The 86,585-nt window shown below is 65.9% G+C and carries 72 protein-coding genes and 1 tRNA gene (1 of these 73 running past the window's edge); 38 read left to right on the forward strand and 35 right to left on the reverse strand.

The genetic code is table 11. The annotated features are described in order from the left end of the window. The 8 genes from nuoH to ACNA0R_RS23640 form a co-directional block, all read left to right on the forward strand. Window positions 1-825 carry the 3' portion of an NADH-quinone oxidoreductase subunit NuoH gene (nuoH, locus tag ACNA0R_RS23605; RefSeq protein ID WP_415828508.1) on the forward strand. It extends 249 nt beyond the left edge of the window, so 825 of the gene's 1,074 nt are visible here — the last part of the coding sequence; its start codon lies off the left edge, out of view; the stop codon is at window positions 823-825. 20 nt (window positions 826-845) lie between these two features. Continuing rightward, window positions 846-1,334 (forward strand): NADH-quinone oxidoreductase subunit NuoI, encoded by a 489-nt coding sequence (nuoI, locus tag ACNA0R_RS23610; protein WP_415828509.1) that lies wholly within the window; start codon window positions 846-848, stop codon window positions 1,332-1,334. Between the two features lie 16 nt (window positions 1,335-1,350). Then, window positions 1,351-1,995, forward strand: a complete 645-nt coding sequence (locus tag ACNA0R_RS23615; RefSeq protein ID WP_415828510.1) for an NADH-quinone oxidoreductase subunit J — start codon at window positions 1,351-1,353, stop codon at window positions 1,993-1,995. Beyond that, window positions 1,992-2,300: an NADH-quinone oxidoreductase subunit NuoK gene (nuoK, locus tag ACNA0R_RS23620; RefSeq protein WP_066353466.1), complete on the forward strand. Its 309-nt coding sequence runs from the start codon at window positions 1,992-1,994 to the stop codon at window positions 2,298-2,300. Before ACNA0R_RS23615 ends, nuoK begins: the two co-directional genes overlap by 4 nt. Window positions 2,301-2,318: 18 nt before the next feature. Next, the gene (gene nuoL / locus ACNA0R_RS23625) at window positions 2,319-4,373 is read left to right on the forward strand and encodes an NADH-quinone oxidoreductase subunit L (RefSeq protein ID WP_415828511.1); all 2,055 of its coding nucleotides are present in this window, start codon (window positions 2,319-2,321) and stop codon (window positions 4,371-4,373) included. A 12-nt stretch (window positions 4,374-4,385) separates the two neighbouring features. Next, the gene (locus ACNA0R_RS23630; RefSeq protein ID WP_415828512.1) at window positions 4,386-5,873 is read left to right on the forward strand and encodes an NADH-quinone oxidoreductase subunit M; all 1,488 of its coding nucleotides are present in this window, start codon (window positions 4,386-4,388) and stop codon (window positions 5,871-5,873) included. Between the two features lie 9 nt (window positions 5,874-5,882). After that, window positions 5,883-7,352: an NADH-quinone oxidoreductase subunit NuoN gene (nuoN, locus tag ACNA0R_RS23635; RefSeq protein ID WP_415828513.1), complete on the forward strand. Its 1,470-nt coding sequence runs from the start codon at window positions 5,883-5,885 to the stop codon at window positions 7,350-7,352. A 90-nt stretch (window positions 7,353-7,442) separates the two neighbouring features. Next, window positions 7,443-7,775, forward strand: coding sequence for a DUF2818 family protein (locus ACNA0R_RS23640; protein WP_415828514.1), 333 nt, complete (start codon window positions 7,443-7,445; stop codon window positions 7,773-7,775). Here the strand turns inward: ACNA0R_RS23640 and ACNA0R_RS23645 are convergent. Beyond that, window positions 7,744-8,178, reverse strand: a complete 435-nt coding sequence (locus ACNA0R_RS23645; RefSeq protein ID WP_415828515.1) for a YkvA family protein — start codon at window positions 8,176-8,178, stop codon at window positions 7,744-7,746. The two genes, ACNA0R_RS23640 and ACNA0R_RS23645, sit on opposite strands and share 32 nt — an antisense overlap. Before the next feature lie 298 nt (window positions 8,179-8,476). Here ACNA0R_RS23645 and ACNA0R_RS23650 point away from each other — a divergent pair, with 298 nt between their 5' ends. Beyond that, on the forward strand, window positions 8,477-10,711 hold the full coding sequence (locus tag ACNA0R_RS23650; protein ID WP_415828516.1) for a TonB-dependent receptor: 2,235 nt from the start codon (window positions 8,477-8,479) through the stop codon (window positions 10,709-10,711). A gap of 93 nt (window positions 10,712-10,804) precedes the next feature. Here the strand turns inward: ACNA0R_RS23650 and ACNA0R_RS23655 are convergent, their stop codons facing one another. Together ACNA0R_RS23655 and gstA are read right to left on the reverse strand one after the other, a co-directional pair. Continuing rightward, window positions 10,805-11,773: a Bug family tripartite tricarboxylate transporter substrate binding protein gene (locus ACNA0R_RS23655; protein WP_415828517.1), complete on the reverse strand. Its 969-nt coding sequence runs from the start codon at window positions 11,771-11,773 to the stop codon at window positions 10,805-10,807. 42 nt (window positions 11,774-11,815) lie between these two features. Beyond that, window positions 11,816-12,451, reverse strand: a complete 636-nt coding sequence (gene gstA / locus ACNA0R_RS23660; RefSeq protein WP_415828518.1) for a glutathione transferase GstA — start codon at window positions 12,449-12,451, stop codon at window positions 11,816-11,818. 306 nt (window positions 12,452-12,757) lie between these two features. On the opposite strand from gstA, the gene ACNA0R_RS23665 reads away from it, so the two are divergent. The 3 genes from ACNA0R_RS23665 to ACNA0R_RS23675 all read left to right on the forward strand — a co-directional run bounded on the left by ACNA0R_RS23665 (window position 12,758) and on the right by ACNA0R_RS23675 (window position 15,387). Continuing rightward, a complete protein-coding gene (locus ACNA0R_RS23665) occupies window positions 12,758-13,804 on the forward strand; it encodes a WD40/YVTN/BNR-like repeat-containing protein (RefSeq protein WP_415828519.1) in 1,047 nt (348 codons plus the stop codon). A gap of 101 nt (window positions 13,805-13,905) precedes the next feature. Beyond that, window positions 13,906-14,508 (forward strand): amino acid synthesis family protein, encoded by a 603-nt coding sequence (locus ACNA0R_RS23670; protein WP_415828520.1) that lies wholly within the window; start codon window positions 13,906-13,908, stop codon window positions 14,506-14,508. A 21-nt stretch (window positions 14,509-14,529) separates the two neighbouring features. Continuing rightward, window positions 14,530-15,387 (forward strand): alpha/beta fold hydrolase, encoded by an 858-nt coding sequence (locus ACNA0R_RS23675; RefSeq protein WP_415828521.1) that lies wholly within the window; start codon window positions 14,530-14,532, stop codon window positions 15,385-15,387. 99 nt (window positions 15,388-15,486) lie between these two features. On the opposite strand, the gene ACNA0R_RS23680 is transcribed toward ACNA0R_RS23675, so the two are convergent. From ACNA0R_RS23680 to mfd, 5 genes are all read right to left on the reverse strand, one after another. Beyond that, window positions 15,487-16,473, reverse strand: a complete 987-nt coding sequence (locus tag ACNA0R_RS23680) for a Bug family tripartite tricarboxylate transporter substrate binding protein (RefSeq protein WP_415828522.1) — start codon at window positions 16,471-16,473, stop codon at window positions 15,487-15,489. A 134-nt stretch (window positions 16,474-16,607) separates the two neighbouring features. Next, on the reverse strand, window positions 16,608-17,303 hold the full coding sequence (locus ACNA0R_RS23685) for a GntR family transcriptional regulator (RefSeq protein ID WP_415828523.1): 696 nt from the start codon (window positions 17,301-17,303) through the stop codon (window positions 16,608-16,610). 197 nt (window positions 17,304-17,500) lie between these two features. Continuing rightward, entirely contained in the window at window positions 17,501-18,643 is a 1,143-nt protein-coding gene (locus ACNA0R_RS23690) for a hypothetical protein (protein ID WP_415828524.1), read from the reverse strand. 194 nt (window positions 18,644-18,837) lie between these two features. Continuing rightward, window positions 18,838-19,695, reverse strand: coding sequence for a phosphoserine phosphatase SerB (gene serB, locus ACNA0R_RS23695; RefSeq protein WP_415828525.1), 858 nt, complete (start codon window positions 19,693-19,695; stop codon window positions 18,838-18,840). A 23-nt stretch (window positions 19,696-19,718) separates the two neighbouring features. Further along, complete coding sequence (mfd, locus tag ACNA0R_RS23700) at window positions 19,719-23,183, reverse strand: transcription-repair coupling factor (protein WP_415828526.1); 3,465 nt, start codon at window positions 23,181-23,183, stop codon at window positions 19,719-19,721. 29 nt (window positions 23,184-23,212) lie between these two features. Between mfd and ispD the strand changes: the two genes are divergently transcribed. Together ispD and ispF are read left to right on the forward strand one after the other, a co-directional pair. Further along, window positions 23,213-23,896 (forward strand): 2-C-methyl-D-erythritol 4-phosphate cytidylyltransferase, encoded by a 684-nt coding sequence (gene ispD, locus ACNA0R_RS23705; RefSeq protein ID WP_415828527.1) that lies wholly within the window; start codon window positions 23,213-23,215, stop codon window positions 23,894-23,896. After that, complete coding sequence (ispF, locus tag ACNA0R_RS23710) at window positions 23,893-24,405, forward strand: 2-C-methyl-D-erythritol 2,4-cyclodiphosphate synthase (protein ID WP_415828528.1); 513 nt, start codon at window positions 23,893-23,895, stop codon at window positions 24,403-24,405. The genes ispD and ispF overlap by 4 nt, the downstream gene beginning before the upstream one ends. A gap of 102 nt (window positions 24,406-24,507) precedes the next feature. Here the strand turns inward: ispF and ACNA0R_RS23715 are convergent, their stop codons facing one another. The 4 genes from ACNA0R_RS23715 to risA are packed head-to-tail and all read right to left on the reverse strand — an operon-like array spanning window position 24,508 to window position 27,849. Continuing rightward, complete coding sequence (locus ACNA0R_RS23715; protein ID WP_415828529.1) at window positions 24,508-25,026, reverse strand: carboxymuconolactone decarboxylase family protein; 519 nt, start codon at window positions 25,024-25,026, stop codon at window positions 24,508-24,510. 54 nt (window positions 25,027-25,080) lie between these two features. Beyond that, window positions 25,081-25,629, reverse strand: coding sequence for a peroxiredoxin (locus ACNA0R_RS23720; protein ID WP_415828530.1), 549 nt, complete (start codon window positions 25,627-25,629; stop codon window positions 25,081-25,083). Window positions 25,630-25,688: 59 nt separating this feature from the next. Then, the gene (gene risS / locus ACNA0R_RS23725) at window positions 25,689-27,080 is read right to left on the reverse strand and encodes a sensor histidine kinase RisS (RefSeq protein WP_415828531.1); all 1,392 of its coding nucleotides are present in this window, start codon (window positions 27,078-27,080) and stop codon (window positions 25,689-25,691) included. Between the two features lie 34 nt (window positions 27,081-27,114). Beyond that, the gene (risA, locus tag ACNA0R_RS23730; protein WP_066639002.1) at window positions 27,115-27,849 is read right to left on the reverse strand and encodes a response regulator transcription factor RisA; all 735 of its coding nucleotides are present in this window, start codon (window positions 27,847-27,849) and stop codon (window positions 27,115-27,117) included. A gap of 130 nt (window positions 27,850-27,979) precedes the next feature. Between risA and tsaB the strand changes: the two genes are divergently transcribed. After that, window positions 27,980-29,338: a tRNA (adenosine(37)-N6)-threonylcarbamoyltransferase complex dimerization subunit type 1 TsaB gene (gene tsaB, locus ACNA0R_RS23735; RefSeq protein ID WP_415828532.1), complete on the forward strand. Its 1,359-nt coding sequence runs from the start codon at window positions 27,980-27,982 to the stop codon at window positions 29,336-29,338. Next, window positions 29,331-30,377: a uracil-DNA glycosylase gene (locus tag ACNA0R_RS23740; RefSeq protein ID WP_415828533.1), complete on the forward strand. Its 1,047-nt coding sequence runs from the start codon at window positions 29,331-29,333 to the stop codon at window positions 30,375-30,377. The genes tsaB and ACNA0R_RS23740 overlap by 8 nt, the downstream gene beginning before the upstream one ends. 20 nt (window positions 30,378-30,397) lie before the next feature. On the opposite strand, the gene lplT is transcribed toward ACNA0R_RS23740, so the two are convergent. Next, window positions 30,398-31,714 (reverse strand): lysophospholipid transporter LplT, encoded by a 1,317-nt coding sequence (gene lplT, locus ACNA0R_RS23745; protein WP_415828534.1) that lies wholly within the window; start codon window positions 31,712-31,714, stop codon window positions 30,398-30,400. 411 nt (window positions 31,715-32,125) lie between these two features. On the opposite strand from lplT, the gene smc reads away from it, so the two are divergent. Genes smc through ligA form a run of 3 tightly spaced genes read left to right on the forward strand, consistent with a single transcriptional unit; the run spans window position 32,126 to window position 38,950 of the window. Continuing rightward, the gene (smc, locus tag ACNA0R_RS23750) at window positions 32,126-35,656 is read left to right on the forward strand and encodes a chromosome segregation protein SMC (protein ID WP_415828535.1); all 3,531 of its coding nucleotides are present in this window, start codon (window positions 32,126-32,128) and stop codon (window positions 35,654-35,656) included. Window positions 35,657-35,699: 43 nt separating this feature from the next. Continuing rightward, on the forward strand, window positions 35,700-36,848 hold the full coding sequence (locus ACNA0R_RS23755) for a cell division protein ZipA C-terminal FtsZ-binding domain-containing protein (protein ID WP_415828536.1): 1,149 nt from the start codon (window positions 35,700-35,702) through the stop codon (window positions 36,846-36,848). Further along, window positions 36,845-38,950 (forward strand): NAD-dependent DNA ligase LigA, encoded by a 2,106-nt coding sequence (ligA, locus tag ACNA0R_RS23760; protein ID WP_415828537.1) that lies wholly within the window; start codon window positions 36,845-36,847, stop codon window positions 38,948-38,950. The genes ACNA0R_RS23755 and ligA overlap by 4 nt, the downstream gene beginning before the upstream one ends. Before the next feature lie 32 nt (window positions 38,951-38,982). Here ligA and ACNA0R_RS23765 read toward each other — a convergent pair whose 3' ends face one another. The 4 genes from ACNA0R_RS23765 to ACNA0R_RS23780 all read right to left on the reverse strand — a co-directional run bounded on the left by ACNA0R_RS23765 (window position 38,983) and on the right by ACNA0R_RS23780 (window position 41,998). Beyond that, window positions 38,983-40,131, reverse strand: a complete 1,149-nt coding sequence (locus tag ACNA0R_RS23765; RefSeq protein WP_415828538.1) for a hypothetical protein — start codon at window positions 40,129-40,131, stop codon at window positions 38,983-38,985. Window positions 40,132-40,317: 186 nt separating this feature from the next. Next, complete coding sequence (locus ACNA0R_RS23770; protein WP_415828539.1) at window positions 40,318-41,094, reverse strand: peptidylprolyl isomerase; 777 nt, start codon at window positions 41,092-41,094, stop codon at window positions 40,318-40,320. A gap of 10 nt (window positions 41,095-41,104) precedes the next feature. Beyond that, entirely contained in the window at window positions 41,105-41,371 is a 267-nt protein-coding gene (locus ACNA0R_RS23775; protein ID WP_415828540.1) for a BolA family protein, read from the reverse strand. 42 nt (window positions 41,372-41,413) lie between these two features. Beyond that, the gene (locus ACNA0R_RS23780) at window positions 41,414-41,998 is read right to left on the reverse strand and encodes a septation protein A (protein WP_415828541.1); all 585 of its coding nucleotides are present in this window, start codon (window positions 41,996-41,998) and stop codon (window positions 41,414-41,416) included. 89 nt (window positions 41,999-42,087) lie between these two features. Between ACNA0R_RS23780 and ACNA0R_RS23785 the strand changes: the two genes are divergently transcribed. From ACNA0R_RS23785 to ACNA0R_RS23815, 7 genes are all read left to right on the forward strand, one after another. Continuing rightward, window positions 42,088-42,765 (forward strand): energy-coupling factor ABC transporter ATP-binding protein, encoded by a 678-nt coding sequence (locus ACNA0R_RS23785; protein WP_415828542.1) that lies wholly within the window; start codon window positions 42,088-42,090, stop codon window positions 42,763-42,765. Continuing rightward, window positions 42,762-43,358, forward strand: coding sequence for an energy-coupling factor transporter transmembrane component T family protein (locus ACNA0R_RS23790; protein ID WP_415828543.1), 597 nt, complete (start codon window positions 42,762-42,764; stop codon window positions 43,356-43,358). The genes ACNA0R_RS23785 and ACNA0R_RS23790 overlap by 4 nt, the downstream gene beginning before the upstream one ends. A 103-nt stretch (window positions 43,359-43,461) precedes the next feature. Next, entirely contained in the window at window positions 43,462-44,013 is a 552-nt protein-coding gene (locus ACNA0R_RS23795) for a biotin transporter BioY (RefSeq protein ID WP_415828544.1), read from the forward strand. Between the two features lie 147 nt (window positions 44,014-44,160). Further along, the gene (locus ACNA0R_RS23800; RefSeq protein WP_415828576.1) at window positions 44,161-45,321 is read left to right on the forward strand and encodes an ABC transporter substrate-binding protein; all 1,161 of its coding nucleotides are present in this window, start codon (window positions 44,161-44,163) and stop codon (window positions 45,319-45,321) included. A gap of 90 nt (window positions 45,322-45,411) precedes the next feature. Then, window positions 45,412-46,452 carry a branched-chain amino acid ABC transporter permease gene (locus tag ACNA0R_RS23805; RefSeq protein ID WP_415828545.1) on the forward strand — a complete coding sequence of 347 codons (1,041 nt, stop codon included), beginning with the start codon at window positions 45,412-45,414 and terminating at the stop codon, window positions 46,450-46,452. Window positions 46,453-46,455: 3 nt separating this feature from the next. Next, complete coding sequence (locus tag ACNA0R_RS23810) at window positions 46,456-48,306, forward strand: branched-chain amino acid ABC transporter ATP-binding protein/permease (RefSeq protein WP_415828546.1); 1,851 nt, start codon at window positions 46,456-46,458, stop codon at window positions 48,304-48,306. Next, window positions 48,303-49,046 carry an ABC transporter ATP-binding protein gene (locus ACNA0R_RS23815; RefSeq protein ID WP_415828547.1) on the forward strand — a complete coding sequence of 248 codons (744 nt, stop codon included), beginning with the start codon at window positions 48,303-48,305 and terminating at the stop codon, window positions 49,044-49,046. The genes ACNA0R_RS23810 and ACNA0R_RS23815 overlap by 4 nt, the downstream gene beginning before the upstream one ends. Before the next feature lie 55 nt (window positions 49,047-49,101). Here ACNA0R_RS23815 and pepE read toward each other — a convergent pair whose 3' ends face one another. The 5 genes from pepE to ACNA0R_RS23840 all read right to left on the reverse strand — a co-directional run bounded on the left by pepE (window position 49,102) and on the right by ACNA0R_RS23840 (window position 54,083). After that, entirely contained in the window at window positions 49,102-49,794 is a 693-nt protein-coding gene (gene pepE / locus ACNA0R_RS23820) for a dipeptidase PepE (RefSeq protein WP_415828548.1), read from the reverse strand. Between the two features lies 1 nt (window position 49,795). Beyond that, window positions 49,796-50,485, reverse strand: coding sequence for an AroM family protein (locus ACNA0R_RS23825; RefSeq protein WP_415828549.1), 690 nt, complete (start codon window positions 50,483-50,485; stop codon window positions 49,796-49,798). 63 nt (window positions 50,486-50,548) lie between these two features. Continuing rightward, window positions 50,549-51,481 carry a DUF1177 domain-containing protein gene (locus ACNA0R_RS23830; protein ID WP_415828550.1) on the reverse strand — a complete coding sequence of 311 codons (933 nt, stop codon included), beginning with the start codon at window positions 51,479-51,481 and terminating at the stop codon, window positions 50,549-50,551. A 44-nt stretch (window positions 51,482-51,525) separates the two neighbouring features. Further along, complete coding sequence (locus tag ACNA0R_RS23835; RefSeq protein ID WP_415828551.1) at window positions 51,526-53,169, reverse strand: OPT/YSL family transporter; 1,644 nt, start codon at window positions 53,167-53,169, stop codon at window positions 51,526-51,528. A 116-nt stretch (window positions 53,170-53,285) separates the two neighbouring features. Beyond that, on the reverse strand, window positions 53,286-54,083 hold the full coding sequence (locus ACNA0R_RS23840) for an IclR family transcriptional regulator (RefSeq protein WP_415828552.1): 798 nt from the start codon (window positions 54,081-54,083) through the stop codon (window positions 53,286-53,288). Between the two features lie 314 nt (window positions 54,084-54,397). On the opposite strand from ACNA0R_RS23840, the gene ACNA0R_RS23845 reads away from it, so the two are divergent. From ACNA0R_RS23845 to ACNA0R_RS23855, 3 genes are read left to right on the forward strand one after another with little or no spacing between them, the layout of a single operon-like run. Then, entirely contained in the window at window positions 54,398-55,186 is a 789-nt protein-coding gene (locus ACNA0R_RS23845; RefSeq protein ID WP_415828553.1) for a class II aldolase/adducin family protein, read from the forward strand. Between the two features lie 30 nt (window positions 55,187-55,216). Next, the gene (locus ACNA0R_RS23850) at window positions 55,217-56,215 is read left to right on the forward strand and encodes a Bug family tripartite tricarboxylate transporter substrate binding protein (protein WP_415828554.1); all 999 of its coding nucleotides are present in this window, start codon (window positions 55,217-55,219) and stop codon (window positions 56,213-56,215) included. Between the two features lie 13 nt (window positions 56,216-56,228). Next, the gene (locus tag ACNA0R_RS23855; RefSeq protein ID WP_415828555.1) at window positions 56,229-57,125 is read left to right on the forward strand and encodes an amidohydrolase family protein; all 897 of its coding nucleotides are present in this window, start codon (window positions 56,229-56,231) and stop codon (window positions 57,123-57,125) included. An 85-nt stretch (window positions 57,126-57,210) separates the two neighbouring features. Here ACNA0R_RS23855 and ACNA0R_RS23860 read toward each other — a convergent pair. The 10 genes from ACNA0R_RS23860 to acnB all read right to left on the reverse strand — a co-directional run bounded on the left by ACNA0R_RS23860 (window position 57,211) and on the right by acnB (window position 72,788). After that, window positions 57,211-57,303: transfer RNA gene (locus ACNA0R_RS23860), tRNA-Sec, on the reverse strand. A gap of 27 nt (window positions 57,304-57,330) precedes the next feature. Continuing rightward, entirely contained in the window at window positions 57,331-59,292 is a 1,962-nt protein-coding gene (gene selB / locus ACNA0R_RS23865; RefSeq protein ID WP_415828556.1) for a selenocysteine-specific translation elongation factor, read from the reverse strand. Further along, window positions 59,289-60,698 carry an L-seryl-tRNA(Sec) selenium transferase gene (gene selA / locus ACNA0R_RS23870; protein WP_415828577.1) on the reverse strand — a complete coding sequence of 470 codons (1,410 nt, stop codon included), beginning with the start codon at window positions 60,696-60,698 and terminating at the stop codon, window positions 59,289-59,291. The genes selB and selA overlap by 4 nt, the downstream gene beginning before the upstream one ends. 95 nt (window positions 60,699-60,793) lie before the next feature. Then, complete coding sequence (gene fdhE, locus ACNA0R_RS23875) at window positions 60,794-61,738, reverse strand: formate dehydrogenase accessory protein FdhE (protein WP_415828557.1); 945 nt, start codon at window positions 61,736-61,738, stop codon at window positions 60,794-60,796. Window positions 61,739-61,807: 69 nt separating this feature from the next. Next, window positions 61,808-62,476 (reverse strand): formate dehydrogenase subunit gamma, encoded by a 669-nt coding sequence (locus tag ACNA0R_RS23880; RefSeq protein WP_415828558.1) that lies wholly within the window; start codon window positions 62,474-62,476, stop codon window positions 61,808-61,810. Further along, a complete protein-coding gene (gene fdxH / locus ACNA0R_RS23885; protein WP_415828559.1) occupies window positions 62,463-63,398 on the reverse strand; it encodes a formate dehydrogenase subunit beta in 936 nt (311 codons plus the stop codon). The genes ACNA0R_RS23880 and fdxH overlap by 14 nt, the downstream gene beginning before the upstream one ends. Before the next feature lie 10 nt (window positions 63,399-63,408). Continuing rightward, complete coding sequence (fdnG, locus tag ACNA0R_RS23890; protein ID WP_415828560.1) at window positions 63,409-66,477, reverse strand: formate dehydrogenase-N subunit alpha; 3,069 nt, start codon at window positions 66,475-66,477, stop codon at window positions 63,409-63,411. 172 nt (window positions 66,478-66,649) lie between these two features. Continuing rightward, window positions 66,650-67,537, reverse strand: coding sequence for a LysR family transcriptional regulator (locus ACNA0R_RS23895; RefSeq protein ID WP_415828561.1), 888 nt, complete (start codon window positions 67,535-67,537; stop codon window positions 66,650-66,652). 82 nt (window positions 67,538-67,619) lie between these two features. Beyond that, window positions 67,620-69,827 (reverse strand): TonB-dependent receptor, encoded by a 2,208-nt coding sequence (locus tag ACNA0R_RS23900; RefSeq protein ID WP_415828562.1) that lies wholly within the window; start codon window positions 69,825-69,827, stop codon window positions 67,620-67,622. 375 nt (window positions 69,828-70,202) lie between these two features. Then, window positions 70,203-72,788: a bifunctional aconitate hydratase 2/2-methylisocitrate dehydratase gene (acnB, locus tag ACNA0R_RS23905; protein ID WP_415828563.1), complete on the reverse strand. Its 2,586-nt coding sequence runs from the start codon at window positions 72,786-72,788 to the stop codon at window positions 70,203-70,205. Between the two features lie 372 nt (window positions 72,789-73,160). Here acnB and ACNA0R_RS23910 point away from each other — a divergent pair, with 372 nt between their 5' ends. Both ACNA0R_RS23910 and ACNA0R_RS23915 read left to right on the forward strand, forming a co-directional pair. Continuing rightward, window positions 73,161-74,177 (forward strand): NADP-dependent oxidoreductase, encoded by a 1,017-nt coding sequence (locus ACNA0R_RS23910; RefSeq protein ID WP_415828564.1) that lies wholly within the window; start codon window positions 73,161-73,163, stop codon window positions 74,175-74,177. 58 nt (window positions 74,178-74,235) lie between these two features. Then, window positions 74,236-74,826: a transglycosylase SLT domain-containing protein gene (locus ACNA0R_RS23915; protein WP_415828578.1), complete on the forward strand. Its 591-nt coding sequence runs from the start codon at window positions 74,236-74,238 to the stop codon at window positions 74,824-74,826. Window positions 74,827-74,877: 51 nt separating this feature from the next. Here the strand turns inward: ACNA0R_RS23915 and ACNA0R_RS23920 are convergent, their stop codons facing one another. Next, window positions 74,878-77,421: a DUF3772 domain-containing protein gene (locus ACNA0R_RS23920; RefSeq protein ID WP_415828579.1), complete on the reverse strand. Its 2,544-nt coding sequence runs from the start codon at window positions 77,419-77,421 to the stop codon at window positions 74,878-74,880. A gap of 225 nt (window positions 77,422-77,646) precedes the next feature. Between ACNA0R_RS23920 and ACNA0R_RS23925 the strand changes: the two genes are divergently transcribed. The 6 genes from ACNA0R_RS23925 to ACNA0R_RS23950 all read left to right on the forward strand — a co-directional run bounded on the left by ACNA0R_RS23925 (window position 77,647) and on the right by ACNA0R_RS23950 (window position 83,951). Beyond that, window positions 77,647-78,708, forward strand: a complete 1,062-nt coding sequence (locus ACNA0R_RS23925) for an ABC transporter substrate-binding protein (RefSeq protein ID WP_415828565.1) — start codon at window positions 77,647-77,649, stop codon at window positions 78,706-78,708. Between the two features lie 64 nt (window positions 78,709-78,772). Then, a complete protein-coding gene (locus ACNA0R_RS23930) occupies window positions 78,773-80,167 on the forward strand; it encodes a hypothetical protein (RefSeq protein WP_415828566.1) in 1,395 nt (464 codons plus the stop codon). Window positions 80,168-80,187: 20 nt separating this feature from the next. Continuing rightward, entirely contained in the window at window positions 80,188-81,339 is a 1,152-nt protein-coding gene (locus tag ACNA0R_RS23935) for an ABC transporter ATP-binding protein (protein WP_415828567.1), read from the forward strand. Continuing rightward, entirely contained in the window at window positions 81,336-82,253 is a 918-nt protein-coding gene (locus ACNA0R_RS23940) for an ABC transporter permease (RefSeq protein ID WP_415828568.1), read from the forward strand. The genes ACNA0R_RS23935 and ACNA0R_RS23940 overlap by 4 nt, the downstream gene beginning before the upstream one ends. Next, on the forward strand, window positions 82,250-83,188 hold the full coding sequence (locus tag ACNA0R_RS23945; protein ID WP_415828569.1) for an ABC transporter permease: 939 nt from the start codon (window positions 82,250-82,252) through the stop codon (window positions 83,186-83,188). Before ACNA0R_RS23940 ends, ACNA0R_RS23945 begins: the two co-directional genes overlap by 4 nt. Window positions 83,189-83,240: 52 nt before the next feature. After that, window positions 83,241-83,951 carry a glutathione S-transferase gene (locus ACNA0R_RS23950; RefSeq protein ID WP_415828570.1) on the forward strand — a complete coding sequence of 237 codons (711 nt, stop codon included), beginning with the start codon at window positions 83,241-83,243 and terminating at the stop codon, window positions 83,949-83,951. Here the strand turns inward: ACNA0R_RS23950 and ACNA0R_RS23955 are convergent. Next, entirely contained in the window at window positions 83,927-84,877 is a 951-nt protein-coding gene (locus ACNA0R_RS23955; RefSeq protein ID WP_415828571.1) for a LysR substrate-binding domain-containing protein, read from the reverse strand. The genes ACNA0R_RS23950 and ACNA0R_RS23955 overlap by 25 nt on opposite strands. A gap of 443 nt (window positions 84,878-85,320) precedes the next feature. Here ACNA0R_RS23955 and ACNA0R_RS23960 point away from each other — a divergent pair, with 443 nt between their 5' ends. Beyond that, a complete protein-coding gene (locus ACNA0R_RS23960; protein WP_415828572.1) occupies window positions 85,321-85,590 on the forward strand; it encodes a hypothetical protein in 270 nt (89 codons plus the stop codon). 86 nt (window positions 85,591-85,676) lie between these two features. Here ACNA0R_RS23960 and ACNA0R_RS23965 read toward each other — a convergent pair whose 3' ends face one another. Next, on the reverse strand, window positions 85,677-86,243 hold the full coding sequence (locus ACNA0R_RS23965; protein ID WP_415828573.1) for a carboxymuconolactone decarboxylase family protein: 567 nt from the start codon (window positions 86,241-86,243) through the stop codon (window positions 85,677-85,679). Window positions 86,244-86,585: the final 342 nt, after the last annotated feature.

Consider the following 86,585-nt stretch of genomic DNA (forward strand, 5'->3'; position numbering starts at 1 on the left):
GTGGTGCCCACCGAGGCCAACCGCATCCTGTTCATCCTGGCGCCGGTGGTCACGCTGATGCCCGCGCTGGCCGCCTGGGCGGTGGTGCCCTTCGGACCGCAGGTGGTGCTGGCCAACGTCAACGCCGGCTTGCTGTACATCATGGCCATCACGTCCGTCGGTGTGTACGGCGTGATCGTGGCGGGCTGGGCGTCCAATTCCAAGTACGCCTTCCTGGGTGCGCTGCGCGCGTCCGCGCAGATGGTGTCCTATGAATTGGCCATCGGCTTCGTGCTGGTCACGGTGCTGCTGGTGTCCGGCAGCCTGAACATGAGCGAGATCGTGCTGGGCCAGACGCGCGGCTGGTTCGCGGACCACGGCCTGACCTTCCTTTCCTGGAACTGGCTGCCGCTGCTGCCGCTGTTCGTCATCTACGTGGTGTCGGCGGTTGCCGAAACCAACCGCGCGCCGTTCGACGTGGTGGAAGGTGAGTCGGAAATCGTCGCGGGCCACATGGTCGAGTACTCGGGGATGGCCTTCGCGCTGTTCTTCCTGGGCGAATACGCCAACATGATCCTGTTGTCGGCCTTGGCGTCGATCATGTTCCTGGGCGGCTGGACCTCGCCCATCGACGTGGCGCCGCTGACCTGGATCCCCGGCTGGATCTGGCTGGGTCTCAAAACGTTCTGCGTAGTCTCCCTGTTCGTCTGGTTCCGCGCGTCGTTCCCGCGCTACCGCTACGACCAGATCATGCGCCTGGGCTGGAAGATTTTTATTCCGCTGACCGGCGTGTGGCTGCTCGTCGTGGCGATCTGGATGCAGACGCCCTGGAACATTTGGCGCTAGCGATAGGCAAAAGGCAGGATATGGAAGCGATCAAGGATTTCTTCGGCAGCCTCTTGCTGTCCGAACTGCTCAAGGGCATGCGCCTGACGGGCAAGTATTTCTTCAAGCGCAAGGTAACGCTGCGCTACCCCCATGAGAAAACCCCGGCGTCGCCGCGGTTCCGCGGCCTGCACGCGCTGCGCCGCTACCCCAACGGGGAAGAGCGCTGCATCGCCTGCAAGCTGTGCGAAGCGGTGTGCCCGGCGCTCGCGATCACCATCGAATCGGACGTGCGCGAGGACGGCAGCCGCCGCACCACGCGCTACGACATCGACCTGACCAAGTGCATCTTCTGCGGCTTCTGCGAAGAAAGCTGTCCGGTGGACTCCATCGTCGAAACGCACGTCCTGGAATACCACGGCGAAAAGCGCGGCGACCTGTACTTCACGAAGGACATGCTGCTGGCGGTGGGCGACCGCTACGAGGCGGAAATCGCCCAACGACGCGCCGAAGACGCGCCTTACCGTTGATGCCGGGTACGACTCCATGACTTTCACCACCATTCTTTTCTACCTGCTGTCCATCGTGCTCGTGGTGGCGGCGTTCCGCGTCATTACGGCGCGCAGCCCCGTGACCGCGGTGCTGCACCTGATCCTGGCTTTCTTCAACGCTTCGATGTTGTGGATCCTGCTGGGCGCGGAATTCCTGGGCCTGCTATTGGTCCTGGTGTACGTCGGCGCCGTCATGGTGCTGTTCCTGTTCGTCGTGATGATGCTGGACATCCGCATGGCGGCGTTGCGCCAGGGCTTGCGCACCTACCTGCCGCTGGGCCTGGTGATCGGCTTGATCCTGGTGCTGGAAATCTCCTTCGTGCTGGGTTCGACGTGGTTCAACGCGGGGCCCCCGGCCGCCGTGGCGGGCGACTACAACAACGCCCGCGCCCTGGGTACGGCCATGTACACGCAGTACGTCTACGCGGTGGAAGTGGGCGCGGTGCTGCTGCTGGTGGGCATGGTGTCGGCGATCGCGCTGACGCTGCGCCGCCGCCGCGACGTCAAGTACAACAATCCGTCGGAAGCCGTGCGCGTGCGCGCCAAGGACCGCTTCCGCCTGGTGAGCATGCCGGCGCAGAGCGAGCGCGCCCAGGCCCGCACCGCCGCCGCCGTTCCGGCCCAAGGAGAACAGAAGTGACGCTGACGCTGGCCCATTACCTGATACTGGGGGCGATCCTGTTCGCCATCGGCATCTTCGGCATCTTCCTGAACCGCCGCAACCTGATCATTCTGTTGATGTCCATCGAGCTGGTACTGCTGGCCGTCAACATGAATTTCGTGGCCTTTTCGAGCTGGTCCGGCGACGCCGCCGGGCAGGTCTTCGTGTTCTTCATCCTGACCGTCGCCGCCGCCGAGGCGGCGATCGGGCTGGCCATTCTGGTGCTGCTGTTCCGCAACCTGAACACGATCAACGTCGACGAACTCGATCGCCTGAAGGGCTGACGGAGTCCAGGAATAACAATGTCTAGCTCTCCCAATCTCTACCTGCTTATCGCACTGGCGCCCCTGGCCGGCGCCATCCTGGCCGGCCTGTTCGGCACCGGGTTCCTCGGCAGCCCCATCGGGCGGCGTGGCGCGCACCTGATCACCATCCTGGGCGTGCTGATCTCCACGATCGGCGCCTTCGTGGTGCTGGGCGACGTGCTGAACGGCCATACGTACGACGGGAACGTCTACACCTGGAGCCTGATCGGCAGCACGCAGCTGAACATCGGTTTCCTGATCGATCCGCTGTCGGCCATGATGATGGTCGTGGTCACCAGCGTGTCGCTGATGGTGCACATCTACACCATCGGCTACATGGCGGACGATCCCGGCTATCAGCGCTTCTTCGCGTACATCTCGCTGTTCACCTTCTCCATGCTGATGCTGGTCATGTCCAACAACATGGTGCAGCTGTTCTTCGGCTGGGAAGCGGTGGGCCTGGTGTCGTACCTGCTGATCGGCTTCTGGTACACGCGGCCGACGGCGATCTTCGCCAATATGAAGGCCTTCCTGATCAACCGCGTCGGCGACTTCGGTTTCGTGCTGGGCATCGGCCTGCTGTTCGCCTACGTCGGTTCGATGCAGTACTCGGATGTGTTCAGCCAGGCCGACAAGCTGGCCGGCATGACCTTCCCGGGCGGCGACTGGAAGCTGCTGACCGTGGCCTGCATCTGCCTGTTCATCGGCGCCATGGGTAAATCGGCGCAGGTGCCGCTGCATGCCTGGCTGCCCGATTCGATGGAAGGCCCCACGCCGATTTCCGCGCTGATCCACGCGGCGACCATGGTGACGGCCGGCATCTTCATGGTGGCACGCTTTTCGCCGCTGTTCGAACATTCCGATACGGCGCTGTCCTTCATCATCGTGATCGGCGCCATCGGCGCGCTGTTCCTGGGTATCCTGGGGATCATCCAGAACGACATCAAGCGCGTGGTGGCGTATTCGACGCTGTCGCAGCTGGGCTACATGACCGTGGCGCTGGGCGCGTCGGCCTACCAGGTGGCGATCTTCCACCTGATGACGCACGCGTTCTTCAAGGCGCTGCTGTTCCTGGGCGCGGGTTCGGTCATCATCGGCATGCACCACGACCAGGACATCCGCAACATGGGCGGCCTGCGCAAGTACATGCCGATCACCTGGATCACCTTCCTGATCGGCACGCTGGCCCTGGTGGGCACGCCGTTCTTCTCGGGCTTCTACTCGAAGGAACACATCATCGAAGCCGCGGGTGCGTCCGAAGTCTGGGGCGCCGGCTTCGCGCACTTCGCCACGCTGATCGGCGTGTTCGTGACCTCGCTGTATTCGTTCCGTGTCTACTTCCTGGTTTTCCACGGCAAGGAGCGCTTCGATGCGCATGGCCACGGCCACGCGCATCATGACGACAGCCACGGCGCGGAAGCGCAGGTGCATGGCACGTCCGACGACCACGGCCATGACGACCACGGCCACAGCGGCCCGCCGCACGAATCGCCGTGGGTGGTCACGCTGCCCCTGATCGTGCTGGCGATTCCGTCGGTGATCATCGGCGCGCTGGTTGTCGATCCCATGCTGTTCGGCAAGTATTTCCAGGGCGCCATCACCGTGCTGCCCGAGCATCCGGCCATGCATGAACTGGCCGAGGAATGGCACGGCTGGGTGGCCTTCGGCCTGCACGCCTTCACCTCCACGGCCTTCTGGCTGGTGGTCGCGGGCGCCGTGGTGGCCTGGTACTGCTACCTGATCAATCCCAAGGTGCCGGCCGCCATCAAGCGCAGTCTCTCGGGCGTCAACGTCGTCCTCGAGAACAAGTACTACGTGGACTGGTTCAACGAGCAGGTGATCGCGCGCGCCGCCCGCGGCCTGGGCCGCGGCCTGTGGCAAGCCGGCGATCGCGCGCTGATCGATGGCCTGATCAACGGCAGCGCCCGGCTGGTGGGCTGGGTGGCTGGCGTGAGCCGCTACCTGCAGTCCGGCTTCATCTATCACTATGCCTTCGCCATGATCATCGGGATCCTGGCCCTGGTGACTTTCTTCGTGCTGATTCCCCAATAAATGGCTAGCGAGATGGCATCCCATACTTTTCCCTGGCTTACCCTCGCGGTCTTTGTTCCCATCGTTTTCGGCTTGCTGGTGCTCGCCCTGGGCGGGGACAACAAGCGTGGACTGACGCTGTGGCTGTCCCTGATCGGCGCCGCGGCGGGGCTGCTGGTGACGATCCCCCTGTACACCGGCTTCGATGCGTCGACGGCGAACATGCAGTTCGTCGAAAACGTGCCCTGGATCAGCACCTTCAACGTCAACTACCACCTGGGCGTGGACGGCATATCGCTGTGGTTCGTGCTGCTGACCGCCTTCATCACGATCATCGTGGTGCTGGCCGGCTGGGAGGTGATCACCAGCCGCGTGGCGCAGTACATGGCGGCCTTCCTGATCCTGTCGGGCTTGATGATCGGCGTATTCGTCGCGCTGGACGGCCTGCTGTTCTACGTGTTCTTCGAAGCCACGCTGATCCCGATGTACATCATCGTGGGCGTGTGGGGCGGACCGAACCGGGTCTACGCGGCGTTCAAGTTCTTCCTGTATACGCTGCTGGGCTCGCTGCTGACGCTGGTGGCCTTCATCTACCTGTGGAATGCCTCGGGCGGCTCCTTCGACATCCTGCAGTGGCAGCAGCTGAAGCTGGGCATGACCCCGCAGGTGCTGGTGTTCGTCGCCATGCTGGCGGCCTTCGCGGTGAAGGTGCCGATGTGGCCGGTGCATACCTGGCTGCCGGATGCCCACGTCGAAGCGCCCACGGGCGGCTCCATCGTGCTGGCGGCCATCATGCTGAAGCTGGGCGCCTATGGTTTCCTGCGCTTCTCGCTGCCGATCGCGCCGGATGCTTCGCACAGCCTGGCCGGCCTGATGATTGCGCTGTCGCTGATCGCCGTGATTTACATCGGCCTGGTCGCGATCGTGCAGGACGATATGAAGAAGCTGGTGGCGTATTCGTCCGTGGCGCACATGGGTTTCGTGACGCTGGGCTTTTTCATCTTCAATACGGCCGGCGTGGAAGGCGCGATCGTGCAGATGATCTCGCACGGCTTCGTGTCGGGCGCCATGTTCATGTGCATCGGCGTACTGTATGACCGCGTGCACAGCCGCCGCATCGCCGACTACGGCGGCGTGGTGAATACGATGCCGCGCTTCGTGACCTTCTTCGTGCTGTTCTCCATGGCCAACAGCGGCCTGCCGGCCACCAGCGGCTTCGTGGGCGAATTCATGGTCATCATGGGCGCCGTGCAGCACAACTTCTGGATCGGCCTGGCCGCGGCCACCGCCCTGATCCTGGGCGCGTCGTATTCGCTCTGGATGGTCAAGCGCGTGGCCTTCGGCGAGATCGCCAACGATCACGTGCGCGAACTGACCGACATCAATCGCCGCGAATTCCTGATCCTGGGCCTGATGGCCATTACCGTGCTGTACATGGGTATCTATCCCAAGCCCTTTACCGACGTGATGCATGCGTCGGTGCAGGCCCTGATGCAACACGTTGCCATCTCGAAACTGTAAGCCAAGACAATGATGCACTCCTCACTCGATTTCGCGCTGGCGACGCCGGAGATCCTGCTGCTCATTTTGGGCTCGGTGATCCTGCTGGTCGATGCGGTCAGCAATCACCCCACGCGCAAGCTCAGCTATCTGCTGACGCTGGGCACGCTGGTGGTACTGACCATTATTTCCCTGGTGCAGTGGCACGATGGCGTAAAGGGCAGGGCGTTCGGCGGCCTGTTCGTTACGGACGACCTGGCGCACCTGCTGAAGATCACGTCCTACGTGGCGGTGTTCGTCACCCTGGTCTACGGCCGCATCTATTCGCAGTCGCGCGACATGCTGCGCGGCGGCGAGCTGTACGTGCTGTCGCTGTTCGGCCTGCTCGGCCAGATGGTGATGATCTCGGCCGGCAACCTGATCACGGTCTACCTGGGCCTGGAGCTGATGTCGCTGTCGCTGTACGCGCTGATCGCGCTGCGCCGCGACGACACCACGGCCACCGAAGCCGCCATGAAATACTTCGTGCTGGGTGCGCTGGCTTCCGGTTTCCTGCTGTATGGCATGTCCATGATCTACGGCGCGACGGGCCAGCTCGACCTGGCGCAGATCGCCGCGGTCATCGGCGGCGGCAAGGCGCAGTACCTGCCGCTGGTGCTGGGCGTGGTCTTCATCGTGGCCGGCCTGGCATTCAAGCTGGGCGCCGCGCCGTTCCATATGTGGGTGCCCGACGTCTACCATGGCGCGCCGACGGCCGTCACGCTGTTGCTGGGTGCCGCGCCCAAGCTGGCTGCCTTCGCCATCACGCTGCGCGTGCTGATCGAAGCCATGCACTCCCTGGCCGCGGACTGGCAGCCCATGCTGCTGATCCTGGCGGTGCTGTCCCTGGCGATCGGCAACCTGACCGCCATCGCGCAGAGCAATTTCAAGCGCATGCTGGCGTATTCGACGATCTCGCACATGGGCTTCGTGCTGCTGGGCCTGGCGGCCGGCGGCGGATCCCCCGCGGTGGGCTATGGCGCGGCGCTGTTCTACATCGTCACCTATGTGCTGACCACGCTGGGCAGCTTCGGCATGGTCCTGCTGCTGTCGCGCGACGGCTTCGAATGCGACAACATCGACGACCTGAAGGGCCTGAATCGCCGCAGCCCCTGGCACGCTTTCATCGTGCTGGTGCTGATGGTGTCGCTGACGGGCCTGCCGCCGACGGTGGGTTTCTACGCCAAACTGGCCGTGCTGCAGCCCTTGATCCAGATGGGCCATGTCGGTATCGCCGTGATCGCGGTGATGTTCTCGCTGATTGGCGCCTTCTACTACCTGCGTGTCGTCAAGGTCGTGTACTTCGACGAACCGGTGGGCGATGTACATCCGGTGTCGGCATCCTGCGTGCAGCGCGGCCTGATGTCCTTGAACGGCGTGCTGGTGCTGCTGCTGGGCATCGTACCGGGCGGCCTGATGGCGGCCTGCGTGCGCGCGGTGCAGACTTCCCTGGGCCTGTGACCGGGCCCGCGGCCGGCCAGGCGCCGGCTGCCTGAATATCAACCGAGGATGGCGGCGCGCAATGCGCCGTCGTCTGTTTCAACCGGGCCGATGAATCAAACCCTTGCCGTCTGGCTGTTGATCGCGCTGGCCCTGGTCTGCGCCAATCTACCTTTCCTGAACGAGCGGGTGTTTGCCCTGTTCGTATGGCGCAAGGGCGGGGCGCCCGTACCCAAGCCGCTCTGGCTGCGCCTGGTGGAACTGCTGGTGTTCTATCTGGTCGTCGGCGCCCTGGGTTTCGCCTTCGAAGCCGCCCTGGGTAACCGCTTCGCCCAAGGCTGGGAGTTCTACGCCATCGGCCTGTGCCTGTTCCTGGTGCTGGCGTATCCGGGCTTCGTCATCCGCTATCTGCTTAAACGGCGGCGCTCGGCGCGACCGGACTGAACCAGATCGCGTAGAGCCACCATGCGATCGCGGCCGCGATCGCGATCCAGACCAGCATCACGAATGCCGCGCCGGCCTTGCTGCGCGGGCGCGCCAGCCGGCGCGTGGCCCAGGCCTGCGCGCGATCGCGGCTATCCGCGCGTACCGGCGCGGGTAGGGCGCGCAGCGTCGCCCAGATCAATATCGGCACGAGAATGATGTCATCCAGGAAGCCGAGCACCGGTATGAAGTCGGGTATCAGGTCAATGGGGCTCAGGATATAGGCGGCCACCAGGACCGCCAGCGCCTTCGCGTACCAAGGGGTCGCCGGGTGGCGCAACGCGAACCACAGTGTCATCGCGTCCTGTCGCGTCCGTAGCGCCCAGAGGCGCGTGATTTTCAGCCAGCCCATCGTCTGCTCCATTTAGCGTCGTGCCCGCCGCGCGCGGCAAGGGGTCCGGTCGCCTGTTCGCCACGCGGCGCGTTATGCGCCCGCGCCGGACCTCTCAGCATAAGACGCTTTCACCGACGATGCGGGTCGATTTCTGACTATTTACTGAATGTCCGGTGTGCAAAGTTTAGGCGCCGACACGGTGCTGGCGCGCCACATTGTGAACGACGCGTTAATAAACATTGTTAGGGCTGACGAGTTTGTCTATCATTCGTGACAAATATCAAAACAAGAATCGTTGTCATTATCGTTAGCAGATCGGAGAAGCCCTTTGAAGCAGCAAGACTCGTATTCCTTGAATACGTTGACCCAGTCTTTGGCCGTTGCGCTGGCGAGCCCAGCCCTGTTCCTGGGGCAGCAGGCCGTCGCGCAAAACGCCCCGGTCACGGAGATGGCACCCGTGCAGGTGGAAGGCGATTCCCTGTACGACGTACCGGTATCGTCTTCCACGAAATTCACGGCGCCCCTGCTGGACACACCCAAGTCGGTACAGATTATTCCGCAGACGGTGATCCAGGATAGCGCGGCGACTTCGCTTCAGGACGTCTTGCGGAATTCTCCGGGCATCACCTTTGGCGCGGGAGAAGGCGGGCAGCCGCTGGCCGACCGGCCCTTTATCCGTGGCAGCTCTTCGGGCAACAACATTTTCGTCGATGGCATACGCGATCCGGGCGGCCAGACCCGCGAGATTTTCAACGTCGAAAGCGTGGAGGTGATCCGCGGCGCGGATTCGGCTTTCGGTGGACGCGGTTCGGGCGGCGGCAGCATCAACCTGGTCAGCAAGAAGCCCAAGCTGGGTTCCTTCGTTCAGGCCGACGCCGGCCTCGGCACCGATGCCTATTGGCGCGGTACCGTGGATGCCAATTGGCAGTTCAACGACAACTCCGCTTTCCGCTTGAACCTGCTGGATGGCAAAGGCAACGTCCCCGGGCGCAATGCCGTCGACTATGACAAATGGGGCGTGGCGCCGTCGCTGTCCTTCGGACTGGGCACGCCCACCCGCGCGACTTTCAGCTATTACCACTTCCAGTCCGACGGTATGCCGGACTACGGCGTGCCGCTGGCGACGAAGATCCCAGGCAAGCACACCAGCGACGGTATCCTGAACGTGGGCCGCAGCAAGTTCTACGGCGTCTATGACCGCGACTACGTGAAGAACAAGGCGGACATCGGCACCATCGAACTGGAACACGATTTCAATCAGCATGTGACCCTGCGCAACGCGACGCGCTATGGCCAGACGCTGAACGACTACGTGTTGACCAACCCTGGCGATGGCGGCGCGGCGCGTTTCGATCCCGCCAGCGGCGAGTGGTGGATGCAGCGCGGCTTGAAGTCGCGTTGGAACCAGACCACCATGCTGTCGAACGTCACCGAGCTGTACGGCAAGTTCGAGACCGGATCGCTCAAGCACAGCTACGACTTCGGCGTGGAGTTCACCAATGAGAAGAACAAGAACGCCAGCTACAACGTGACGACGACGGCGGGCAGCTTCTGCCCGGCGGTGTTCCCCGCCGGCGCCATGGACTGCACGCCGGTGTATCACCCCGATCCGCACGACAACTGGTCCGGCGATATTTCGCGCGGCCCGCTGACCAGCGACACCACGTCCAACACGCGTGCCATCTATGCCTTCGATACCATCGAGTTCAACGATCGCTGGTCGTTGAACCTGGGCGGGCGCTTCGACAACTATCGCATCGACGGCAATTTCCTGCCGCGCGGCGCGACCAGCTCGCAGAGCACCAGCGGCAGTTGGAATATCTTCAGCTACCAGACGGGTATCGTCTATAAACCGGCGCCCAACGGCAGCATCTATCTGTCCTACGCAACGGCGTCGACGCCACCCACCGTCAGCGGCGGTGACCAGGAGACCTTGTCCGCCGATACCGATAGCCTGGATCCGGAAAAGAGCCGCACGATCGAACTAGGCACCAAGTGGGATGTGCTGAACGAGAAGCTGACGCTGACGGCGGCCATCTACCAGACCGACCGCAAGGACGCGCAGATCCAGGTGGACCCGGGCATATTCGAGCAGGCGGGCAAGACCCGCGTGCGCGGCCTGGAACTGGGCTTCGCCGGCGCGGTGACACCCAAGTGGAATGTGTTCGGCGGCTACAGCTACATGGATAGCGAACTGCTCAAGGGCGCCTATAACGGCGTGAACGAGGGCGATCCGCTGGCCAATACCCCGCGCAACAGCTTCAGCCTGTGGAACACCTACAAGCTGCTGCCGAAGTTCACGGTGGGCGGCGGTATCTATTACGTGGGCAAGACCTACGGCGGCAATCAGGGCGGCGCGGGCGGCGGCGCCAATAGCGTGTACATGCCCGCGTACTGGCGCTTCGACGCAATGGCGGCGTACCAGGTGTCCCCCAACCTGAGCTTCCAGCTCAATGTGCTGAACCTGACGGACAAGGAGTACTTCGCCCGGACCAACGGCGTGCATCACGCCGATTACGGCCCCGGTCGCCAGGTGATCCTGACTACATCGCTGCGGTACTGACGCAGCGGGGGACGGCTGCCGCCACGGCCGTCCCGACCCCGGCGGCCATGACCGCGTCCGTCCCGATGTCCGCCAGGCACGAACAGGGGTTGTTCAGTCGAGCGAGATGCCCGACTCTTGCGCCACGCGCCGCCACTTTCGCTGTTCGCCCGCGAGCATATCGCGGAACTGTTGGGCCGAATCCGGAGACACCTCGACGCCCCTGGCCGTCAGCTTTTCCCGTACATCGGGCATTTGCAACACGCTGGTCAAAGCGGCATTGAGCCGTTCCACTGCGTCCGGCGGCAAATTGGCCGGTGCGAACAGTCCCATCCAGCCCTCCGCGGCCAAGTCCTGAAAGCCCAGTTCCCGCAGGGTGGGAATGTCCGGCAGGTCGCGCAGGCGTGCCGGGGAAGGCGTGGCCAACGCACGTAGTTTTCCCGATTTAATGAGAGGCAAGGCGACTGCCGCGGTTTCGAACGTGAAGTCGACCTCGTTCGCCAGCAATGCGCTCATGGCAGGCGCGCTGCCTTGGTAAGGGATGTGCGTGGCCCTGACGCCGGTGCGCGACAGGAACAGCTCACCGATCATATGGTTGGTGGACCCTATGCCGAACGACGAAAAGTTCAGGCGATCGGGCTGTGCTTTGGCCCGCGCGATCAGCGACTGCACACTCGTGATGGGCGAGGCGGCGGGCACGACCAGTACGAAGCTGACGCTGCCGACTTCGCCTATGGGCGTGAATTGCTTGAGCACGTCATAGGGCGCCGTCTTGCGGGTCACGGGATTGATGATCAGTTCGGCGCTGGTGCCAAGGAACAGCGTATTGCCGTCTGGCGCGGCACGCGCCGCGTTCAATGCGCCCAGGGTCCCTCCGGCGCCTCCGCGGTTTTCGACGATGATGGGTTGCTCCAGCAGGGCGGGCAGCTTTTCCGCAATGATGCGGGCGGCTCCGTCTGTGCCTCCGCCCGGAGGAAAGGCCACGATGAGACGTATCGGACCCGTGGCGGGGCTCGCGGCATCGGCATGCACGGCGCACAGCGCGCCCAGGCACAAGAAGGCCATACGGACCAGCATGTTCATGGAGGGTTCTCCTGTCGGAACGGGGGGCTGGGAAGGGGGCGCTTACGGGCTGACGGCGCGCTGGCGCATACCTTCTTCATGGGCGGCCTGCTCGGCCGCGCGCACGCTGGCGCGCGCGCCGACCCTGGCCAGATAGGCTTGCAGATGGGGCCAGCCGGTGGTGTCTATGTCATGCGCCCGCGTCCACATGGCGATCGTGTAGCAGTGAGCGTCCGCGATCGTGAACGCGGATCCCATCAGAAAGTCGCGTCCCTGCAACTGGTCGTTGAGCCATTGCAGCTTGCCTTGCAGATACTGTCGCGCGATCAGTTTGTATTCCGGCGGCGTGATCGCCTTGAACAACGGCATGAAACCGCCCTTGTGCAGATCCGCCGCGATGAAGCTCATCCATTCCATGATGCGGTAGCGCGCCAGCGATCCGGGCGGCGCAAACAATGGCACGTCGGGCCGCTGGTCGGCCAGGTACTGCATGATGACGGCCCCTTCGCTGAGGTACTGGCCGTCGGGTAGCCGCAGGGTGGGCACCGTGCCCTTCGAGTTGACGAGCAGATAATCCGTCCCGTCGCTCAAGCGCTTGGTGCGCATGTCGACCCATTGCAGATCCAGCGGGATGCCGAGCTCCCGCGCGACGATATCGACCGCCAGCGAGCAGCCCCGAACCTCGTGATAGAACTTCATTGGCCCATCCTTTCCAGTCGATGTTGCGAGGCCCTTGGCATGCACCGCCGCGCCGGAACATCATGTTGAATCGCGTGTTCTTGGAAAAATCGTACTACCAAAATAGAAAAATATTTAATCTGGTACTACAATTCTCGCGTGGCACCGGTCTGTTTCCAACTAGGGGAAACACTCGTGGCCACGAACGGCCGCCGGCGCGCGGGTCGGCGTGCCCGCGGTGGCAGGCCCGGCCCCCGACTGAACGGGAGCGCCAGGAAGGCGGCCCGCCATCCCGGCATCGATATCCCAGAGGGGAAGGACGACATCATGCAAGGCACAATCTTGGTGGGTACGGCAGGACAGGGCATATTGCGCAGCGTCGATGACGGGGCGAGCTGGCATCGGCTAGGTTTGAAAGAAGCGATCGAATTCGACGGGGTGGTGCGTTGCCTGGCTGTCGATCCGGCCGATCCCGCGCGCGTATTCGCCGGCGCGGATGCCGGCATCTGCCTGAGCACCGATGGCGGGGCACATTTCCGCCGGCTGGATTCACCGGCCGACGGGCAGACCGTCTGGGCTTTGGCGCTGGACCCGCGCGACCCCCGACTGGTGTACGCCGGTACCGGCGCGCCGTCGCGCGCGCGCATGTTCCGTTCGGCCGATGGCGGCCAGACGTGGCAGGCCTTGCCAGTCGAGTTGCCCGAGTTCTGCGCGGGCGTGAACCGGCCGCGCATCCTGGCAATTGCCGTGGACCCGGCCAATAGCGAAGTCTGGTTCGGCGTCGAGGAGGGCGGCGCCTGGCGCAGCCGTGATCGCGGCGACTCCTGGCAGCGGGTGGATACCGCCGCCAGCGGCATCGTCAGTGGCGACATTCACGGCATCAGTATTCTGCCCGCGCGCGGGCAGGCACCGCACACGCATCTGATCTGTTCGGTCAATTCGGTCTACACCAATGTCGACAGCGGCGAAGGCGTTTGGGACGGCGCCAGTTCAGCGGACCGCTTCGATGGTATGTACTACACCCGCACGATCCAGCCCTTGCCGGGCGCGGACGATGTGCTATTGCTGGCGATCGGTGACGGCACGCCCGGCTCGCGGACGCGGATATACCGCTCCGAAGACCGTGGCCGCAATTGGACTGCCGCGCTTTTGCACACCGCGCCGAACTCTACCTTCTGGGCCTTCGGCACGCACGCGGCCGATCCGTCGCTGGTGTTCGCCGGCACGAAGTATGGGCATCTGTTCCGCTCGATGGACGGCGGACGCAGCTGGTTCAAGGAATGGCGGGAGTTCAGCGAGATCACCTCGGTGGCGTGGACGCCGTTCGTCGCGCCCGTCAAGGCGCATCCGCAGTCCAGGCTTCCGCCCGCGTAACCGATCCGAGCCGCGTCGGGACCGGCCGCGCCGCGCCAGGCGCGGTTGTTCCGCGCAAATCCTGCCTTTCCAATTCCGCTGCCAGTAAAGAGACATACCCGATGAAAAGCCCCAACTTCAGTGCCTTCCACATCCGCAAGTGGTATCTCCAGATCGAGGACTCCCTGGCGGGAGAAACTGGCGCGCCCGCCGACGGAGAGCCGCTGCGAAAGATCGTTATTGCGGCATGCATCCACAACCCCTACGCTGGAACCTACGTCGACGACCTGTCCGCGTGGATCGATGCCTCGCCCGAACTGGGACGGGAATTCGCCCGCCGCATCCGGGAGGCAGCCGGGGGACAGGCGATCGAGAGCTACGGCAAGGCCTGCCTGGTGGGGACCGATGGGGAATATGAGCATGGCAATGCGCTGCTGACCAACCCCGCCGCCAACCCCGTGCGCGAAGGCGTGGGTGGAGCGAAATCATGGGTACCATCGACCGGCAAGCGGGGCGTGCCGGGCACGGCCATCGATATTCCGCTGGCCCACAAGGACGCGCTTTATGTGCGGTCGCACTATGACACCGTCACGGCCCAGTTCAATGACGGGCCGAACCGCGACGAGGTCGTCCTGGCCTGGGCGTTCGCAACGCGTGGAAGACTCAACGCGCGCCTGGGAGGCTTGCGCGCTTCCGAGGTGAAGGGTCTGGACGGTCTGTATTGAGGCGTAGCCTGGGAGATGAACATGAATCGGCGCGACTATTCGTTGAAGGTATCCGGGCTGCGTTTTCACGTGGCCGAGTGGGGCAACGCCGATGGTTATCCCATCGTCATGCTGCATGGCATACGCGGCTACGCCGAGACTTTCTCGCGATTGGCGGCAACGTTGCAGCCGGGATGGCGAGTGATCGCCTTCGATCAGCGTGGCCGCGGCGACTCCGATTGGGACCCAGGCTGGAACTATTATGTGGATGCCTATGTGGCGGACCTGGAGGCCATCACCGACCGGCTGGAACTGGATCGGTTCGACCTGCTGGGGCATTCGATGGGGGGCATCAACGCTATCGTGTTCGCGGCGCGCCATCCGCAGCGGGTACGTCGGCTGGTCATCGAAGACGCCGGTCCCGGCGCGTTCGAAGTCAGTGCGGGCGCCACGCGTATCTGCCAGGAGCTTCAGACCACGCCCGAGCGGTTTGCATCATGGGACGAGGCCGCGGCGTTCATGCGTGCATTGCGCCCCACTGTCAGTGAAGCGGCGCGCCAGCAGCGCTTGGCCAGCATGCTCAAGCCGGCGGCGGACGGCGGCTTTACCTGGCGCTACGATCATGCGGGGATCGCGGCGACGCGATTGAATCCCGACCCCGCGCGGATCGTCGATCTTCAGCCGCACGTGCAAGCGATTGCATGCGATACGTTGGTGGTGCGGGGCGGTCGCTCGGATTATCTGCAACCCGACATGGTGCAACGCATGTGCGACCTCAATCCGCATATACGCGCGGTCGAGATCGCGGATGCGGGCCACTATATCCATGACGACCAGCCTGCCCGTTTTGCCGAAGCCGTGGGTGCGTTTCTGCGTGACCAGCGCAACGAGGGCGTATAAGAACGGGCCTGGGACGACGGGGTCCGTCTCGGCGCCCCGTCGCGCATGGGTACCTGGCTGCGTCCCGGCGCTTCCGGATCGCAGGCGTGGGGGCGTGCGCTATCCGCGCAGATCCATCGATTCCGTTGCCAGGACTTTTTGATAGATCGCGATGGTGCTTTCCACTGCCGCCTGCAGCGCCGCCGGCGTGGAGCCGACCCAGTCGTAGCCTTGTCCTATCATGCGCTGGCGGGCCGCATCGTCTTTGCCCAGTTGCCCCGCCAGCGCCGCGACAGCATCGCAAATGGGCGCGGGAGTGCCCGCGGGGCCGAACACGCCGAACCAGCCGCTGAAGCCCAATTGCCGCACCTGCTGCTCCTCGAACGTCGGGGTGTCCGGGAATACGCGCGTGCGAGTCTCGCCCGTCACGCCCAGCACGCGGATTTTTCCGTCGCGAGCCAGGCTTTCAAGCGCACTGTCGGTCAGGAAAACCGCGTCGATGTGGCCGCCCATAAGATCGGTGATTGCCTGTCCAGAGCCCTTGTACGGGACATGAGACAACTTGGCCCCGGTCGATTGCGCCAGCAGCAGGCCGTACAGGTGCGCCGATGAGCCGGTGCCGAAGGTGCCGTAGGTCAAGGCCTGCTGGCGCGCGTCGGCCAGAAAAGCGTCCAATGTCTTCCAGCGCGAGTCGCTCGCAACGGCCAGCGCGTTGGCGGTGGTGGCCAGCAGCGTGATGGGACTGAAGTCCTTGACGATTTCGGCGGCCGGCGTCTTGGCGATGAGCGCGCCCAGCACATGGGTGCTGGACGTACCCAGCAACAACGTTGAGCCGTCCGGCTTCTGGCGCGCGACGTGGCGCGTCGCGATCGCGCCGTTGGCGCCGGGTTTGTTCTCGACGACGAAGGTGGTGCCCGGCGCGTGGGATTGGGCGAAGTGGGCGAACTCGCGCGCCAGTTGATCGGCGCCGCCGCCGGGCGCGAAGGGCACCACCAGGGTGACCAGGGCAGGCAATGGCTGGCTTTGGGCGCTGGCCAGCCGGGGCCGGCCCACGGCGCCTGACGCCAGGAGTCCCAATACCCCCGTGGTGAATGATCTGCGTTTCATGACCGCGCTGCTCCTTGGCAAAGTCCGGCCGCGGCAATGCACCGCCAGCCGTCCGAGAACGTGAATGACGATGCAGATCGTACTATCAAAACGATAAAAAATCGTGTTTGGTACTACAATTTAATGGATAACACTTAGTGCTGGCGGTTTCGCAGTACCCGGAGTGCCGTACGCGCCGCCTGGCGGACGTGGTGCAGGGCGGCTTTGCTGGCGGCGGCTTCATCGCGCGTCTTGAGCGCTTCAAAGATCTGGGTCAGTTCATAGAGCGTTTCCGGCAACCGGCTGGGTTCCGACAATGAGGTACGCCGCAACAGCACGATCCGGTTGTGCAGTTGGCGCAGCATATTGCCCAGCAACTGGTTGCCGCAGCCGGCGGCGATGGTGTCGTAGAACGTATCGCTGAGCGTGACCGTCTGTTCAATGTCGCCGCGACGCGCGGCGGCGGCGAGCGCGTCGAACGTGGCAGCCAGGCTCTGTATGTGTTCGCTGCGTGCGCGCAGGGCGAAGCCGGCGCAGATCTGCGCTTCCAGGATGCCGCGGACTTCGTAGATTTCCTCGGCCTCCTCGTAGGTCAGCACCGCGACCACGGGACCGCGATTGGGCATGACCTCGACCAGGCCTTCGGCTTCGACCTGGCGCAGCGCTTCGCGCACCAGCGTGCGGCTGACGTCCAGCAGCTGCATCAGTTCACGTTCTTTGAGACGGTCGCCGGGTTGGAATCGGCCCGAAAGAATGGTTTTGCGCAGCGCATCTTCCGCCTGCCGCCGCAGGGGCGTGGAAGGGGTATCCAGGCCAGCGGGGACACACGATTCCTGAATATCATTGTTCATGGTGACGTCATATCAAAAGGTTCCAAACGAGCGAGACCATCATACGATACCCAGCTTGTGGCCGGTACGGCGGCGCGGACCTGGCCAGCCTTGCACAGGCCGTGGATGGCCTCGCCCAGGGCCTTGTGTCGTAACTGTCGTCGTGGCCGTCCGGACCCGCGCGGCCATGTCCACGCGGGTGGCCACGTCCGGGGCGCTCAGGCGATTTTCCCTTTGATCTTGGGCGGGCCCTCGCCGCGGTCCGCCTTGATGGCAGCCACGGCGTCCTGCCATCCCTTCATGGGATCCGCATTGCTCCCGAGCAGGGTGGCGATCGCCAGCAGTGCGACCGGGCAGCGTCCCGACGAGACCAGCAGCTGGTTCGTCTTGTAGGCCTTGTGCATGGAAGGCGCCTGTGCGCCCTCCCACAGGCCGGTGGCGATGGCATAGCCGCCGCGGTGTGTCCTCTGCTCCGGGCCGCGCATCTTGTTGGCTGCCCAGTGGGCCTTGCTGTCGATGGCCTTGGCCGCGACGCCCGGCGCGAACACGGGGTGCAGCGCCAGGGCACGATCCATATTGGCATCCGTGCTCATGCTCGCGATCTTCTGCACGTGCTGCAGGCAGGTGCATTGATAGTGCCCGTAGTGCTCGGCGATGGCCTGCACCGCGTCGAACTTGCTGTACGACAGCGCCACGTTCATGGCCGCCATTCCCGCCGACATTGCCGGTCCCACGGCGGCGATGCAGGTGGCCACGTGTCCGAAAGTCGTCGCGGTGGCGGAGGTCCAGTGCGAAATCTGCACCAGCAGATTACCCAGCGAGGGCGCCAGCGCGGTCTTCACGCCCAAGGGCAGCGCCAGATGCGCGCCGGTCTGGGCGGCGCCGTGCGCGGTATAGCCCATCACGGATGCGGCGGCCGAGATCTTCTCCGCCCATCCTTCGGGCGTCGTGAACACGGGCGCCAGGCCGGAGAGCGCGACGCCGTTGTTCACGGCCTTTTCCAGCTTCGGCGCCGTGTATCCCCTGATGGCAAGTTTGTTGAATCCCTTGACGGCCATCTGCACCGGCGCCTTGACGGGGCCGCTGCCGAACGGAACCTGCGCGATCAGCGGCGCCCATTCGATCAGGGTATCGACCCAGTCGCGTGCTTCCTGTTGGGGCAGCGGCCTGCCATCGGCCAGAATATCCAGGCCATCCAGCATGGCGTTCATATACGTCAGGACCGTATCGAACATCTCCTGCCGCCTGCGTTCGTGCTGCGCATGCTGCTGCGCCGGCGAGGGCGGCAGGCGCGCGCGCGCGTCCATCATCGCTTGCAGCTCGCGCCGTTTGTATTCCAACTGGTGTACGTTCGGTGGCATGGTCATCTCCTGCGGATCAGTGCGGCCGGCCAGGGCCGGCGGGCGGGACGGCGCCCTTGCGTCATCCCTGTGATCCATTCTGGGCGCGTGCCACCCGCGCGTCGTTCAGAAATCTCTAGGCCGCGCGCGAATTCTAAATTTGGAGATGATTTTTCAACGGTCCGGTGGCGCGTGTCGCGCGCGGCGCCGCGCGGTCAGTGCTCGAACCAGTTCAGCACGCCGTCCAGGCCCGATACGTTCAAGGCGAATCGTGTCTGCTCACGCACTACCGGCTTGGCATGGTAGGCCACCGAATATCCGGCCAGGCCCAGCATCTTCAAGTCGTTGGCGCCATCGCCCATGGCGATGATCTGTTCGGACGCGGCGCCATGGCGCTGCGCGAAGGCGCGCAGTCGTTCCGCCTTGCCGGCCGCGTCGACGATGTCGCCCAGCACCCGGCCGGTCAGTTTGCCGTCGACGATTTCCAGCGTATTGGAATGCGCTTCGTCCAGCGCCAGTCGTTCGCGCAGGCGCTCGGTGAAGAAGGTGAATCCGCCCGATACCAGGAGAATCTTGATGCCGGCATCCCGCGCGGAGGCGATCAAGCTTTCCGCGCCGGGATTCAGGCGCAGCTTGTCGCGGTACACCTGTTCCAGCGCTTGCGCCGACTGGCCGGCCAGCAAGGCGACGCGGCGGCGCAGGCTTTCGGCAAAATCGGTGATCTCGCCGCGCATGGCGGCTTCCGTGATGGCCGCGACCTTGTCCTTGACGCCCGCCACGCCGGCGATCTCGTCGATGCACTCGATGTTGATCAGCGTGGAGTCCATATCCATTGCCAGCACCTTGCATTGTGACAGCGCGCTGCCCTTGGGCATGAAGGCGTAGTCCACGCCCGCCGATTCGCACCACTGGCGCAAGTCAGCGCGGGTGGCATCGTCGTGCTGCACGTCCAGCAGCCGCGCGGCGGTGGCGCTCAGGCGCAGCAGCCCCTGGGCCTGTGATAGCGCGGCTGCCTGTTCGCAATGATCGGCTGTCAGGGCGGGGGACTGGATGACGAGATGGTGGGTGTTCATGTGGGATATTTATCGGTTCGGGATCATGCCAGGGCGCGCAGCACCGTGCGCACCGCATCGACACGCGCGGGTATCTGCTGGCCCTTGATTTCGACGCGCAGCTTGTCCTGTCCGGCCAGCTTGATGTGCCGCTGCTTCTGTACCAGTTCGATGATGCGCATGGAGTCGATGGGCGGGTTCGGCCCGAACTGAATCAGCGCCTGCGCTTCGCTGGCGTCGATCTTGATGATGCCCAGCGCCTGCGCCGCCAGCCGCAGGCGGTGCGTAGCCAGCAGGGTCTGCGCCGATTCGGGCAGCTTGCCGAAGCGGTCTATGAGTTCTTCCTGGATGCGGATCAGGTCGTCTTCGCCTTCGGCGTGCGACAGGCGCTTGTACACGGCCAGCCGCGCATGCACGTCGGCGCAGTAGTCGGCCGGCAGCAGCGCCGGCGCGTGCAGGTTCACTTCGCAGGACTTGCCGAAGGGCGCTTCCAGGTCGGGTTCTTCGCCCGCCTTCAGCGCGCGCACGGCTTCGTTCAGCATGTCGGTGTACATGGAGAAGCCGACTTCCTGGATATTGCCCGACTGCGATTCGCCCAGCACTTCGCCGGTGCCGCGGATCTCCAGGTCATGCATGGCCAGATAGAAGCCGGAACCGAGTTCTTCCATGGCCTGGATGGCTTCCAGGCGCTTCTTGGCGTTCGAGGTGATCGCATCTTCGCCCGGTGTCAGCAGATAGGCATAGGCCTGGTGGTGCGAGCGTCCCACGCGTCCGCGCAACTGGTGCAGCTGCGCCAGGCCGAAGCGGTCGGCGCGATGGATGACGATGGTGTTGGCGGTCGGCACGTCGATGCCGGTCTCGATGATGGTGGTACAGAGCAGCACATTGAAGCGCTGCGCGTAGAAGCCCTTCATCACCTGTTCCAGCTCGCGCTCGCCCATCTGGCCGTGCGCGACCGCGATGCGGGCCTCGGGCACCAGTTCTTCCAGCCGCGCGCGCCGGTTGTGGATGGTTTCCACCTCGTTGTGCAGGAAATAGGCCTGGCCGCCGCGCTTGAGTTCGCGCAGCAGGGCCTCGCGTATGGTGCTGCCGTCTTCGCGGCGCACGAAGGTCTTGATCGCCAGGCGCTTCTGCGGCGCGGTGGCGATGACGGAAAAATCACGTATGCCTTCCAGCGACATGCCCAGGGTGCGCGGTATGGGCGTGGCGGTCAGCGTCAGCACGTCGACTTCCGCGCGCAGCGACTTCAGCGCTTCTTTCTGGCGGACACCGAAGCGATGCTCTTCGTCGATGATGACCAGGCCCAGCTGTTTGAAGCGCACGTCCTTCGACAGGATCTTGTGCGTGCCGATGACGATGTCCACGCTGCCGTTGTTGATGCCCTGGATCGCCGCGGCGACCTCCTTGGCGGAGCGGAAGCGCGACAGCTCGACCACGCGCACCGGCCAGTCGGCGAAGCGGTCGGCGAAGGTCTGCGCATGCTGTTCGGCCAGCAGGGTGGTGGGGCAGAGCAGGGCGACCTGCTTGCCGTTGGCCAGCGCCAGAAAGGCCGCGCGCAGCGCGACTTCGGTCTTGCCGAAGCCGACGTCGCCGCAGACCAGGCGGTCCATGGGCTTGCCCGAGGTCATGTCCTGGATCACGGCGCTGATCGCCGCGGCCTGGTCGGCGGTTTCCTCGAAGCCGAAGCCCTCGGCGAACGCTTCGTAGTCGTTGACCTGCAGCTTGAAGGCATAGCCTTCGCGCGCGGCGCGTTTGGCGTACAGGTCCAGCAGCTCGGCCGCGGTGTCGCGCACCTGCTTGGCGGCCTTGCGGCGCGCCTTGTCCCATTGCCCGGAGCCGAGCTGGTGCAGCGGCGCGGCTTCAGGGTCGGCGCCGCTGTAGCGCGCGATGACGTGCAGCTGCGAGACCGGCACATACAGTGTGCTGCCGTTGGCGTATTCGAGATGCAGGAACTCCATCTCGCCTTCGCCCATGTCCATATTCACCAGGCCGTGATAGCGCCCGATGCCATGCTGCGCGTGGACGACCGGATCGCCTTCGCGCAGTTCGGACAGGTCGCGCACCATGGCTTCGACATTGCTGGCGCGTTCCTGTTCGCGCCGGCCGCGCCGGCTGACCGCCGCCTGCCCGGGATACAGATCGTTTTCGGTGATGAAGGCGATGCCTTCGGCCGGCAGGCTGAAGCCGGACGTCAGCGGCGCCGCCAGCAGCGCCAGGCGCGCCGCCGACACGCGGAAGTCTTCGATGGAGGCGGCTTCGAAGTCCGGCGCCAGGTCGAATTCGGCCAGCATCTGCGCCAGCGTCTCGCGCCGGCCGGCGGAGTCCGCGCACAGCAGCACCCGCCACTTGCCGGCGTTGACGACGGCGCGCAGGCGGGCCACGGGATCGTCGGCGCGCCGCGTCACCGCCACATCGGGGGCCGGGCCGATGTCCGGGTGGCCGCGCTCGGCCGTCAGGGCCAGGCGCTCGAACTCCTTCAACTGGCCGAACAGCGAGTCCGCATCCAGGAATAGCGCCGAGGGCGGCAGCACCGGTCGTTCGCGGTCGCTTTTCAGGAAGTTGTAGCGGCTGCCGGTGTCCTGGGCAAAGCGGCGGATGGCGTCGTCGATGTCGCCGATCGTCACCGTGATGGTGGACGGCGCCAGGTAGTCGAACAGCGTCGCGGTCTGGTCGAAAAACAGCGGCAGGTAGTATTCGATGCCGGCGAAGGCGATGCCGTTGCCCATGTCCCGATACGGCAGGGCACGCGTGGGGTCGCCTTCGAAAAGCTCGCGAAAACGCGCGCGGAAACGGTTGCGCGCTTCTTCGTCCATCGGGAATTCGCGTCCCGGCAGCAGTTGCACCTGGTTGACCGGGTACAGGCTGCGCTGGGTATCGACGTCGAAGGCGCGTATCGATTCGATCTCGTCATCGAACAGATCCAGCCGGTAGGGCACGGCCGAACCCATGGGGAACAGGTCGATCAGCCCGCCGCGCAGGCAGAATTCGCCGGGCGCGGTGACCTGCGTGACATGCGTGTAGTTGGCCAGCGTCAGCTGCGCGCGCAGCGCCGCTTCGTCCAGTTTGTCGCGCTGCTTGAAGGAAAACGTATAGGCCGCCATGAAGGCCGGCGGCGCCAGGCGGTACAGCGCGGTGGTCACCGGTACGGTCAGCACGTCCACGGAACGCCGCATCAGCGCGTCCAGCGTTTTGAGGCGCTCGGATATCAGATCGTGGTGCGGTGAAAACGCGTCGTAGGGCAGGGTTTCCCAGTCGGGCAGCTGGCGCACGCGCAGCTGCGGGGCGAACAGCACGATTTCATCCGTCAGCCGTTGCGCTTCCAGCGGGTCCGCGGTCAGTACGAGCAGGGGTCGGCCGGCCCGGCTGGCCAGGTCGGCCAATAGCCACGCGTCCCCCGAGCCGGGAGGGCGGGGTTGCGTATATCGGGTGCCGGGTTTCAGGGCCGCCAGGGTGGAGTCCGTCGACGGGACCAGCGGCGCCGCGGGAGTAGGGGGGAAATCTGCAGGCATGAGAAGGAAGATTATAAAATCTCCGGCCTATGTCTGCTTCCCTGATTGCGCTCGTTCCTGCCGCCGGCGTCGGCGCTCGCGCCCTGACCGCCGGCCATGGCGGCGTTCCCAAGCAATACCAGCCGCTGGCCGGGCAGCCGATGCTGCGGCATACGGTGCTTGCGCTGTTGGCCGATCCGCGCATACGCGAAGTGCGCGTCGCCGTCTCGGCCGGCGACGCCTGGGTGGACACGGCGCTGGCCGGCCTGCCGCGCACCGTGTGGCGCCCCTGCGGCGGCCCGACGCGTGCTCGTACGGTCGCGCAGGCGCTGGCCGATAGCGGCGCGGCGGAGGACGATTGGGTATTGGTGCACGACGCCGCGCGTCCCGGCCTGCCCGCGGATGCGCTGGCGCGCCTGATCGACACCTGCCTGGAGGACGCCGTGGGCGGCCTGCTGGCGCTTCCCGTGCGCGACACCGTCAAGGCGGGCGCCGGGCGTGTAATGCGCACCGTGGATCGTCAGGAATTGTGGCTGGCGCAGACGCCACAGATGTTCCGCGCCGGCCTGCTGCGCCAGGCGCTGCGGGATGCCGAAGACCGCGGCGTCGATGTCACGGACGAAGCCTCCGCCATCGAAGCCGCGGGCCACGCTCCCCTGTTGGTGCCAGGCGTCATGCGCAATTTCAAAGTCACCTGGCCCGAAGACTTTGCCTTAATGGAGAAATGGCTGTGAGTATTCCCTTCCGCGTCGGCCAGGGTTTTGACGTGCATGCGCTGGTGACGGGCCGTCCGCTGATCATCGGGGGCGTCACCATCCCCCACACGCACGGCCTGCAGGGGCATTCCGACGCGGACGTCCTGCTGCATGCGATCACCGACGCGATCCTGGGCGGCGCGGCGCTGGGCGATATAGGCCGGCATTTCCCCGACACGGATCCGGCCTATCGGGGCGCCGACAGCCGCGTGCTGCTGCGCGCCGCCATGGCCAAGGTCCTGGCCGCCGGCTGGGTCGTCGTCAATATCGACGCTACCGTGCACGCGCAGGCGCCGAAAATAGGCCCGCATGCCGCGGCCATGGTGCGCAACGTCGCCGCCGACCTGGGCGTGGACGAAAGCGTGGTGAACATCAAGGCCAAGACCAATGAGGGCCTGGGCTATCTGGGCCGCAAGGAAGGCATCGCGGCGACGGTCGTCGCCTTGCTGGCGCGCGCTGGCGGCCTGGCGGGCGCCAACGGCGCGTAGCCGCCGGGCGGGCCGCGCGGCGACGCAAGACGCGCAAAAAAAAACGGGCAAGCGCGGCGCTCGATCGCCACGCTTACCCGGCCGGCGTTTCGGCCAGAGTGCTTACTTGCCCTGCGCGGTCAGCACCAGCGCGGCGGCATTGACCACCGACGCGATGCGGCCGACGTCGCGCAGCTGTTCCACCGTATAGCCTTCCTTCTTCAGCAAGGCGTAGTGCGATTGCACGCAGAAGTGGCATTTGCCGACGATGGACGCGGACAAGGCGAACAGCTCGAAGCGCTTTTTGTCCACGCCGCCGCTGGTGGCGTAGGCATTCATGCGCAGCTGGGCCGGCAGGCTCTTCAACTGGGCGTCTTCCGCCATCTCGACGTAGGGATACCAGACGTTGTTCATGCCCATCAGCGCGGCGGCGGTCAGGGCGGCATTCGCATCGGTTTCCGACAGGCCCTTTTTGAACGCTTCGATCAGGGTGGGGCTGCGCGACGCGAACGCCGCCGCCAGGGCCGCGCCGACGGCGTCTTCGGCCGGCAGGGTGGACCGGGCGATCACGCCGTCCAGGTTCAGCCGGATATCCTTGGCCCAGTCCGGCACTGCGTCCTTAATGGTTTGGATAAATTCCATAGTTTTTACCTATAGCGTGAAGCAGCAAAAGCCCGGCGAACCGGGCGATGGATATTACAGCGTGTCGCCGCCGACCTTACGGTTGCAGGGGCACAGCTCATCCGTTTGCAGGCCGTCCAGCAGACGCAGGACTTCTTCCGGGTTGCGGCCGACGTTCAGGTTGTTCACCGACACGTGCTGGATGACGTTGTCCGGATCGACGATGAAGGTCGCGCGCAGCGCAACGCCAGCGCCCTTTTCACGCACGCCCAACTGGTCGATCAGGGCGCCGGTGGTGTCGCCGAACTGGTAGTGACCCAGCTTGTTCAGGTCCGGGTGCTCGCGGCGCCAGGCCAGCTTCACGAATTCGTTGTCGCTGGAACCGCCCAGCAGGACGGCGTCGCGGTCTTCGAATTCCTTGGCCAGCGCGTTGAAGCCGACGATTTCGGTCGGGCACACGAACGTGAAGTCCTTCGGGTAGAAGTAGATCACCTTCCACTTGCCGGGGAAGGAGCTCTCGGTGATGTCCTCGAAGGCGGATACGCCGTTTTCTTCATGCTGGTTGAAGCCGGGCTTGACGCCTACAACCTTGAAAGGCTCGAGTTTGTCGCCAACAGTTTTCATGTGGACTCCTTGCGTTTTGCGTTTTGGGTGACGAAATTCAGACGTGTAATTCTACGCTATTAGGTTTCACTGTCTAATTGATAATTCCTAAGTCGCGCTTTGGGTAATTCTATCCTTGCCGTCAGCCCGCCCCCCGGGCGGGGCAGCATTTTAAGCGTGCCACCGACGTGCTTGAGCAGGCGTTCAACGATAGCCAGACCCAGTCCCGCTCCGCTGACGCCGGTGCGGGCGGCTTCCCCGCGGGAGAAAGGACGCAGCAGTCTATCCACGTCGTCGGCGGCGATGCCCGGCCCACGGTCGGACACTTCGATGGCGATGATATTGCCCTCGGATTGCACGCCCATGTACAAATGGGCCTGGCCATCGCCCGAGCGACCGTAGCGGCGGGCGTTTTCCAGCAAATTGCTGACAATGCGCTTGAGATCCAGCGCGGTGATGCGGGCGCGCAAGCCCGGCGTGATGAAGGCTTCGATTTCGCCACCGGTGGAAGCCGTGTGGCTGCGCTCCCTATCCAGCAGCTCGCCCAGCACGTTGGAAACATCCGTGGCCATCTGCGGCAAGGTGCCCGCCGGGCGGGCATATTCCATCAACTGCCCGATACTATGGTCTATCTGGGCCAGATCGTCGTCGATCGCCTGGCGCGCGTCTTCCGACACGCCGCTCATCTCGATCTCCAGGCGCATGCGCGCGAGCGGTGTTCGCAGATCGTGCGATATCCCCGCCAGCATCAATTCGCGGTCGGCCTCGGTCTGCCGGATGTCCTTGGCCATCCTGTTGAAGGAGGCGTTCAGGTCGCGGATTTCCAGCGGCCCGTTCTCCGGCAGCGGCGCGGGCGTTTCGCCGCGCGACAGGACCTGGGCCGCGCGTGCCAGGCGGGACAAGGGGCGGTTGACGAAGCCGACGCTGACCGCCGCGCCGACCAGCGAAAGGAGCAGCGCGGTCGCGCCCCAGCCCAGCCATTCGATTCCGCCGGTCAGACCTATCTGTTCCCGCTCGAACACCAGCCAGTACAGGTCATGGTCGATCTGGAAGCTGACCCAGAACCCTGGCACCTGGTTCACGCCCCAGGCGATCTGCGTTTCGGGGCCGAACCGGCTGCGTATATGGTCGGCCACCCGCTGCCAGTAGTCGTCATTGGGCAGGGGCTCGGCAAAGTCGGTGAGTTCGCGCGGGTAGACCTGTATGCCTTCATTGGTGGCCAGGTCCAGCAACAGCTTGCTGCGTTCGTCCGCTTGCGAATAGACCAGCGCGGTGCGCGTGATATTGACGGCCGTAATCACCCGCTGCGCCATTTGATTGGCGCGCGGGCCCAGTTCCATGCTGAAGAAAACCTGCAGCCAGGCGCCCAGACTGACCAGCATGAGCGTGGCCAGCAGCAGGAACGTACGGCCGAACAGGCCCAGACGTATGCGCGACGTCATGGCTTTCAGGGCGCTGCGAAAGCGGAGCATGTTGCGGCGTTCCTGCCCCGGGAACGATCAGGTTTCAGCTGCCACCGTCCGGCACGAAGACGTAACCCAGTCCCCAGACTGTCTGGATGAATACCGGTTTGGAGGGATTCGGTTCGATCAGTTTGCGCAGGCGGGAAATCTGTACGTCCAGGCTGCGATCGAACGCTTCATACTCGCGGCCGCGCGCCAGTTCCATCAGCTTGTCGCGCGACAGGGGGATTTTCGGATGACGGGCAAACACCTTGAGCACCGAGAACTCGCCCGTCGTGATCGGCACCTGTTCGTTGTTGCGCGTCAGCGTGCGCGTCGACAGGTTCAAGACATAAGGCCCGAAGGCGATGGATTCATTTTCCTGGCTGGGCGCGCCCGGGTGCTCTTCAGTACCGCGGCGGCGCAGGATGGCGTTGATGCGCGCCAGGAGTTCGCGCGGGTTGAACGGCTTGGAGAGATAGTCGTCCGCGCCCATTTCCAGGCCGACGATACGGTCGATTTCCTCGGCCTTGGCGGTCAGCATGATAATGGGCGTATTGTCGTGCCCACCCCTCAGGCGGCGGCAGATGGAAAGGCCGTCTTCGCCAGGCAGCATCAGGTCCAGTACCAGGAGATCGAAATGCTCCCGCTGCCAGAGCTTGCCCATTTCCTTGGCGTCTTCGGCGACGAAGACGTTGAAGCCTTGTTCCGACAGATACCGGCGCAGCAGGTCGCGCAGGCGGGGATCGTCATCGACAACGAGGACTTTGCGCGTCGGAGTGGTGTTTTGCGTATTCATGGCGGGAAATGTAACAGTGCCCGGAATGAGCGGCTAGTGGGCGTTCACAAGATATTACACATTGGACAGGATGGTTGAAATCCCCCTTACAAACGAGGGCAAGTCTTTGGTATTACGTACAATTCCGGCTATGAACTCCACCCTCTTGGCGCTTGAAACTTCCTCGTCCCGGTGCAGCGTCGCGCTGCTGCGGGACGTCCCGGGCGGGCCGGCCATCGCCACCCTGGAGCATGAGGGCGCGCAGGAACATGCCGAACGCCTGCTGCCGATGGCGCGCGACCTGTTGCGGGACGCCGGGCTGGACGCGGGCGATATCGAGGTGGTCGCGTTCGGCCAGGGGCCCGGGGGCTTCACCGGGTTGCGCGTGGCATGCGGCGTCGCGCAGGGCATCGCCATGGCGCATGACCTGCCGGTCGTTCCCATCGTGTCGCATCTGGCCGTGGCCGCGCAGGTGCCGGCCCGGCCCGAGCAGGCCATCGTGGTGGCCCTGGATGCGCGCATGGAAGAAGTCTATCTGGCCGTCTATCGCCGTGCGCAGGGCGCCGCGGACGATACCGCGTGGGAAGTGCTGGCGGCGCCGCTGCTGATCGCCGCCGCCGAAGTGGTGCCCTGGATAGAGGCGCATCTGGACGACTGGCGGGCTCGCACGGGGCTGGCGCTGTCGCCTGTCCTGGCCGGCGATGCCTGGGATGCCTATGCGACCCGCATGGCCCCGCATGCCGACTGGGCGCGCTATGACGCCATGCGGCCGCATGCCCGGGACGTCGCGCGGCTGGCCTTGCTGGCCTGGCGCAAGGGCGACACGGTGCCGCCCGAGCAGGCCATGCCCCTGTATGTCCGCGATCGCGTGGCCTTCACCACGGCGGAGCGGCTGGCGGGGCAGGGGGGCAATCCCAAAGCGGCGCAAGCGCTGCCTTCGACGCCGTCACTGGCCTCGGGTGATGCGTTGTCCTCCGCACTGTCCGCGCCGTTGGCGGACGCCCCGGGCTCGATATCGCCTTCGCTGCCCGTGGATGCGGTTCCGGTCGAGATGTCGCCCATTACCGAGCACGATCTGGACGATATGGCGCGCATCGAAGCATCGGTGCAGGCCTTTCCGTGGACCCGCCGCAATTTCGCCGACGCGCTGGCGGCCGGTTACGACAGCTGCGTGTTGCGGCGCGCCGGCAAGATGCTGGGTTTCTGCATCCTGATGCACGCGCCGGATGTCTCGCATCTGCTGGTGGTGGCCATCGACAAGACCATGCATCGCCAGGGGCTGGGTTCCCGGCTGATCAAGTGGTGCGTCGAACGCGCCCGCCAGCGCGGCATAGCCGGGGTATTGCTGGAGGTACGGCCTTCCAATACGGGCGCGGTGGCGTTTTACGAGCATCATGGTTTTCTGCGCGTGGGCCTGCGGCGCGGCTACTACCCGGCCGGCCGCGGACGGCGCGAGGATGCGCTGGTGATGCAGAAGCCGGTTTCCCTTGATGAGGCCGGTCATGGTTGACGCGACGGCAATGGCCGGAAAGGTGCCCGCCCTGAACCCGCTGCAGCGGGCCTGGCTGCGCGAGATCGGCATGGAAAAGGTGTGGCTGCGGCAGGACGCGTCGCAGCCGCGGAGCCCGGCCGCGCCAGTGCCCGCGCGCGCCGGCAGCGGCGCCGTGGACGGCGCCGGCGATAGCGCCGCCGGCGGCGTGCAAGACGGGCCGTTGCCGAAGACGGGGGCGAGCGCGGACGCGGATTCGGGCGCGGGCGCGGATGCCGCCGTGGCCGGCGATACGCCGGGGGCGGGCCACGCCGCGGTTACCGGCGATACCGTGGCGCGCGGGGTGCCGATCGGCGTGGACGCCGCGACCGCGGGCGGCGTGAAGCCCGGCGCCGCGAGCGCCCCGCAGGCAAGGCCGCCGGCGCGGCCGGTCAAGCCCGCGCCGGCGGGCGCCGGCAGCGAGCCGGCGCCGCTGCAACCGCCGCCAACCGCCGAATCGCTCGCCATGCTGGACATGGCGTCCCTGCGCGAGCGCGTGCTCGAATGCACGGCCTGCGGGCTGTGCCGCGGACGCCGGCAGGCGGTGTTCGGCATGGGCGCGGAACAGGCGCGTTGGCTGGTGGTGGGCGAAGCCCCGGGCGAACAGGAGGACAGGCAAGGCCTGCCTTTCGTCGGCCGTTCGGGGCAGTTGCTGGATGCCATGCTCGCGGCCGTCGGCATGGGCCGCGACCGCGATGTTTACATCGCCAATGTGATCAAATGCCGGCCGCCGGGCAATCGCAACCCCAAGCCGGAGGAAATCGCCGCCTGCCGGCCCTACCTGATGCGCCAGATCGCGCTGCTCAAGCCGCAGCGCATATTGGTGCTTGGGCGCTTCGCGGCGCAAACGCTGCTGGAAACGGACGCCGCCATCGGCAGCCTGCGTGGCCGCGTCCATGCGCTGAAAACCGACGCCGGCGAGATTCCCATGGTGGTGAGCTATCACCCCGCTTATCTATTGCGCAGTCCCGGCGAAAAGGCCCGCGCCTGGCAGGACTTGCGGCTGGCGGCGAGTCTTTAGGCGCGGGCTGGGCCGGGCCGTCAGTGCGCCCGGCCTTCCAGCGCCTTGCCGTGGCCTTCCTGGCCGATCTGGCCGATCAGCTCCGGGCGCTCCTGCATGTTGCGGCGGCTCCAGCGCATGAAGATCAGCATCAGGATCGCCACGATCGAGCCGAAGATCACGATGATGATGCCGATGGGCAGGTTCAGCCACAACAGCACGGTGTACACCGCCACCATCAGCAGGATATTCAGTTGCTCGTTGAAGTTCTGCACGGCGATCGAGTGGCCCGCCGACAGCAGGACGTGGCCGCGGTGTTGCAGCAGGGCGTTCATCGGCACGACGAAGAACCCCGCCAGTCCGCCGACGACCAGCAGCAGCAGGTAGACGCTCCACGTGGCCTGGACCAGCGGCATCAACAGCACGACCAGCCCCATGCCGGCGCCCACCGGCAGCACGCTCAGCGCCTTGCGCAGCGGGATGCGTCCGGCCAGGATGGAACCGATGACCGTGCCCACCGCGGCCACCCCCATCAGGATGGAGGCCTGGTCGAGCCGGTAGCCCAGCTGGCTGCGGCCCCATTCGATGACGATCAACTGCAGTGTCGCGCCGGCGCCCCAGAACAGGGTCGTGACGGCCAGCGAAATCTGGCCCAGCTTGTCGCGCCACAGCACGCGTACGTAGCCGCCGAAGGTGGAGATCAGGCGGACAGGATTTTTCTGCTGGGGCGGATACCGCACATGGGTATTCGGAATCAGCAGGTTGCAGGCGGAGGCCAGCAAGTAGACGCCGGCAATGACCAGGATGGCGGCCTCGGCGGGGGTATGCACGAGGTGGCGGCTCAGCGGGTGATGCAGGATGGCGTGCGAGATTTCCGGCGAGATCAGCGCGCCGCCCAGTACGGTGCCCAGGATGATGGAGATCACCGTCAGCCCTTCGATCCAGCTGTTGCCCTTGACCAGCAGCTCGGGCGGCAGCATTTCGGTCACGATGCCGTACTTGGCCGGCGAGTAGGCCGCCGCGCCCACGCCCACCATGGCATAGGCCAGACAGACCAGGTAGGTCTGGTGGGCCGGGGCAACGCCCAGGCTGGCGTAGGAAAACATCAGCAGGCAGCCGGCGACCTTCAGGGCATTGGTGGCGAACATCACGCGGCCCTTGGGATAGGAGTCCGCGATGGCGCCGACGAAGGCGGCCAACAGCACATAGGCCAGTGCGAACGACCACTTCATGATCGGCGCCATCCAGTCCGGACCGCGCAGTTCCTGGATGAGGGCAATCGCCGCTATGAAAAGCGCATTGTCCGCGAGCGAAGATAGCGCCTGCGCCGCCATGACCAGAAAGAAACCGCGTTTCAAAGAGATGTCCCCATTCACGTTGCCGGTCAGTATCCGGCAGCGGCCGCGCTATGAACAGGCCCGCGCCAAATAAAAGTGTCAGCGAGTATAGCGTCCGCCCCGGGAACGGGCGTTGATGGCGCCGGGTGCGTTGCGGCACGTGGCCCGCGGCCCGCGGCCGCCGCTCCGGGCCGGGCCGCCCGCGATGCCGCGACGCGGCATGGCGCAAGGCGCGGCGCGCGGGACCGCATGAGGATGCGCCCACGGACCGCCCGGCATGCGAGAGGGGCGGACGGTGGGGTATCATAAAGCCCCGAAAAAGCCGGTCCGTCGAGCCGGCTCGTCCGCATCGGCCCCGAGGGGCCGATTTGCAATGCGCGGCAGGTCCGTTCAAGCGCGTCCTTCAACTCTCCGGTCAGTCAATCAGATACTGTGCGTCTTACCCAGCTAAAACTCGCCGGCTTCAAATCGTTCGTCGATCCCACCGTCATCCCGGTCCCCAGCCAGTTGGTCGGCGTGGTGGGCCCCAATGGTTGCGGCAAATCGAACATCATCGATGCCGTGCGCTGGGTGCTGGGCGAGGCCAAGGCCTCGGAACTGCGCGGCGAGTCCATGCAGGACGTGATCTTCAATGGATCGGGCAATCGCAAGCCCGCGGCCCGCGCGTCCGTGGAAATGGTGTTCGACAACAGCGAAGGCCGCGCCGCCGGGCAGTGGAGCAGCTACGCCGAAATCGCGGTGCGGCGGGTCCTGACGCGGGACGGCACCAGCAGCTATTTCGTCAATAACCAGCAGGTGCGGCGCCGCGACATCCACGACATCTTCCTGGGCACCGGCCTGGGCGCGCGCGGCTACGCCATCATCGGCCAGGGCATGATCAACCGCCTGATCGAGGCGCGGCCCGAGGAACTGCGGGTCTTCCTGGAAGAAGCCGCCGGCGTGTCGCGCTACAAGGAACGCCGCCGCGAGACCGAAAACCGTCTTTCCGACACGCGCGAAAACCTGACCCGCGTGGAAGACATCCTGCGCGAGCTGGGCAGCCAGTTGGAAAAGCTGGAAGCCCAGGCCGAAGTGGCGCGCGAATACCGCGAGCTGCAGGCCGACGGCGAACGCAAGCAGTACGCCTTGTGGTTCCTGAAGGAATCCGGCGCGCGCCAGGAACGCCAGAAGAAAACCCAGGAAATCGAACGCGCCCAGACCGAACTGGAAGCCGCCATCGCCGAACTGCGGGCCGGCGAGGCCGCGCTGGAATCGCGCCGCCAGGCCCATTACGCCGCCAGCGATCTGGTCCATACGGCCCAGGGCCAGCTTTACGAAGCCAACGCCCAGGTCAGCCGCCTGGAAGCGGAAATCCGCCATGTGGTCGAATCACGCAACCGCGTGCAGGCGCGGCGCGAGCAGCTGACCCGCCAGATCGAGGAGTGGGACAGCCAGCAGACCCATTGCACCGAACAGATTGCCCAGGCGGAGGAAGACCTGGCCGCCGGCGCCGAGCGGGCGCAAGAGGCGCGCGCCATGGCGGAAGACGCCCAGGCCGCGCTGCCGGGCGTCGAGTCGCGGGTGCGCGACGCGGCCCAGGGACGCGACGCCATGCGCGGCGCCTTGGCGCGGGTGGAGCAGGACCTGGCGCTGGTCGCGCAAAGCCAGCGCGACGCCGACCGCCAGTTGCAGGCGCTGGAGCAGCGGCGCGAACGCGTGCAGCAGGAAATGCGCGAGTTGCAGACGCCCGATCCGGCGCGCCTGGAGGAACTGGCGGGCGCCCTGGCCGCGGGCCAGGAGCAGCTGGACGCCGCCCAGGAAGAACTCGCCACGCTGGAAGCGCGCCTGCCCGAAGCGGATGCCGAGCGTGGTCGCGCGCAGGCCGCCGCACAGCAGGAAGCGCAGGCGCTCGCGCGGCTGGAAGCCCGGCTGGCGGCGCTCGCCAAGCTGCAGGAAGACGTGCAGAAGCAGGGCACCCTGGAGCCCTGGCTGGCCAAGCACGAACTGACCGGCCTGGGCCGGCTGTGGCAGAAGCTGCATATCGAAGCCGGCTGGGAAACGGCGCTGGAAGCCGCCCTGCGCGAACGCATGGCGGCGCTGGAAGTGCGCAGCCTGGACTGGGCCAAGGCCTTCGCCGACGACGCGCCGCCCGCGCGCCTGGCTTTCTATCAATTGCCGGTGGCCGCGCCCGCGCCGGCCGTCCCGCCGGGACTACGGCCCTTGACGGCGCTGCTGCGCATCACCGATGGTGATCTGCGCACCTTGATGAATGAGTGGCTGCGCGACGTCTATGTCAGCGACAACCTGGGCCAGGCCCTGGCCGGCCGCGAGGCCCTGCCGGCCGGCGGCGCCTATGTCGTCAAGGATGGCCACCTGGTGGACGCGCACAGTGTGCGCTTCTACGCGGCGGATTCCGAACAGTCCGGCATGCTGGCGCGCCAGCAGGAAATCGAAAACCTGCAGCGCGAACTGAAGGCGCAGCAATTGATCGCCGACCAGGGCCGTGCCGCCGTGGCGCGCAGCGAAACCGCCTGGCAGCAGGTATCGCAGGCCCTGGTGCCGGCGCGCCAGCGCGTGGCCGAAGTCACCCGCCGCGTGCACGACATCCAATTGGAGTATTCCCGGCTGCAGCAGCAGGCGGAACAATCGGGCGAACGCGGCGCCCGCCTGCGTGAAGACCTGGCGGAAATCAGCGCCCACGAAGAAGAACTCCGCGCGGCGCGCGAAGACGCGGAAGTGCGATTCGAAACGCTGGACCAGGAACTGGCGGAACACCAGACGCGCTTCGCCGACGCCGAGATCGAAGGCGAGACGCTGGCCGAGCAGGCGGAAGCCGCGCGCGCCCGCTTGCGCGAACTGGAACGCGCGGTGCACGAATCGGAGTTCGCCCAGCGCGGTATCGAGGCGCGCATCCAGGACCTGCGCCGCAACCAGCAGCTGGCCGCCGACCAGAGCGCCCGTGCGCGCGCCGAACTGGAGCAGCTGCAGGGCGAGCTGTTCGAACTCGATGCCTCGGCGTCGCAGGCGGGCTTGCAGGATGCCCTGGAATTACGCGCGGAGCGGGAAGAAGCCCTGGCCCGCGCGCGTATCGAAATGGATAATCTGGCGGCCAATCTGCGCGGCGCCGACGAAGACCGCGTGCGGCTGGAGCAGTCGCTGGAACCGCGCCGCGCCCGCATCATGGAATTGCAGCTGCAGGAACAGGCCGCCCGCCTGGCCGAAGAGCAGTTCAGCGAGCAATTGAACGCCCGCGAAGTGGATCGCGAAGCGCTGGCCCAGTCGCTGGAAGCCATGCCTGACGAATGGCGCCGCGCCAGCTGGCTGCAGTCGGAGGTGACGCGCATCTCGCGGATGATCGACAGCCTGGGCTCGGTGAACCTGGCGGCGCTGGACGAATTGACGAGTTCGCGCGAACGCAAGCAGTTCCTGGATGCACAGCAAACGGACCTGATGACCGCCATCGAGACGCTGGAGGACGCCATCCGCAAGATCGACCGCGAAACGCGCGAGCTGCTGCAGGAGACCTTCAACACCGTCAACGGCCATTTCGGCGAGCTGTTCCCCCGGCTGTTCGGTGGCGGCGAAGCCAAGCTGATGATGACGGGCGACGAAATCCTGGACGCCGGCGTGCAGGTCATGGCGCAGCCTCCCGGCAAGCGCAACAGCACCATCCATCTGCTGTCGGGCGGCGAAAAAGCCTTGACGGCGACGGCCCTGGTATTCGCCTTGTTCAAGCTGAACCCGGCGCCGTTCTGCCTGCTGGACGAAGTCGATGCGCCGCTGGATGATGCGAATACCGAACGCTATGCCAACCTGGTCAGCGCGATGAGCGAACAGACCCAGTTCCTTTTCATTTCGCACAACAAGATCGCCATGCAGATGGCGAAGCAACTGGTCGGCGTTACGATGCAGGAACAAGGGGTCTCGCGTATTGTCGCGGTGGATATCGATTCGGCGGTTCAGCTCGCGGCCGAAGCCGCATAACATGGTTAGAAGAGGCGCGGCCCCAAAGGCGCGGAATTGATACATGAGTGATTTGCAGATCGGGCTGATCGTCCTTGGCGTCCTGCTCATCCTGATGGTGCTGGGTTTCAACTGGTGGCAGGACAGGCGCGTGCGGCGCAAGATGCAGGCGCATTTCCCCAGCAACGAACACGATCCCTTGCTGGGCACGGCCGCCCACGAAGGTGCGGCGTCGCACGGCGCCGCGTACGCCGGGCAGCCGGATCATCCAGGCCATGCAAGCCATTCCAAGCAGGCGCCGCAGCGCCGCGAGCCGGGGTTCGGCGTCGGCGGTTCGGCGAGCGATGCCGCCGGCGCGGCCGCCCACGCGGCGGCGGCCGCTTCGCCGGCGGCGCATGCCGATGGCGACGACGGCGAAGAGGCCGATCCCGCCTGCGAAGTCGTGATCGAAGTCACGTTCGCCGAGCCGGTGCGGGGGGGCGACCTGCTGCCCGTCACGCAGAGCATGCGCTCGGCCGGCCGCAAGCCCATGCGCGTCTTTGGCCAGACCGACGATCAGCGTCATCGCGCGCGGCTGCGCGGCGACGAGCGCTACGGCGCCCTGCAGGTGGCCGTATTGCTGGCCAATCGCACCGGGCCGCTGACGGCGATCGAATGGTCGCAGGCCTGGGCGCGCGCGCAGGATCTGGGCGAGCGCTTCGATGCCGCCATAGAAGGTCCGGATCAACAGGCGGTGCTGGAGCAGGCGGCGCGACTGGACGACACCTGCGCCGCGCTGGACACCCAGGTCGGGTTGACGCTGCTGCTGGGCAGCGCGCAGCCGGCCGCGGAAGTGCTGGCCATCGCGCGGGACCTGGGTTTCATCCATGACGGTCCGCGGCTGGTGTGGATGTCCGATGTAGGCCTGCCGCGTTTCACGTTGACGCGCGGCGACGGCGCCGCGTTCGACGCGGGCGTGGGCGGCGTCGAACGCTTGAACCTGCTGCTCGATGTGCCTTGCAGTCCGCCCGACGATCGTGCTTTCGGCCGCATGGTCGACGTGGGCCGGCAGTTGGCGCAGCGCCTGCGCGCCGAATTGGTCGATGATCAGGGCAAGCCGCTGGCCGATGCCTCCGTCGCCGTCATCGACGAGCGTCTGCAGGTCCTGTTCAGCCAATTGGAGCAGGCCGGCCTGCGCGCCGGCAGCCCGCGCGCGTTGCGGGTGTTTTCGTGAAGGCTGGGAAGGACGCCACCGCCGCGCAGGAAGAAATCGCGCGGCTGCGCGTGGAGATCGAGCAGCACAATTATCGTTACTACGTCGAAGACGCTCCGACCGTTTCCGATGCCGAATACGATGGCCTGATGCGCCGGTTGGAGGCGCTGGAAAAAGACCATCCCGAACTCGTCACGCCGGAATCGCCGACGCAGCGCGTGGGCGCGGCGCCGCTGACGGCGTTTGGCGCGGTGACGCATGCCGTGCCCATGTTGTCGCTGGGCAATGCCTTCGACGAAGAAGAAGTCCGCGCCTTCGACAAGCGGGTCACGGATACCCTGCGCGCTTCCGGGCAGCTTGGACCGACCGCCCAACCCGACTATTTCTGCGAACTGAAGCTGGATGGGCTGGCCATCAGCCTGCGCTATGAAGACGGCAAGTTGACGCAGGCCGCGACGCGTGGCGACGGCCAGACCGGGGAAGACGTCACCGCCAACATCCGCACCATCCGTTCCATTCCGCTGCAACTGAAGGCCGGCGCGCCCAGCGTGCTGGAGGTGCGCGGCGAAGTCCTGATGAACCGGCGCGACTTCGAGCGGCTGAACGAAGCGCAGGCGGCGCGCGGCGAAAAGGTATTCGTCAATCCGCGCAATGCCGCGGCCGGCAGCCTGCGCCAGCTGGATCCGCGGATCACCGCGCAGCGCCCGCTGCGGTTTTTCGCCTACGGCTGGGGCGAGGTGCACGGGCTGGCGGGCCGCCAGTCGGGCAAGTTCGACGAACCGGCGCCGGGCACGCGCGCCACGTCCACGCTCCCGCGTGAAGCGCACAGCGCCATGCTGGAATGGCTGGCTGAACTGGGCCTGCCCATCAATACGCAGCACAACCGCAAGGCATGCGGCGCGGACGGCTTGCTGGACTTCTATGCCCGGGTCGCCAAGCTGCGTCCGAAGCTGGCCTACGATATCGACGGAGTGGTCTACAAGGTCGATTCGCTGCCGGCGCAGAAGGTGCTGGGCTTCGTGGCGCGGGCGCCGCGCTTTGCCCTCGCGCACAAGTATCCCGCCGAAGAGGCCACCACCACGCTGCAGGACATCGAGGTGCAGGTCGGGCGCACCGGCGCGATCACGCCGGTGGCGCGTCTGCAGCCGGTCTTCGTCGGCGGCGTGACGGTCACCAACGCGACGCTGCACAACGAGGACGAGATACGCCGCAAGGACGTGCGCATCGGCGATACCGTCATCGTGCGGCGGGCGGGCGACGTCATTCCCGAAGTCGTGGGGCCGGTGCTGGAAAAGCGGCCGGCCGACGCGCGCGAATTCCGCATGGTCACGTCCTGTCCGGTCTGCGGCTCGGCCATCGAGCGGCCGGAGGGCGAGGCGATCGCGCGCTGCACGGGCGGCCTGTTCTGCGCCGCCCAGCGCAAGCAGACCCTGCTGCACGCAGCCGGGCGCAAGGCCCTGGACATCGAAGGGCTGGGCGAGAAGCTGGTCGATCAACTGGTCGAGCGCGGCCGGGTCAAATCGCTGGCGGACATCTATGGCCTGACCGTGGAGGAACTGGCCGGCTACGATCGCATGGGGACCAAGTCGGCCGAGAACCTGGTGCATGCCATCGATAAGGCGCGCAAGCCTACACTGGGCCGCCTGCTGTTCGCGCTGGGCATCCGCCATGTCGGCGAAACGACGGCGCGCGACGTCGCGCGCCACTTCGGCGATATGGACGCGATCATGGACGCCAGCGAAGAGCAACTGCTGGAAGTGTCCGATGTCGGGCCCGCGGTGGCGGCATCCATCCATCGCTTCTTCGCCGAGCACCACAATCGCGACATTGTCGAGGCGCTGCGGCAGCAGGGCGTGCATCCGGTGGCGGAGGCCGCCGCGCGCAGCGGTGGTTTGTCGGGCAAGACCTTCGTCCTGACCGGCACGCTGCCGAATTGGACTCGCGAGGAAGCCACCAGCCACATCCTGGCGGCGGGCGGCAAGGTCAGCGGTTCGGTGTCCAAGAAAACGGCTTACGTCGTGGCGGGCGCGGAAGCCGGCAGCAAGCTGGCCAATGCCGAGAAGCTGGGAGTGCCCGTGCTGGACGAGGACGGGCTGAAACGGTTGCTCGGCGTATCGGAGTAGGCAGCCGGCGGGCGGGCGTGGCCGGCTGCGGCCTAGTCCGCGATCAGCCGCTTGATCTTGTCCACGGCGCTGACCCGGTCCGAAATGATCGCGGCGGTCGCCTTGACGATGCCCGCTTCCACGTTCCCCTTGCCGAACAGCGACGCCAGGGCCAGCATGGCCAGCGGGCAGCGCCGGCCAGTCCTGATGCCGACGAACAAAGGCCTGGAAACACGGTGCGTCGGCGCGACGGCGTCCTGCGCCGCCAGCCATAGCTTTTCCGCGATGTAGTAGGCGTCGCGGTGCACAGTGTCATTCCCCGCCAGCTTTTTGCGGGCATAGTGGCTGGCCTTGTCATAGGTATCGTGCGCCAGCATGCCCAGGCCGGCGAAGCCATTCAGGCCGGCCGCCACGCCGAAGACGCCGCCTTGCCACCCATCCGCGATCTGGTCGATGCAGGTATTGCACGTGCAGGTCCCCGGATGGCGCTGGCTCAGGGCCAGCATCGGGTCCAGCTTCTTGTTCTTGCCATAGATCGTCGCGCCCGCGCTCAGCGCGCCCAGCAGTTGCAGGAAGGGCAGGTAGGTCGACGCCGCGGTCACGGCGGCCGGGCTCATCCACCAATTCAGGCACACCTCCACCAGATTGGAATTGCTGCCGGTCATGGCGCTCAGGGCGGCCGGCGCCGTGACCCCCATATAGCCCGCGACCCCCAGTGTGGCATCCAGGAGTTCGGCGCCGCGCAGCGCCACCGCCGCGGCGGTTTCGATCTGGCCGATGCCGGTGGCGCCGGCCACGGCGCTGGCGGCGGCGCCGATCGCGGCCGGCACCGCGCCGCTGAACAGTTGCCCCGCCGTGACGAAAGTGCCGCCCCAATCGTGGCGTTTGCCTATCGGGCCCGCCGGGCTGGTGTCCACCAGTGTCGCGACCAGCTTTTTGCTGCCCTGGTAGTCGGTGGACGGCGCGGCCCCGCTCTGTCCCGCGCGGATCTGCAGCGCGCCGGTCATCAACAGGAGCATTTGCTTGACGTTCTGGTGGTCTTCCAGTCGCCGCTTGTTCTGTTCCTGCTGGTGCAGGCGCTGCGCCGCGACGCTCGCCTGCCGATCGGTCGCTTGGGTTGCCGCAATCTGGGACGCTACCCCGCTTTGCTGCATCAGTCGCAAGCGTTGTCTGGCAAGGGTTTCGCGGTCTTTTGTCTGCATAGGGTGTTTCCTGACGAATTTCGGCCGACGAGGGGTTCCATCGGCATACCGGAAGGGTTGTATTCCAGGCGTCGTCCGGCTTCTTGCAGAAAAATCTCAAAATGGAAAAATCCGCCAATAAAAAAAGCGCCGGTGACGGCGCTTTTTCATGGCTTCCACGACGCGCCCTTGGGCGCGCGGGTCGGCTTACTGCACTTTGGCCTGCTCGCGCAGCGACTTCTGGTAATTCGCCAGCAGTTGCTGACGCAGCATTTCTTCCAGTTGCGGACGGACCTGGTCGAGCGGCGGGAATTCGACGGGGCGGGTGTCTTCGACCTGGATGATGTGCCAGCCATACTGGGTCTGCACCGGCTTGTCGGCCAGCTGGCCCTTCTGCAGGGAAGTCACGGCCTGGGCGAAAGGCGGAACGTAGTTGGTGGCCGGAGCCCAGCCCAGATCACCGCCTTTTTCGGCGCTGCCCGGATCCTTGGATTCCTTCTTGGCGGCGTCTTCGAACTTCAGCTTGCCGCTTTTGATCTGGGCCAGCAGGTCATTGGCGGTTTTCTCATCCGAAACCAGGATGTGGCGGACCTTGTATTCCAGCTTGCCGGCCTGCTGCTGCTTGACCTCGTTGTATTCGTCCTGCACCTGTTTGTCCGTAATCGGATGCTTTTGCAGGTAGTCGGCCATCAGGGCGCGCACCAGGATGCCTTGGCGGGCAAGCTCGACTTCGGTCTGCACGTCCGGCTGTTTGGCCACGCCGGCTTTTTCGGCTGCCTGCACGAAGACCTGGCGGTTGATCATTTCCTGCTTGACCTGATCGCGCAGTTGAGGCGAATCCGTCGCACCCTGGCTGACGAGCAGTTTAACGAACTGGTCCAGGCTCTTTTGAGTAATGGGCTTGCCGTTGACCGTCGCCACGTTCTGGGCAAAAGCGGGGGCGGCAATCACGCAGGCCGCCACCAGCAGGATAAAGCGTTTCATGTAGTTCCTTTCAGGGAGTACGGGTTTCCAGCGCAAGCGCGTGGATGGGGTAGGGCATTAAATCATTCAAATGATCATACACCAGGCGATGTCGCGCCACGGGTGACAGCCCTGCGAATCTGGCGGATGTAATCCGCACTGTGAAGTGCGACGCGCCGCCATGCGCGCCTGCATGTCCCGCGTGGAGATGGGAGTCATCCTGGATGTCCAGGGCCACCGGCGCGAGCGCTTGCAGGCGTTCGCGGATGGTAGCAGCGACGTCGGTGCTATCGGTCATGGAATTTAATCAAAATCTATTCAAAGTTTGCGCGCGCGCCGTTCAACGCTTGCCCGCATCGCCGCCGCTTTCGTCGCCGGCTTCGCCCGCGGGAGGTTGCAAATGCCGGCCCAGCCACAGGGATTGCGCCAGTACGAAGACGATCATCAAACCCATCAGTCCGAAGGCCTTGAATGTGACCCATTCGGATTCGGAAAAATAGCCGGAGAAAGCCACATAGAGATTCGCGGCCCCGGCGATCAGGAAGAATACGGCCCAGGTCGCGTTCAGTTTGTCCCATACCGCGTCCGGCAGCGCAATCTGCTTTTCCAGCAGCCGGCGCACCAGGTTGCGCTTGAATACCCACCTGCCGATCAGCAGCGCGCCGCCGAATAACCAATACAGCACCGTGGGTTTCCATTTGATGAAGACATCGCTGTGCAGCCATAAGGTCGCGCCGCCGAAAACGACGATCACCGTCAGATTGATCCAGTGCATGCCTTCGATGGGGCGACCCGTCAGGCGCAGCCACAGGATCTGCAGCACGGATGCCGTTATCGCCACCGCCGTGGCCGTATAGATGCCGGCGTAGCGATAGGCGATGAAAAACAGCAGGAGCGGAAACAGGTCGAATAAAAACTTCTTCATTCTTCAGCAAATTCGGATTTCAATACCGGCGGATGCCCTATCCGCCCGGATCCCGGTCCGGCGGGCCGGTTCGGGCATAATCGCGCCCCATGTTAATCGAGTTTGATCATGCCGTCGTAACGACACCCCGCGCGGAGATTCTGCATGGGGTGAGCGCGGTGCTGAGCGAACGCCGCGTCGGTATCGTCGGGCCCAATGGCGCGGGCAAGAGCACGCTGGCCCGGCTGGTGAATGGATTGGTTTTGCCCTCATCCGGAGCGGTGCGCGTCAATGGGCATGACACGCGCGCCGCCACGCGGGAAGTGCGGCGCGAAGTCGGCTTCGTTTTCCAGAACCCCGAGAATCAGATCGTCTATCCCATCGTGCGGGAAGACATGGAATTCGGCCTGAAGGCCCGCGTGCCGGACAAGACGGCGCGGCGCGCGCGCGCGGCCGAGCAACTGGACGCCCTGGGCATCGGGCAACTGGCCGACCGCGCCAGCCACACCCTGTCCGGCGGCGAGCGGCAATTGGTGGCGCTGGCCGCCGTGCTGGTGATGCAGCCCAAGGTTGTCGTGTTCGACGAACCGACCACCCAGCTGGACCTGCGCAACCGCAACCGCGTGCGCGCCGCCATTGGCGCCCTGGGCTGCGACGCCATCGTGGTCAGCCATGACCTGGACATCCTGGACGACTTCGATCGCGTGCTGGTGGTCGTCGACGGGCGGGTCGCCGCGGACGACCGGCCCGCAACCGCGCTGCGCTGGTACCGGGAGCACTGCGCATGATGGAGCCGCTCTATGTAGAAGGGGATCGCCTTCTGCACCGTCTGCCCGCGCCATACAAGGTAGTGGCCCTGGTGGCGGCCGGCGCCGGGCTGTTCCTGGTGCATCGGCTGGACGCCCTGGCGCTCGCTTTGCTTTGCGGCGGGCTGCTGGTGGCGGGGTCTGGCGTGGGGGCTGGCGCGCTATGGCGACACGTGCGCGGCCTGGTGGCGATACTGGCGGTGGTCGGCGTTTGCGCGGCTTACTTCGACGGCTGGGCGCGCGCGGCCGAAGTCCTGCTGCGCGTGGCCGCGCTGGTGGCCATGGCCCTGGCCGTCACCTTGACCACCCGCACCAGCGATCTGATCCGCGTCTGCGAACAGGCGCTTTATCCGCTGGACAGGCTGGGGTGGGTGGATGCGGGGCGCGTGGCGCTTGCCCTGGCGCTGACGCTGCGCTTCATCCCGGAGATCTGGCGCAACTACCAGGATATTCGCGAGGCGCAGGCGGCGCGCGGGCTGTCGCGCAATGCGCTGGCGCTGACCGTGCCGCTGCTGGTGCGCACGTTCAAGCGCGCCGAGGAGGTGGCCGATGCCATCGATGCCCGCGGCGGCTAGCGCGCTGGCTTTCGGGCTTGCATCCCGTCACTGGAGGGCATGGTTGCCCTTCAAGGCGGGCGTATCGGCGCAAGGCGCGCCATATCGTTAAGGGGGAGCGCGCATGCGCACGAGGAATACCGTAACGGTCGCCATGTTCGCGGCCTTGATCGTGGTGTTGAGCCTGGCTCCGCCCATACCGGTGCCGGCGCTGCCGGTGCCCGTCACGCTGCAGGCGCTGGGCGTCATGCTGGCCGGCTGCATGCTGGGCCCCGCGCGAGGCGCCGCCGCGGTTGCCCTGTATCTGCTCCTGGCGGTCGTCGGATTGCCGGTGCTGCCGGGCGGACGTGGCGGCCTGGGCGTTTACGCCGGGCCCACCGGAGGCTTCCTGATCGGAATGCTGGTGGGCGCGGCGCTGTGCGGCGCCATGGCGCAGCGGGTGGCGCGTTCCGGCGCCGGCGGCGTGCCCGCCATGCTGGGCTATTTCGCGGCCGCCCTGTGCGGCGGCCTGCTTGTCGTCTATGCCGTGGGGATCCCATGGCTGGCCGCCATCGCCGGCATGACGCTGGGCAAGGCGGCCCTGGCCATGGTGGTATTCCTGCCCGGGGACATCGCCAAGGCGGTGCTGGCGGCCGTGGTCACCCAGCGCGTACGGCGGGTCTGGGCCTTCTCCTAAGGGTGATTACCTACCCGCGTGGAACCCGGCGATTTGATACGTTTTTGAACCTATAATCCGATTTTCTGTATACCTTGCAGAATGGTTCCATATGTTGTTGCCGCCTGGCGCGACGGACGCCGCCGGCTCTTTCCGGAGACTTCAATGATGCATCCCAAACATAAGACACGCATCGCGGCCGCGGCGCTGGCACTGGCCTTGCCTTTGATGGCGCAGGCCCAGGTCAAGGTCGGCGTCACGCTTTCCAGCACGGGCCCGGCCGCCTCGCTCGGCATTCCGGAGCGCAACACCGTGGCCTTGCTGCCCAAGGAAGTGGCGGGCCAGAAGATCGAATGGATCGTCCTGGACGACGCGACCGACACGACGCAGGCCGTCAAGAACATGCGCAAGTTCGTCAGCGAGGACAAGGTCGACGTGGTCGTTGGAACCTCGGTCACGCCGGCTTCCCTGGCGATGGTGGACGTGGCCGGCGAAACCCGCACGCCCATGATCAGCGTGGCCGCCAGCGTCAAGATCGTCGATCCGGTGGACGGCCCGCGCAAATGGGCGTTCAAGACGCCGCAGAACGACGCCCTGATGGCCGGCGCGCTGGCCGACGCCATGGCCAAGGGCAAGGTCAAGACCCTGGGATTCATCGGCTTTGCCGATGCCTACGGCGATAGCTGGCTGCAGGAAATCAAGAACGCCACTGAAAAGAAGGGCATCAAGATCGTCGCCGTTGAAAAGTACGGCCGCACCGATACCAGCGTGACGGGCCAGGTGCTGAAGCTGGTCGGCGCGCGCCCCGACGCCGTGCTGATCGCCGGTTCCGGCACGCCGGCCGCGCTGCCGCAGAAGGAATTGCGCGCGCGCAACTATGGCGGCGTGATCTATCAGACGCACGGCGTGGCCAATGGCGATTTCCTGCGCGTATGCGGCAAGGATTGCGAAGGCATGCTGCTGCCCGCCGGCCCGCTGCTGGTGGCCGAGCAACTGCCTGACAGCAATCCGGTGAAGAAGTCCGCGCTGGCTTACGTGGCCACCTATGAAAAAGCCCACGGCGCCGGTTCGGTCAGTACCTTCGGCGGCCACCTGTGGGATGCCGGCCAACTGGTGCTGGCGGCCGTGCCCGTCGCGCTGAAGACGGCCAAGCCGGGCACGCCGGAGTTTCGCGCCGCGATGCGCGATGCCCTGGAAAACGTCAAGAACCTGGCGGTCTCGCAAGGCGTCTTCAATATGAGCCCCACCGATCACGCCGGCTTCGACGAACGCGCCCGTGTCATGGTGAAGGTGCAGAACGGCAAGTGGGTTTACCAGCCGGGACTCTGACCCCGCCGACATAGCCCGCCAACATGATGCCGACCGCCGCGCGCGCGATGCATGGCTCGCGCGCGGCGGCCTGACACGGGTAAACCATCGATGGATTCCTCCATAGCGTTCATCCTGCTGCAGGACGGGGTGGTCAGCGGCTCGATCTATGCCCTGCTGGGCATGGCGCTGGTGCTGGTCTTTGCCGTGACGCGGGTGATCTTTATTCCGCAGGGCGAATTCGTCGCCTTTGGCGCCTTGACCTTGGCCATGCTGGTCGACGGCAAGCTGCCCGGCACGGTCTACCTGCTGCCTTTGCTGGGCGGCGTGGTGTTCCTGCTCGAACTGGGCCGGGCCTTGCGCCTGCGCAGCGCCGCCGCGCTGCCCAAGGTTTTCCTGGCCAATGTGGTCCTGCCGGCCTTGCTGTACTGGCTGACCAGCCGCCTGACCGGCGCGGACACGCCGCTGTGGCGCAATATGGTCCTGACGCTGCTGCTTATCGTGCCGATGGGGCCGATGGTGTATCGCATCGTGTACCAGCCGCTGGCCGAAGCCAGTGTGCTGGTGCTATTGATTACGTCGGTGGCCGTGCACTTCGTGCTGGTCGGGATGGGCCTGGTCTTCTTCGGCGCCGAAGGCTGGCGTACCCCGGCTTTCGTCGACGGACAGGTGGATCTGGGCGTGACCGCGTGGTCGGCGCAAAGCCTGTTCGTGGTCGTGACCTCGCTGGTGCTGATCCTGGTGCTCTGGCTGTTCTTCGGCAAGACGCTGTACGGCCGCGCCTTGCGCGCCACGGCGGTGAACCGGCGCGGCGCGCGGCTGGTGGGTATCAGCAGCACCATCTCGGGCAGCATCACATTTACGCTGGCGGCCTTGCTGGGCGCCATATCCGGCATCCTGATCGCGCCGGTCACCACCATTTATTACGACACGGGTTTCCTTATCGGGCTGAAAGGCTTCGTCGGCGCCATCATCGGCGCGCTGGCCAGCTATCCGGTGGCGGCGGCCGGCGCGCTATTGGTGGGCTTGCTGGAGTCCTTCTCGTCCTTCTGGGCCAGCGCGTACAAGGAAGTGATCGTCTTCACCCTGATCATTCCCGTGCTGCTATGGCTGTCGCTGCGCGGCGGCGGACACGCCGAGGCCGAGGAATAAGCGATGAAGATGCCATACACCCGGCGCTTGCCTTTGCTGGTCTTCGTGGTGCTGCTGGCGCTGCTGCCGCTGTTCGCCTCGACGCCGGAGTTCTGGATCACCCAGCTCAACTACATCGGGCTGGCCAGCCTGGTGGTGCTGGGCCTGGTGGTGCTGACGGGCGTCAGCGGCCTGACCTCGTTCGGCCAGGCGGCCTTCGTCGGCATCGGCGCTTATGCGACGGCCTGGCTGACGACGGCGCAAGGCTGGTCGCCGTGGCTGGGCCTGCTGGCCGGCCTGGTGCTGACCGGGCTGGTTGCGTGGACGCTGGGCGCCATTACGCTGCGGCTGTCGGGACACTACCTGCCGCTGGGCACCATCGCCTGGTGCCTGGCGCTGTTCTACCTGTACGGAACCGTGGATGCGCTGGGACGCCACGACGGCATCGCCGGCATCGCGCCCCTGACGGTGTTCGGCGTATCGATGGCCAGTGGGCGCCACATCTATTATCTGATCTGGATATTGGTGCTGGCGGCGGTCTGGGCCACGGGCAATCTGCTGGATTCGCGTCCGGGGCGCGCCATCCGCGCCTTGCGCAACGGCGCCGGCATGGCGGAATCCATGGGGGTGGACACCCGGCGCTACAAGGTCATCGTTTTCGTCTACGCGGCCTTGCTCGCCAGCCTGTCGGGCTGGCTGTACGCCCATATGCAGCGGGCCGTCAGCCCCAGCCCATTCGGCCTGAACTATGGCATCGAATACCTGTTCATGGCGGTGGTGGGCGGCGCAGCGCACGTGTGGGGCGCGCTGCTGGGTTCGGCCATTATTCTGGTGCTGAAGGACCAGATCCAGAACGTCCTGCCGCGGCTATTCGATACCACCGCCAATTTCGAGATGATCGTCTTCGGCGTGCTGCTAATCCTGATGCTGCAGTATGCGCGCGACGGGATGTGGCCCATGGTGGCGTCCGGCTGGCGGCGGCTGGTGGGCGGCAATGCGGCGCGCGGACGGGCCGCGCCGCCCGCCGCGCCGGACCTGCCGCGGCGGACGCGTCCGGCGGCGGGACAGGTGGTGCTCGACGTCGACGCCATACGCAAGACCTTCGGCGGCCTGGTGGCCGTCAACGACATATCCTTCAAGGTGCGCGCCGGCGAAATCATGGGGCTGATCGGCCCCAATGGCGCTGGCAAAAGCACGACTTTCAATCTGGTCACCGGCGTGCTGCCTTGCACGCGCGGCGCCGTCAGCTTCATGGGCGAACGCATCGAGCGCCTGTCCGCGCGCGAGATCGCGCGGCGCGGGGTGGGACGCACGTTCCAGCACGTCCAGCTGCTGCCCGGCATGACGGTGCTGGAGAACGTCGCGCTGGGCGCGCATCTGCGCGCCGATGTGGGCGTGCTGGCGGGCGCGCTGCGCGCGGATCGCGCCGCCGAAGCCCGCCTGCTGCACGAGGCGGCCCGGCAGCTGGAACGCGTCGGGCTGGCCGATTGCATGTATGAACAGGCCGGCAATCTGGCGCTGGGGCAGCAGCGCATCCTGGAAATCGCGCGGGCGCTGGCCGGCGATCCCGTGCTGCTGCTGCTGGACGAGCCCGCGGCGGGGCTGCGCTATAAGGAAAAACAGGCGCTGGCCGACGTGCTGGGGCAATTGCGCGAAGAGGGCATGAGCATACTGCTGGTTGAACACGATATGGATTTCGTCATGCGCTTGACCAATCATCTGGTGGTGATGGATTTCGGCACCAAGCTGGCGGAAGGAGTGCCGTCCGATATTCAGCGGGACCCCGCGGTGCTCGAGGCTTATCTGGGCGGCCTGGACGACGACGACGCGATGGCGCCGGCCGCGCAGGCCGTGGTGGCGGGGGAAGGGCGATGAGCCAGACCGCGTTGCTGCGCGTGGATGGTTTGGCCGCGCGCTATGGCAAGGTTGCCGCGCTGTCGCCGGTTTCGCTGGCGGTGGCCGCCGGCAGCATCGTCACGGTGATCGGCGCCAACGGCGCGGGCAAGTCGACCATGTTGAATGCCATCATGGGGGCCTTGCCCTTGACCGGGCATGCCGCGGGCGCGGTGCTGCTGGATGGACAGGACGTCTCCGCCTGGCCGGTGGAGCGCCGCGTGGCGGCGGGTATGTCTCTGGTGCCCGAGAAGCGCGAATTGTTCGCCAGCATGTCGGTCGAAGACAATCTGCTGCTGGGGGGCTTCCGCCGCTATCGCATGCGCGAGTCCGGCTGGCGCGACAGCATGCACGATGTGTACGAACTGTTCCCGCGCCTGAAGGAGCGGCGCGCGCAGCAGGCTGGTACCTTGTCCGGCGGCGAGCGCCAGATGCTGGCGGTGGGCCGCGCGCTGATGGCCAAGCCGCGCCTGCTCATGCTGGACGAGCCCAGCCTGGGTCTGGCGCCGCGCATCGTGCGCGAGATATTCCATATCATCGCGCGGCTGCGCGAGGCGGGCGTTTCCATTCTGCTGGTCGAACAGAATGCCCGCGCCGCGCTTCAGGTAGCGGACCAGGGCTATGTGCTGGAAACCGGGGAGGTCGTGCTGTCCGGCGCGGCTGCGGATCTGGCGAACAATCCGCGGGTGGTCGAGAGCTATCTCGGTCTGGGCAAGGCCTGAGCCGGCCGCATCTGCACCGGCTGCATCTGCACCGGCCGCGCCTGGCCAGCCGCGCCTACCCTATTGTCATCCCTTCACGCAGCGCTTCCGGCGCCTTCCCCTGGCGGAACACATACCCCGTATGCGGTCCATGGAAGGTCATGCGCGCGCCGTCGCCGGCCAGCCAATCGCCTTCCGGCAGGCCCACCACCGTCACCCTCGGATTCGCCACCAGGAATTCCGCGATGCGGTCGTTGCGCGTTTCGCCCTGGTGTCCGGGCGGCAAGGCATTGTTGTAGTGCGGATTGATCTGGAACCCGATCAGCCCCAGGGCATCGAATCCCCCCGGATCGACGATGGGCATGTCGTTGGTGGTGCACAGCGTCGGGCAGGCCAGATTGGCGCCGGCGCTCCAGCCCGAATACGGCGTGCCGGCGCGCACGCGTTCCGGAATCGCCTGCAGCCAGCCGCGACGGCGGCATTCCGCCACCAGTTGGAACGTATTGCCGCCGCCGACCAGGATCAGATCGAAGCGCCCGGCTGCATCGGCATCCACCGTATGCGCGCCGGTGATCTCCAGCCCGAGCCCGGCCAGCCCGTTGGCGACGTTCGCGGTGTAGTCGTCCCAATTGGTCGTGACGCCGGCGAAAGGCACGAACAGCGTTTTGCGGCGTTCGCCAGCCAAGGCCCGCAGCGGCTCGACGGCGTGCGTCAGATAGCTGCCGTCGGCCGAGCGGGAATTGCTGAAGAGAAGAAGTTGCGTGGACATGTCAGATAACGAGCTCCGCGACGAGTTTGGCGATCAGGGCATTGGACAGGACCGTGGGCAGGCCGCTGGCACGTCGCGCCGCGGCGCGATGTTCCTCGACGAAGCCCATGCAGTCCATCAGCAGCATCCGCGCGCCACGGTCGCGCAGCGTGCGCGCCGCCGCTTCCAGCTTGCGCAAGTCGTCATCGTAAGGTGAAGCGGCCTCGCAGAGCGGCGTCCTGGCGAGCATGGAAAACTTGCCCGCCTCGCTGGCGGCCTGTTCCGCCAGCGGCACGATGATACCGACCTGGCGGTCGCCGGCCAACGCGGCGGCGGCCGGCGGCACGATGCGGTCGGGTTCGACCAGCCAGGCGCGCTGTGTCGCCAGGCCATGGAATTCGCCGGTGCACAGCACCAGGATCACCGTGCAGCCGCTGGCTTCCAGTTCGGCGATCTTGCCGGCCAGCGCGGCCTGGATGGCGGCCTTGTCCAGGATGACCGAGTTGCCGTCCAGCAGACGCGTCACCAGCAGCGGCTGTCCCGGCCGGGGCGCATAGCGCGACGCAATATCGCCGGCCGACAGGCCGTCCAGCACTCCGACATGCCGCGCCCGTACGCCGGCCGGCAGCGCGGCCTGCAGAATGGGGGTGATGTCGGCGCGCGGCGCCTGTCCGATGGTGATCGTGCCAAGTAAAGGTTGAGTGTCGGTCATATGTACTCCTTGCGCCTGCAACCAGGGGTGTGATGCCGGGCCAGGCTTATCGGCGAGCCGGCCTTACTGGCGCCTTTGCAGATGGGCCAGCGACCCGTACATCGCCAGCAGCCGGTCGTATTCCTCGGCATCATGGAAGCGGCATGTGCCGCGCGTGAATTCCTTGGCGACTTCCACCGCGAAGCGCACCGCGGCGGCGATGTCCGCTTCATCGCTGGCGCCGGTACCGCAGCCCGGCACCACGCTGATCGCCGAAATCGCCACGCCGACGGTGGGCGCCCGCGTCGCCACCGAGGGCTGCAGAATGCTGTTCAGGTGGTACACGCCATTGCCGTAGGGCGTGATGTCCTGCGTGGTGATGGGAAAGGTCACCGCCGGCCGGCCGCTGGTCATTTCCATGATGCGCACCAGATCTTCCGACACGCGCAGGATGTAGCCCTGCTTGACGGTGGGCGAGATCGCGTAGCCTTTGTGGTTCAGGATGCGGTTGCCCTTGGTGGTGTCGATTGACAGCACCGCATCCATTTCCTCCGATACCTCGTTTTCGTTCAAGGTTTCGGTATCCATGGGCGAATCCATGAAATCGACGGGTTCGTGCGGCCGCGTCGGCGCGTCGGGGCAGACGTGGGTGCTGATGACGACGTCGCCCGGCAGGCGATCGCCCTGCGTGGCCATATGCGCCAGCTTCAGGGCCGAAGCCACCGCGGCGATCGCGCCGTCGCCGTCGGACACCAGGCCGATGCGGCTGGGACGCGCGCCTATGCCGCCCAGGCGGCCGACGATACCCAGCGTGGGCGCGCTGCCGCCGGCCGTCTTGCCTTCGCTGCCGGGGATCTCTATGCGCACGAAATCCGTCTGGCCTTTGGGGCCGGCGATGGTCTTGACGCCGACCTTGGCATGCGCCGCATAAGGCCGCAGCAGTTCGACCACGGTCTGGCCGCTGGCGTAGGCGCTGTCGAATGCCTCGAAGACTTTAAGGGTGTGGGTGAGACTCATATCGATCTTCCATAAAGTTGGGAGGCGGCGCGCTTGCGCGGCCCTTATTTCCCCTTGGCCCGATACTGGATCAGGGAATTGAAGAAGCTGTACAGCGCATCGCCGGCGATGGAGCCGGCGGCGAAGACCTCCAGGCTGTTGCGTACCTTGTCGCCCCACAGGCGCAGCGCCAGCACGCGCAGCACGATGCCCGCGAGCACGGCCCAGCCGGCCAGCGGATTGGCGATGAGCAGGCCGGTGGAGAGCAGCACGCCCAGCTGGCGCCGCGGGCCGCCCAGCCACTGGATCAATGCGCCCGGAATGGCCCATATCAGCAATTGCATCGCCACGCCCGGCGCGACCCCGGCCTTGATGGTGGCGACATACACCGACGCCACCGGCGGCGTCAGGCCCTGGTCGAAATAGCTGTGATAGGTGAAATACACCATGGGCATGCTGATGACGAAGGCCAGCATGCCGGCGGCCAGCTGCTGGCGCCGGCCGTCCAGTTCGAATGCCGGGTCCGCGCCGTTGCCGCGCAGCAGGTAGCCGGCCTTCAGGTCGTAGCCCATGTCGGCGAACGCGGGGCCCGTCGCCGCGGCGAAGCCGCACAGGATGACCAGCGCCAGCGGCGGGAAGCCGATCAGCATGCCGACCAGCAGCGTGATCAAGGCCACGGCGAAGGCGGGGAACCAGCCCGAGTGCATGGCCGCGATGCCCACCAGCAGTTCGTGCACGAAGGCGGCGAAGGCGGCGTACAGGACGAAGCCGATCAGCATGGGCGTGGACATGCCCGTGTACAGGCCGCTGCCCAGCGCGAGCAGGGCGGCAAGTACGATGTAGGCGAACGCGCCCAGCCGCAAGGTGCGGCGCATGTCCTCGATCGTGCGGGTGGGCGCGGACGCCGGCTCCGCTTCGGCCGTGGCCGCCGCCGGCATGGCGTGCCGACTATCCGCCGCCGGCGTGCCGGCCCGGCCATCAGCGCCGCGCGCGCGGATCTGCGCGATCACCTGGATCAGCGCCACCAGGCCCGCGCCTATCATCAGGCCATGCGGGATATACAACGCATTGATGTCCCAGCCCATGAGAGGCTTCGCATAGCCGCGTATCAGCAGCCCGATGCCGAACATGGTCAGCGCCCAGATATTTCCCAGGAACGCCGTGCCGAATGCCGACATGGGAATGTGCAGCCAGGCGCCGACCAGGCCCACGCCTATGCCGACACCCAGCAGCCGCGCCTGCCGCCCGCCGGTATCGCCGGCCTTGATCGCTTCCGCCGCCGCCACGCCCGGCGGCCATGCGCCGGCGGCGGGAAAGATGCGGCTATCGAACAGCCGGTACAGCAGATAGCCATCCAGCAGCATGGCCGCCGCCACGCCGATGAACATGGGCAGCACCAGATCCGTGCGGCCGAACAGGTAAGGAATGGCGATGGGCAGCAGCAGGCTGTTGGCCGCGCCGAAGGTCGCCGACGAGATCGCGCTTTGCGCCAGGTTCTGCTCGTGTATCGAGCGGAAGCGGGCGAACAGCGCCAGCGGTATGCGCGCCAGGATCATCGCCACCAGCGCGCCGATGATGGATGTGTTGGGCGTCACGCCCAAGGAAACCAGCAGCTGGATGCCGATGATGGCGCCGAAGACGCTCAGCAGCGCCAGGAGTACGAAAGTGCCGCCGCTGAACGCGCGCGGATGAGAAGCCGGATGCCGCATGTGTATTCCCCGTATGTTTTTTCAGTAGTGGGCGGCGCCGGTCGGCACCGTGTTCAGCGGTGACGGGCGCCGGTCGGTGCCGTTTCCGCCGTGGACGCCGCTTGTCGACGCCACGTTCAACCTTGTACGGCGCCGTCCGGCGCCCTTGTTTGCCAGAAGGCATCGCCGGCGGCGCGTCCGATGGCCGCCACATAGCCGACCAGGCGATGGGCCAGCGCGTCGATAAAGCCGGGCCGGTTCAGCGACGCCGGAAAACTCAGGCAGAAGGCCAGCGTTTCGCCGCTCTGCGGATCGGCGACGGTAGCGCTGACGGACCCCACGCCGGCCAGGCTTTCATCCAGCGCCCAGGCCCAGCCGCGCGCGCGCACCTCGTCCAGCTGCGCGGCCAGCGCGACGGCGTCGCGCGGGGCGTGCGGCAGTACGTGGGCATGCGGGTGGGTCGCCGCGGGATGCGCCTGCCGGGCCGCGTCGCCGTCCAGCCGCGCCAGCAGCGCGCGGCCCGTCGAACTGGCATAAGCCGGCAGCCGGTAGCCGGGCTGCGTCACCACGCGCAAAGGATGCGAGCCATGGAAAGCGCGCAGCACGACCACGTCGCGACGGTTCTCGTCCAGTACGGAGATATAGCCGGTGTGCCCGGTGTCGGCGACCAGCGACTCCAGGGCCTGTTCCAGGCGCCGGATCAGCGGCGTGCTGCCGCGTGCCTGATGGGCGACCTCCAGCAGCAGCAGGGCCGGACGGTACTTCAGCGTGGCCGGGTCGCGTTCCAGCAGGCCGCTTTCCAGCATCTGCTTCAACAGACGGGACGACGAGCTCTTGGGCAGGCCCAGATGCGCGACGATCTCGGTCATGCTGACTTCGCCGCCATGCTGCGCCAGCACCCGCAAAACCCGGGTGGCGTTTTCGAGAACACTCATCTGGAAGATCGGAATGCCTGGAAGATCGGAATGCGGGTTCCAAAATACGGAACCAGGTATCGTAGGATGGAATCATCGCATTCTAATGCGATGTCGAGCCCCCGCACCGTCCGGACTTTCCCGGGGTCGTTGCGCTGCACCATCGAACCCGCGGAAACGCCGCATTCTCAAATCAGCAAGTCCAGATGCCGGAACGCTCTTAACATCGTCATCCTGGCGCACGCCCGCCCGGGTGGACGGGCATGCCGCCGCGCGTCCTCGTCGGGCCGTCGCGCGCCGGCCGCGCCTGCTGCAATGGCTGCCAGGAGATGACCATGATGAAACACGAACTGAAGATTTCTTCGATGAAGGAGCAATGCTCCGAAGCCGAGTGGGAAGCTCGCGTCGACCTGGCGGCCTGTTATCGCCTGATCGCGCACTACGGCATGTCGGACATGATCGCCAACCATATCTCGCTGCGCGTGCCTGGCGAACCGGGTGCCTTCCTGATCAACGCCTACGGCCTGCTCTACGAAGAGATCACGGCGTCCAGCCTGCTGAAGATCGATCATCACGGCAACATCCTCAGCAAGCCTGATTTCGGTCCCCACCTTTCCTACGGCGTGAACAAGGCCGGCTTCGTCATCCACAGCGCCATCCACGAAAAGCGGCCTGAAGTCGACTGTGTCATCCACACGCACACCTGGGCGGGCATGGCCGTGTCGTCGCTGGCCTGCGGCCTGCTGCCGCTGAACCAGACGTCGATGCGTTTCCTGAAGATCGGCTATCACGACTACGAAGGCGTGGTGCTGGACCTGAGCGAGCAGGAGTCGCTGTGCCGCGACCTGGGCCAGAACGAAGCCTTGATCCTGCGCAACCACGGCCTGCTGACGGTGGGACGCACCATCGGCGAAGCCTTCAACTGGATGCACCGGCTCGAAGTGTCGTGTCGCGCGCAATTGGCGGCGATGGCCTGCAACGCGCCCCTGAACCCGGTATCCAAGGAAGTGATCCAGGCGACCTGGAACCAGTATCAGCCCGGCACGCGCCGTCCCTACGGCCAGATGGAATGGCCGGCGCTGCTGCGCCTGGCGGACCGTCTCGATCCGTCGTACCGCACATAAATTTTTCTCGTAAGCAGTTCGGAGACTTCAATGAAGCAGTTCAAAGGCGCTGTGAAAGCGCTGGGGATGGTTATTGCCCTGAGCCTGGGCGCGCACGCCGGATTCGCGGCGGCGCAAGGCTATCCCGATAAGCCCATCCGGCTGGTCGTGCCTTATCCGCCCGGCGGCAATCTGGACATCACCACGCGTGCCATCACCACGGCCATGGCGCGCCACCTGAAGCAGTCCATCGTCGTGGAAAACCTGGGCGGCGCCGGCGGGTCCATCGGCGCGGGCAATGTGGCGCGCGCCGCGCCGGACGGCTATACCGTGCTGTCGACGACCATCGTGCCGCTGGTGGTCAATCCCACGCTGGTGCCGGGCACCAAGGTCAAGTTGAGCGACTTCGATCCCGTCGGCATGCTGGCGGTGGTGCCGTCGGTGCTGGAAGTGAATGCCAAGAACAAGCAGGGCATCAAGGACTTCAAGGGCTTCATCGACTACGCCAAGGCGCACCCGGGCGAGCTGGCCATCGCGCATTCGGGCACGGGTACGACGAACCATATCGCCGAACTGCTGCTGGAGCAGGACTTCGGCATCAAGATCAATCCCATCCCGTACAAGGGCTCGGCGCCCGCGCTGGCGGACGTGTTGGGCAACCAGGTCGACGGCATGGTGGACCAATTGACCAGTTCGCAGCCGCAGATCCAGAACGGCTCGCTGACCGCGCTGGCCGTGACCTCGGCCAAGCGTGTGCCGTCGCTGCCGAACGTGCCTACCGTGGCCGAGCTGGGCAAGCCCGACTTTGAAATGGTGACCTATTCGGCGCTGATGACGCCCAAGGGGACGCCCAAGGAAGTCCGCCAGGTACTGAACGACGCGCTGGCGAAGGCCGTCGCCGATCCGGAGGTGCAGAAGCAACTGGCCAATATCGGCTCGGAAGTGGTGCCGTCGACGATCGACCAGTCCGCGCAGATCTTCGCCAAGGAAGAGGCCAAGCTGCAGCCGCTGCTGACCTCGGGCGTGCTCAAGCCCGAGAACGCACGTTGATAGTGGAGCGTATATGACCAGATCCTGTCTGCCCCCCCATCCCGATATCACACCGGTCCGCTTCGCCGTGCCGGCGGGCGCCTGCGATTCGCACGCCCATGTCTTCGGCCCCTACGCGCAATTCCCACTCAGCGAGGATCGCAGCTACACGCCGCCGGAAAACGGCGTCGAGCGCTTCATCGCGCACCTGGACCGCCTGGGCCTGTCCCGCGGCGTGCTGGTCACGGCCAGCGCGCAGGGCGACGACAACCGCAACGTGCTGCAGGCGTTGGAAGCATATCCCGACCGGCTGCGCGCGGTCGCGGTATTGCGCGGCGATATCTCGGACAAGGACCTGGATGCGCTGGCGCGGCAGGGCGTACGCGGCGCGCGTTTCAACCTGTTCAAGCATGATGGCAAGGCCGTGTACCGCAACGGCGTCGGCATCGACGACTTCACCGCGCTGGCGCCGCGCCTGAAGGCGCGCGGCATGCACGCGCAGATCTGGATACATGCGCCGGACCTGCCGGATATGGCCCCGACGCTGCTGGCGTCCGGCGTGGACCTGGTGGTGGACCATCAAGGCCGCATGAACGCGGCGCGCGGCGTCGATGACGCCGGCTTCCAATTCCTTTGCAAGCTGCTGGCCGAAGGCAAGGCGTGGACCAAGATATCGGGCGCCGACCGCAATACCGCGGTGGGCTCGCCATTCCCCGATATCGCGCCGTTCGCGACCTCGCTGCTGAAGGCCAATAGCGAACGCGTAGTCTGGGGCACCGATTGGCCGCACATCAACTACTACGAACCGGCCCACGTGCCCGATGACGGTATTCTGCTGAACCTGCTGGGCGACTGGATGCCCGACGAAGCCACGCGCAAGCGCGTGCTGGTGGACAATCCCGCCCGCTTGTACGGGTTCGGCCAGGCCTGAAGCAGAAATCGGCTGTGGAAGGCAGCCGCGGCGCGGCTGCCCTTGCCCGGCCCGCCACCGCACGCGAGACCAGGGCAGGTGAGGGCGGAAGGCAGCAGGAGTCGAACCTACGTGGGAACGTCTGACGCCCCCAACCGGGTTTGAAGCCCGGCCGCACCACCGGGTACGGATGCCTTCCGGATGGGCTGGATTGTAAGGGATGCGGTCATGGCGTGTTCGGCGGGCGCTCGAAGACCCGCGCGCCGCCGTCGGTGCGCAGCATATGCAGGTCGCGCAGTCGACGCGTGTAGCCGACGCGATCGAAGTATTCCAGTATCTGGATCGCGCGCTTGCGTCCCAGGCCGGTGGCGTCGCGAAAGCGCGCGGCGTTGATGCCCGTGGGTACCGCATGCGCGGTATCGTGCGCCATTCGTGCCAGCAGCTCGGCCAGCTCCTGCATCTTCTCGCGGTGATAGAACAGATCCGGCACGATCTGCGCGACATCTCCGCGCCGCAGCAGCTTGCGCAGCACCTTGCGTACGCGGTCTTCCGGTTCGTTGCGCAGGCGAGCCAGGTCGCGTACCCACGGTGGATCGTAGGCGCCGGCGTGCAGCAGGGGCAGCAGCGCTTGCGCGAGCCGCGTCTCGTCGTCATCCAGCTGGACGGCGTGGCCTGGAAGGTGCAGCCATGGCCCATTACGCACGATGATCCCGTCTTGCACAAGTTCCGCGACCAGGGCCTGCCATGGGGCGTCCGGCAACACGGGCGCGGCGATGCGCCGCAACCTGGCCGTGTCCGCGCCGGGTTCGTCAGGCGTGTCCGCGTGCAATCGCTCCAATGCCGCCGCCACCGCCGCGCGCAGCGCATGCCAATGCGCGCGCAGTATCAGCGTGCGCGCGCCGTTGGTCGAGCTCGTCGCAACCCATAGGGCATCGTCCGGTATGGGCGTGTCGCTCGCCGGGCGTCCGGTAAGCCGCATGAGCCGATACTCGTCCAGGCCCAGCGGCGCCTGCGCCAGCAAGGCCCGCGGGCCGGCGCCATCCAGCATGGCGGCGACGGCGGCCAGCCATGCCATGCGCTGCGGCGTGCGGCGCCGGCGATCCGGCGCGTCCGGATCGAGCACGCGTCCGCCACCCAGGGTACGGGTGGCCTGCGCGTTGCGGACGATGTAGCGATCGCCCGGCATGGCGCATACCGGATGCTCGAATACCAATTGTGCGTGTGCCGTTTGTCCGGGCGCCACGCTGTCGGCCGACAGCGGCACGATATGCGCCATATGATGCGCCGCGCCCAGATGGACGTGTACGGGCAGCCATGTCGTCGCGGGCGCGTCGGCGGCGTCGAGCATGCGCAGCTCGACGTCGATGTGGCGGGAAGGCATGAAGCAGCGGGCATCGGCGATCCAGTCGCCGCGCGCGATCGCGGATCGGTCGATGCCGGCCAGGTTGAGGGCGCAGCGCTGCCCGGCCTGGCCGCTGTCGCTGGGACGGTTCTGCGCATGGATGCCGCGTATCCGCACCGGCGTGCCCGCCGGCATCAGGCGTAGCGCGGCATGGCCGTCGGAATTGGCCAGTACCCGGCCGGCGTGTACCGTGCCCGTCACGATGGTCCCCTGGCCGGAGAGGGTAAAGACCCGGTCCACGGCCAGGCGGAACAGGCCGCCGGCCCGGCGCGCGGGCAGCGCGGCCGCGGCCTCCTCGATATAAGCGCGCAAGGCACGCGTGCCGAGATCTACCGGGCTGGTGGCGTTGACCAGGAATACCCGGGCTTCGGCCAGGAAGCTTCCCGCGGCAAGTCCCAGTACTTCTTCCCGTACCGCGCGCAGGCGGTCGGCGTCGACACGGTCGACCTTGGTGATGGCGATCGCGCCCTGTCCGACGCCCAGCAATTGCAGGATGGCCAGATGTTCGCGCGTCTGCGGCATGACGCCGTCGTCGGCGGCGACCACCAGCAGGCCGAAGTCGATGCCGCCCGCGCCGGCGGCCATCGTATGCACCAGCTTCTCGTGCCCCGGCACATCGATATAGCCCAGCACGTCGCCATTGGGCAGCGGCGTGTAGGCATACCCGAGCTCGATGGAAATGCCGCGCGCTTTCTCTTCCTTCAGGCGATCCGTGTCCACGCCGGTCAGGGCGCGCACCAGGGTGGTCTTGCCATGGTCGATATGGCCGGCGGTACCGACGATCATGCCAGCGGTGTTTCCAGCTGCGCCAGGAAGGCGGCTTCGTCGCGGGCCTCCAGGCAACGAAGGTCCAGCCACAAGGCGTTGTCGGCGATGCGGCCGATCACGGGGCGCGGTAGCGCGCGCAGCGACGCCTGCAGGGTTTCCAGCGCTCGTCCGGGACGGCCCTTGCCCGCGTGGCGTATGGCATATCCATAACTGGGCAATTGGTCGACCGGCAACGCGCCGCTGCCGATCTGGCTGGCCATGGGCGCGGCTTCGGCAACATAGCGTTCGCCTAGCGCGCGCTGCAGCGCCGGCAGCATGCGCTCGGCCTGTTCCCGCATCTGCGCGGCAGGGCGGGTCAGCAGGCGCAGCGTCGTCAGCCGGTCCGTCAACAGTTCGGGCGCGCGGTAGAGTGCCAGTACGGGCTCGAGCGCGGCCAGCGTCAACTTGCCGACCCGCAGGGCGCGTTTGAGCGGATTCTTCTTGATCTTGCGGATCAGGTCGGCGCGCCCGACGATGAGGCCGGCTTGCGGGCCGCCCAGCAGCTTGTCGCCGCTGAAAGTGACCAGGTCGGCGCCGGCAGCGATGGTCTCGCGCACGGTGTCTTCGCGCGGCAGGCCCCAGCGCGACAGGTCCAGCAGCGTGCCGCTGCCCAGGTCCACCGTCATGGGCAGGCCGGCCTGGTGGGCGATGCGTGCGACGTGGCCGACCTCCACGCTGCGCGTGAAGCCGGTGACGGCATAGTTGCTGCAATGCACCTTCATCAGCATGGCGGTGCGCGGCCCGACGGCGTTTTCGTAGTCGACGGGATGCGTGCGGTTGGTGGTGCCGATTTCCACCAGTTTCGCGCCCGCGCGTTTCATGACGTCGGGTATGCGGAAGGCGCCGCCGATTTCCACCAGCTCGCCGCGCGATACGACGACCTCGCGGCGGTCGGCCAGGGAGTTCAGCATCAGCAGCACCGCCGCGGCATTGTTGTTCACCACCGTGGCGGCTTCCGCGCCGGTCAGTTCGCGCAGCAGGCCTTCGACCAGATCGTCGCGGTCGCCGCGGCCGCCGCTGTCCAGGTCGAATTCCAGGTTGGCGGGCGTCGTCAATGCGCGCACCACCGCCGCTACCGCTTCATCGGGCAGTAGGGCGCGGCCCAGGTTGGTGTGCAGCACGGTGCCCGTCAGGTTGAAGACCGCGCGCAGGCGCGGCTGCGCGGCCAGGGCCAGTGCGTCGCCGGCTTGCCTGGCGATCGCGTCCGCGTCGACCCGCGGCATCGGCAGGTGCCCGGCCAGCGCGTCCTGCCGCAGCGTGTCCAGGTGTGAGCGCAGGACGGCGACAAGCTGTGTGTGGCCGTACTGTTGCAAGAGCGCGCGCATGGCGTCCGTATTCAGCAGCCGGTCCAGCGACGGGATGTCCGCCGCGCGCGCGGTCGGGATGGATGCCGCTTCGGCCTGGAGCAGGGCGTCCGAGGGCTGGACCTGCTCGCCCTTGCGCCTCGCCGACCTGCCGGCTGCCGCCCGATCCGCCACGGCTATTCCTCTTCCTGCCACAGCAGGGGATTGCCGCTGGCGCGACCGTAGCCGGCTTCGCCCATCAGCACGTCCAGCGTCAGGCTGGCGAGGTCATCCGCCACGGGCTCGACGTTCATGTCCTTTTCCTGATAGAAGATCTTGCGGTACGCCTGGCACTTATCGCAGGATTCCGCCTTGATCGCTTCCGATCCCCCTTCGATGCCGTGGTATGCGATGCCTTCGGTCGATTCGCACTGCGAACATTTCACGCGCACCATATGCCATTCGCTGGCGCACAGCGAGCAGCACAGGTAACGGTAGCCTTGATACTGCCCGCCGACGCGTACCACGCTGGCCACGGGCAGGCTGCCGCACAGCGGGCATAGGCCGAAAGGGGTGACCACCGGCAGCTGGGCCGGATCGAAGCGGGCCGCCATGTCGGTCCATGTCACCTGCAGCGCGGCCATGACGAAAGGGGCCGCGGCGGCATCGATCTGTTCTTCGCTTTCGCGCAACAGATCGTCGGCCCATTGTTCGATGCCTTCGGGATACTCGTCCAGCGTGGCGCGCGTGGCCAGGCAGGTTTCCACCGCTTGCGGCGGCACGCCGGACGCCTGCGCGACGTCGTCCAGCAAGGTCCGCAATATGCCATGCCAGGCGGTATCGCGCGGCCAGCCCACGGCTTGCAGCGGCGGCATGCCATGCGCCTGCGCCAGGGCAATGCGCTCGGCGGAAGCGCCCGGCGTGGACTCGCCCTGCGCCCCCAGCCTGTCCAAGGCGCGCTGCTGGGCGTCGGCGACGTGCGCCATCAGCAGCAGGTAATCGCCGACCGGACTATTCGCCGCGAGTTGCCGCATGCGCGCCGCCCTATCCTTGAAGACGCTGTCCCGGGCGGGTAGCCTCAGCCGCGGCAGGGCATTGTGATCCAGCGCCTCGATCTCGCCGCGTTGCAGAATGCGTTGCACAACCAACCTCCGATCGGAAAAAGCCTGGTGGACGACCGTCGGCCAACGCGGCGCCGCTTAGGCGGGGGCCTACTTGCCCAACGGTTCCTTGCGTACCGCGCGAAACCAGGCGCGATGGTGTTTCCATGCCCAGCCCCAGGTCACCGTCCCGCGCATCATCGCGCCGACCGAACCCTTGACCCAGATTCCCGCGTAGATGTGCACGATGATCGCGCAAATCATAACCAAGCCACAAACCGCGTGCACCACCGACGCCGCCCGGATGACCGTGATGGGGAAGTAAAACGAAAAGTACTGCCGCCATATGACGATGCCGCTAAGCAGCAGGCCGATCATGCAGATGATCAGCACGTAATACAGCAGCTTCTGCCCGCCGTTGTAGCGGCCTACCTCGGGCAGGCGGTCTTCGCGATTGTTTAGCACGTCGCGTCCGCGCTTCAGCCATTCGCGGTCGCGCGCGTCCATCTTGTTGTGTCGCCACATGCGAGCGGCGAACAGCGCGAAGCACAGGAACATGAACACCCCGACGAAGGGATGCAGGATGCGCGTCCACGGCCCGCCGCCGAACAGATTGGTCAGCCAGAACATCGCCGGATGGAACAGCGCCAGCCCGGACAAGGCCAGCAGCACGAAGCTGATGGCGATGATCCAGTGATTGGTGCGCTGTCCCGCGGTATAGCGCTGGATCAGGCCGGCGCGGCGCGGGTAGCCGCCGGTTGTGGAATCATGCTCCGTCATGGCGCGCCTCCTGTTCGGCCGCCGGGCCATCCAGCGGCATGGCTTCGGCGTTGCGTTCGTCTTCCTCGGTGACCTCGTTCGGCCCCACGCGGACGTAATGGAAGAAGCCCGCCAGCGCGGTCAGCGCGACGGCCGCCAGGCCCAGCGGCTTGGCGATGCCTTTCCACAGCGACACCATGGGGCTGATCGCCGGCTTGTCGGGCAAGCCGTGATACAGGCTGGGCTGGTCGGCATGATGCAGCACGTACATGACATGCGTGCCGCCCACGCCCGCCGGGTCGTACAGTCCGGCCTGCTCGAAGCCGCGCGACTTCAGGTCCTCGATGCGCTCGGCCGCGTGCTGTTTCATGTCCTCTTTGGTGCCGAACACGATGGCGCCGGTGGGACAGGTTTTCACGCAGGCCGGCTCCTGGCCCACGGCGACACGGTCGGAGCACAGCGTGCATTTGTAGGCCTTGTGGTCCTGCTTCGAAATGCGCGGCACGTTGAACGGGCAGCCCGTCACGCAGTAGCCGCAGCCTATGCAGTTTTCTTCGTGGAAGTCGACGATGCCGTTGGTGTACTGCACGATCGCACCCGGCGACGGACAGGCCTTCAGGCAGCCCGGGTCCTCGCAATGCATGCAGCCGTCCTTGCGGATCAGCCATTCCAGGTCGCCCTTGGGGTTCTCGTATTCGGAGAACCGCATCACCGTCCACGAGTGCTCCGTGAGGTCGGCGGGATTGTCGTACACACCTTCGGCCTCGCCGACGACGTCGCGCAGGTCGTTCCACTCCATGCAGGCGCTTTGGCAGGCCTTGCACCCTATGCACTTGCTGACGTCGATCAGCTTGGCCACGCTGCCGGTGACCGGCTCGCGCACGCCGGGCGGCGGCGTGGTGGTGGCCGAGCGGCGCTTGATATCCAGGGATTGCATACTCATCGCTCGGCTCCTAGGCTTTTTCCACTTGGACCAGGAAGGACTTGAATTCCGGCGTCTGCGAATTGCCGTCGCCCACGAAGGGCGTCAAGGTATTCGCCAGGAAACCCGGCCTGGCCAGTCCGACGAAACCCCAGTGGATAGGCACGCCGACGTGATGCACCGTCTTGCCTTCCACCGTCAGCGGCCGTATCCGCTTGGTGACGAGCGCCACCGCCTTGATATAGCCGCGGTTGGACGAGACCTTGACCTGCTGACCGTTGGCGATGCCCAGGTCCTTGGCCAGCGCTTCGCCGATCTCCACGAACTGCTGCGGCTGCAGCACGGCATTGATATGGCAATGCTTGGTCCAGTAGTGGAAATGCTCGGTCAGCCGGTAGGTGGTGGCCACGTAGGGGAACTTGTCCACCGTGCCCATGGCTTCCAGGTCCGACTTGAACACGCGCGCCGCCGGATTGCTGGTGACGCCCTTGGCCTGCGGATGCAGCGGGTTGTAGCCCAGCGGGTTCTCGAACGGTTCGTAGTGCTCGGGGAAAGGACCTTCGGCCAATCCGTTGCGCGAGAAGAAGCGCGCGACGCCTTCCGGATTCATGATGAACGGACCCATGCCGCCGGCCGGGTTTTCGTCCAGCTTGAAATCCGGTACGTCCGCGCCGACCCAGGACTTGCCGTTCCACGACACCAGGCTGCGCCGCGGGTTGAACGGCTTGCCCGACGGATCGCAGGACGCGCGGTTGTACAGCACGCGGCGATTGGCCGGCCAGGCCCAGGCCCAGTTCAGGGTCTGGCCGATGCCGGTCGGATCGCTGTTGTCGCGGCGCGCCATCAGGTTGCCTTCCGGTCCCCAGGCGCCGGCGAATATCCAGCAGCCGCTGGCCGTCGTGCCGTCGTCGCGCAATTCCGCGAAGCTGGCCAACTGGTCGCCCGCGCGGCGCAGGACGCGCGACGGATCCTTCGGATCGGTCAGGTCGGTGACCGCCTTGCCCGTGTATTCCTTGGCCAGTTCCTCCGGCGTCGGGCTTTCCGGATCGGAATAGGGCCAGGCCAGGTTGACGATGGGATCGGGGTACTTGCCGCCTTCCTGCTGGTACAGCTTGCGCAGGCGGGTGAACAGCAGCGACATGATCTCGATATCGCTCTTGGCCTCGCCGGGCGGTTCGGCGCCTTTCCAGTGCCATTGCAGCCAGCGGCCCGAGTTCACCAGCGCGCCGTTTTCCTCGGCGAAACAGGTGGTGGGCAGGCGGAAGACCTCGGTCTGGATCTTCGACGAGTCCACATTGTTGTGTTCGCCGAAATTGCGCCAGAACTCGGAAGTTTCCGTGACCAGCGGATCCATGATGACCAGCCACTTCAGCTTCGAAAAGCTCTCGATCAGCTTGCCCTTGTTGGGGGCGGCGGCCAAGGGGTTGAAGCCCTGGGCGATATAGCCGTTCATCTTGCCCTGGTGCATCAGCTCGTAGACTTGCAGCATGTCGTAGAGCCGGTCCAGCTTGGGCAGGTAGTCGTAGCCCCAGTTGTTCTCGGGCGTGGCGGCCTTGCCCCACCAGGCCTTCATCAGGCTGACGTGGAATTTGCGGTAGTTCTGCCAGTAGCTCAGCTGGTTGGGCCGCAGCGGCTTGAGCGCGCGCTTGCCGATGTATTGCTCGAAGTCCTGCTCGCTTTCCACCGGCAGGGTCAGGTAGCCCGGCAGCAGATTGGACATCAGGCCCAGATCGGTCAGGCCCTGGATATTGGAGTGTCCGCGCAGCGCGTTCATGCCGCCGCCGGAAATACCGATATTGCCCAGCAGCAGCTGCACCATCGCGCCCGTGCGTATCATCTGCGAGCCGACCGAGTGCTGCGTCCAGCCCAGCGCGTACATGATGGTGGCGGCGCGGCCCGCGGTGGCCGTCGATGCCAGCATCTCGCACACCTGCAGGAACTTGTCCTTGGGCGTGCCGCAGACGCGCTCCACCATTTCGGGCGTGTAGCGCGAATAGTGTTTCTTCAGCAACTGGTAGACGCAGCGCGGGTGCTGCAGCGTCGGGTCGGTCTTGACGTAGCCGTCGTCGCCGCGTTCGTAGTCCCAGGTGGACTGGTCGTAGGCGCGCTTTTCGGCGTTGTAGCCCGAATACAGGCCGGCGTCGAAACTGAAGTCCGAACGAACGATGAATGACATGTCGGTGTAGTTGCCGACGTAGTCGTGGTGGATCTTGTCGTTGGTGATCAGGTAATTGATCACACCGCCCAGGAACAGGATGTCCGTTCCGGTGCGTATGGGCGCGTAGAAGTCCGCCACGGATGCCGAGCGGTTGAAGCGCGGATCCACGACGATCAGCTTGGCCTTGTTATGGGCCTTGGCTTCGGTCACCCACTTGAATCCGCAGGGGTGCGCCTCGGCCGCATTGCCGCCCATGATAAGGATGATGTCCGCGTTCTTGATGTCGACCCAATGGTTCGTCATCGCTCCACGGCCAAACGTCGGGGCAAGACCTGCCACCGTCGGGCCATGTCAGACACGAGCCTGGTTATCGAACGCCAGCATCCCCATGCTGCGGATGGTTTTATGCGTGATGTAGCCGACTTCGTTGCTGCTGGCCGACGCGGCCAGCATGCCGGTGGTCAGCCAGCGGTTCACCGTCTTGCCGTCGGCGGTCTTCTCGACGAAGTTGGCGTCGCGGTCCTGCTTCATCAGCCGGGTGATGCGCGCCAGCGCATCTTCCCAGGAAATCCGCTGCCATTTGTCGGAGCCCGGCGCCCGGTATTCCGGATACTTCAGCCGGTTGGGACTGTGGATGAAATCGATCAGGGCGGCGCCCTTGGGACAGAGCGTGCCGCGATTGACGGGGTGATCGGGATCGCCTTCGATGTGGATGATGCTGGACGTGGCGTTCTTGGCGCCATCGCCAAGGCCGTACATCAGGATTCCACAGGCGACCGAACAGTAGGGACAGGTGTTGCGCGTTTCGGTGGTCCGCGCCAGCTTGTACTGGCGCACTTCCGCCATGGCCTGCCGGGGCGCGGCCCCGAGCAATGCCAGGCTGGAGCCCGCCAGCGTCGCCCCCGTCACCTTGAAGAACTGGCGCCGGTTCATATTGACCATGGCTATTCCTTCCTGGTGGTTTATGTGCGGCGCAACATCGGTACACGATGCCTATGGCGCATTATCGCCAGTGTCGCCGCGAACGCGTTGCAGCATACGGCTGAGCTGCCCGCGCCGTCAAACCGCCGTCAAATGGCCATCACCCTGTCGTGAAACTGTCGTGAATCCGCCGTCAAACTGCCTTCACCAGGAAATCGAAGAGATCCCCGGCCGCCATGCGCATGTGGGCGCGGTCGCGGGCGCAGACGTAGAACTGCCGCTTCGCCCAGTCGTCCAGGAGCGGCACTTTGACCAGGCCCAGCAGGCCCAGGTAGGTGTCCGCGATGGGCTCCGGCATGACGGCGATGCCCAGGCCTTCGCGCACCATGCGGCAGCGGGCCTCGTAGTTGGCCACCTGGATCTTGACGTTCAAAGGCCCGGTCAGCGTCGGCCCGACGAGCTCCATGAAGGCCTCGAAGGAATGGCGGGGGAAGTAGCCCAGGAAGTCGTATTCGCGCGCCTGGTCCAGGTGCAGGGCCGGTGCGTCGGCCAGCGCATGGCCGCGCGGCACCACCAGCACCACATGGTCGCTGCGATAGGGAAAGGAGACCACCCCAGGCGCGGCGCCGGCGGCGTGGTAGATGCCGATGTCCACTTCCTGGTCGGACACCATGCGTGGAATATCGCCGCTATAGGCTTCGACCAGGTCCAGGCGGGACTTCGGGCTGATGGCCTGGAAGCCGCGGATGTCGGCGGGCAGGAACTCGATGATGGCCGAACGGTTCGCCGCCAGCCGTATCTTGGGGATGCCGTCCGGCGAGAACTCCTCGCACAATCCTTCCAGCGTGCGCACGCTGGTCAGGATGGCCTTGGCCTTGTGATACAGCGCGGCGCCGGCCGGCGTGGGTTCGACGCCGCGGTTATGGCGCACCAGCAGGGCGGTGCCGATCTGGCGTTCCAGTTCCGCGATGCGCTTGCTGGCGGCGGAGGTCACCAGATGCTCGCGCTCGCCCGCCTTGGCCAGGCTGCGCTCTTCGACGGCGGCCACCAGCATCTGCAGGGCGGATAGGTCTATCTTCATTGCCGTGGCGGCCCGCGGGCATGACGCGGGCCCAGGTTTTCCATGGGCCCGAGTGTACCCGGGACGCCCGGCTCGCCACGGCTTAAAAGTCCACCGCCACGGACAGCTTGACGGTGCGCGGATCGCCCTGGATCAGATAGCCGCCATTGGCGGACGTCCAATAACGCTTGTTCGTGACGTTATCCACGCCCAGGCGCCACACCACATCGTGCCGTTCGATTTTCATGGCATAGCGCGCGCCCAGGTCCAGCGTGGTCCACGGTTTGACCTTCAGGTTGTTCGCCGTATCCAGATACTGCGAACCGGCGCGAGTGACACGGCCCTGCAAGGTCAGCCCGGGCACCCAGGGCAGGTCCCATTCGGCGCTGGCCACCGCCGTATAGTTGGGCACGCCCACCGCCTTATTGTCTTCCGTGGCCGGATTTCCCGTATCGCGTTGCCGGGCGTCGATATAGGTCACCCCGCTGATCAGCCGTACGCCGCGCACCGGTTCGCCATAGACGTTCAGCTCGACGCCGCGGTTGCGTTGTTCGCCGGCCACCGAAAAGAGGTTGGTGAGCGGGTCCGTTACGCCCACGGGCTGCTTGATTTCGAAGAAGGCCAGGTTGGCGCCATACGCGCCCATGTCCAGCTTGGCGCCGATCTCGTTCTGCTTGGACTTCGACGGCGCGAAAACATCACCGCGATTGAGGGCGGTAGCGGGCGCCGACGGGCCCTGCTGCAGCCCTTCGATGTGGTTGTAGTACAGCGACAGCTGTTCCCACGGTTTGACCACCAGCCCATATACCGGCGACGTCGCCGAATCGTCGTAATGACTGGTTTGCGCGCCGGTGTTGTAGCTGTAGCCGCTGACGTCGATCTTCTGATGGCGGGCGCCCGCCGTGACGAAGACGCGATCGTCCAGGAAGGACACCGTATCCGATACCGAAACCCCGGTCATGCGGGTGCGCCCCGTGACGCCCGGCGAGCCAAGATCCCCGCCTCCGCCGGTGGTCGCGGGCTTGGCGACAGTGGGCGTGTCGTAGAGGTCGGTCGGGAATGCGGCCGAGGTCTCGTAGGCCGCGCGCTTCTTCAGATACACGCTGGAGAAGCCCACGTTGACGGCGTGTTTCAGCGGACCGGTGTCGAACTTGCCCCGCACGCCGAACATGGTGCCGACGGTATCCTGGTCATAGACCGAATCCATTCGGCTGGCGGTGCCCGCGCCACTCTCATTCACCCTGAGCGACGAATACGAGCCGTCTTCACGCGCATGGTTGCCGCCCACGGCCGCGTACGCCGTCCACCGGTCGGTCAGGTCGTATTCCGTACGCAGCATGCCGAAGGTGTTCTCGGTCATCGAGTACGTCCACGGCTGCGCGTAATTGCGCCGCGCCGAAGGCGGATCGGGGATGCCGTCGCCGATCACCTGTACCATGGGTCGGCCCTGGTCGGTGCGTTGCTTCTGATAGCCCAGGTCCAATGAAGCTCGGAACCGATCGCCGCGATAGTCCAGGCCGACGGAACCGAAGGTCATGCGCGTGCTGTTATCGTCGATGCCCGTGTCGCCCTCGCGCTGCAAGGCATTGACGCGGATGCCGAACTGGTTGCTGCTGCCCCAGCGGCGCGCGATGTCCGCGCTCGCACCGACTTGCGACGAGGTGCCGTAGTCCAGCGAAATCCGGTTCAAGGGGTCGTCGCCGGCGCGCTTGGGTTCTATGTTGACCATGCCGCCCACGCCCGAGCCGCCCGCCGGGACGCCGTTCAGGAAGGCGCTGGGCCCCTTGAATATCTCGATCCGTTCCGCGCCCTGCGGCGAGATGATCTGCCGCGGCATCACGCCGAACAGCCCGCCGTAGGAAATGTCGTCGCCATAAAGCTGGAAGCCGCGGATGACGTACGACTGCGAGTCGTTGCCATAGCCGCGCGTGACCTGCACCGACGGGTCGTTGCGCAAGACGTCGCCCAGCGTGCGCGCCTGCTGGTCTTCCACCAGTTGCGAGGTAAAGCTGGTCACGCTGAAGGGCACGTTGGCGGCATCCTGTTCACCCAGGATGCCCAGGCGCGCGCCCTTGGCGACCTGGCCGCCCGCATAGGTGGGCGGCAGCACGTCGCCCTCGGTCACGGCGGTGCCGGTGACGGAAACCGGCGCCATGGTGGCGACCGGTGGCGTACCGCTGCCGGCGGCCGCGCCGTTCGAAGACGGGGCCGCGGTCGTTTGCGCCCAGGCGGGCGCCGACAACGTCGCGCTTGCCGCCATGGCGGCGCAAGCCAGCCGCAGATCCAGCCTCAGAGGCTTGTGAGATGGCATGTAAAGATCCCTTGGAGGCTAACCGCGCCGGGCCCCGCGTGGCCCGACGCTTGAATGGGGTACATGCACGTATAGGCATGCGGAACTTTCTTCGCAAACGTAACTGTTTAAACAAATGCGAAGCGTTCGCATTATCAATAATTAATGCTCTTAATGCAACGTTCCATGTCGAGCGATAGGGGGTGATGGCGGCAACGCTGCATCGCCGGCGCCGCCACCGGCGGCACGTCATCTCATCCGTTTGCTTGGCCGCGCGTAGTCATGACGGCAAGAAACAGGTGCTGCCAGACCGGGGACGCCGCGGAGCCGGCTTCGCCGGTCCGCGTGCGTCGCCCCCTTGAGGGGGAAGCGCGTAGCGCTTCGGGGGTGGGCTTCCTACACCTCCACCGCGTCGGCCACGTCCTTATAGTCTTCGATCTTGTCGAAGTTCAGGTACTGGTAGATCTTGTCGCCGTTGTCATTCACGACGCCGATGTCGGCCATGTACTCCTCGCGGGTCGGGATGCGGCCCAGCTTGGAGCAGATGGCGGCCAGTTCCGCCGACCCCAGATACACGTTGGTGTTCTTGCCCAGACGGTTGGGGAAGTTGCGGGTGCTGGTCGACATCACGGTCGCGCCTTCGCGTACCTGCGCCTGGTTGCCCATGCACAGCGAGCAGCCCGGCATTTCGGTGCGCGCGCCGGCCGCGCCGAAGGTGCCATAGTGGCCTTCTTCGGTCAGCTGGCGGGCGTCCATCTTGGTCGGCGGCGCGACCCACAGCTTGACCGGGATATCGCGCTTGCCTTCCAGCAGCTTGGACGCCGCGCGGAAATGGCCGATATTGGTCATGCAGCTGCCGATGAACACTTCGTCGATCTTGGCGCCGGCGACGTCGGACAGCGGCTTCACGTCGTCAGGGTCGTTGGGGCAGGCGACGATGGGTTCCTTGATGTCGGCCAGGTCGATCTCGATGACGGCGGCGTATTCGGCGTTGGCGTCCGGCTCCAGCAACTGCGGGTTGGCCAGCCACGCTTCCATCGCCTGGATGCGGCGGCGGATCGAGCGCTCATCTTCATAGCCGTTGGCGATCAGCCATTTCAGCATGACGATATTGCTGTTGATGTACTCGATGATCGGCTCTTTGTTCAGGCGCACCGTGCAGGCCGCGGCGGAACGCTCGGCCGACGCGTCGGACAGTTCGAATGCCTGTTCGCACTTCAGGTCGGGCAGGCCTTCGATTTCCAGGATGCGGCCGGAGAACACGTTCTTCTTGTTCTGCTTTTCGACCGTCAGCAGGCCCTGCTTGATGGCGTACAGCGGGATGGCGTTGACCAGGTCGCGCAGCGTCACGCCGGGCTGCATCTTGCCCTTGAAGCGCACCAGCACCGATTCCGGCATGTCCAGCGGCATCACGCCCGTGGCGGCCGCGAAGGCCACCAGGCCCGAGCCGGCGGGGAAGGAAATGCCGATGGGGAAGCGGGTGTGCGAATCGCCGCCGGTGCCGACGGTATCCGGCAGCAGCATGCGGTTCAGCCACGAATGGATCACGCCGTCGCCCGGCTTCAGCGAGATGCCGCCGCGGGTGCTCATGAACTGCGGCAGCGTGTGGTGCGTCTTGACGTCCACGGGCTTGGGATAGGCGGCGGTGTGGCAGAAGGACTGCATCACCAGGTCGGCCGAAAAGCCCAGGCAGGCCAGATCTTTCAGCTCGTCGCGGGTCATGGTGCCGGTGGTGTCCTGGCTGCCCACGGCCGACATGCGTGGCTCGCAGTAGGTGCCGGGACGCACGCCCTTGCCTTCGGGCAGGCCGCAGGCGCGGCCGACGATTTTCTGCGCCAGGGTATAGCCCTTGCCGGTGTCGGCGGGGCTGACGGGCAGACGGAATAGGGTGGAAGGCGGCAGGCCCAGGGCTTCGCGCGCCTTGGCCGTCAGGCCGCGGCCGATGATCAGCGGAATGCGGCCGCCGGCGCGAACTTCGTCGAACAGCACGTCCGACTTGACCTGGAATTCGGCGATGACCTTGCCGTCCTTCAGGGCCTTGCCTTCGTAAGGACGCAGTTCGACGACGTCGCCCATGTTCATCTGCGACACGTCCACCTCGATGGGCAGGGCGCCGGCGTCTTCCATGGTGTTGTAGAAGATGGGGGCAATCTTGCTGCCCAGGCAAACGCCGCCGAAGCGCTTGTTGGGAACGAAGGGAATGTCTTCGCCGGTGAACCACAGCACGGAGTTGGTCGCCGACTTGCGCGACGAGCCGGTGCCGACCACGTCGCCCACGTAGGCGACCAGGTGGCCCTTTTCTTTCAGCTGGTTCAGGAATTTGATCGGGCCGACCTTGCCCGGCTCGTCCGGCTCGATGCCGGGACGGGCGTTCTTCAGCATCGCTTGCGCGTGCAGCGGAATATCGGGGCGGCTCCAGGCGTCCGGCGCGGGCGACAGGTCGTCCGTGTTGGTTTCGCCGGTCACCTTGAACACCGTCACGGTCAGGCTCTTCGGCACTTCGGGACGCGAGGTGAACCATTCGGCGTCGGCCCAGCTTTGCAGCACGGCCTTGGCGTTGGCATTGCCCTTGTCGGCCTTTTCCTTGACGTCATGGAAGGCGTCGAACATCAGCAGGGTGGTCTTCAGGCCATTGGCGGCGATGGTGCCGACCTGGGCGTCGTCCAGCAATTCGATCAGCGCGCTGATGTTGTAGCCGCCCAGCATGGTGCCGAGCAGTTCCGTCGCCTTGGCGCGATCGATCAGCGGACACGATTCCTTGCCCAGGGCCACCGCGGCCAGATAAGAGGCCTTGACCTTGGCGGCATCGTCTACGCCCGCGGGTACGCGGTGGGTGATCAGGTCCAGCAGGAAGGCTTCCTCGCCGGCGGGCGGCGCCTTCAGCAATTCAATCAGGTCGGCGGTTTGCTGGGCCGACAGGGGGAGCGGGGGGACGCCCAGTGCCGCGCGTTCGGCGACGTGTTGGCGATAGGTAGCAAGCATGGAATGCCCTGGTCGTGGTTGGGGGAATGTCGGTCGCGATTGTAGTAGCGGCGGCGGCGGCGGGCAAGGGGTCTTATATCTTATATAAGAGTAACGCGGCCACGCCGCAACGCCGGTCCGCGCGACGCCGCCGTCTCCGCCGCGCCGGTGTCCCTGTCTGCTGCCCCGCGGCGCCGCGGTCGCGCCCAGCCGCGGCGGCGGCGCGGGCCAGCCAGTGACAGCCCCGCGGCCAGCGGCCGACGCCGCTACCCGCGGCAGTCGCCCGTGGACCATCCCGACCCCGGCCGGTGTTTAATACGGGGTTCCGGCCCGTTTTTCGGCCGGCGCGGTGACGGCGCGGCGCCGTCGCCGCCGACCAGCGAGGTATCCGTCATGTCCGTCTCCTCCTGCACCCAGATCGTGCTGGCCGCGCGCCCGCAAGGCGCCGTGCGCGCCAGCGACTTCCGCATCGAAACCACGGCGCTGCCCGCGCCGGCGGACGGTGAAATCCAGCTGCAGGTGCGTTACCTGTCCCTGGATCCCTACATGCGCGGGCGGATGGACGAACGCAAGTCATACGCGCCACCCGTCGCCCTGGGCAGCCCGATGGAAGGCGAGTCGGTGGGACAGGTCATCGCCAGCCGGCACCCCGATTACGCCGTTGGCGATATCGTGCTCGCGCGCACGGGCTGGCGCAGCCATGCCAATGTGCCGGCGCACGGCAAGCGCAAGCTGGACCCCGCGCTCGCGCCCATCACCACCGGCCTGGGAGTGCTGGGCATGCCGGGCTTTACCGCTTATAGCGGACTGCGCTTTATCGGCCAGCCCAAGGCCGGCGAAACCCTGGTGGTCGCGGCCGCCAGCGGACCGGTCGGCTCGCTGGTTGGACAATTGGCCCAGATCCAGGGCGCGCGCGCCATAGGCATCGCGGGCGGTCCGGACAAGTGCGCATACGTCAAGGATGAATTGGGCTTCGACGCCGTGGTCGATCATCGCGATCCGGATTTTCCCGCGCGCCTGGCGCGGGCCTGCCCCGATGGCGTGGACGTGTATTTCGAGAACGTCGGCGGCGCGGTATGGCAGGCCGTGCTGCCCTTGTTGAACAAGTACGCCCGAGTGCCGGTCTGCGGCCTGATCGCCGACTATGACGGCGCGGTCTCGGACGGGCCGAACCGGCTGCCCGCCACCATGCGAGAAGTGCTTTCGCGCAGCCTGACGCTGCGCGGCTTCATCAATACCGAGTTCGCGGAGCACTATCCCGATTTCCTGCGCGAAGTGGGGCAGGCCGTGGCCAGCGGCCGCATCCGCTATCGCGAGGACATCGTCGATGGCCTGGAGAACGCGCCGCGCGCGTTCATGGGCATGCTGAAAGGCGCGAACTTCGGGAAGCTGCTGGTTCGTGTTTCCTGATCACCGTGGCCGGCGTGGCGCCGGATCGTTACGCCTGGGCGCCCTGCGCCGCGCCGCCTTGCTGGCGGCGCTTTCCTCTTTCCTGGGGCTGGCCGGCTGCGCCAGTTCGCCGCCGCGCAACCCGGACGACATCTGTGCGATCTTCCGCGAGAAGGACGACTGGTACGAAGCCGCCCTGGACGTGCAGAAAAAATGGGGCGTGCCGGTGCAGGTGCCCTTCGCCATCCTGTTCCAGGAATCCGGCTTCCGCTACGACGCCAAGCCGCCGCGCGACTATCTGCTGGGCTTCATTCCCTGGGGACGCGTCAGTTCGGCATACGGCTACGCGCAGGCCAAGGACGAAACCTGGAGCGACTACGTCAGCCAGAACAATCGCTGGTTCGCCAGCCGCGACGACTTCGACGACGCCATGGATTTCATGGGCTGGTACATCGACAAAACCCAGAAGCTCAATGGCGTGTCGAAGTGGGACGCCTATGGCCAGTACCTGGCGTATCACGAAGGCTGGGGCGGGTATCGCGCCAAAAGCTACAACCGCAAACCCTGGCTGATCGGCGTCGCCCGCAAGGTGCAGGCGCGCGCCGACCGTTTCCGCCAGCAATATGCCGGCTGCAAGGACGACCTGGGCTCGGGCTTCTGGCCGTTCTAGCTCGTCGACGCGCGCTCCGGCGGCGCCTTCGCCGCCGGGTTGGTCCAACCCCTAAGCATCCCCTTGTCCCGGCGCCGGGGCGGGACGTGGTTGTTCGACCGCCGAGATTCCCGGCAGCAGCGGCGCGGCGGGGGCGCTGACCAGCATGGTCGGCGGCTTGCCCAGGCCGATGTTGGCCGCGGCCAGCCGCTGCAGCACCTCGAATAGCAGCGCGCTGCGGGTCCCGTAGGCCTGGCGCGGCGAACCGACGTAGCCGGTGGCATTGAACACCAGATTGCCGGCATCGATGCCGTCCAGGAACACATTGGGCGCGGGCGACTCCAGCACGTCTTCGTGATCGATGAAGGCGGAAAGAATAATCTCCCGGGCCTTGGCCGCATCCGTGCTCAAGGGCATGGGCAGCTTGATCTGCACCAGTCCCAGCGGATTGGCATGGGTCACGTTGCGCACGGTCTTGGTGATGAACTCCGAATTCGGCACGATCACCGTGGAGCGGTCGCCCATCTGGATTTCCGTGGCCCGCACATTGATGCGCCGGATGTCGCCCTCGACGCCGCCCAGCGATACCCAGTCGCCCACCTTGACCGGCCGCTCGGCCAGCAGGATCAGCCCCGACACGAAGTTCTGCACTACCGCCTGCAGGCCGAAACCGATACCCACCGACAGGGCGCTGGCGACCCAGGCCACGCGCTCCAGCCCGATGCCCACCGCCGACAGGGCCAGGCCCACCGCCACCACGACGCCCACGTACCCGAACAAGGTCGTGGCCGACGTCTGCATGCCGGGATCCAGTGTGGTCGTCGGCAGATAGCGGGTGAGCAGCCAGCGCTTCAGGATGCGCACCGCCAGCAGGCTGACCGCCAACACGATAAGGCCTTGCACCAGCGCGGCCGGGCGCAACTGCACCTGGCCGATGGCCAGGCCGTTCAACAGTTGTTCCGCGCGCTGCAGCAACTCGACAGGACCTTCGGCGAATTGGCCCAGCACCATCACGAACGCCACCAGGCCGATCAGCACGCGCGCGACGCCGGACAGCACCACTGCGGCCTGGTCCCGTATGCGGGGCTCCTGGCCGCGCTCGTGTGCATCGCCGTCGCGCCGCGAAGCGCCGAGCACCGACATGAAGAAGTCATCGACCAGCACCGTCAGAAGATACGAGGAGCTGAGCACGATCAGCGTCCAGATCACCTGCTTGGCGGCGAAGTTGCCGAACGCCACGTAGCCGGTCAGCACGGCGATCAGCGCGATGGCGATCATCAGCCACACCACGCTTACCGTGATCAGCAGCCACAGGTGGCGGGGCGGCGCCTGGCCTGTTTCCGGATTGTGCAGGGCCTTGCGGCGCGCCCGTTCCAGTTTCACCAGGCCCGCGACCACGACCGCGATCAACAGGAAGGTCACCAGGCAGTTGACCGCGATGGTGGTGCTCAGGCTGGCGTTCAGCGAGACGGGCAGGCGGTCCAACAGCCAGACCACGACGATCAAGGGTCCCAGCGTATGCGGGAACCAGCGCATTTTCCCGGCGATGCGGTCCGGGATGTCCGGCAGCCGCCACGACGGCCGCGAGGGCGACAGCAGCGCCAGGCCCAGGCCGGTCACATAGCCGCCCAGGCACAGGATCCCGGCGAAGCCGGACACCAGCGTCTGCGTGGCATCCGGCAATTGCCCCTGCCAGTCCAGCCCGATATACAGAAGCTGGCCGATCAGGCCCGGCGCCAGGCTGGCCGCGATGACGACAACCAGCGCGTGGAACGAGCGCCGCAGTCGTCCCGCCGGCACGCGCGACGCGGTGAAGGTGCGCATCACCCGCGCCGCCACCACCGTCAGGGCGACGATGACGCCGGCCAGCAGCACCAGGATGGTCCACACCCATCCCGGCGTGCCGCTCAGCGCGGCGGCGAGTTCATCGCGCAGGCTGGCCAGGCGGCTCAGGTCGCGCGGCAGGTCGTCCTTGAGATCGTCGCGGAACTGCGCGCCCAGGATCGATGGCCGCCGTTCGCCCAGCCGTGCCTGGAATTGCGAACGCCGCATGGTGGATACCATTTCGGCCGTCTGTACCCCTTCCACGGATAGCAGCCGCGCCAATTTGATCTGCGCATCCAGCGTAGAGCGGCTTTTTTCCAGATCGGCTCGCTGGGCGGCGATGTCGCGCGCTTCCTTGCCCGTATCGACCGCCGGGCCGAGCTCGGTCAGGCGGGCCTGGACCGACGTCAGGACGGGCCCCAGCTTGTCGGCGATCGCGTCGGCCTTGGACTGGATCTCCAGCGCGGCGGCCCGGCGCCGCAGCAGCTCGGCATCGTCCGTCTGCTCCGACAGGTTCTTGCGCAGCGCCTCCATCTCCTTGCGCGCGGCGTCCAGGGACTTGTCGATTTCCTGCTGCGGAGCCGCCGCCTGGGCCTGGGCCCGGCCGGGGCTCAGGGACAGGGGCAACGCCAGGCATACGGCCAGGATCAAGGCCGCGAACGGCGTGGTCCGCAGGCGTAGCAAAAAAAGGGAAAGGAGTCGGATGGCGCGCGTGCGGGCCGTGGCGCGCGGCGCTTGGCCCCGGACCGGGAAAGGGCGCGCGGCGGATGATGGGAGAGCGGGAAAACGCATCGGGGTCATGCAGGTTCGGGACGCGGGAGCATACCGCGCGGCAGGGACCATGGCTGCAACAAATTATGCAGGGGACGCGGATGCGTGTTCAGGGTTTCCCCGCCTCATGGAATAAATATATTTAGGATATTGTCCAGAGTTTGTATCGTGATACAGACCTGCGGCGGCATGGGCCGGCGCGCGCCTTATCGCGCCATGCCATGACTCCATAAAAGGGGAAGCGCCATGCAGCGCCGCGAATTTCTGAAGAAGTCGGCCGTCACGGCCATCGGTCTGTCCGCCGCGGGCCGGCTGCCGCTGGCGGCGGCGCAGTCCTCCGGTACGCTGGCGATGATGACCTGGGGCGGACTGTGGGGCAACGGCATGGCGCAATACGTCGACGCGCCTTTCGCCAAGCAGACCGGCTACGCCATCACCCAGGATAGGGGCCCCACGCCCGTCGAGCGCGTGACCAAGCTGAAGATCAACTTGTCCAGCCAGCCGTACGACCTGGTGCAGCTCCATGACGGCGTGGTGCCGTTGGCGGAATCCCAGGGCGTGCTGGAAACGCTGGACCCGGCCTCGCCCAACCTGGGATTCCTGAAGGATATTCCGGACCGCTTCAAGCGTCCGGGCTGGGTCGCGATGATTTATTCCGCGCTGGGCATCGTCTACAACCCCAAGGAAGTGAAGAACCCGCCGCGCAGCTACGCGGATTTGTGGCGTCCGGAGTTCCAGGGCCGCATCGTGCTGCCGGAGATCACGCACTCCATCGGCCCTTACATCATCCCGATCGGCGCGATGGCGGCGGGCAAGGATCCCAAGGACGAAAAAGCCGGCTTCGATATGCTGCGCAAGATGGTCAAGCTGGATCCGATCTGGGCGAAGGACACCGATACCATCATGAGTTCGCTGCAGACCGGCGAAGCCGTCGTGGGGCTGCTCTATAAGTCGCAAACCTATACCGTGCGCGAAAAAGGCGGCCAGGCGGAATGGGTGTTCCCCGGCGAGGGCGCGATTTCCTATCTGGCCGGCACCGGCATCGCCAAGGGCACCAAGCACAAGGCGTTGGCGGAGCAATACATCAATATGACGCTGAATCCGGAATACCAGGCCTGGGTGGCGAAGGTCTTCAACTATGCCGGTTCCAATCCGGCGATGCTCAAGCTGCTGCCCGCCGACCTGCAGCAGCGGGTGCAGTTTTCCGATGCCGAGGTCGCGCGCATCATCGACCTGGACCAGGCTTTCATCTCGGGGCGGCGCGCGGAATGGACGGATCAGTGGAATCGCATCGTCAGCGGCGCGTAGATCGTCGTCCCGGGTCGCGTACGGCGCGCGGCCGCTTGCAGTTCTGACAGGTTCCGGGGTATCCATGTCCAGGCTTTCGTGGGCGCCGCGCGCCGACGCCTTGAGTACCGCCGTGCTGGCGCATCGCGCCGCGGCGCACGGCCATGCCATCCGCGTGACTTCCGACGGCTATGCCGGCCCGGCGAGTCTCGCCGCGGCGGCCCGCGCCCTGGGACTCCAGGCCGCCTCCCTGCCGGCCGCGCAGGCCGATGCCGGCAAGTCCATCATGCCGCCCCGCATCGTGTTGTACTGCGGCGCGGCCATTGGCTATCCCTACTATGCGTACTACTCGCATTGCCTGTGGAGCCTGGGCCTGCCGTACCGGCGCGCGAGCGCGGCCGACATCGCCGGCGGCATTCTGGACGGCGCCGATCTTCTCATCCTGCCCGGCGGCTTCGCCACCTGGGGGCTGGACCGCGCGGAAAACGCGGAGGGTGTCGACGACGCGATACGCGCCTTCCTGGCGCGCGGCGGCGCGGGCATCGGCTCTTGCGGCGGCGCCTATTATTTTTCGCAGGGGCGTCCGCATTGGCTCGGCCTGCTCGACGCCAAGCCCCGCTATACGCATGAATACCTGTATACCGGCGCGGGCCTCTTGAACGTGCGCCTGGACGATCCCGCGCTGCGCCGCGATCTGCCCGAAACGCTGGAGCTGGCGTACTACCATGGCCCGGTCTACGAAAGCGCGCAACGGCGCGCCCGCGCATGCGGCTCATTCGAAAGCCACATCATGTCGACGCGGCTGTTCATCGACAACCCGCTGGATGCCGATCGCTTCGGCGCCATCATGCAGGATCGCGTGGCCGTGTTGGCGGGCGATGCGCCGGGGGGACGGGTCGTCGGATTCTCGCCGCATCCGGAGATGGGCGAATTCCTGCGCAAGGCCATGGCGCTGGACGGCTACGTGCGCAAGTACCTGCCGATCCGCGGCCGCAAGACCATGGACGAAACCCTGCGCTTCTACGCGAAGGAAGATTGCCTGAGCTTCCGCCTGGTGCTCAATGCCGCGTTGATGCTGGGCGCGTTCGACGCCCCCGGGCGCGGCGGCGCCGCGTCCGTGGCGGCATCGCAGGCGCCCCCGCGCCTGGATCTGCAACGGATGAATCAGGCGTGGCGTCCCGCCGTCGATAGCCTTGCCAGCCGGCTCTCGCACGAAGAGCCTGAATTGAGCGACCTCATGGGCGGGATGCTCGACGCGCTGCGCGCCGAATGGGAAAGCCTGGTGGCGGCGGTCCAGGACTGGCCGGACGAGGCGCTGGCCGATGAGCTCGGGTACGTCCTGGAGGATGCCGTCCTGGCCCTGGAGGCACCGCCGCGCCGGGCGGTCGAAATGCTGGTCCTGTTGGAATTGCCCGTGCGCCTGCTGGCCGCCGCGGCGCGTATTGCGCGGGTCGACCGCGTCGTCAAGGAGTCGATGTGAACGTGGAGGGCAGCACGGGAATGGATGAAGCTTCCCTGGATGTGCGCTTCGATGGTGTGGAAAAGCGCTTCGGGGCCGCCGTCGCGCTGCATAGGCTGGACCTCGCCATTGAACGGGGCAGCTTCTTTTCGCTGCTGGGGCCCAGCGGCTGCGGCAAGACCACCACCTTGCGGCTGATCGCCGGCTTCGAACAGCCCAGCCGTGGCGATATCCATATCCGCGGCAGGCGGGTCACGGGCGTGCCCGCGCATAAAAGAAACTTCGGCATGGTGTTCCAGAGTTTCGCGCTCTTCCCGCACCTGACGGTGGCCGAGAACGTCGCATTCGGCTTGAAGATGCGCCGCGTCGACGCGGGCAGTATCGGCCGGCGCGTGGCCGGCGCCCTCGACATGGTCGCGCTCGGCGGCTTCGGCGAGCGGTATCCGAGGCAGTTGTCGGGAGGGCAGCAGCAGCGCGTGGCGCTGGCGCGCGCCATCGTCTTCGAGCCCGACGTGCTGCTCCTGGATGAACCTCTGTCGGCCTTGGACAAGCTGCTGCGCGAGCAAATGCAGGTGGAGCTGCGGCAGCTGCAGCGCCGGCTCGGCACCACCACTGTTTTCGTCACGCATGATCAGGAAGAAGCCCTGACCATGTCGGACCGCGTTGCCGTCATGAAGGACGGCCGGATACAGCAGACGGGCGCGCCGCGCGACATCTATGAACGGCCAGGCACGGAATTCGTCGCCACCTTCCTGGGCGCAAGCAACATTCTGCGCGGGGAAGTCCGCGGCCGCGACGGCGACAAGCTGGTGGTCGGCCTGAGCGGCACCTGCGTGACCGTCGACGCGCCCGCCGCGCTTGGCGGCAGCCATTCCGTCGGCGATTCCGTCAAGCTGGCCTTGCGGCCGGAAAAAGTGCGGCTGGATGCACGCGGGGGCCTGGCCGCGACGCTCAGGGAGGTCGTCTATCGCGGCGCCCAGACGCATTTGTATATGGAGACGGAAGCGGGCTCGGTGGCGGCGCACGTGCCCAATAGCGGCGTCGGCGCCGTCGACCTGGCGCCAGGCTCGGTGGTTCGCCTGGCCTGGGAGGACGCCAGCATCGTCGCGCTCCCGGCGTCGCCGAGCGACCCCGATGAGGACGGTTCCGCGTCCGCCGGCATGCCGGGCTTGCGCGCGGGGAGCCGCGCATGACCCGTGTCATCCAGTCCGCGGGCGTACAGGATCGGCGCGGCGGCGCGGCCGCGCGGCGGCTGTTGCCGCGTACCGGGCTGCTATGGGCGGTCGCGGCGCCGCCGGTGCTGCTGCTTCTGGTCTTCTTCGTGCTGCCCCTGGGCTATCTGCTGTTTGTCAGTCTCATGACGAACTCGCAATCGTCGCTGTACGAGCTGCAGCCCACGCTGCGCAATTATGTGGAAATCGCCACCGATCCCTTCTACCTGCTGATCATCCAGCGCACCCTGCTGGCCACCGGTGTCGTGCTGATCGCCTGCCTGCTGCTGGGCTACCCGGTGGCCCTGTACGCGTCGCGGCTGTCCACGCGCGGGCGCATGATCATGCTGCTGCTGATGATGTTCCCGCTGATGGTCAGCAATGTCGTGCGTGCCTATGGCTGGGTCAGCATACTGGGACGAACGGGGATCGTCAGCGTGACGCTGCGGGAGGCGGGGCTGACGGACCGGCCCATCCAGTTCCTTTATTCTTTCGAGGCCGTGGTAATCGGCTTGTTGACCATCCTGCTGCCCTTCATGGTCGTGTCCATCACCAATTCCCTTACCGCCATCGACCAGCGCTATATGGAAGCCGCGCAGTCCCTGGGCGCCGGTCCCTGGCAAACCTTTTTCCGCGTCACGCTGCCGCTGTCCAGCCCCGGCGTGACCTCGGGCCTGATGCTGGTGACCTTTCTCATGCTCAGCGCCTACGTCACCATCGCGCTGCTCGGTGGTCCGCGATTCAAATTGCTGGTGAGCCTGGTATTCGACAGCGCGGCCACTTTCCGCTGGCCCCGCGCCGCCGCCTTGTCCTTCGTGCTTCTGGCGATCGCACTGGCCATCGCAGCCCTCATCCAGCTCGTAATGCGACCGCAAAGAGTGAGGGGAAGGGCATGAGCGCGCCGGGCCGCCCCAAGCGCGAATCCTCCCTTGGGGAGGAAGTCGCGCAGCGACAGGAGGGCACATCACCTTTCGCGCCGGGCCGCCCCAAGCGCGAATCCTCCCTTGGGGAGGAAGTCGCGCAGCGACAGGACAGTGTGCTGGTGGGCGTTGGCCGCTTCCTGCTGCGCCTGGTGACCGGTATCGCGCTGGTTCTCATACTGGGGCCTATCCTGGTGATCCTGTTGTTCGCATTCAGCTCGGCCGATACGCTGGTGTTTCCCCCGCCCGGCCTGTCCCTGCGCTGGTTCCAGGCTTTCTTCACGATTCCGGAAATGCGACAGGCCTTCGTGCTCAGTCTCTGGCTGGCTTTCGTGTCCGCGACGCTGGCCGGCCTGCTCGGCCTGCTCGCCGCGGTCTATGCATCGCGGCGCCATGGCTGGCTTTCGAACGTCCTGCAGATGCTCTTCATGGCCCCGCTGGTCTTTCCCACCATCATCCTCGGCCTGGCGCTGCTGTTGCTGTATCGCTCGTTGGGCGTATCCATACTGCCCGGGTTACTGATCGCGCACGTGGTGGTCTGCCTGCCTTATGCGTTCCGCACCATCGTCGCCGCGCTGCAGGCCTTCGATACCGCGCTGGAAGAAGCGGGCCAGAGCCTGGGGGCCGGTCCCGTCAAGTCGTTCCTGCTGATCACCGTGCCCATCATCTGGCCCGCGCTACTATCGGGCTGGCTTTTCGCTTTCATCGTTTCCTTCGGCGAACTGAACGCGGCCTTGTTCCTGACCGGACCGGGCATCGTCACGCTGCCCATAGAGATCTTCAGCTATCTTCAGTTCCAGGGCAGCCAGCTGGTCGTCGCGGCCGCGTCCGCCTTGCAGGTGATCATGATCATCGCCATCCTGATACTGGCCGAACGCATCGTTGGCGCCCGGCGTATCGTGCAACGGTAGACGACGGGTACACCGTTTGCTTAACCTGGCCTTTCCCGTGGGAGACGCAACGATGACACCTTACGACCTCTGGTATTGGGACGGTATTCCGGGCCGCGGCGAGTTCGTCCGGCTGGCATTGGAGGCCGGCGGCATTCCATACCGGGATAGGGCGCGGGAACCCGGCGGCGACGAGGCCATCGTCCGCGACATGAAAACCCGCGATCATCACCCGCCTTTCGCGCCACCTTATCTGGTCGGGGAAGGCATATCGGTCGGGCAGACCGCCAACATCCTGCTTTTCCTGGGTGAAAAACATGGCCTGGCGCCGCAGGATCTGGCCGGCCGGCTGTGGGTGCACCAAATCCAGCTCACCATTGCCGATCTGGTCGCGGAAGCCCACGATGTGCATCATCCCATCGCCAACAGTCTGTATTACGAGGATCAAAAGAAAGAGGCGGCCCGCCGCGCCCGGCATTTTCGCGAAGAGCGCATCCCCAAATTCCTGGCCTGGTTCGAACGCGTCCTGGTGCATGAGGGCATGTGGCTGGCGGGCGGCGAAAAGTGGACCTATGCCGATCTCTCGCTATTCCAGCTGATCGACGGCCTGCGCTACGCCTTTCCGAAGCGCATGGCGACCCTGGCGGGCCAGTATCCCAAGGTGCGGCGCTTGTATGAGCGGGTGGCGGCCTTGCCGGAGCTGAAGGACTATCTTTCCAGCGAGCGTCGGTTGCCCTATGGCGATGGGATCTTCCGCCACTATCCGGAACTGGACGCCAGTTGACGCGCATTCTCCCTGGAGCGCGACGCTTCGAGTTCCGCCAGGGAGATCGCCAGCTCGTCATGTATCCAGTCCCGCAGCGCCATCAACGGCGGCCAACCAGACAGGGCTGGCGGATAGACCAGGTGATAGGCGCGCGCGCTTTCATATTCGATTGCGATCGGCGATAACCGTATCAAGTGCCCGTCCCGGAGCGCATCGGCGGCCAGCAGTTCACGCACCACGGCCAACCCCAGCCCTTGCTCCGCCGCCGACAGCAACAGCGTCGCATCGTTGAATACCGCGACCGGGGTGACCCTGCCCCTTACGCCGGCGGCGGCGAACCAGTGTTCCCACAAACCGCTTTCGCCCAGCAGCGGCTCATGCAGATAGTCCTCCGGAGTCGCGCCCGCCAGGCGACGGGCGACGGCCGGGCAGGCGACCGCGATCATTGCCATCGATCCGTCGAACAGGCGCTCGGCGGCGACGCCCGGCCAGCTTCCCAGACCTTGGCGCAAGGCGGCATGGAAACCGTCGCGCTGCAGGTCCGCGACGCGTTGCGAAGTCTCGATTTCCAACGCCAGATCGGGGTGCCGCTGGCGCCAGCGGCCGATGCGCGGCAGCAGCCAGCGTTGCGCGAAGGAAGGCAGCACGCTGATGCGCAGGCGCTGCTCCGTCGTGCCGGCCGCCGCCGCGGCGGCTTGCACGCCTTCATCGAGCAAGGCAAGCGCGCCCTGTACGTTGCGCAGCAAGGCCGCGCCCGCCGCATTCAGCACCACGCGCCGGCCGCGCCGGTCGAAAAGCGCGTGACCCAATCTTGATTCCAGCAAGCGGATCTGCTGGCTGACGGCGCTGTGCGTCAAGTGCAGCGCATCCGCGGCCGCCCGCAGATTCTGCGACTCCGCGACGGCGCGGAAGACGGGCAAGGTGTTCAGGGGCAAGCGGCTCATATCAGCGCTGTCTGGTAAGTATTCCTAACCATTCTGCGCAGGAATCATTGATTCCACGGGCGCGGCTGGTTCGATATTCTAACCAGTATCGCCGCCGCCGGTTTGATCGTTCCTTGCGGCGGCGCTTTGCCGACGAGCATCGGTCACCGCGCCGCGGCCGCTACGACGTAACGATCGTCCCGCCATGATTTGGAGGCTCATTCATGTCACGTTCGTCCGGGTCGGCGTCGGATAAATCTGAAAAAGAGGGCGGAGCACCGACATCGTCCTTGGACTCGCCCGCGGCGAGGAACCGCCAGTTCGAACACGGTGACTCCCAGGCGCCTGTCGCCGAACGCCTTTCAACCGCGTCGGCGTGCTCGCCGCCCCTGGATTCGCCAAGAGGCGAGGGGCGGCGAGAAGGCTCTTGCAAATCCCCATCCTGTTTACATGAGGAGCAATCCATGTCCGACAACGCTACCGCTGTGGCCGCCATATCCTCCGATTCCGTCGAGCGCGGCGGCGCATGGCGCGGTTTATGCGCGTTCTTCGCCGCCCCGTTCGTCGCCCTGTGGGAGAGCTGGTCCACCCCGGATACCTCGCTCAACCTGCGTGAGGTCACCGAAGCCGAGCTTATCGATATGGGTGCTTCCCCCGAAATGCTCGCCGAGGCGGAGGCCCTGCGCGAATTCGAGCAGCACCGCGCCTACGCCATGAGCCTCTATTACTGGTAGTCGACCGGCTCTGCCGGCGATTCGCCAGCGCGCCCGCCAGTAGCCGTCGCCGTGCGGCTCTGGCGGGCGCTTTGTTTTGGACCGCGCTATCCGCCCAACTCGGGTCGCGTATCTTCGGGTGGCCGGATGTCGAAAGCGCCGAGCGTCATGGCGATCAAGGTGTAGTAGCCGGCAATGCTCACCAGGTCGATGACGCCGGATTCGCCCAGCACATGCACGATCCGGTCATAGAGTTCCTGCGGGGTCCTGCGGGTCTCGTGCAGTACGGTCAAAAACTCGTGGACCAGCGCTTCATCCGCATGGGCATATGAAATAGTCGTGCCGTCGCGCAGTGCCGCGATCATTTTCGCGTCCACGCCGGCCTTGATGGCGCGGGGCTTATGGGCCCACCACTCATATTCCGAGCGCCAGTGGCGCGCCATGATCAGGATCGCCCATTCCGACAGCCGGGTCGGCAGGCTGGTTTCATAGCGGCAATATTGGCCGAGCGCCTGCGCATGCTCCGCCATGGCCGGGCGATGCAGCCATACCGCAAGCGGACCGCGTACCTGTCCGCGAGGTCCCGAAGTGATCACGTCGTGGATGCGTTTCTGCTCGGGGCTCATCTGCGCGGGTTCCAATAAAGGAACACGGGGCAAACGGGGGGTGCTCATGCGGGTCTCCAGGGCTGCGCTCGATGCCGATCGGTGACTGTCCCGCCGTACGGGACTGTCATTCCGGCGTCAAAACACGATGGCAGCGGGTGTATCGGATCCACATTGTGGGGGCTGACCCCCTACATCGATCTGAAACGGGCGTCGCTTCGGTCCACGCGGCCACGCACACTCCAAAACGATGTGCTATAGTCGCGCCCCTTCGCTGTCGAGGCGAAGGTGAGAGGCAAGGCGGGGGCCGAGCCGGCAAGCAAATAGATGCGACGCTGATTTGACAGCCCCAAAAAAAGTCTTCATAATCTCGTTTCTCTGCTGCTGACACAGCAACGACGCGAAGCAAGG

Origin of the sequence: Bordetella sputigena (genome assembly GCF_965137885.1) — a bacterium.
In the GTDB taxonomy this organism is placed as follows: domain Bacteria; phylum Pseudomonadota; class Gammaproteobacteria; order Burkholderiales; family Burkholderiaceae_B; genus Bordetella_C; species Bordetella_C sputigena.

Bases quoted from the DNA above. Each gene is read 5' to 3' on its own strand.
- fdxH (WP_415828559.1), bottom strand. From the start codon at position 63,398: ATGAGTATGCAATCCCTGGATATCAAGCGCCGCTCGGCCACCACCACG.
- ACNA0R_RS23955 (WP_415828571.1), bottom strand. From the start codon at position 84,877: ATGAGCCGCTTGCCCCTGAACACCTTGCCCGTCTTCCGCGCCGTCGCG.
- ACNA0R_RS23805 (WP_415828545.1), top strand. From the start codon at position 45,412: ATGGATTCCTCCATAGCGTTCATCCTGCTGCAGGACGGGGTGGTCAGC.
- ACNA0R_RS23795 (WP_415828544.1), top strand. From the start codon at position 43,462: ATGCGCACGAGGAATACCGTAACGGTCGCCATGTTCGCGGCCTTGATC.
- ACNA0R_RS23895 (WP_415828561.1), bottom strand. From the start codon at position 67,537: ATGAAGATAGACCTATCCGCCCTGCAGATGCTGGTGGCCGCCGTCGAA.
- ACNA0R_RS23655 (WP_415828517.1), bottom strand. From the start codon at position 11,773: ATGAACATGCTGGTCCGTATGGCCTTCTTGTGCCTGGGCGCGCTGTGC.
- nuoI (WP_415828509.1), top strand. From the start codon at position 846: ATGGAAGCGATCAAGGATTTCTTCGGCAGCCTCTTGCTGTCCGAACTG.
- ACNA0R_RS23685 (WP_415828523.1), bottom strand. From the start codon at position 17,303: ATGAACAATGATATTCAGGAATCGTGTGTCCCCGCTGGCCTGGATACC.
- ACNA0R_RS23945 (WP_415828569.1), top strand. From the start codon at position 82,250: ATGAGCGCGCCGGGCCGCCCCAAGCGCGAATCCTCCCTTGGGGAGGAA.
- mfd (WP_415828526.1), bottom strand. From the start codon at position 23,183: ATGCCTGCAGATTTCCCCCCTACTCCCGCGGCGCCGCTGGTCCCGTCG.
- ACNA0R_RS23640 (WP_415828514.1), top strand. From the start codon at position 7,443: ATGAATCAAACCCTTGCCGTCTGGCTGTTGATCGCGCTGGCCCTGGTC.
- ACNA0R_RS23940 (WP_415828568.1), top strand. From the start codon at position 81,336: ATGACCCGTGTCATCCAGTCCGCGGGCGTACAGGATCGGCGCGGCGGC.
- ACNA0R_RS23960 (WP_415828572.1), top strand. From the start codon at position 85,321: ATGTCCGACAACGCTACCGCTGTGGCCGCCATATCCTCCGATTCCGTC.
- ACNA0R_RS23880 (WP_415828558.1), bottom strand. From the start codon at position 62,476: ATGACGGAGCATGATTCCACAACCGGCGGCTACCCGCGCCGCGCCGGC.
- ACNA0R_RS23920 (WP_415828579.1), bottom strand. From the start codon at position 77,421: ATGCGTTTTCCCGCTCTCCCATCATCCGCCGCGCGCCCTTTCCCGGTC.
- ACNA0R_RS23910 (WP_415828564.1), top strand. From the start codon at position 73,161: ATGTCCGTCTCCTCCTGCACCCAGATCGTGCTGGCCGCGCGCCCGCAA.
- ACNA0R_RS23930 (WP_415828566.1), top strand. From the start codon at position 78,773: ATGTCCAGGCTTTCGTGGGCGCCGCGCGCCGACGCCTTGAGTACCGCC.
- ACNA0R_RS23645 (WP_415828515.1), bottom strand. From the start codon at position 8,178: ATGGAGCAGACGATGGGCTGGCTGAAAATCACGCGCCTCTGGGCGCTA.
- tsaB (WP_415828532.1), top strand. From the start codon at position 27,980: ATGAACTCCACCCTCTTGGCGCTTGAAACTTCCTCGTCCCGGTGCAGC.
- ACNA0R_RS23755 (WP_415828536.1), top strand. From the start codon at position 35,700: ATGAGTGATTTGCAGATCGGGCTGATCGTCCTTGGCGTCCTGCTCATC.
- ACNA0R_RS23925 (WP_415828565.1), top strand. From the start codon at position 77,647: ATGCAGCGCCGCGAATTTCTGAAGAAGTCGGCCGTCACGGCCATCGGT.
- pepE (WP_415828548.1), bottom strand. From the start codon at position 49,794: ATGTCCACGCAACTTCTTCTCTTCAGCAATTCCCGCTCGGCCGACGGC.
- ACNA0R_RS23785 (WP_415828542.1), top strand. From the start codon at position 42,088: ATGTTAATCGAGTTTGATCATGCCGTCGTAACGACACCCCGCGCGGAG.
- ACNA0R_RS23825 (WP_415828549.1), bottom strand. From the start codon at position 50,485: ATGACCGACACTCAACCTTTACTTGGCACGATCACCATCGGACAGGCG.
- nuoN (WP_415828513.1), top strand. From the start codon at position 5,883: ATGATGCACTCCTCACTCGATTTCGCGCTGGCGACGCCGGAGATCCTG.
- ACNA0R_RS23775 (WP_415828540.1), bottom strand. From the start codon at position 41,371: ATGACCGATAGCACCGACGTCGCTGCTACCATCCGCGAACGCCTGCAA.
- ACNA0R_RS23900 (WP_415828562.1), bottom strand. From the start codon at position 69,827: ATGCCATCTCACAAGCCTCTGAGGCTGGATCTGCGGCTGGCTTGCGCC.
- ACNA0R_RS23815 (WP_415828547.1), top strand. From the start codon at position 48,303: ATGAGCCAGACCGCGTTGCTGCGCGTGGATGGTTTGGCCGCGCGCTAT.
- ACNA0R_RS23740 (WP_415828533.1), top strand. From the start codon at position 29,331: ATGGTTGACGCGACGGCAATGGCCGGAAAGGTGCCCGCCCTGAACCCG.
- ACNA0R_RS23830 (WP_415828550.1), bottom strand. From the start codon at position 51,481: ATGAGTCTCACCCACACCCTTAAAGTCTTCGAGGCATTCGACAGCGCC.
- ACNA0R_RS23800 (WP_415828576.1), top strand. From the start codon at position 44,161: ATGCATCCCAAACATAAGACACGCATCGCGGCCGCGGCGCTGGCACTG.
- ACNA0R_RS23665 (WP_415828519.1), top strand. From the start codon at position 12,758: ATGCAAGGCACAATCTTGGTGGGTACGGCAGGACAGGGCATATTGCGC.
- ACNA0R_RS23630 (WP_415828512.1), top strand. From the start codon at position 4,386: ATGGCATCCCATACTTTTCCCTGGCTTACCCTCGCGGTCTTTGTTCCC.
- ispD (WP_415828527.1), top strand. From the start codon at position 23,213: ATGTCTGCTTCCCTGATTGCGCTCGTTCCTGCCGCCGGCGTCGGCGCT.
- ACNA0R_RS23690 (WP_415828524.1), bottom strand. From the start codon at position 18,643: ATGCCACCGAACGTACACCAGTTGGAATACAAACGGCGCGAGCTGCAA.
- ACNA0R_RS23770 (WP_415828539.1), bottom strand. From the start codon at position 41,094: ATGAAACGCTTTATCCTGCTGGTGGCGGCCTGCGTGATTGCCGCCCCC.
- ACNA0R_RS23765 (WP_415828538.1), bottom strand. From the start codon at position 40,131: ATGCAGACAAAAGACCGCGAAACCCTTGCCAGACAACGCTTGCGACTG.
- ACNA0R_RS23715 (WP_415828529.1), bottom strand. From the start codon at position 25,026: ATGGAATTTATCCAAACCATTAAGGACGCAGTGCCGGACTGGGCCAAG.
- ACNA0R_RS23950 (WP_415828570.1), top strand. From the start codon at position 83,241: ATGACACCTTACGACCTCTGGTATTGGGACGGTATTCCGGGCCGCGGC.
- ACNA0R_RS23680 (WP_415828522.1), bottom strand. From the start codon at position 16,473: ATGAAACGCAGATCATTCACCACGGGGGTATTGGGACTCCTGGCGTCA.
- ACNA0R_RS23845 (WP_415828553.1), top strand. From the start codon at position 54,398: ATGATGAAACACGAACTGAAGATTTCTTCGATGAAGGAGCAATGCTCC.
- serB (WP_415828525.1), bottom strand. From the start codon at position 19,695: ATGAACACCCACCATCTCGTCATCCAGTCCCCCGCCCTGACAGCCGAT.
- ACNA0R_RS23840 (WP_415828552.1), bottom strand. From the start codon at position 54,083: ATGAGTGTTCTCGAAAACGCCACCCGGGTTTTGCGGGTGCTGGCGCAG.
- ACNA0R_RS23935 (WP_415828567.1), top strand. From the start codon at position 80,188: ATGGATGAAGCTTCCCTGGATGTGCGCTTCGATGGTGTGGAAAAGCGC.
- ACNA0R_RS23720 (WP_415828530.1), bottom strand. From the start codon at position 25,629: ATGAAAACTGTTGGCGACAAACTCGAGCCTTTCAAGGTTGTAGGCGTC.
- gstA (WP_415828518.1), bottom strand. From the start codon at position 12,451: ATGAAGTTCTATCACGAGGTTCGGGGCTGCTCGCTGGCGGTCGATATC.
- nuoL (WP_415828511.1), top strand. From the start codon at position 2,319: ATGTCTAGCTCTCCCAATCTCTACCTGCTTATCGCACTGGCGCCCCTG.
- ACNA0R_RS23965 (WP_415828573.1), bottom strand. From the start codon at position 86,243: ATGAGCACCCCCCGTTTGCCCCGTGTTCCTTTATTGGAACCCGCGCAG.
- selB (WP_415828556.1), bottom strand. From the start codon at position 59,292: ATGATCGTCGGTACCGCCGGCCATATCGACCATGGCAAGACCACCCTG.
- acnB (WP_415828563.1), bottom strand. From the start codon at position 72,788: ATGCTTGCTACCTATCGCCAACACGTCGCCGAACGCGCGGCACTGGGC.
- ACNA0R_RS23615 (WP_415828510.1), top strand. From the start codon at position 1,351: ATGACTTTCACCACCATTCTTTTCTACCTGCTGTCCATCGTGCTCGTG.
- ACNA0R_RS23835 (WP_415828551.1), bottom strand. From the start codon at position 53,169: ATGCGGCATCCGGCTTCTCATCCGCGCGCGTTCAGCGGCGGCACTTTC.
- ACNA0R_RS23810 (WP_415828546.1), top strand. From the start codon at position 46,456: ATGAAGATGCCATACACCCGGCGCTTGCCTTTGCTGGTCTTCGTGGTG.
- ACNA0R_RS23670 (WP_415828520.1), top strand. From the start codon at position 13,906: ATGAAAAGCCCCAACTTCAGTGCCTTCCACATCCGCAAGTGGTATCTC.
- ACNA0R_RS23790 (WP_415828543.1), top strand. From the start codon at position 42,762: ATGATGGAGCCGCTCTATGTAGAAGGGGATCGCCTTCTGCACCGTCTG.
- ACNA0R_RS23780 (WP_415828541.1), bottom strand. From the start codon at position 41,998: ATGAAGAAGTTTTTATTCGACCTGTTTCCGCTCCTGCTGTTTTTCATC.
- ACNA0R_RS23855 (WP_415828555.1), top strand. From the start codon at position 56,229: ATGACCAGATCCTGTCTGCCCCCCCATCCCGATATCACACCGGTCCGC.
- risS (WP_415828531.1), bottom strand. From the start codon at position 27,080: ATGCTCCGCTTTCGCAGCGCCCTGAAAGCCATGACGTCGCGCATACGT.
- ACNA0R_RS23675 (WP_415828521.1), top strand. From the start codon at position 14,530: ATGAATCGGCGCGACTATTCGTTGAAGGTATCCGGGCTGCGTTTTCAC.
- risA (WP_066639002.1), bottom strand. From the start codon at position 27,849: ATGAATACGCAAAACACCACTCCGACGCGCAAAGTCCTCGTTGTCGAT.
- ACNA0R_RS23850 (WP_415828554.1), top strand. From the start codon at position 55,217: ATGAAGCAGTTCAAAGGCGCTGTGAAAGCGCTGGGGATGGTTATTGCC.